Origin of the sequence: Nakamurella lactea DSM 19367 (genome assembly GCF_000426645.1) — a bacterium.
In the GTDB taxonomy this organism is placed as follows: domain Bacteria; phylum Actinomycetota; class Actinomycetes; order Mycobacteriales; family Nakamurellaceae; genus Nakamurella; species Nakamurella lactea.
In genome coordinates this window covers 115,343-213,333 of sequence record NZ_AUFT01000011.1, presented here as the reverse complement: position 1 = coordinate 213,333, position 97,991 = coordinate 115,343, and the positions used below count along the sequence as shown (strand labels likewise).

At 69.3% G+C, this 97,991-nt stretch carries 88 protein-coding genes, 1 tRNA gene and 1 pseudogene (1 of these 90 cut by a window edge); 51 read left to right on the top strand and 39 right to left on the bottom strand.

Going from position 1 to position 97,991, the window contains the following annotated elements; all coding sequences use genetic code 11:
- The 3 genes and pseudogenes from K340_RS37675 to K340_RS0112945 all read right to left on the bottom strand — a co-directional run.
- Positions 1–417 (bottom strand): annotated as a pseudogene (locus K340_RS37675) (hypothetical protein); the annotation flags it as partial.
- 120 nt (positions 418–537) lie between these two features.
- Complete coding sequence (locus K340_RS0112950) at positions 538–1,536, bottom strand: LacI family DNA-binding transcriptional regulator (RefSeq protein ID WP_037364450.1); 999 nt, start codon at positions 1,534–1,536, stop codon at positions 538–540.
- A 160-nt stretch (positions 1,537–1,696) separates the two neighbouring features.
- Positions 1,697–3,397, bottom strand: a complete 1,701-nt coding sequence (locus K340_RS0112945; protein ID WP_029137026.1) for a cation:proton antiporter — start codon at positions 3,395–3,397, stop codon at positions 1,697–1,699.
- 74 nt (positions 3,398–3,471) lie between these two features.
- Here K340_RS0112945 and K340_RS0112940 point away from each other — a divergent pair, with 74 nt between their 5' ends.
- The 4 genes from K340_RS0112940 to K340_RS0112925 all read left to right on the top strand — a co-directional run bounded on the left by K340_RS0112940 (position 3,472) and on the right by K340_RS0112925 (position 5,895).
- Entirely contained in the window at positions 3,472–4,296 is an 825-nt protein-coding gene (locus tag K340_RS0112940; RefSeq protein ID WP_029137025.1) for a TIGR03084 family metal-binding protein, read from the top strand.
- Positions 4,293–4,865 (top strand): YbhB/YbcL family Raf kinase inhibitor-like protein, encoded by a 573-nt coding sequence (locus K340_RS0112935; RefSeq protein WP_029137024.1) that lies wholly within the window; start codon positions 4,293–4,295, stop codon positions 4,863–4,865. The genes K340_RS0112940 and K340_RS0112935 overlap by 4 nt, the downstream gene beginning before the upstream one ends.
- Positions 4,866–5,006: 141 nt before the next feature.
- Entirely contained in the window at positions 5,007–5,327 is a 321-nt protein-coding gene (locus tag K340_RS0112930; protein WP_029137023.1) for a putative quinol monooxygenase, read from the top strand.
- A 49-nt stretch (positions 5,328–5,376) separates the two neighbouring features.
- Positions 5,377–5,895: a ferritin gene (locus tag K340_RS0112925; protein ID WP_029137022.1), complete on the top strand. Its 519-nt coding sequence runs from the start codon at positions 5,377–5,379 to the stop codon at positions 5,893–5,895.
- Positions 5,896–5,918: 23 nt separating this feature from the next.
- Here K340_RS0112925 and K340_RS0112920 read toward each other — a convergent pair whose 3' ends face one another.
- A complete protein-coding gene (locus K340_RS0112920; RefSeq protein WP_154674234.1) occupies positions 5,919–8,321 on the bottom strand; it encodes an FUSC family protein in 2,403 nt (800 codons plus the stop codon).
- A 116-nt stretch (positions 8,322–8,437) separates the two neighbouring features.
- On the opposite strand from K340_RS0112920, the gene K340_RS0112915 reads away from it, so the two are divergent.
- Together K340_RS0112915 and K340_RS0112910 are read left to right on the top strand one after the other, a co-directional pair.
- Positions 8,438–9,805 carry a sensor histidine kinase gene (locus K340_RS0112915; protein ID WP_051266119.1) on the top strand — a complete coding sequence of 456 codons (1,368 nt, stop codon included), beginning with the start codon at positions 8,438–8,440 and terminating at the stop codon, positions 9,803–9,805.
- Entirely contained in the window at positions 9,796–10,440 is a 645-nt protein-coding gene (locus tag K340_RS0112910) for a response regulator (protein WP_029137019.1), read from the top strand. The genes K340_RS0112915 and K340_RS0112910 overlap by 10 nt, the downstream gene beginning before the upstream one ends.
- Positions 10,441–10,463: 23 nt before the next feature.
- On the opposite strand, the gene K340_RS0112905 is transcribed toward K340_RS0112910, so the two are convergent.
- Together K340_RS0112905 and K340_RS0112900 are read right to left on the bottom strand one after the other, a co-directional pair.
- Positions 10,464–10,913: a VOC family protein gene (locus K340_RS0112905; RefSeq protein WP_029137018.1), complete on the bottom strand. Its 450-nt coding sequence runs from the start codon at positions 10,911–10,913 to the stop codon at positions 10,464–10,466.
- 50 nt (positions 10,914–10,963) lie between these two features.
- Positions 10,964–11,779, bottom strand: coding sequence for a 3-hydroxybutyrate dehydrogenase (locus K340_RS0112900; RefSeq protein ID WP_084614395.1), 816 nt, complete (start codon positions 11,777–11,779; stop codon positions 10,964–10,966).
- A gap of 135 nt (positions 11,780–11,914) precedes the next feature.
- Here K340_RS0112900 and K340_RS29780 point away from each other — a divergent pair, with 135 nt between their 5' ends.
- The 6 genes from K340_RS29780 to K340_RS0112870 all read left to right on the top strand — a co-directional run bounded on the left by K340_RS29780 (position 11,915) and on the right by K340_RS0112870 (position 16,775).
- Complete coding sequence (locus K340_RS29780; RefSeq protein ID WP_037364449.1) at positions 11,915–12,370, top strand: universal stress protein; 456 nt, start codon at positions 11,915–11,917, stop codon at positions 12,368–12,370.
- A 52-nt stretch (positions 12,371–12,422) separates the two neighbouring features.
- Positions 12,423–13,271: an Fpg/Nei family DNA glycosylase gene (locus tag K340_RS0112890; RefSeq protein WP_029137016.1), complete on the top strand. Its 849-nt coding sequence runs from the start codon at positions 12,423–12,425 to the stop codon at positions 13,269–13,271.
- Positions 13,272–13,397: 126 nt separating this feature from the next.
- Complete coding sequence (locus K340_RS0112885; RefSeq protein WP_029137015.1) at positions 13,398–13,730, top strand: rhodanese-like domain-containing protein; 333 nt, start codon at positions 13,398–13,400, stop codon at positions 13,728–13,730.
- A gap of 26 nt (positions 13,731–13,756) precedes the next feature.
- Positions 13,757–14,851 carry a DUF4328 domain-containing protein gene (locus tag K340_RS0112880; protein ID WP_037364447.1) on the top strand — a complete coding sequence of 365 codons (1,095 nt, stop codon included), beginning with the start codon at positions 13,757–13,759 and terminating at the stop codon, positions 14,849–14,851.
- Positions 14,852–14,902: 51 nt separating this feature from the next.
- On the top strand, positions 14,903–15,859 hold the full coding sequence (locus K340_RS0112875; protein WP_029137013.1) for a DUF5926 family protein: 957 nt from the start codon (positions 14,903–14,905) through the stop codon (positions 15,857–15,859).
- Positions 15,860–15,941: 82 nt separating this feature from the next.
- Complete coding sequence (locus tag K340_RS0112870) at positions 15,942–16,775, top strand: undecaprenyl-diphosphate phosphatase (protein WP_029137012.1); 834 nt, start codon at positions 15,942–15,944, stop codon at positions 16,773–16,775.
- A gap of 139 nt (positions 16,776–16,914) precedes the next feature.
- Here the strand turns inward: K340_RS0112870 and K340_RS0112865 are convergent, their stop codons facing one another.
- The 10 genes from K340_RS0112865 to K340_RS29755 all read right to left on the bottom strand — a co-directional run bounded on the left by K340_RS0112865 (position 16,915) and on the right by K340_RS29755 (position 28,278).
- The gene (locus K340_RS0112865; RefSeq protein WP_037364446.1) at positions 16,915–17,700 is read right to left on the bottom strand and encodes a CPBP family intramembrane glutamic endopeptidase; all 786 of its coding nucleotides are present in this window, start codon (positions 17,698–17,700) and stop codon (positions 16,915–16,917) included.
- 73 nt (positions 17,701–17,773) lie between these two features.
- Positions 17,774–19,531 (bottom strand): hypothetical protein, encoded by a 1,758-nt coding sequence (locus K340_RS34320; protein WP_154674233.1) that lies wholly within the window; start codon positions 19,529–19,531, stop codon positions 17,774–17,776.
- Between the two features lie 192 nt (positions 19,532–19,723).
- Positions 19,724–20,845 carry an ABC transporter substrate-binding protein gene (locus K340_RS0112850; protein ID WP_029137009.1) on the bottom strand — a complete coding sequence of 374 codons (1,122 nt, stop codon included), beginning with the start codon at positions 20,843–20,845 and terminating at the stop codon, positions 19,724–19,726.
- A gap of 14 nt (positions 20,846–20,859) precedes the next feature.
- Positions 20,860–22,038: an ABC transporter permease gene (locus K340_RS29770; RefSeq protein WP_084614376.1), complete on the bottom strand. Its 1,179-nt coding sequence runs from the start codon at positions 22,036–22,038 to the stop codon at positions 20,860–20,862.
- Complete coding sequence (locus tag K340_RS0112840; protein WP_029137008.1) at positions 22,035–22,799, bottom strand: ATP-binding cassette domain-containing protein; 765 nt, start codon at positions 22,797–22,799, stop codon at positions 22,035–22,037. Before K340_RS0112840 ends, K340_RS29770 begins: the two co-directional genes overlap by 4 nt.
- Entirely contained in the window at positions 22,796–23,731 is a 936-nt protein-coding gene (locus tag K340_RS0112835) for a DUF2090 domain-containing protein (protein WP_029137007.1), read from the bottom strand. Before K340_RS0112835 ends, K340_RS0112840 begins: the two co-directional genes overlap by 4 nt.
- Positions 23,728–25,185 carry an FGGY-family carbohydrate kinase gene (locus K340_RS29765; protein ID WP_051266112.1) on the bottom strand — a complete coding sequence of 486 codons (1,458 nt, stop codon included), beginning with the start codon at positions 25,183–25,185 and terminating at the stop codon, positions 23,728–23,730. Before K340_RS29765 ends, K340_RS0112835 begins: the two co-directional genes overlap by 4 nt.
- Positions 25,182–26,255 (bottom strand): class I mannose-6-phosphate isomerase, encoded by a 1,074-nt coding sequence (locus K340_RS29760; protein ID WP_407662227.1) that lies wholly within the window; start codon positions 26,253–26,255, stop codon positions 25,182–25,184. Before K340_RS29760 ends, K340_RS29765 begins: the two co-directional genes overlap by 4 nt.
- The gene (locus K340_RS0112820; protein WP_051266108.1) at positions 26,255–27,265 is read right to left on the bottom strand and encodes a LacI family DNA-binding transcriptional regulator; all 1,011 of its coding nucleotides are present in this window, start codon (positions 27,263–27,265) and stop codon (positions 26,255–26,257) included. The genes K340_RS29760 and K340_RS0112820 overlap by 1 nt, the downstream gene beginning before the upstream one ends.
- Positions 27,262–28,278 carry a 1-phosphofructokinase family hexose kinase gene (locus K340_RS29755; RefSeq protein WP_051266105.1) on the bottom strand — a complete coding sequence of 339 codons (1,017 nt, stop codon included), beginning with the start codon at positions 28,276–28,278 and terminating at the stop codon, positions 27,262–27,264. The genes K340_RS0112820 and K340_RS29755 overlap by 4 nt, the downstream gene beginning before the upstream one ends.
- A 408-nt stretch (positions 28,279–28,686) precedes the next feature.
- Between K340_RS29755 and K340_RS34315 the strand changes: the two genes are divergently transcribed.
- The gene (locus K340_RS34315) at positions 28,687–29,316 is read left to right on the top strand and encodes an AAA family ATPase (protein WP_154674232.1); all 630 of its coding nucleotides are present in this window, start codon (positions 28,687–28,689) and stop codon (positions 29,314–29,316) included.
- An 88-nt stretch (positions 29,317–29,404) separates the two neighbouring features.
- On the opposite strand, the gene K340_RS0112805 is transcribed toward K340_RS34315, so the two are convergent.
- Complete coding sequence (locus tag K340_RS0112805; protein ID WP_161632103.1) at positions 29,405–30,355, bottom strand: 1-phosphofructokinase family hexose kinase; 951 nt, start codon at positions 30,353–30,355, stop codon at positions 29,405–29,407.
- Positions 30,356–30,504: 149 nt separating this feature from the next.
- On the opposite strand from K340_RS0112805, the gene pheA reads away from it, so the two are divergent.
- From pheA to K340_RS0112785, 4 genes are all read left to right on the top strand, one after another.
- On the top strand, positions 30,505–31,542 hold the full coding sequence (gene pheA, locus K340_RS29745; RefSeq protein ID WP_051266100.1) for a prephenate dehydratase: 1,038 nt from the start codon (positions 30,505–30,507) through the stop codon (positions 31,540–31,542).
- A complete protein-coding gene (locus K340_RS0112795) occupies positions 31,527–32,237 on the top strand; it encodes a histidine phosphatase family protein (RefSeq protein WP_029137004.1) in 711 nt (236 codons plus the stop codon). Before pheA ends, K340_RS0112795 begins: the two co-directional genes overlap by 16 nt.
- A gap of 131 nt (positions 32,238–32,368) precedes the next feature.
- Complete coding sequence (locus tag K340_RS0112790; RefSeq protein ID WP_029137003.1) at positions 32,369–33,712, top strand: M20/M25/M40 family metallo-hydrolase; 1,344 nt, start codon at positions 32,369–32,371, stop codon at positions 33,710–33,712.
- Between the two features lie 5 nt (positions 33,713–33,717).
- Entirely contained in the window at positions 33,718–35,061 is a 1,344-nt protein-coding gene (locus tag K340_RS0112785; RefSeq protein WP_029137002.1) for an anaerobic C4-dicarboxylate transporter family protein, read from the top strand.
- A 62-nt stretch (positions 35,062–35,123) separates the two neighbouring features.
- Here K340_RS0112785 and K340_RS0112780 read toward each other — a convergent pair whose 3' ends face one another.
- Positions 35,124–36,077 carry a carbohydrate kinase family protein gene (locus tag K340_RS0112780; RefSeq protein ID WP_029137001.1) on the bottom strand — a complete coding sequence of 318 codons (954 nt, stop codon included), beginning with the start codon at positions 36,075–36,077 and terminating at the stop codon, positions 35,124–35,126.
- A 64-nt stretch (positions 36,078–36,141) separates the two neighbouring features.
- Here K340_RS0112780 and K340_RS0112775 point away from each other — a divergent pair, with 64 nt between their 5' ends.
- On the top strand, positions 36,142–36,678 hold the full coding sequence (locus tag K340_RS0112775; protein ID WP_051266097.1) for an EXPERA domain-containing protein: 537 nt from the start codon (positions 36,142–36,144) through the stop codon (positions 36,676–36,678).
- A gap of 60 nt (positions 36,679–36,738) precedes the next feature.
- Here the strand turns inward: K340_RS0112775 and K340_RS0112770 are convergent, their stop codons facing one another.
- Positions 36,739–37,086 carry a metallopeptidase family protein gene (locus K340_RS0112770; RefSeq protein WP_029136999.1) on the bottom strand — a complete coding sequence of 116 codons (348 nt, stop codon included), beginning with the start codon at positions 37,084–37,086 and terminating at the stop codon, positions 36,739–36,741.
- A 105-nt stretch (positions 37,087–37,191) separates the two neighbouring features.
- Between K340_RS0112770 and K340_RS0112765 the strand changes: the two genes are divergently transcribed.
- The 4 genes from K340_RS0112765 (at position 37,192) to K340_RS0112750 (ending at position 40,277) form a co-directional block, all read left to right on the top strand.
- Positions 37,192–37,386 (top strand): cysteine-rich CWC family protein, encoded by a 195-nt coding sequence (locus K340_RS0112765; RefSeq protein ID WP_037364444.1) that lies wholly within the window; start codon positions 37,192–37,194, stop codon positions 37,384–37,386.
- A 130-nt stretch (positions 37,387–37,516) separates the two neighbouring features.
- Positions 37,517–38,776: a serine--tRNA ligase gene (serS, locus tag K340_RS0112760; RefSeq protein ID WP_029136997.1), complete on the top strand. Its 1,260-nt coding sequence runs from the start codon at positions 37,517–37,519 to the stop codon at positions 38,774–38,776.
- Between the two features lie 138 nt (positions 38,777–38,914).
- Positions 38,915–39,406 (top strand): nucleoside deaminase, encoded by a 492-nt coding sequence (locus K340_RS37295; protein ID WP_281170720.1) that lies wholly within the window; start codon positions 38,915–38,917, stop codon positions 39,404–39,406.
- Between the two features lie 76 nt (positions 39,407–39,482).
- On the top strand, positions 39,483–40,277 hold the full coding sequence (locus tag K340_RS0112750; RefSeq protein WP_154674231.1) for an HAD family hydrolase: 795 nt from the start codon (positions 39,483–39,485) through the stop codon (positions 40,275–40,277).
- A 144-nt stretch (positions 40,278–40,421) separates the two neighbouring features.
- Here the strand turns inward: K340_RS0112750 and K340_RS0112745 are convergent, their stop codons facing one another.
- Both K340_RS0112745 and K340_RS29740 read right to left on the bottom strand, forming a co-directional pair.
- Complete coding sequence (locus tag K340_RS0112745) at positions 40,422–40,997, bottom strand: bacterial proteasome activator family protein (protein WP_029136994.1); 576 nt, start codon at positions 40,995–40,997, stop codon at positions 40,422–40,424.
- The gene (locus K340_RS29740; protein ID WP_051266195.1) at positions 40,994–42,040 is read right to left on the bottom strand and encodes an NAD(P)H-quinone oxidoreductase; all 1,047 of its coding nucleotides are present in this window, start codon (positions 42,038–42,040) and stop codon (positions 40,994–40,996) included. Before K340_RS29740 ends, K340_RS0112745 begins: the two co-directional genes overlap by 4 nt.
- A gap of 70 nt (positions 42,041–42,110) precedes the next feature.
- On the opposite strand from K340_RS29740, the gene K340_RS0112735 reads away from it, so the two are divergent.
- The 3 genes from K340_RS0112735 (at position 42,111) to K340_RS29735 (ending at position 46,019) form a co-directional block, all read left to right on the top strand.
- The gene (locus K340_RS0112735) at positions 42,111–43,016 is read left to right on the top strand and encodes an EamA family transporter (RefSeq protein WP_084614371.1); all 906 of its coding nucleotides are present in this window, start codon (positions 42,111–42,113) and stop codon (positions 43,014–43,016) included.
- A gap of 163 nt (positions 43,017–43,179) precedes the next feature.
- Positions 43,180–44,514 (top strand): sensor domain-containing diguanylate cyclase, encoded by a 1,335-nt coding sequence (locus K340_RS0112730; protein WP_154674230.1) that lies wholly within the window; start codon positions 43,180–43,182, stop codon positions 44,512–44,514.
- Positions 44,511–46,019 carry a GGDEF domain-containing protein gene (locus K340_RS29735; protein ID WP_037364442.1) on the top strand — a complete coding sequence of 503 codons (1,509 nt, stop codon included), beginning with the start codon at positions 44,511–44,513 and terminating at the stop codon, positions 46,017–46,019. The genes K340_RS0112730 and K340_RS29735 overlap by 4 nt, the downstream gene beginning before the upstream one ends.
- Before the next feature lie 40 nt (positions 46,020–46,059).
- Here the strand turns inward: K340_RS29735 and ypfJ are convergent, their stop codons facing one another.
- Entirely contained in the window at positions 46,060–47,031 is a 972-nt protein-coding gene (gene ypfJ / locus K340_RS0112720; protein WP_029136991.1) for a KPN_02809 family neutral zinc metallopeptidase, read from the bottom strand.
- Positions 47,032–47,338: 307 nt separating this feature from the next.
- On the opposite strand from ypfJ, the gene K340_RS29730 reads away from it, so the two are divergent.
- From K340_RS29730 to K340_RS0112660, 12 genes are all read left to right on the top strand, one after another.
- On the top strand, positions 47,339–48,187 hold the full coding sequence (locus K340_RS29730) for a DeoR/GlpR family DNA-binding transcription regulator (protein ID WP_051266096.1): 849 nt from the start codon (positions 47,339–47,341) through the stop codon (positions 48,185–48,187).
- A gap of 19 nt (positions 48,188–48,206) precedes the next feature.
- Positions 48,207–49,721 (top strand): rhamnulokinase, encoded by a 1,515-nt coding sequence (locus K340_RS29725; RefSeq protein WP_051266093.1) that lies wholly within the window; start codon positions 48,207–48,209, stop codon positions 49,719–49,721.
- 131 nt (positions 49,722–49,852) lie between these two features.
- A complete protein-coding gene (locus K340_RS29720) occupies positions 49,853–51,061 on the top strand; it encodes an autoinducer 2 ABC transporter substrate-binding protein (RefSeq protein WP_029136990.1) in 1,209 nt (402 codons plus the stop codon).
- 99 nt (positions 51,062–51,160) lie between these two features.
- Entirely contained in the window at positions 51,161–52,810 is a 1,650-nt protein-coding gene (locus K340_RS29715; protein WP_084614366.1) for a sugar ABC transporter ATP-binding protein, read from the top strand.
- Positions 52,807–53,838: an ABC transporter permease gene (locus tag K340_RS0112695; protein ID WP_051266090.1), complete on the top strand. Its 1,032-nt coding sequence runs from the start codon at positions 52,807–52,809 to the stop codon at positions 53,836–53,838. The genes K340_RS29715 and K340_RS0112695 overlap by 4 nt, the downstream gene beginning before the upstream one ends.
- Entirely contained in the window at positions 53,835–54,932 is a 1,098-nt protein-coding gene (locus tag K340_RS0112690) for an ABC transporter permease (RefSeq protein ID WP_029136988.1), read from the top strand. Before K340_RS0112695 ends, K340_RS0112690 begins: the two co-directional genes overlap by 4 nt.
- A gap of 75 nt (positions 54,933–55,007) precedes the next feature.
- Positions 55,008–55,820 carry a class II aldolase/adducin family protein gene (locus K340_RS0112685; protein ID WP_029136987.1) on the top strand — a complete coding sequence of 271 codons (813 nt, stop codon included), beginning with the start codon at positions 55,008–55,010 and terminating at the stop codon, positions 55,818–55,820.
- A 65-nt stretch (positions 55,821–55,885) separates the two neighbouring features.
- Positions 55,886–57,058 (top strand): L-rhamnose isomerase, encoded by a 1,173-nt coding sequence (gene rhaI / locus K340_RS0112680; RefSeq protein ID WP_037364439.1) that lies wholly within the window; start codon positions 55,886–55,888, stop codon positions 57,056–57,058.
- A 1-nt stretch (position 57,059) separates the two neighbouring features.
- Positions 57,060–59,207, top strand: coding sequence for a bifunctional rhamnulose-1-phosphate aldolase/short-chain dehydrogenase (gene rhaD / locus K340_RS0112675; RefSeq protein WP_084614364.1), 2,148 nt, complete (start codon positions 57,060–57,062; stop codon positions 59,205–59,207).
- A gap of 172 nt (positions 59,208–59,379) precedes the next feature.
- Positions 59,380–59,465 (top strand) — tRNA-Ser (locus tag K340_RS0112670).
- 69 nt (positions 59,466–59,534) lie between these two features.
- Entirely contained in the window at positions 59,535–60,347 is an 813-nt protein-coding gene (locus tag K340_RS0112665; protein WP_029136984.1) for a hypothetical protein, read from the top strand.
- A gap of 101 nt (positions 60,348–60,448) precedes the next feature.
- Complete coding sequence (locus tag K340_RS0112660; RefSeq protein ID WP_029136983.1) at positions 60,449–61,231, top strand: sulfite exporter TauE/SafE family protein; 783 nt, start codon at positions 60,449–60,451, stop codon at positions 61,229–61,231.
- Between the two features lie 81 nt (positions 61,232–61,312).
- On the opposite strand, the gene hisC is transcribed toward K340_RS0112660, so the two are convergent.
- Positions 61,313–62,398: a histidinol-phosphate transaminase gene (hisC, locus tag K340_RS0112655; RefSeq protein ID WP_029136982.1), complete on the bottom strand. Its 1,086-nt coding sequence runs from the start codon at positions 62,396–62,398 to the stop codon at positions 61,313–61,315.
- Between the two features lie 130 nt (positions 62,399–62,528).
- On the opposite strand from hisC, the gene K340_RS0112650 reads away from it, so the two are divergent.
- A complete protein-coding gene (locus K340_RS0112650; protein WP_029136981.1) occupies positions 62,529–64,514 on the top strand; it encodes an acetoacetate--CoA ligase in 1,986 nt (661 codons plus the stop codon).
- A 16-nt stretch (positions 64,515–64,530) separates the two neighbouring features.
- Here K340_RS0112650 and K340_RS0112645 read toward each other — a convergent pair whose 3' ends face one another.
- On the bottom strand, positions 64,531–64,863 hold the full coding sequence (locus tag K340_RS0112645) for a cupin domain-containing protein (RefSeq protein ID WP_029136980.1): 333 nt from the start codon (positions 64,861–64,863) through the stop codon (positions 64,531–64,533).
- Between the two features lie 60 nt (positions 64,864–64,923).
- Here K340_RS0112645 and K340_RS0112640 point away from each other — a divergent pair, with 60 nt between their 5' ends.
- From K340_RS0112640 to K340_RS0112610, 7 genes are all read left to right on the top strand, one after another.
- Positions 64,924–65,412 carry a CBS domain-containing protein gene (locus K340_RS0112640; protein ID WP_211229408.1) on the top strand — a complete coding sequence of 163 codons (489 nt, stop codon included), beginning with the start codon at positions 64,924–64,926 and terminating at the stop codon, positions 65,410–65,412.
- A gap of 71 nt (positions 65,413–65,483) precedes the next feature.
- Positions 65,484–66,578, top strand: coding sequence for a pyruvate dehydrogenase (acetyl-transferring) E1 component subunit alpha (pdhA, locus tag K340_RS0112635; protein WP_029136978.1), 1,095 nt, complete (start codon positions 65,484–65,486; stop codon positions 66,576–66,578).
- Positions 66,578–67,582, top strand: a complete 1,005-nt coding sequence (locus K340_RS0112630; RefSeq protein ID WP_029136977.1) for an alpha-ketoacid dehydrogenase subunit beta — start codon at positions 66,578–66,580, stop codon at positions 67,580–67,582. Before pdhA ends, K340_RS0112630 begins: the two co-directional genes overlap by 1 nt.
- Positions 67,579–68,907: a dihydrolipoamide acetyltransferase family protein gene (locus K340_RS0112625; RefSeq protein WP_029136976.1), complete on the top strand. Its 1,329-nt coding sequence runs from the start codon at positions 67,579–67,581 to the stop codon at positions 68,905–68,907. Before K340_RS0112630 ends, K340_RS0112625 begins: the two co-directional genes overlap by 4 nt.
- A 64-nt stretch (positions 68,908–68,971) precedes the next feature.
- Positions 68,972–70,189, top strand: a complete 1,218-nt coding sequence (locus K340_RS0112620) for a M20 metallopeptidase family protein (RefSeq protein ID WP_084614362.1) — start codon at positions 68,972–68,974, stop codon at positions 70,187–70,189.
- 70 nt (positions 70,190–70,259) lie between these two features.
- Entirely contained in the window at positions 70,260–71,297 is a 1,038-nt protein-coding gene (locus K340_RS0112615; RefSeq protein ID WP_029136974.1) for a TrmB family transcriptional regulator, read from the top strand.
- Positions 71,281–72,249 (top strand): hypothetical protein, encoded by a 969-nt coding sequence (locus K340_RS0112610; RefSeq protein WP_029136973.1) that lies wholly within the window; start codon positions 71,281–71,283, stop codon positions 72,247–72,249. The genes K340_RS0112615 and K340_RS0112610 overlap by 17 nt, the downstream gene beginning before the upstream one ends.
- On the opposite strand, the gene K340_RS0112605 is transcribed toward K340_RS0112610, so the two are convergent.
- From K340_RS0112605 to K340_RS0112590, 3 genes are all read right to left on the bottom strand, one after another.
- Positions 72,246–76,247: a S8 family peptidase gene (locus K340_RS0112605; RefSeq protein WP_029136972.1), complete on the bottom strand. Its 4,002-nt coding sequence runs from the start codon at positions 76,245–76,247 to the stop codon at positions 72,246–72,248. The genes K340_RS0112610 and K340_RS0112605 overlap by 4 nt on opposite strands.
- 173 nt (positions 76,248–76,420) lie before the next feature.
- Entirely contained in the window at positions 76,421–80,596 is a 4,176-nt protein-coding gene (locus K340_RS0112600; RefSeq protein ID WP_029136971.1) for a carboxypeptidase regulatory-like domain-containing protein, read from the bottom strand.
- 245 nt (positions 80,597–80,841) lie between these two features.
- The gene (locus K340_RS0112590; RefSeq protein ID WP_029136969.1) at positions 80,842–83,697 is read right to left on the bottom strand and encodes a helix-turn-helix transcriptional regulator; all 2,856 of its coding nucleotides are present in this window, start codon (positions 83,695–83,697) and stop codon (positions 80,842–80,844) included.
- A gap of 209 nt (positions 83,698–83,906) precedes the next feature.
- Between K340_RS0112590 and K340_RS29710 the strand changes: the two genes are divergently transcribed.
- Complete coding sequence (locus tag K340_RS29710; RefSeq protein WP_084614393.1) at positions 83,907–86,063, top strand: heavy metal translocating P-type ATPase; 2,157 nt, start codon at positions 83,907–83,909, stop codon at positions 86,061–86,063.
- A gap of 12 nt (positions 86,064–86,075) precedes the next feature.
- Here K340_RS29710 and K340_RS0112575 read toward each other — a convergent pair whose 3' ends face one another.
- Together K340_RS0112575 and K340_RS0112570 are read right to left on the bottom strand one after the other, a co-directional pair.
- Entirely contained in the window at positions 86,076–86,519 is a 444-nt protein-coding gene (locus K340_RS0112575) for a nuclear transport factor 2 family protein (RefSeq protein ID WP_029136967.1), read from the bottom strand.
- Between the two features lie 14 nt (positions 86,520–86,533).
- The gene (locus tag K340_RS0112570; RefSeq protein ID WP_029136966.1) at positions 86,534–86,914 is read right to left on the bottom strand and encodes a DoxX family protein; all 381 of its coding nucleotides are present in this window, start codon (positions 86,912–86,914) and stop codon (positions 86,534–86,536) included.
- A 132-nt stretch (positions 86,915–87,046) separates the two neighbouring features.
- On the opposite strand from K340_RS0112570, the gene sigJ reads away from it, so the two are divergent.
- The gene (sigJ, locus tag K340_RS0112565) at positions 87,047–87,982 is read left to right on the top strand and encodes an RNA polymerase sigma factor SigJ (RefSeq protein WP_029136965.1); all 936 of its coding nucleotides are present in this window, start codon (positions 87,047–87,049) and stop codon (positions 87,980–87,982) included.
- A gap of 97 nt (positions 87,983–88,079) precedes the next feature.
- Positions 88,080–88,559 carry a carboxymuconolactone decarboxylase family protein gene (locus tag K340_RS0112560; protein WP_029136964.1) on the top strand — a complete coding sequence of 160 codons (480 nt, stop codon included), beginning with the start codon at positions 88,080–88,082 and terminating at the stop codon, positions 88,557–88,559.
- Here K340_RS0112560 and K340_RS29705 read toward each other — a convergent pair.
- Both K340_RS29705 and K340_RS0112550 read right to left on the bottom strand, forming a co-directional pair.
- Positions 88,486–89,802: an RNA polymerase sigma factor gene (locus K340_RS29705; protein ID WP_084614358.1), complete on the bottom strand. Its 1,317-nt coding sequence runs from the start codon at positions 89,800–89,802 to the stop codon at positions 88,486–88,488. The two genes, K340_RS0112560 and K340_RS29705, sit on opposite strands and share 74 nt — an antisense overlap.
- 2 nt (positions 89,803–89,804) lie before the next feature.
- Complete coding sequence (locus K340_RS0112550; RefSeq protein ID WP_029136963.1) at positions 89,805–90,167, bottom strand: YciI family protein; 363 nt, start codon at positions 90,165–90,167, stop codon at positions 89,805–89,807.
- Between the two features lie 356 nt (positions 90,168–90,523).
- Here K340_RS0112550 and K340_RS0112545 point away from each other — a divergent pair, with 356 nt between their 5' ends.
- A complete protein-coding gene (locus tag K340_RS0112545) occupies positions 90,524–91,168 on the top strand; it encodes a DNA alkylation repair protein (RefSeq protein ID WP_051266184.1) in 645 nt (214 codons plus the stop codon).
- On the opposite strand, the gene K340_RS0112540 is transcribed toward K340_RS0112545, so the two are convergent.
- Both K340_RS0112540 and K340_RS0112535 read right to left on the bottom strand, forming a co-directional pair.
- A complete protein-coding gene (locus tag K340_RS0112540) occupies positions 91,165–91,572 on the bottom strand; it encodes an arsenate reductase ArsC (protein WP_029136961.1) in 408 nt (135 codons plus the stop codon). The genes K340_RS0112545 and K340_RS0112540 overlap by 4 nt on opposite strands.
- Positions 91,573–91,615: 43 nt before the next feature.
- On the bottom strand, positions 91,616–92,959 hold the full coding sequence (locus K340_RS0112535) for an FAD-dependent oxidoreductase (protein WP_029136960.1): 1,344 nt from the start codon (positions 92,957–92,959) through the stop codon (positions 91,616–91,618).
- Between the two features lie 79 nt (positions 92,960–93,038).
- Here K340_RS0112535 and K340_RS29700 point away from each other — a divergent pair, with 79 nt between their 5' ends.
- Positions 93,039–93,380, top strand: coding sequence for an ArsR/SmtB family transcription factor (locus K340_RS29700; RefSeq protein ID WP_084614356.1), 342 nt, complete (start codon positions 93,039–93,041; stop codon positions 93,378–93,380).
- Between the two features lie 17 nt (positions 93,381–93,397).
- On the opposite strand, the gene K340_RS29695 is transcribed toward K340_RS29700, so the two are convergent.
- The 5 genes from K340_RS29695 to K340_RS0112505 all read right to left on the bottom strand — a co-directional run bounded on the left by K340_RS29695 (position 93,398) and on the right by K340_RS0112505 (position 97,044).
- Positions 93,398–94,648 carry an amidohydrolase family protein gene (locus K340_RS29695; protein ID WP_037364432.1) on the bottom strand — a complete coding sequence of 417 codons (1,251 nt, stop codon included), beginning with the start codon at positions 94,646–94,648 and terminating at the stop codon, positions 93,398–93,400.
- Positions 94,649–94,688: 40 nt separating this feature from the next.
- Complete coding sequence (locus K340_RS0112520) at positions 94,689–95,258, bottom strand: dihydrofolate reductase family protein (protein WP_029136959.1); 570 nt, start codon at positions 95,256–95,258, stop codon at positions 94,689–94,691.
- Positions 95,259–95,361: 103 nt separating this feature from the next.
- Positions 95,362–95,979, bottom strand: coding sequence for a hypothetical protein (locus K340_RS0112515; protein WP_029136958.1), 618 nt, complete (start codon positions 95,977–95,979; stop codon positions 95,362–95,364).
- 72 nt (positions 95,980–96,051) lie between these two features.
- Entirely contained in the window at positions 96,052–96,621 is a 570-nt protein-coding gene (locus tag K340_RS0112510; RefSeq protein WP_029136957.1) for a GNAT family N-acetyltransferase, read from the bottom strand.
- Positions 96,622–96,660: 39 nt separating this feature from the next.
- Positions 96,661–97,044, bottom strand: coding sequence for a hypothetical protein (locus K340_RS0112505; RefSeq protein WP_211229405.1), 384 nt, complete (start codon positions 97,042–97,044; stop codon positions 96,661–96,663).
- A gap of 134 nt (positions 97,045–97,178) precedes the next feature.
- Here K340_RS0112505 and K340_RS29690 point away from each other — a divergent pair, with 134 nt between their 5' ends.
- Positions 97,179–97,805, top strand: a complete 627-nt coding sequence (locus K340_RS29690; protein WP_051266081.1) for a hypothetical protein — start codon at positions 97,179–97,181, stop codon at positions 97,803–97,805.
- 52 nt (positions 97,806–97,857) lie between these two features.
- Here the strand turns inward: K340_RS29690 and K340_RS0112495 are convergent, their stop codons facing one another.
- Positions 97,858–97,991: the final stretch of a DUF389 domain-containing protein gene (locus K340_RS0112495; RefSeq protein ID WP_029136955.1), read on the bottom strand. 847 nt of this gene lie beyond the right edge of the window; only the last 134 of its 981 coding nucleotides appear in the window; its start codon lies off the right edge, out of view; it ends in the stop codon at positions 97,858–97,860.

Below are 97,991 nucleotides of genomic sequence, written 5' to 3'. Positions count from 1 at the left end.
GCCGGCCGCGATCGCCGCCGCCAACTCCGGCAACACCGCCGCCGCCCCCACATCCGGATCCGTCGCCGAGGACGCCACCTCTTCCGCCGTGGCCTCCGGCGCCAGAATGCTCTGCGCGGCCAGCACCCGGCCCCGCGCCTCCCCCGGCGTGATCGACAACAACTGGCTGAGCAGCTTCGATGTCGAGGACACCGCATGCGACTTCGCGACCCCCCGGTCCTCCAACTCCGCCGCCAACCGCACCTGCACACCAAAAGCGCTCCGCAGCAACGCCTCCACCTGCTGCGTCGCCGACAACAACCGATCCTCACCCAACCGCCACCACGGCAAATCCCGCAAACCCGCAACCACCGCAACACCGGAGGCGAGCAGCTCATCGAGCTCCCCCACCGTGTCCACGCCCCAGGCCCTACCCATACCAACGACCCTAGAACCCAGCACCGACAGTGCCCTTGAGTCACCTCTCGGTCCATCTCGAGTCACCGGATACCACCGCCGGTCAGGCTCAGCTGTGCTGGATCGGCCGTCAGCCCGCCGCTATCGGCGATCGACGGGTGCCGGGCCGGTCGATCCTCTGATCACCAGCCGGGTCTCCAGCCGAACAGTTCTGGCCGGCGCTGAGCTCTCCCCGCTGCGCAACCTGGCCAGCAAGAGATCCACCGCTGCCGACCCGAGTTCCGCGGCCGGCACGTGGATCGAGGTCAGCATCGGGTGGGCGACGGCCGACATCGGGCTGTCGTCGATACCGATCACACTGATCTCCCGGCCGGCCTGCATACCGCGTTCGGTGAGCCGGGCCATCATGCCCAGCGCGATCAGATCGTCGTAGGCGATCACCGCTGTGGCACCGCCGGAGTGAGCCAGGTCCGCCGCCCGCAGGCCCGCTTGAATCTGCGGTTCGAAGGGGCCCAATTCGGTCAGCTCGATGCCGAGTTCGGTACAGGCCCGGGCCAGTGCAGTCCGGCGCTGCTGGTTCGACCAGGACCGCCGCGGTCCGGCCAGGTAACAGATCTGCCGATGACCGAGCGCCACCAGGTGTTCGACCGCCTCGCGGATGCCTTCGGTCTCGTCGATCACGACGTTCTCGGCCTTGGCGACCTCGCGGTTGACGAACACCACCGGGAACTGCGCGGCCAGTTCGGCCAGTTCCGTCTCTCCGGTGCGCGGAGACGCGATCACCAGCCCGTCGGCCTGACGCCCGAGATCGCGGGCCAACTCCGACTCGTCGGCCGCATGCTCGTCGGAATCGGCCAGCAGGACCGCATAGCCCTTGTCCCTGGCGCGCGACAGCACGGACTTCATGATCGGTGGGAAGAACGGGTTCGCGATGTCCGGGACCAGTAGCCCGATGGCGTCGGTCCGACCGGACACCAGCGACCTGGCGGCCCGGCTCGGTGCGTAGCCGAGTTGCTGCGCGATGCGTTCGATCCGCGCCCTGGTCTGTGGGTTCACCTTGTCCGGGTCGCTCAGCGCCCGGGAAACAGTGGATATCGAAACCCGGCAGGCCGCCGCCACTTCCGCCAATGTGACAGCCACGGCAGCTCCCTGGTTGAGGTAGGCGGGTCGCAGGTCAGGACAGCAGCACGCGAGGTCGATCCGAGCGCAAACCACGACTGACTATTGCTGCAAACGTTAGCAGCCAGTCGGCCGGATTCCGGCCAAGGACTGCGCGGGCCGGAGGTTCACCTCACGTCCGTCAGCCGCCGTCCAGCCGGTATTCCATGCTGTCCAACAGCTTCCGCACCTGGGTGAACGTCTCGGTGCGATAGGCGCCGATCGACTGCTCGGCCTGCAGCGCATCACGCATCGCGTCCAGATAGCGCCGCATCAGCACCTGCGCCTGCTGCCGATGGGCCGGCGATGGCTGCAGGGCCGGGTCGGGAGGTTCGGCGAACATCGGCGCCAGCCGATTGACCATCCGGTCGGCGATCTCCGGGTCGATCGGCTCGCCGTCGACGGTCTGTTCGGCGATCGGCCCGAGCGCTTCGGTGACGGTGTCCAGCATCGATCGCATCAGCGAGGTCACCTCGGCCCGCTTGTCGTGGGCCGACACCTCCTCAAGATCGAGCTTGCGGATCACCCAGGGCAGGGTGCCGCCGAATCCGATCAGGGTGATCACCGCGACGATGAAGGCGATCAGCACCGCCGTCGACCGGAGCGGGACGTCCTCCGGGATGGTCTGCGCGGCCGCCACGGTGATCGCGCCGCGCATCCCGGCCCAGCCCAGCACCAGCGAACCTCGCCGGGTAATCGGCTGGGCATCAAGGAAATCGACATCCGCGTTGCCGCGAGCAACACGGCGGCGCATCCAGTCCAACCGGTTCTGTTCGCGGTCGGTCTCCGGGTCGGCCTGGTCGATCCGTTCACTGACCTGGTCGAGTTGTTCGCGTATCCGCGCCGACTTGGCCGGCCGGCCGCGGGCGAGCAGTTGCGGAAAGGCCACCCAGACAGCGCGCAGCACGATGATGACGACGAGCGTCACCCCGGTGGCGCCGGCCACCATTCCCGGCGACGATCCCTCGTCGAGCGAGCGCACCAATCCCGGTAGCTGCAGGCCCATCAACAGGAACAGGCCGCTCTCCAGAACAAAGCTGATGGTCGCCCAGTTGGTCGACTCGGTCTGCCGGTCGCGGGCCGAGAAGCGTTTGACCCCGGCATTTCCGGTGACAAGACCGGCCACCACCACGGCCAGCACACCGGAGGCGTTCAGCTCCTCGGTCGGGAAGTAGGCGATGAACGGGACGGTGAACGATACGGCGGAATTGAGCACGGGATCGTCGAGCTTTGCCCGCAACAACACCGTCAGCCAACCCACGACGAACCCGACCGCTGCCGCGATCACCACGGCCAGGACGAATTCGCCGACGGCATGCCAGAGGCTGAAAGCTCCGGCGGTGGCGGCGACCGCTGTCCGTAGCACCACCAGCGCAGAGGCGTCGTTCACCAACGACTCGCCCTCGAGGACGGTCATCAACCGGTGCGGGAGTCCGAGTCGCTTGCCGATCGCGGTCGCGGCAACTGCATCGGTCGGGCTGACGACGGCGCCGAGCGCCACGGCCAGCGGGAAGGAGATCTGCGGAAAGATCAGGTGCACGATCAGTCCGACGGCGAGGGCCGAGACCACCACGAGCACGATCGACAGCCAGGCGATCATCTTCACGTTCCGCCGGAAGTCGATCCCCGGCAGCCGGACCGATGAGGCGTACAGCAAGGGCGGCAGGACACCGGCCAACACCAGTTCGGGCTCCACCTCGATGTGCGGCACCCCCGGCAGATAGGAACCGCCGATGCCGATCAGCACCAACAACAACGGAGCGGCCAGGCCGGTCCGCCTGGAGAACACCGAAGCAACGATGATCGCCCCGAGCGCGGCCAGCGCGATCAGCAGATAGGGCATCGGGCGATCCTATCCAGGAAGCCGCCCTCGACCAGGCGCCTGACGCGGGCCGCCGACCGGCGCATGATGTGACGATGAACCAACCCCCGTCGGTGTTCGAGGATCTGGCCGCCGAGTCCGCCGAGTTGGATGCGATCGTCGCCGACCTCGACGAAGACACCTGGCGGCTGCCGACTCCGGCCACCGGCTGGACCATCGCGCACCAGATCGCCCACCTCGCCTGGACCGACCAGGTGACGTTGCTGGCCGTTGCCGGGCCGGACGCCTTCCGGCCCGTTCTTGAGCAGGCACAGGCGGACCCGACCGGCTACGTCGATGCCGGTGCGGCGGCCGGCGCCGCCGGCCCGCCCGATGAGTTGCTGGCGCAATGGCGAACCGGCCGATCGGCCGTTGCCGCGGCGTTGCCCGCGGTCCCGCGGGGCGTGAAACTGCCGTGGTACGGGCCGCCGATGAGCGCGATGTCGATGGCCACCGCCCGGCTGATGGAGACCTGGGCGCATGGACTGGACATCCGCGACACTCTCGGGCTGCCGCCGACGAACACCCGGCGGCTGCGCAACGTCGCGCACATCGCTTACCGGGCCAGGGATTTCAACTACCAACTGCGTCGGTTGACGCCGCCGGCGGAGCAGTTCCACCTGGTGCTGACCGGGCCGGACGGGGATACCTGGGAGTGGGGTGATGCTGCTTCGGAGCAGCAGATCAGTGGCCCTGCACTGGATTTCTGCCTGCTTGCCACCCAGCGCCGGCACCGGGCCGACCTGAGGGTGTCCGCCGTCGGTGCGGACGCGCGGAAGTGGCTGACGATCATCCAGGCGTTCGCCGGAGTGCCGGGTCCGGGCCGGCCGGCGGGGGAACTGTCGGGGCCTACTGCCGACTCGACGGCCGTTCGGGAATGACGACCGTCAGCCCTCGCGCACTGGGCCCGCTCGCGGTGCTGGCGCTGTTGGCAGCAGCCGGTTGCGGCGGCGCCACCGACACCGCAGGCGGTGCGCCGAGCGCGGGACCGCAGGCCGGCACCGGCGTCATCGCCGTCAGCAGTACGGCTTTCGCCGACGGCGCCGAGATTCCGGCGGCGAACACCTGCCGTGGCGCGGGACAGCCGCCGCCGCTGCGTTGGTCGGGCGTGCCGCCGGCGGCCACCTCGCTGGCGCTGGTGGTCGACGACCCCGATGCCCCGGGCGGCACCTTTGTGCACTGGGCGTTGCTCGGGATCCCGGCTGCGGTCGATCAACTGAACGGCGCCACCCCGCCGGTCGGCGCCACCGCGCTGACGAACTCCGCAGGTCATGCCGGTTGGACCCCGCCCTGCCCGCCCAGCGGGACCCACCACTACCGATTCACCGTCTACGCGCTCGGCGCGTCGGCCCCCGACACCGCGGGCGTTGCCACCCTGAACCTGACCAAAATCGTTGCTACCCAAAGTATTGCCTCGGGTCGCCTGACCGGGCTGGTGACCGCCGGATGACGGACGTGCTGGTCCGGACCTCGTTGCTGAGGGCGTTCATAGTGCCCCGGTGTTGACGAAGGAACACCCGTCCCTCACCATCGCTGGTGCACCGACCGAATGGAACGAACACCGACCACGGATCGAACCGGAGGCAGCAAGATGTATCTCATCGTGGTGAAGTTTCCGACCAGGCCCGAATACACCGACCGCTGGCTGGACCTGGTGCACGACTTCACCGAGGCCACCCGCGCCGAGCCCGGCAACCTGTGGTTCGAGTGGTCCCGCAGCGTCACCGACCCGCACGAGTTCGTACTGGTCGAGGCGTTCACCGACGACGGTGCGGGTCCGCATGTGAACAGTGATCACTTCAAGAAGGCCATGCAGGAGTTGCTGCCGGCGCTGGCCGCGACGCCGAAGATCGTCAGCCGGCAAGTGGACGGTGACGGCTGGGACGAGATGGGCGAGCTGAAGGTGCAGTGAGCCGGTCGGGGCGGTGGCGCCGATCGCTCCCGAGTGGCAATCTCATGACATGAAACTGAGTGCACCCTTGGAAAAGGCCTTCAACGACCAAATCACCCTCGAATTTGCAGCTTCCATGGTCTACCGCCAGTTGGCGATCGAGATGGAGATCCGCGATCTGCCCGGGATGGCCGCCTGGCTGCGGCATCAGGCCGACGAGGAGATCGTGCACGCGAACAAGTTCATCGATCACCTCGCCGATCGCGACAATCATCCCGCGATCGGCGCAATTCCGGCGCCGAAGCTCGAGATCAACTCGGTACTGGACTGCTTCCAGGCCGCCTACCAGCACGAGCAGAAAGTATCGGCGGCGATCCGCGACCTGGTCGGCAAGGCGGAGAAGGCCGCCGACTACGACTCCCGACCGCTGCTCAACTGGTTCCTGTCCGAGCAGATCGAGGAAGAATCGACCGTCAGCGAGATCGTTGGCCGGATCGAACTGGTCGACGACGACGGCCCGGGGCTGCTGCGGTTGGACGACGAGCTCGCCCAGCGGCGGGTGGCGACCACCGAAGCCGCCGGCGGCTGATCGCAGGGCATAGACAGCGGTGCTCAGCGGCCGGAGTTGCCGCGCGGGGTGAGCAGGGTCAGCGTGTCGGCCAGCCGGCGGATGGCGCGGGGGACCCGGTCGGTGTCGCTGGCCGGGTCGCCCGGGGTGCCGGTGGTCCGACCGGGTTGTCCGGGATCGAGCAGGGCGGCCACCCGGTCGGCAATGCTGTCCTGATCGCCGACCGGCGGATCCTCCAACCGCGGCAGCTCGGCCAGTCGGCGGGCCTCGGCCGCCAGCTCGGTGAGTGCGGCGGCGCCGGCCTCGTCGGCCGGGAAACCCCTGGTGAGCGACACCGCGATCCGCCGGCCGGCGGCCGCGGCCGAGCCCAGCACCGCAACCCGACGCCGCAGACCGGCGCGATCGGAGCCGAAGAACCGGCCGCGGATCAGCGATTGCACCGCCTGCGTCACCTGTCGGGCATCCGCGTCCAGCGCGACGGACCTGGTGAGTAGCAAGCCTGCCGGCGTACCGGTCCGAATCGACTCGGCACATCCGTCCAGCAGGTCGGCCAACGTCTCCAACAGCTGACGTCGGGCCACCCGCAGGGTGCGCAGCGCACTGGCTGGCAGCACGAGGGCGCCGACCAGGCCACCGATCACCGCACCGACAACGGTCTCCTGCAGCCGCAGCACCAGCACCTGGTCGGAGAACGTGTGCAGCAGCGCGTACAACTGACCGAGCGCAACCGTGATCATGAAGATCATCGCGCTGTAGCTGATCGCGATCAGGTACCAGGCCAGCCCCAGACTCACCAGCAACACGACGAAGACGAGCACGGTGTGCCCGGCGGTGACGTTCGCCAGCAGTACCGCAGCGACCAGGCCGGCGGTGGTGCCGACAACCCGGCCGATGCTGCGCCGAACCGTCTCACTGGCGGTCGCGGTCCCGGTGAAGGCGATGAACGCCGCGATTACCGCCCAGTAGTAGCGCTGCGGTGACACCAGGTGCCCGACCACGACGGCCAGACCCGCGGCGATCGCCGCCTGGATCGCCTGCCGGGTGGTCAGCCGGAGGCCGGTCGGCGACCACCAGGGGGCGGATTCGCTGCCGACGGCCTCGGCGGCGACCGCCGCGGTGCCGGGAAGTTTGCCGGCTCGCAGGATGATCACCGGTTCGAACCCGTCGTCCGAACTCCTCCGGTGGCGATCATCTACCGCGCCGGCACCGCCCTCACCTCCCGCGCCGTCACCGGCGCCGGCACCGCCCTCGCCTCCGGCACCGTCGGCGCCGTCGGTGCCGGCCGAGTTTTCGTCATCGTCGACGTCATCGTCATCGCCATCGCTGCCGTGATCGTCGTCAGACCCGTTGTTGTTGTCGTGCAACAGGTCTCCGGACGACCACCGACCGATGGTGGCGACCAGGTAACCGGCCACCGCGCCGACCCGGCGGACCGCCGGGTGCAGGTCCGCCCGGGCGGCCACCGTCCGGGACAGCGCCGTTGCGGCATCGCTGTCGCCCCAGCCGAGTGCCTTCAGCAGCGGACGAACCTCGGCCAGATCCGCGGCCGGCACCCCGGTCTGCGGGTCGACCAGCCGGCGCACCACCCGGACCAGTTCGTCCATCCCGATCTCCACCTCGACCACCCACTGCCGCAGCGCCGTGGGTGTGGCTCCGGGCGGGATCGCTCTGGCCTCGGACAGCTGCCCGTCGAACAGCAGCGCCACCTCCGACACCCGCACCAGGTGGCCGCGCAGCCGCCGCACTGCTCCGGCGTCGTCCGGGTCGTCCAGCACATCCAGGCACGCCGAGACCGCCGAGCGCACCCGGGCGCGCAGCGCGGTGACGGTGCGCCGCAGCCGGGCGGCCGGGTCCTCGTAGAGCAGGGTGCTGAGCACGATCGTCACCCAGACCGCCGCGACGGTGACGGCCGCCAGGATCTCCGGCAACGCCGAGCGGGGCGGGTGCAGGAACTGCACGAAGAAATACGCCTGCCAGCAGACCAGCCCGTAGGTGATCCAGGCGCCGCCGAACCGGCGCACCCAGACGGCCAGGAACGACAGCAGCACGAATCCGATCACCGAGAGCGGCCGGCTGTCGACGGTCAGCACCGACAGGGTGACGCCGATCGCGGCGGCCGGCAGCACCGGCGCGACGGCGGTCAGCGTCCTGGTCCTGGTGTTCTCCCTGATCCCGGACGAGGTGACCATCGCGATCACCGCGCCGATCAACATCGGCAGGGTGGCCGACACGCCCAACACCCTGGCCAGCAGCAACTCCAACGCCAGGATGGTGCCGATCGCCACCAGTACCCTGATGGCCAGCCGCAGCTGGCTGAGCCCGGGGTCCGAAGCGATCAGCCGGTCGCGCGCGTCCCGCCACTCGATCGAGGCCCGGACCCGGCCGCGGCGCAGCAACTCCCGGTGCAGCGCCACCCGCCGTTGCTCGGGTCGCGGGGCCGTGGTCACGCCCTGATCGTCGCAGATCCGCGTGCCGCCGCAGACGGGTTGTCCACCTAGCTGCACCCCGGGTCGGCCAGCCAGCGGGCTGGGCGGATCGATCCGGGTTGCCTACCGTTGCGGGTATGACGGAGAACCCCGCGGCGGCCTACGCCGCCGCCGGCGGCGGGAGCTGGGACACCGCCAGGGGTCCGCAGCGGATGAGCAGCACGACGATCGAGCAACGCGCCGACCGCCCCGCATCGCCCGGCCGTCGGTACGGCCTGCGGCGGGCCGGCCGGGACGCCGTCTTCGTGCTGTCCTGGTTCCCGTTGGCCATCGGGAGTTTCCTGGCGGTCGGCGCCACCTTCCTATTGGGACTGGCCCTGTCGATCACCGTGATCGGGCTGCCGGTGCTCGCCTGGTGTGCCTTCACCGCCCGGGGTCTGGCCGTGGCGAAGCGGCGGATGATCCGGCGATTCATGCACCGGGCGGCGCCGACGCCGAAATACCTGCGCTCCGACGGCGGCTTCGTTGCGCGCGCCCGCACCACGCTGACCGATTCGCAGTCGTGGTGGGACATCGTGCACGGGCTGTTCGGCTTCATCATCGCCACCGTCACCTTCGCGGTGACGCTGGTCTGGTGGTCGGTGGCGTTCGGCGGGCTGAGCTGGCTGGTGTGGGGCTGGGCACCCCGGCTGGGGGACGACAACGCCTCGCTGCCAGAGGTGATGGGGCTCGGCAATTCGTATCTCGTGGAGCTGGCGTTCTACACGGTGCTCGGGTTGTTGTTCCTGATCACCCTGCCGGCGGTGATGCGGGCGATGGCCTGGATCGACACCGGCCCGGCGCTGCTGCTGCTGAGCGGCCGGGCGAACCAGCAACGGGAGGTCGAATACCTGGTCAAGGGCCGGGAGGCGGCGCGCACCGCCGAGGCCGGTTCGCTGCGCCGGCTGGAACGGGACATCCACGACGGTCCGCAGCAGCGGCTGGTCCGGCTCGGGATGGATCTCGGCCGGGCGAAACGGCAGATCGACAAGGATCCCGAACTCGCCCGCAGCATCCTGGACGAGACCATCGCACAGACCAGGCAGACGCTGGAGGAGCTGCGGGCCCTGTCGCGGGGGATTGCACCGCCGGTCCTGGCGGACCGAGGTCTGCGGGCCGCGATGGAGGAAATCGTGGCCAGATCAACGGTTCCGGTGCACCTGAAGCTCGACCTGTCCGACGACCTGCCGGACCACGTGCAGACCGCGGCCTATTTCGTGGTGAGTGAGGCGCTGGTCAATGTCGCCAAACATGCCATGGCGACCTACGCCGTCGTCGAGCTGACGACGGACCGAAAGGTGTTGACGGTCAAGGTGAGTGACGACGGTGTCGGTGGCGCCCAACTGGCCAAGGGGCACGGTCTGGTCGGTCTGGCCGACCGGGTCCGCGGTGTCGACGGCATACTCAACGTGACGTCGCCGCCCGGCGGCCCGACCGAACTGGTGGCGGAGATCGCATGCGGATAGTGATGGCGGACGACTCGACGCTGCTGCGGGAGGGTCTGGAGCGGCTGCTGGTCGAGGCCGGACACCAGGTGGTCGCGGCGGTGGACGACGGGCCGTCGTTCGTGACGGCGGTGTTGCAGCATCGTCCCGACGTCGCCCTTGTGGACGTCCGGATGCCACCCTCGCACTCCGACGAGGGCATGCGGGCGGCCGTTCAGGTCCGCGAAAGCTGGCCGGCCGCACCGATTCTGGTGCTCTCGCAGTACGTGGAGCTGTCCTACGCCGACGAGCTGCTGGCCACCGGCAACGGTGGCATCGGGTACCTGCTCAAGGACCGGGTGAGCGATATCGACGAGTTCCTGGACGCCGTGCAGCGGATCGCGGCCGGTGGAACGGTGCTGGATCCGCAGGTGGTGGCGCAGGTGATGACGGTGGGCCGGCGGAACGATCCGGTGCAGGCGCTGACCCCGCGGGAGCGGGAGGTGCTGACGCTGATGGCCGAGGGTCGCTCGAACGCGGCCATCGCCGCCGCCATGGTGGTGACCGAAGGTGCTGTCGCCAAACACATTCAGCGGATCTTCGGCAAGCTCGGCCTGGAGCAGGACGACTCCGACAACCGCCGGGTGCTGGCGGTGCTCGCCTACCTGCGGGGCTGACCTCCGCCGGCCGGCCTGGATCGTCAGCCCAGCCGTTGCCTGGCCGCCTCCGGGCCGAGGACCTCGACCATCCCGGGCATGGCCGTCGGGTTCCAGGCAACCTCCCAGCGGTAGCCGTCGGGATCGGCGAAGTATCCGGTGACACCGCCCCAGTCGCGTTCGGTGGCCGGGGCGATCAGTGTCGCGCCGGCGGCGACCGCCTCGTCCAGCACCCGGCCGACCGACTCGGCGTCCGGCAGCATGTGGGCCAGCGAGATCGGCGCCGCCTGGTCGCCGAGGTACAGGCCGCCGGCTTCCGCGGACAGGCTGTCCCGGCTCCACAGGCCGAGCAGCAGTGCGGGTCCGACGTTCAGGAAGACGACATCGCCCGGCACTTCGGCGGCCGGCTTCCACCCCAGTCCGTCGACGTAGAAGCGGCGGGCGGCGGCCAGATCGCGCACCCCGAGGGTGAGCATGCTCATCGATGCATCCATGGCGACATTCTGCGCGGACGGTCCGACAGCCGCGGTTTCGGCGGCCGTCGTCAGCGGGCGCCCCATCCGCCGTCCAGCACCAGATCGGATCCGGTGATCGAGTCGCTGCCCTCGCCGCACAGGTAGCTGACCGCTGCGGCCACCTCCGGTGCCTCGACCAGACGCTTGATCGGGGACGAGGACAGCATGACGGTGGCCAGCACCTCGTCGGCGGGCAGGCCGTGCGCCTTCGCCTGGTCGGCGATCTGTGCCTGCACCAGCGGCGTGTTGACATACCCGGGGTTGACGCAGTTGCTCGTCACCCCGTGGCTCGCGCCCTCCAGAGCGGCGACCTTCGACAGCCCCTCGAGGCCGTGTTTGGCCGCCACGTACGCGACCTTGAACTCGCTGGCCCGCCGGCCGTGCGCCGAAGAGATGTGCACCAAACGGCCCCAGCCGCGTTCGTACATGCCGGGCAGCACCGCCTTGGTCAGCACGAACGGCGCCGTCAGCATCAGCGCGATGATCTGCTCGAACGTCTCGACCGGGAAGTCCTGGATCGGCCGCACGTGCTGGATGCCGGCGTTGTTCACCAGGATGTCGACGCTGCCGGCAACGTCGGCGATCGCGGCCGGCAGGTTCCCGATGTCCGAGAGATCCACCTGCATCGGGGTGGCGCCGATCTCGTCCACCAACGACTGCAGGTGGACGGCATCGCGGTCGACGGCGAACACACTCGCGCCCTCGGCCGCCAACCGGCGGGCGATTGCCGCGCCGATACCGCTGGCGGCCCCCGTCACCAGCGCCGTTCGGCCGGCCTGCGGCAATACTCGCGTGTTCGGACCGAGCCCGAAGGGCCCGCCATCGGCAATGTGTGCACTGGTCATGCCAGGATCCAACCACCGCGTGAGCGGCAACATCACCCTGACACTGACGTCCGCCTGGATCGGGCCCGATCTGCCCGGTTGCCGACGGCGTGGTGGACTGGCGAGAGCGGATCCGCGCAGCGATGGAGGTTGTCGATGACACAACGCCTGGTGGTCGGGGTGGACGGCTCGGCCGGGAGCAGGGCAGCAATCGAGTGGGCGATCGCCGAGGCGCAGCTCCGCGGCGCCGAGCTCGAGGTGACCGCTGCCTGGGAATTCCCGTATGCCTGGGGTGAGGCAGCGGCCTGGGCGCCCGGTGGCGATGGCGGGCTGGCCGAGGCCGCCGGTGCGGAGGCGACCGCCTTGCTCGACCAGATCCTCGACGGTCCGCAACCCGACTGGCTGCACGTGCTGACCGTCGAAGGGCCGCCGGCCAGGGTGCTGGTCGAGCGGTCCGCCGACGCGGATCTGCTGGTGGTCGGCAGCCGTGGCCGCGGCGGTTTTGCCACCCTGCTGCTCGGGTCGGTCAGCATGGCGTGCGTCCAGCACGCGCGTTGTCCGGTCACGGTGGTCCCGTCCAGGCTCACGGAGACCACGGAGACCAAGGAGTAGTCGCGGCCCGGTGGCGTTGCCGCGGCCGGTGCCGCCGGGCACGATGGAGCGCGTGCCGGAACTTCCCGAGATCACCGCGCTGGCCGCGTTCCTCACCGACCATGCCGTCGGGCAGCCGGTCGCCGCGGTGAGTATCGCCTCGCTCAACGTGCTCACCACCTACGACCCAGCGCCCGCCGCACTGATCGGTCGCACGCTGGACGCCGCCGGTCGACACGGCAAGTTCCTCGACCTCACCTTCGGGGACCTGCATCTGGTGCTGCACCTGGCCAGGGCCGGCTGGCTGCGCTGGACCGACAACCCGAGCCCGAAGGCGCCGAAGATGGGCGGCCCGATCGCCCTGCGGGTGACCTTCCCGACCGGCGGCTTCGACATCACCGAGGCCGGCACCAAGAAGTCCGTCACCGCAGCCGTGGTGCACGACCCGCAGCAGGTGCCGGGCGTCGCCCGGCTCGGCCCGGACGCGCTGTCGCTGGATCGGGCCGCGCTGGCGACGCTGCTGGCCGGAAAGACCGGACGGATCAAGAACGTGATCACCGATCAGACCGTCCTGGCCGGCATCGGCAACGCCTACAGCGACGAGATCCTGCACACCGCAAGGCTTTCCCCGTTCGCCACCGCCGGCCGGCTTGACCACGACGAACTCGATCGGTTGGCGGCGGCGCTGACGAGCGTGTTGACCGATGCCGTCGGCCGCTCGGTCGGTGGTGAGGCAGCCAGGTTGAAGGGGGAGAAGCGCAGCGGTCTGCGGGTGCACGCCAGGACCGGTCTGCCCTGCCCGGTGTGCGGCGACACGGTGGCCGAGGTGAGCTTCGCCGACCGCTCCTTCCAGTACTGCCCGACCTGCCAGACCGGCGGCAAGAAGCTCGCCGACCGGCGGATGTCCCGGCTGCTGCGCTGAGGTGACACCGGGTCGATCCTGAAACCCGTCGCCAGTGGCTCTCGATCGGCACAAATCACGCCCGATGGGTCGTCTGGCGACGGGTTCTCAGGATGTGGCGGCGATGCCGGTGCCACACTGGACCGCATGCACACACAAAACCAGCCCGAGGTGCCTGTCTCCGAGGTGCCCGCCGATGCCGTGCTGCTCGACGTCCGGGAAGACGACGAATGGGCGGCCGGGCACGCGCCGGGCGCTGTGCATCTGGCGATGACGACGCTGGCCGAGCACCTGGACGATGTGCCGGACGGTGACCCGGTGTACGTGATCTGTCGCTCCGGCGGACGCTCCGCCAGGGTCACCGGCTACCTGAACGCCACTGGCTGGGACGCGGTGAACGTGGCCGGCGGGATGGCCGCCTGGGCGGCCGCTGACCGTCCGTTGATCAACGACTCCGGCGCCACTCCGACCGTCATTTGAGCCACCGCACTCCGGTCAACACCTCGATGAGCAGGCCAGCCCCCGCCGCCCGGCGCACCGACGTGCGCTGCCCGCGGTGTGCGCGCACCCAGCCGCCGCTGCCGGCCGGCGTCTTCCACTGCCTGTACTGCGGGACCCCGCTGCCGCTGCAACGCTGGGTCGCACACCCGCCGCCCGGGGTGCCGGACACCCGGCCGCGGCGGCTCGGCCGGCGCCCCGGGTACACCGGGCCGCCCGCCTATCGCGGCGGCCACCCGCGGTGGGGTTTCCCGCCCACGTTGTGGCGCTGGGTCGATCCGCCGGACCCGGACGCCGCGGTGACGCCGCCGGTCACCGCGCTGCGCTCAGCGGCCTTCGCCGCCGTCGTCACCGCCGTCGTCTGCGTGCTGGCCGGCCTCGCGGAGATCCGGCGGTTCGTGCTGATGTTGCGCGGCCGCACCGATGTGCTGTCCGGGAGCGACGTCAGGGTCAGCGACGCGCTGGTCACCCTGGCCTCCTGGACGGCGCTGGTGTGCGCCGTCGTCACCGCAGCGATCGCGGTGCCGGCGATCTGCCGGGCCCACCGGGCCGCGGCAGTCCGGGCCGGGAAGACGGAGTCGCGCGATCTGCGGTCGATGCTGCTGCGGCTGCTGGTACCGGTCTGGAACATCTACGGCGCCGGTCAGGTCGTCTCCGAGGTGGACGGCCTGCTGTCCGGTGCGGTCACCGAATCCGGCCGGCCGCGCCCGTCCGCACGCGCACTCGGCTGGTGGGCGTGCTGGATCCTCTCGTCGGTGCTGACGTCGGTGGTGCTGGCCCGCGGCCTCGGCGCCAGCCTGCAGGCGATCGCCGACACCGTCGAACTGCACGTCGCGGTGGACCTGGCGGCCGCGTTGGTAGCCGTCGCCACCGCGGTACTGATGCTGAGCTGGGTCCGGCTGTTCGTCGGCCCGCGCCCCGGCCGGTACGCCTCGTGGCGGGTGGCCGGGCCGGCGCCGTCCCGGGCCCGCATCACCGACGGCGCGGCCGCCGCCAGGCGCAGCTCGGGCGTGCTGCCGCCGACCGCGGCCGAGGCCGCCGAGTTGCTCGCCGCCGAACCGGGCAGCGCGGCACCGGAACGGGCCGTCGACTCCGACGGTTGACCCGGTTCGCACCGTGCAGGAGTGGGCCGCCCGGTCGCGTACCGTGACGTCGTGGCCAAGAAGACCTCTACCAAGACCCCTGTCGGCGCCGCTGCGGCGAGCACCGACGGGCTGAACCCCCGCCGTCCCTGCGAATGCGGCTCCGGCCGTCGCTGGAAGAACTGCCACGGCAGCGCGGATGCCGGCGCCGACATGATCGTCAGCCGACCGTTCGAGGGGATGACGGCCGAGACCGAGCTGATCGCGCTACGCGAGTTCGTCCCGTCGGCCACCGCGCCGCTGACTCCGCTCGGTACCGCCGTCGACGGCGAGCCGCCGAGCATCACCCTGGCCACCGTGCTGCCAGGCGCGGCGGCCGCGCTGACCCGCTCCGACGGATCGGTGCTGCTCGGTTTGCAGACCCAGGTGCACTCCGGCGATCTGTCCCGTGATCTGGGCGGCAGCCTGCAGTGGGCACTGGCCGCAGAGCCGTCCAGCATCCTGCAGGTCGCCCCGCGCGATGGCGTCAACCCTAAGCTGGCCGAGCTGATCGTCGACGGCCCCCTCGAGGTGACGGTGCACGACGACTTCGGCTGGTGGCTCGAGAGCCCGGCCGAAGAGGGCAGCGAGGTCGCGCTGTCGCTGGAACAGGCGAACGCGGCGATCATGCCGACCGCACGGATCGGCGAGCTGGCCGGCGCCTACTGGGTGGACGCCGGCGAGAAGGCGCACCTGCGCTGGGTCCGGCCGGAGGACGAGCCGGTGGTGATGGCCGCGCTGGCCCGGCTGGCCGCTGCCGGTGAGCTGGATCTCGGCGAGGGAACCCGCTACGTCGGCTCGTTCCGGGCACACGGGCGGCTGGTGCCGGTCTGGGATCTGGACCGCGAGGCGCACCCGTCGGAATGGGCGCAGCCGGCTACCGACTTCGCCCGCCGTTACGAGGCGGCGGTGGCTGACGACACCCCGCTCAGCAGCGCCGAGCGCCGGGCCCGCGACGGTATTCTCGGTCGGCAGTTCACCCTGCGGTGACCCGGCTACGGTGATCCCCGCCGCGCCCGTCCCCGCGTCATTCCCGCCGTGGATCCGTCCCGAGATGCAGTGAGGACCTGACATGCCCTGGTGGCACGCATTGTTGTTCGGGATCGTCGAGGGCGTCACCGAGTTCCTGCCGATCTCCTCGACCGGCCACCTGACCGTCACCGAAAAGCTGCTCGGCTACCAGATCGACCACCCGGACATCACCGCATTCACCGCGATCATCCAGGTCGGCGCCGTGTTGGCGACGATTCTGTATCTGCGCAAGGACATCGTCCGGATCGTCGGTGCCTGGTTCCGCGGGCTGACCAAGCCGACCGAGCGGGGCGCCGACTACCGGTTCGGCTGGGCGGTGATCTACGGCTGCATCCCGATCGCGATCGTCGGGTTGTTGTTCCAGGACCAGATCGAGACCACCCTGCGCAGTCTGTGGATCGTCGGCGGCACCCTGATCGCGTTCTCCGGGGTGATGTGGCTGGCCGACCGGCAGGCGACCCAGCAACGCCACGAGAAGGACATCACCTGGAAGGACACCCTGATCATCGGCGTGGTGCAGTGCCTGTCGCTGATCCCCGGCATCTCCCGGTCGGGTGCCACCATGTCCGCCGGCCTGTTCCGTGGGCTGGATCGCGTTGCCGTCACGAAGTTGTCGTTCTTCCTGTCGATCCCGGTGCTGGCCGCGGCCGGTGTGCTGCAGACGGTGCAGCAGTACGACGCCATCTCGGCCGGAGTCGGCTGGGGCCCGACCCTGCTGGCCACCGCGGTCTCGTTCGTGGTCGCCTATGCCTCGGTCGCCTGGTTGCTCAAGTTCATCGCCCGCAACACCTACTCGATCTTCATCATCTACCGGGTGGTGGTCGGCGTGGTGATCCTGCTGCTGGTCGGCTTCGGAGTAGTCAGCGCCACCTAGTCGTCTGGTTCGCCGGCCGCGCTCGGCTGCGGTCACGAGCTGGGCTCCTGCGTCGCCCAGCTCGTGTCCTCGCTTCGCTGTGCCGGCGAACGCGTGTGGGTGGTTGCGTCCCGGGACGTAGCGGGGTTGTCCCGCCGGGCTACGGCAGCCAGCTGACGTGACCGTGCAACAGCGGGTAGCCGATGAAGGTGACGGTGTCGATCAGGCTGTGCGCGATCACCAGTACCCAGATCCGCCGCCAGCGCAGGAAGACCAGCGCAAACACCAGGCCCATCACCACGTTCCCGATGAACCCGCCGAACCCCTGGTAGAGGTGGTAGCTGCCGCGCAGCACCGAGCTGAACAGCAGGATTCCCCAGATCGGCAGCCGCAGTTGTTGGAGCCTGGTGACCAGATAGCCGACCACCAGGAACTCCTCGGCGAACCCGTTCTGGATCGCGGCCAGTACCAGCACCGGCACCCGCCACCACGTGTCGTTGAGCACGCTGGGGGCCACCGCCAGGTTCATCCCGACGGCGTGCGCCACCAGGTACAAGCCGATCCCCGGAATGCCGATCAGGGCCGCCAGACCGATGCCGGGACCGATGTCCCGCCATCGCCAGTCGGTGCCGAGCCGCTCACGGATATTGACCCCGGCCCGCCACAGCAAGTAGATACCCAGTGCGCCCCAGGCGATCCCGGAGGCCACCGACAGCAGCTGCTTGATCAGGTCGAGAAGGCCGGCCTTGGCCTGCGGGGCGACGATGGTCACCGTCTGGGAGGCGATCGGTGTCGGCGCCAGCAGCGAATCGATCAGCGAGATCAGCGACCGGAGCCCGCTCATCCCGAGTGTCACGGTGAACACCAGGGCGATCTCGAACCAGATGGAAGCCCTGGTGTAGGGCCGTGGCGTCGCCGGCAGCTCGGTCTCCGGGTGAACTCTCATGATCTGGTCAGCCTAGGGCGTCCCAGATCCGACCGACGGCGGAAAACGATGTGAGCAGCCTGCACAAGGTCGGTTAAGAGATGTCACCGCCGAGGTTCTCCCAATCGCCCCAGCCGGTGCCGTCCCAATGCCGGTGGGCAAGGCCGGAGCCGGCAGCTTCGCCGAACACGTCGAGCCGGTTGGCCCTGCTGGCCACCGCGGTCGGCGGGCGGGTGAGGTTGCCGCCGAGATTCTGCCAGTGGCCCCATTTCGTGCCGTCGAACCATTGGTGGCGAACCGTCCGGTCGGTCCCGAGGCCGAACAGATCCAGCCGGCGGGGTCCCCAGGAGACCACGGCCGGTGGTGCGGTGAGGTTGCCGCCGAGGCTCTGCCAGTGGCCCCATTTGGTGCCGTCGAACCATTGGTGCCAGACGGCGTTGTCGGCGCCGAGGCCGAACAGGTCGAGGCGGCGGGGTCCCCAGGAGACCACGGCCGGTGGTGCGGTGAGGTTGCCGCCGAGGCTCTGCCAGTGGCCCCATTTGGTGCCGTCGAACCATTGGTGCCAGACGGCGCTGTCGGCGCCGAGGCCGAACAGATCCAGCCGCCGCGGTCCCCAGCAAGCGGCGACCGGGGGTGCGACGAGGTTGCCGCCGAGGCTCTGCCAGCTGCCCCACTTGGTGCCGTCGAACCACTGGTACCAGACGGCGTTGTCGGTGCCGAGGCCGAACAGGTCGAGGCGCCGCGGTCCCCAAGAGACCACGGCCGGTGGTGCGCTGAGGTTGCCGCCGAGGCTCTGCCAGCTGCCCCACTTGGTGCCGTCGAACCACTGGTGGCGGACGGTGTTGTCGGCACCGCGAGCGAACACGTCCAGCCGGCCCGCCGCCCACGAGCAGGCGGTCGGCGGATCGATCATCGTGCCGCCGAGGCTTTCGAAACGCCCCCACCGGCTTCCGTTCCACCATTGGTGCCACAGCTTCCGATCGGAGCCACGGACGAAGGCATCGAGCCGGTCCGGTCCCCAGGACACGACGCTGCAGGCGGGGGTGACGGGCGGCGGAACGGGCAGCGGCTCCCCGGTGATGGCCTGGAAGTCGGCCGCCAGTTGCGCCACGTCGATGCCCTGTTGGAACTGGGTGGTGCCGAAGTGCTCGGGCCAGATCACCACCCAGGCCTCGTCGACGAGATGCGTCCGGAACGATTCCGTCCATCGGGTCTGGATCGCCCAGGTGATGAATTGGTAATCGGTCGGGTCGTAGCCGACGCCGGTTACCGAGTGGCCGGCATCGATCGGGGAATCCGGGTGGTAGTCCCACGGTTCGTCGGACCAGAACTCCTGCTCGTTCGCGTCCAGCACGGTGATGCCGTACCAGACCTGGCCGAAGATGGCGTGGGCGGCGCGCAGCTCGCGCTCGTTGGTGTAGTCGACCTGGGCGAACGCCACGGCCTTGACGCCGTCGGGGCCGCCGACGGTGCGGAGACGATCCAGTGCCGTTTGGATCACCATGCCGTTGTCTGCCGCCGATCCGGGACCGTTGGCGGCGCCGCCGTTCGGGTTGAAGTCCGGATTCTGCGTCCGGTAGAACGACCAGACCTTCGACTGATCGGGATAGCGCGGGGTACCGGTGAGCGCGGCGGTCACCAGCGCACGTTGGTTGGCCCAGGTGACGGCAACACAGTCGCCGGCCACATCGTTGCCCAGCATCTTCCAGCCGGTGAAGATCCGGCCGTAATCCACGTGCGCGGGCGCCGGCGGTACCACCCCGGTCAGCATCGGCGCGAGAGTGAGCGCGGGGGCGTGCGTCGGCGGCCGGCGGCCGAAGGCGAGCGGATGACGTTGCCCTGGTGCGCTCATGAGGTCAGGCTCCTGTTCGATCGTGGTGCGGAACACCCAGGAGAGGAGCCGGCGGCCGCTCCAGGTACACCGGATCCACCTGCCGTCGGCGGAGATCGGTGTGACCGGTGTCGAGCGCCACTCGGGCGGGTACGGCAAGGCCCCGGACCGTGCGGTCCGGGGCCTTGTCGATGATGCCTGCTGACGGCTGGATCAGCAGCCGGCGACGTAGGCGTCCTTGGTGGTATCCACGTTGTCCTTGGTGATGATGGAGAAACCGGTCTGGATCTTCGGCGTCACGGTGCCACCGTCCAGCGCGGCCACCGCCTGGTTGACGCCCTCGGTGCCGATCTTCCCGGGCTGCTGGGCGACCAGGGCCTGCACAGTGCCGGCCTTCAGTGCGTCGATCTGGTCCGGGCCGGCGTCGAAGCCGACGATCTTGACCTTGCCCTGCTTGCCGGCCTGCTGGATGCCGGTGGCGCTGCCCTCGGCGGCGAACAGGTTGGTGGCGAAGATGCCGACGATGTCGGGATCCTTCTGCAGCGCGGCGGTGACGATCTGGGCCGCGGTCGACGGGTCATTGTGCGAGTACTGGATCGGAAGCGGGGTGTAGTTGCCGTCGGCCTTGGCCGCGTCGTTGAAGCCCTTCGCCCGGTCGTCGGTGGTGGAGATACCGGGGTCGACCGAGACCACCAGCACCTTCCCGCCGTCCGGCGCCAGCTGCTTCACCGCGTCGAACGCGGCCTTGCCGCCGCCGATGTTGTCGGAGGCGATCTGCGAGACGGCGTACGACGGGTCACTGGTGGTGGTGTCGACCAATACGATCTTGATGCCCGCCGCGGCCGCCGCCGCCAGCGGCGCCTGCATGGCGTCGACGCTGGTCGGCGCGATCAGGATGGCGTCCGGCTTGGACTGCACCACCGAGTCCAGGATCGGCTTCTGCAGCGTCGGATCGAACTTGGCCGGGCCCTGGGTGTTCACCGTGACGCCCAGCTTCTTGGCCTGCGCCTCGATGCCGCACTGCATGGTGATGTAGAAGTTGTCGCCGGTGACGCCCTGGATGAACGACAGCTTGTAATCCTTACTGGCCTTGCTCGGCTCGGCGGCCGAGCCGCCGGCGGATGCCTCCGAGCTCGCCGATGACGCCGCCGTCTCCGATCCGGCCGACGATTCAGCGGCCGACGACTCGGCCGCCGACGACTCGACCGCGCTGGTGGTCTCGCCACCGGCCGCCGCCGAGGTGTTGTCCGCCGGCTTCGTGCTGGAGCAGCCGACCAGGGTGACCAGCGTCAGGGCGATGGCCCCGGCGCCGGAGAGCAGTGTTGAGCGTTTCATGCCGATCCCTTTCCTTACTGTTGGGTACTGCTGGAGGTGGCGGGGGTGCTGCTGGGGTTGCTGTCCCGGCTGCGTCCCTTGCGCCGCGGAGTGGATTTCTTCTTGGCGCCACGGAGCGCTGCCGCGCGCCGGCTGTGGTCGACCCAGACGGCGGCGATCAGCACGACGCCGACGGCGACGCTCTGCCAGAACGACTGGACGCCGATGATCACCAGGCCGGACTGCAGTACCGCGGGGATGAACAGGCCGACGACGGTGCCGAACATGGTGCCGATGCCGCCGAAGATCGAAGTGCCGCCGATCACCACGGCGGTGATCACGTTGAGGTTCGTCAGCGTGGCGCCGGCGATCGTGGTGGTGCCGAACTGGGCCAGGTACATCACCGCGCCGACGCCGGCCAGGGCGCCGGTGTACAGGTAGATCAGGATGAGCTGCCGGTCGACGTTGATGCCGACCCGGCGGGCCGCCTCCTCGTTCGACCCGATGGCGTAGGTGTAGCGACCGAACTTCGTCTTGTGCAGCACGATGCCGCCGATCACCACGATCACCAGCGCCACCCAGACCAGCGCCGGGATGCCCAGGATGCGTTGGTAGATACCGAAATCGGTGAGACCGGTGACCTTCATGATGGAGATGTTGTTGCCGCTGGTGATCACCTGCGCCAGGCCGAGCGCGGCCGACAGGGTGCCGAGGGTGACGATCAGCGGCGGGATCTTGGCCTTGGCCACCAGGATCCCGTTGATCCAGCCCCAGACGGCGCCGGAGGCGATGGCGGTGAGAATGCCGACCAGTACGACGGTTCCGCCGCTGCCGTCCATCGCGGCCATCGTCTTGGCCGAGACGACGGAGGCGAATACCATCACCGATCCGATCGACAGATCGATGCCGGAGGTGACGATGACGAACGTCATACCGACGCCGAGAACCGCCAGCACCACCAGGTTCTGGGCGATCAGCAGGAAGTTGCCGGTGGAGGCGAACCGGTCGCCGCCCTTGATCGCGAAGAACGCGACGATCACCACCAGCACCAGGAAGATCCAGGTGGTCTGCCGACTGCGAAGCCGGGCCCAGATGCTCTCGTTGTGGTGGTCCGGATCGGCCGCACCGTCACCGTTCTCGGTCACTGGCGGGGCTGACGACCTGCGGCCCGCATCGGACTTCGACAGATCGGGGGCTGCGGGGGTGTTGGTCATGACGACTGCCCTTCGGTCTCCAGCGCGCCGGTCATCGCGCCGACCAGCTGCTCCATGGTGGTGTCGGCGCCCTTGAAGGTGGCGACCCGGCGGCCGAGCCGCATCACCTGGATCCGGTCGGCGACCTCCATCACTTCGGGCATCGAGTGCGAGATCAGCACCACGGCGATCCCGGTGTCCCGAACCCGTTTGATGGCCTCCAGCACGTTCCGGGTCTGGACCACGCCGAGCGCAGCGGTCGGCTCGTCAAGGAAGACCACCCGGTTCGCCCAGGCGATCGCCCTGGCGATGGCGATCTGCTGGCGTTGGCCGCCGGACATGTTGCCGACCGGCGAGGTGAGCGAGCGGACCGTCCCGCCCAGGTCGTTGAACGATTGCCGGGCCTTGCGGCGCATCTCCTTGTTGTTCATGAAACCGAACCAGCCCAGCAGCCCCGGAGCGGCGATCTCTCTGCCCAGGAACATGTTCTGCGTCGGGTCGAGGTGCGGCGCCAGCGCCAGGTCCTGGTACACCACCTCGATGCCGAGCCGGGTGGCGTCGGACGGGTGGGTCAGCGCCACTTGCCTGCCGTCGAACAACACGGTCCCCGAATCCAGCGCCAGGTTGCCCGACATCGCCTTCACCATGGTGGATTTGCCGGCCCCGTTGTCGCCGATCAGGGCGACGACCTCGCCCTCCTCGACGTCGAAGTCGGCCTCGTCCAGTGCCCGGACCGAGCCGAAGCTGCGGCTCAGCCCCCGGGCCTCAAGAATCGGCGTCATGATCCGGCATCCTCTCGTAGCGTCAGCGGCGTTGCCCGGCCGTCGATCACCTGCACCAGCGCGTCGAGCCGGCGGCGGCCCTCATCGGCCAGGAACGCCTGCCGCGCCGCGCGTTCCATGCCGACGGCCTCCTTCCAGATCGACCGGCCGGCGATGAAGCCGCTGGCGCCGCCCTCGTCACAGGAGATCCTGGCCGCCTCGGCGAAATCGTCGAAAGCGACTCCGGCGGACAGCACCGCCCAGGGGGTGGAGATGGCTCCGGCCAGCTGGCGGCAGGCAGCGGCGTCGCCCGGGTACTCGAGCTTGATCAGGTCCGGCCGCAGCTCGTCCAGCAGGGCCGCAGCTTCGATGATCCGGTCGGCCCGCTGCCCGGGTGTCGGCGGTTCCTCGCCCGCCAGCGGGAAGATGAGATTCTCGATCACCGACGGAATGCCGACCTCGCGGCAGTCCGCCACCACCTCGCGAACCACCTGCAGCACCTCGGCGGTGGTGTCCGGCTCTCCGGCAGCGGCGGTCCGGTCGGCCCGCAGCTGGACCAGGAATTTCACCGCATCGCCGCCCTGGTCGGCCACCCAACGTGCGCTGAGCGCGGGATCGCGATGCGTGCGGGGTTCGCCGTTCACCGTGCCGCGATTCGACGGCTCGGCCGCGACCAGCACGCCGTACCGCGGCCCGTCGGCCGGAAGCTGCTGCAGGGCAGGTACTCCGTAGTCGGGATCGAGCAGGAACGCTGAGGCGGACCCGCGCAGCGCCTGCACCGTATCGGCCTTGATGGCGGTGAGCTCTGCGGTATCGGCATCGTCGATGCCGACGGCCGCGTACATCCGCTTGAGCGTGTTCCGTTGGTCCATCGCGACAATCGCCAGGGTGCCCTGCGGGGTCGCGATGGATGCCAGGCCCGTGGGGCGCTGCGCGGTGGTCTCGGTCGTCATGCGGTTTTCTCCTCAATCGGATCTGGTCCGGCTGGTCGGGTGAAGCGGTCAAGGTCCTCTTGCGCCGGTCCGGCGGTGGCGTCACGACGGTTACCGGAAGTGGGCGCGGAGACAGGGTTCTCGGTGCTGCGGTGGGCGAACGAGGCGAAGGCGGCGGCGCCGAAGGCGCCCGCCTGTGGCCGATCGGTGAATCGGACCTGTGGCAGGGCCTGTTGTTTGGCCAGCCGGACCGAGGTCATTGCGGTCCAGCCGCCGGCCACCACAGCCGCCGGGGCCGGCCCGAATTCGGCGGTCATCGCCTGCAGCAGCCGGTCCGCCTCGGCGACGCCGTGCCGGACGGTGGCCAACCAGAGCAGCGCCGGCGTCACACTGTCGGACACCGCAGTGATCCGCAGCGTCCCGTCGTCATTGGCCGCCCCGGAAACCTCGACCAGGCCGGTGATGTCGACGTCGAAGGCGGCAACCGCGGCGGCATCGAGGGCGGCCCGGCCGGCATCGTTCGTCACCCCGAGCAGGGCAAGGGTGCGGCGCATCAGCAGGCCGGCCTTGGTGCCGCCGAGCAGGTGCCAGCGACCGGGCACCGCATGCCGGACCGCGTTCACCCCGGCCGCGACCAGTCGGGCCCGGCGCTGGGGGTCGACCGGCTCGTCCAGCGTTCGCAGATAGACCTGGGCGGTGCCGAAGGAGTCGAACACCTCGCCGGGGGCGACCGCTCCGCAGCCGACCGCGGCCACCGGATGGTCGTGTCCGGCCACGGCCAACGTGGCGCCGCGCAGCTCGGCCGGGCAGTGCGGGCCGCCGGCAGTGCCCAGTGGCGCCCCGGCCGCCACCTGGTCAGGGAAGAAGGTCTGTTCGATGCCGAGCAGGTCGAGCATGGTCGGCCACAGTGCACCGGTGCCCTGGTCGAACAGGCCCGTGCGGGCCAGCAGGGACGTCTCGGCGGCGGCCCGGCCGCCCAGCCGGTGCACGATCAGCTCGGGGACATGCAACCATTGACCGGCCGTCAGATCGACACCGGACTGCTTGAGCCACAACAATTTCGACAGCGTGACCTGCGGCCCGAGTGGCAGTCCGGTGATCGCCGGGAATTTGGCTGCCAGGTCCGCCGGCAGCGCGGCGAGTTGATCTCGCCCGCGCGGGTCGAACCAGGCGATCACCGGGCTGTGTGGCACGCCGCCGTTGTCCAGGATCACTCCGGCCTCGGCCATGCCGGTGACGGCCAGGCCGCCGACCCGGACCGGACCGAGTTGCTCGGCCGCCGCCCGAACCGTCTGTGCGGCCAGTGCGATCACCGCATCTGCCAGCTCGATGCCATCGGTGTCCGCCAGGCCGCCGGGCCGGCTGGTCCACTCGGTGCGGATCGACCGCACCGCGATCTCGCGACCGTCGGTGGTCGTGACCAGCACCTTCGAATGAGTGGTGCCGACGTCGATTCCGAGCAGGACAGTGGTCATCGCGGCGCGCTCCCGACGGTGGATCCGGTGCCGGTCGTGATGAGGGCGGCCGGGCGCGGGCCGGGCAGGCACTGCACGAGCCTGAGCCCACCGGACACCGACCAGGGCCCGAATGCGGCAGGTATCGCCAGCACCTGTCCGGGGTCGACCGCGAGCTCGCCGCCGGCCCCGGTCAGCGTGCCCGCACCGTCCAGCACTACTGCGACAGCGAAACCCGGTGCGGCGGAGACGCTCTCCTGCGCAGTCGGGGCAAGCACCCGGATCCGGAAGAACTCGTCGGCGGCCGGCGGCAGCACCGATTGCCCGCCGGCGGACCGGTGCGCCGGGTCGGTTTGGCGGACCAGATCGGCGAGCCGGTCGGAGTCGAGCCGCTGATGACTGACCGCGGTCAGCGCGACGTCGAAACCCAGGTCCAGGTGCGAGTCCTCGCGGCCGGAGGTGGTGATGGACCACTCGAGCAGGATCGACAGGTCCGTCGGCTCCTGGACCTCCACCACGAAGACGCCCTCGCCGATGGCGTGGGCGGTGCCGGCCGGTACCAGGATCCCGGTGCCGGGTTCCACCGGCACCCGGTTCATCCGCGACAACATCCACGCCGAATCCTGCGCCTCGGTCGCCGCGGCCAGCTCGGCCGGATCGACGTCGTCGGCGAAACCCAGCCACACACTGGGGTTCTCGCCCTCGGCGGCGAGGACGTACCAGGCCTCGGTCTTGCCGTAACAGGAGTGCAGGTGGCTGGCCGCGAACGGCCGATCGGGGTGGACGTGTACCGGCAGCCGTTGGTCGGCGTCCAGTAGTTTCACCAGAATGCCGGTGTCGGCGGGCCCGGCGGGGCCGGCACCCTGCGGGCCGAACCAGGCGACCGGGTCGGCGGTCACCAGGTCGGCGAACGGCGTGCCGTCCGCCAGCCGACTCGGGCCGGTGTCCGCCTCGCCCGCGCGGTGCACGGTGGCGGCCAGCCAGTCCTCCGGACCGAAGTCGGTCTGCGGGACGAATCCGCGCAGCGTGGCGAGCCGGCTCCCGCCGCGATAGAAGTGCGGGAGCACGTTGGGGGGCAACACGATCGGCATCATGGCGTGAGTTCTCCAGATCCACGTCGGATGAGCTGTAGCGGCAACACGATCTGCTCCGGATCCCGGCCGACCTCGCCGGTCGCGGACTCCGTCATCCGCCTGAGCAGCAGGGCGACGGCGGCCTCTGCGAGCTCTTCCGGCCGGTGATCGATCACCGTCAGCGCCGGGTCGAGCAGGTCGCCGAGCTGGACGTCGCCGAAGCTGATCATCGCGCAGTCGGTGCGGCCGAGTTCGTGCAGCGCCCGGATGGTGCCGGCAGCGCCCCGCGGATGGCAGCAGAAGAACGCGGTGGGTGGATCGGGCAGTGCCAGCAGCGCCCTGGTCGCGCCGGCAGCGGCGTCCGGCTGGTCGGAGTCCCAGCGTTCCAACTCCGGATCCACCGGCACCCCGGCGGCCGCGAACGCGTCCAGGTAGCCGCGATGCCGGTCGCGATTGGTCGGCAGCGCGTTGCTGTCGCCGACGAAGGCGATCCGCCGATGGCCGGCGGCGAGCATCCCGGCGATGGCCTCCTGAGCAGCGTCGTGGTCCTGCACCCGAACCACATCGCAGCCGGGAAGTTCCCCGTCGCGGTCGACCATCACCAGCGGAATGCCGTGCAGCGCATCGGCCAGGTAGGTGTGGTCGGAACTGGCCGGCACCAGCAGCAGACCGGCGATCCGGTGCCGGGTCAGCGCGATCACCTGCTCGCGCTCGCGGGCGCCCTGCCGGTTGGTGGCCGCGACCAGTACGGTGTAGCCGGCCGTCACCAGTTTGCTCTCGACCACCGCGACGATCGCGGCGAAGAACGGGTCGGCCAGCGAGTCGACGACCACGCCGACGGTGCGCGAGCTGCCGCTCTTGAGCGACAACGCGTTCGAGTTCGGCACGTACTTGAGCGCGGTCACGGCAGCCATCACCCGGTCCCGGGTCTGCGGGGTCACCGCCTCCGAGCCGTTGACCACCCTGGAGACGGTCTTGATCGAGACGCCGGCCTCTCTGGCGACGTCATACACCGTGGCGCGGCTCATCGCCGGCTCGCGGGAATCGGGTCGGACTGCCGGTCCGGCGTGTTGTCCGGCCGTTCGCTCGACAGCCGTTGGACGGTGATCAGGGCCGCGATTGCCGGCACCCTGGCCGGGTCGACGCCACCGGCCAGCAGCTGCTCGACCGATGCGGACGCGGTGGCCATGCCGTCGATCACGATGTCCAGGTCGGCGCGTCCCGCGGCCAGCGCCGGCGCCGCGCCACCGACGAAACTGTCGCCGGCTCCGATCGGCGACACCACCTCGACCGGCGGCGCCGTCAGCCACCAGCGGCCGTCGGCGGTGGCCAGCGCCGCCCCGGCGGCACCGGCCGTCACCACGGCGCGGACCGCGCCGCGTTCGTGCAGCGCGGCAGCGGCGGCCGCGGCCCGCTCCGGCAGGTCGTCGCCGGATTCGTGCACCTGCTCGTCCACCCGCCCGTGCAACAGGCCCTCGGCCTCGGACAGGTTGGGGCACACCAGATCAGGTCGGTAGGGCAGCGCCGCTTCCAGCGCCGCCGGGGCCGCGTCGACCACCGCCGGTGAGCCTTTCGCGTGGGCCAGCTCGACGAGCCGGCCGTAGCCGTCGACCGGCACGCCGGGCGGCAGTGAGCCGCTGCAGACCAGTACTTCGCCGGCCCGCAGTTCGTTGGTGACCGCGGCCAGGAAGGCGTCCCATTGTTCTCCGGTGATCTGCGGGCCGCGGCCGTTGACGACGGTGGTGCGGCCGTCGTCCTCCAGGAAGATGGTGCACACCCGGACGGCGCCGGTAGCTGGCACTCCGACGAGTTCGACGGATTCGCCGGCCAGCACGGTGGCGAGCCGGTCGCCGTCGTCCGCCGGTAGGAAACCCAACAACCTGGTGCCGCGTAGCCCACGGGCTGTTGAAGCGCGAACGACGTTGACGCCCTTGCCGCCGCCGGTGGTGACCGTCTCCGATGCCCGCACCACCGCACCCGGGATCAGCGCGGGCAGCCGCACCGTCACGTCGAAGGTGAGATTGGGGGTGACGACGAGCACCAGGTTCCTCCACGCTGACTCGAACCGATCCGGACGTATCGAACGACGGTCGCTGTCGGTGGTGGCGGAGTGCGTGACAGCGCTGTCATCGAAGTGCTGGTGCTAGATTGCCCATCTTTGACAGCGCTGTCAATACCCTGCGTCAAGTTCGCGGCGAACTGCTGCCAGTTCGTGATCGACCCCGCCGGCGGCCGTAGCGTGGTTGTCCCGCCGGTGGCCGTAGCGTGGTTGTCCCGCCGGTGGCCGTAGCGTGGTTGTCCCGCCGGTGGCGGTTAGCGTGGTTGTCCCGCCGGTGGCGGTTAGCGTGGTTGTCCCGCCGGTGGCCGTAGCGTGGTTGTCCCGCCGGCGGCGGTAGCGTGGCTGTCCGACGACAGCTGCGGTGACGCGGCGCGATCAGGAAGGCACGCCATGTCGGCACCCCAGCACCCAATCGGGGTCGGCACCCGGCCCGCCGTGGTCGCCATCGGGGGTGCGCCGGGGTCGGGAAAGTCGACCTTGGGTCGCGCGTTGGCCCGCGAGCTGTCGGCGGCCCTGTTGGACCAGGACACGATGACCAATCCACTGATGGCCCAGCTCGCCACGCTGACCGGCGCCGGTGACGACCTCGACCATCCGTCACTGCGGGGTCCGGTCCGGGACGCTCGGTATGCGTGTCTACGGGACACCGCACTGGAGGTGTCCGGTGTCGGTTGCTCGGTGGTGCTGATCGCCCCGTTCACCGCCGAGCGTACGGATGCTGCTGCCTGGCAGGCATTTTCGGAGCCGCTGACCGCGGTCGCCCGGCCGCTGCTGGTCGAGGTGGTTGTCGATCCGGAGCTGGCATTGACCCGCCGATCACGACGCGGACTACCAAGGGACCGGCAGGTCGGTGCCGCGGCCGCGTCCGGTACCCCCGCTGCTGCCGTTGCTCGTGTTGTCCCTGCTGCGCCGAGTAGTCCGTCCCCCGCCGCCGATCTGCACGCCGATGGCGCCGCGGATCCCGCCGCCGAGGCCACTCGGCTGGTGGAGCTGATTCGGGAGTTCGGCCGATCGGGCTGAGCTCGCAATAGATTGGTCGCCAGATCGTGTTCGGGGCCTGGCAGCGCCGTTTGCGGCAGCCGGCGACCAATCTGTTGCGGTCGCCGGCTCAGCCGCGGTGCGCCTGCGCCAGGGCTGCCTCCAACTCCGTGACCCGCACCGGATCCACCACCCCGGAACCGTGGTTCTCCACCGACGAGGCAGCCACGGCCATCCCGAACCGCACCGCGTCGATCCAGTCGGCGCCGCGTTCGCGGGCCAGCACGGTGCCGGCCAGAAACGAGTCGCCCGCGCCGATCGGGTTGCGGGCGGCCACCGGCACGGTCGGCAGCCACGCCGGCAGCCCGGTCCCGGCCACCGCGACACCGGCCGCCCCGGCAGTCACCGCCGCCTGACCCGCACCCAATGCGACCAGCTGCTGGGCGGCCTCGACCGCTCGGCCCGCGATGTCGTCGGCCCGCTCGTCCACCTGCTCGACCGCGTCGACCGCGCCGGTCAACACGGCCTGTGCCTCGGACAGATTGGGGCACACCAGGTCCGCACCCGCCTGCGCGGCCAACCGCAAGGGCAGCCCGCCGGAATCGACGGCGCACTCGCCGCCCCGGGCGTGCACCAGCTCGACCAGCCTGGCGTATCCGTCGGCCGGGGCGCCCGGCGGCAGACTGCCGGTGCCGATCACCCGGGTGGCGGCGGGATCCACCGCGCTCAGCAACGCCTGCCACCCCCGCTCGTCGACGGACGCGCCTGGCTCGTTCAGCAGCGTGACCCGGCCGGAGTCCTCGATCAGCACCGTGCAGGTCCGCACCGCGCCGGGCACGTCGATGCCGACCAGCGGCAGCTGCTCGGCGGCGAACAGCTCGCGGAGGTAGTCGCCGCCACCGGCGGCGACGAAGGCCAGCACCTGCGGGTCGCCACCGAGGGCGCGAGCCGCCCTGGCCATGTTCGCGCCCTTGCCCCCGGCGGCCGATGCGGCCGGGCCGGTCCGCTGGACCGCACCGGCATACAGCCGGGGAAGGGTCACGGTGTGGTCGATCGCGATGTTCGGGCAGACGATCAGCACGATCGGGCTCCTGAAGGTCGGTCGGGTCAGCGGTCGGTGGTGCGGGCCACTGGTTGTCGGGGCGGCGCGGCCAGCACGACTGTAGAGCGCCCACCAGGCGTCGGACGACCTGCCGGATGCGGCCGGCCGCGGTGCCATAGTCTCGCGGGGTGAACGAGCCTGGGTGGACCCGCACGGGACGGAGCGGAGCGACGGACCGTGGGGACGAACGTTGGGCCTACCTCGGGCCAGAGGGCACCTTCACCGAGCAGGCCGCCCGCGACCTGGCGGGCAGAACCGGCGCTGCCGCGGCGGCCGGGCACCCTGAGCTGGTCCCGGTGGTTTCGGTCAGTGAGGCGATGGCCCAGGTGCGCTCGGGCGCGGCCGCCGCTGCGATCGCGCCGCTGGAGAACTCGGTCGAGGGCTCGGTCTCCTTGACCCAGGACGAATTGATCCACGGCGGCGAGCTGCGGATCGTTGCCGAGGCGTTCGTCGCGGTTCGCTTCGATCTGCTGGTGCGACCCGGGACCACCGCCGAGCAGATCGCCACCGTCGGGTCGCACCCGCACGGACTTGCCCAGGTCCGCGATTATCTGGCGCAATCCTTCCCACAGGCGCGATCGGTGGTCACCTCCTCGACCGCCGGTGCGGCCGCCGCGGTGCAGGCCGGCGAGCTGGATGCGGCGGCTGCCGCTCCGGTGGCCGGTGAGCGGTACGGCCTGGAATCGCTGGCGTCCGACATCGGATTGAACAGCGCTGCCGTCACCCGTTTCGTGCTGGTCCGGCGGCCGGCCCGTCTACCCAGCCCGACCGGAAACGACCGCACCTCCCTGGTTCTCGGCGTGCCGAACCGGCCGGGCACGCTGCTGGAGGTGCTCGGCGAGATCGCCCGCCGCGGCATCAATCTCACCCGGCTCGAGTCGCGACCCACCCGGGAGACGATGGGGGAGTACCTGTTCCTGGTGGACGCCGACGGGCACCTGGCCGAGCCGGCGATGGCCGACACGTTGTCCGCGCTGCACCGGCGCGGTGCGCTGCACCGGTTCCTCGGCTCCTACCCACGCGGCCAGGGGCAGAATGTGCCGTTGCCCGCCTTTGCGACCGACGCCGCTTACACCGCGGCGGGCGGGTTCATCGACCGGCTCGGACGGGCGGACGGGTCGGTCACGCCCGAAGCGAGAGAGGAAAACCCTTGCGACTCATCCTGATCCGGCACGGACAGACTCCGTCGAACGTGCTCGGCCTGTTGGACACCATGGTGCCGGGACCGGGCCTCACCGACCTGGGTATGGAACAGGCGGAGGGCGTGGTCGAGGCCCTCGCCGGCGTCGATATCCACCGGGTGGTCGCCTCGCCGCAGACCAGGGCACAGCTGACGGCCAAGCCGCTGGCCGCCGATCGTGGCCTGGACGTCGAGGTGCTCGACGGGTTGCGGGAGATCGCCGCCGGGGCCTGGGAAATGGCCGGTGACGAGGAGTCGGTGCGCGGCTACATCGGACAGCTCGGCCGGTGGATGACGGGAAATGCTCTGCACGAATCGACGCCCGGCCCGACCGGCGAATCTGGCGCCGATGTGCTGGCCCGCTACGACGGGGCGCTGGCCATGGCCTTCGAGGACGACGCGACCCGCACGGTGGCCGCGGTCAGTCATGGTGCCGCCATCCGATTCTGGGCGAGCGTCCGCGGCGCCAACCTGCCGGACGCCTACGGGCTGGAGCATTCGGTCAGCAATACCGGAGTGGTGGTGTTGTCCCGCAACACTTTCGACGAGCCCTGGAGCGTCGAGTCGTGGACCGGAGACCCGATCGGCGGCGACGAGCTGGACGACTTCGCCGGCGACGGCCCGGCGGCAGACGAGCTGAAAGACCGCTCGCTGCTCGGCGATCCGACCGGCGGGGAGTAGCGGCCGGGTCTGCCGGGTGGGTGGCACCCAGCTCGACCAGCGTCCGTCGCGACAGCTTCCACCGCGCCGTCAACGGCGGCCTGTGGGACGATACGAACCGCTGAGGGTCCGCCGTGACGAGGGAGTTCGACATGACCCGGTCGCAGTTCGACATGCGCGCCAAGGTGGCCTCGCTGATGCCGGCGGTGGTCGCTGAGCTCAAGGAAATGATTGCCATACCGTCCGTGGCCTTCCCGGCATTTCCGCCGGAGCCCGTACGTGCCATGGCGGACCGGGCGGTCGCAGCGTTCCAGCGCTACGGGGTCCCGGCACGGCTGCAGGAGATTCCCGGCGGCTACCCGACGGTGTGGGCGGAGATCCCCGGTCCGGCAGGCAGCCCGACGGTCTTGCTGTACGGACACTACGACGTTCAACCCGCGCCCAAGGAACAGGGCTGGACCACCGAACCGTTCGTGGCGACCGAGCGGGACGGGAGGATATTCGGTCGCGGTGCCGCCGACGACAAGAGCGGCATCGCGATCCATCTCGCCACCCTCGCCGCCTTCGACGGCAAACCTCCGGTCGGGATCAAACTCGTGTTGGAGGGTGAGGAGGAGACGGTCAGCCATCTCGAGGCGTTCGTCGCCGACCGGCCGGAACTCTTCCACGCCGATGTCATGGTCGTTGCCGACATGGGCAACCTGACGGTCGGCGAACCGGTGCTGAGCACCGATCTTCGGGGCCACGTGAAGGCGATCATCGAGCTGTCCACCCTGCAGGACCCGATCCATTCCGGTCTGTTCGGTGGCGCCGCCCCCGACGCGCTGATGGCGCTCATCAAGTTGCTCGCCCAGCTCACCGACGACAGCGGCACCTGCGTGATCCCCGGCATCAGTTCCGCCGAGTGGCAGGGCGCGGAGTATTCCGAGGAGATGTTGCGGGCCAATGCCGGGGTGCTCGACGGGGTCGATCTGATCGGCACCGGAGGGATAGCCGGCCGGTTGTGGTCCAAGCCGTCGATCAGTGTGCTGGGTCTGGACTGTCCGAGCGTTGACGAGGGCGGAAACGTCCTGCAGCCGCGGGCGAGAGCGGTAGTGGCCATGCGCATCCCGCCCGGGCAGGACGAGAACGACGCAATGGACGCCCTTATCGCCTTCCTGCGGGACCGGGTGGTGGGTGGGGTGCACGTCGAGGTGACACCGAACAAGAAGTCGCCGGCATTCCACCAGGGCACCGACGGCGCGGCCTTCGCAGCGATGACCACCGCCCTGGCCGAATCCTATGGCCGCGACGTCGGCCGGGTCGGTTCGGGCGGGTCGATTCCGCTGCTGGACGAGTTGCGAAAGGCCAGTCCGGACGCAGATTTCGTGCTGATCGGTGCCGAAGACGCGGCGCTGGCCCGGATTCACGGTCCGAACGAGAGCGTTGACCCCGGCGAGATCGAACACATGGCGTTGGCCCAGGTGCTGTTCATCTCATCGCTCGCTGCCGAGTAGTCGTCATGGACACCGTGGTCATCGTCCTCGAAACGCTCGTCGTCGTCGGCGGTATCTACCTGGGTGTGCGGACCGGTGGTGTCGGTCTCGGGCTCTGGGGGGCCGTCGGAGTCCTGGTCCTGGTCTTCGTCTTTCGCGAGGAGCCGGGCAGTATCCCGTCGGACGCCATCCTGGTCATCCTTGCGGTGATCACCGCGGCGTCGGCGATGCAGGCGGCCGGCGGCATCGACTACCTGGTCGTGTTGGCGGAGAAGGTGATCAGGTCCAGACCGCAGGCGATCAATTTCATCGCGCCGCTGGTCACCCTCCTGTTCTGCGCGGGCGCCGGCACCGGGAACATCATCTTCCCGCTGCTGCCGGTGATCTACGAGGTGTCCTACGAGCGGGGGATCCGGCCCGAACGTCCGCTGTCCACCTCGGTCGCCGCTTCCGGGGTGGCGTTGGCCTGCAGCCCGGTCTCGGCCGCCATGGCGGCGTTCATCGGGCTGACGTCGGCCAGCCCGGACGCCCTCGGTCTCGGCCAGATCCTGCTGATCACCCTGCCGGCAGCGATCATCGGCACGCTGGCCGCGGCGCTGCTGTCCACCCGATGGGGCAAGGATCTCAAGGACGACCCGGTGTATCAGGAACGGCTGGCCAACGGTCTGGTCAAGCCGCCGTCCTCCGAGACCGCCGAGGCCCGCCCGACGCTGCCCAAGCAGGCCAAGCCGGCCGCACTGGTCTTCTTCGCCGGTGTCCTGCTGGTGGTGGTGCTGGGCGGATTCCACGGCTTGCTGCCGTCCTGGACCGACGCCGATGGCAAGACCACCACGCTCTCGCTGACCACGTTGTTGATCATGGTCATGCTGGCCGTCGCCCTGGTCGTCATGTACGTGGGAAGGGTCAAGCCGGCGGCCATTCTCGATGCGCCACTGACCAAGTCGGGGCTGACGGCGATCGTCGCGCTGCTCGGCATCGCCTGGATGGCGAACACCTTCATCGCCGCGAACGAGGACACGGTGATCGGAGGCCTGACCGACATCGCCAAGGACGCCCCCTGGTTCCTGGCCGTTGGGCTCTTCCTGGTCGCCGCGATGACCACCAGCCAGTCCGCTTCGGTGAACACGATGATCCCGCTGGGACTGAGCCTGGGCGTCGGGGTGCCGCAGCTCGCTGCCTACCTTCCGGCCATGGGCGGAGTGATGACGCTGCCCGCCAACGGTTCTCAGCTGGCCGCGGTGGAGATCGACCGGACCGGGTCGACCAGGATCGGCAAGTACGTGGTCAACCACTCGTTCATCATCCCGACCCTGGTGATGGTCGCCGTCTCGGTGGTCGTCGCCATTGGGCTCGGCCTGGTCGTCGGCTGACGGCGTCCCTACCGACCTGGGTTCCCGGTCGCGCATCGGCGCCGGGATCGGGCCGGGTTTCGTCAGCCCAGTTCGTTGATCCAGGGCGGATCGGCACCCGGCCGGGACACAGTGATCGCGGCCACCCTGGCCGCGAACTCGAGGGCGGCCGTCAGCCCGGCGGTGTCCAGGGTCTCCAACCGCCCGCCGAGCACGCCGGCCTCGGCCAGCTGGTGCAACAGCCCACCGTGGAAGGAGTCGCCGGCGCCGACGGTGTCGGCGACGGTGGTCGGTGCGATCGGCACCCGCACCTGGTCGCCGCGCAGCGAGGCGAACGCGCCGTCCTCACCGAGCGAGACGACAGCCAGCTGTACGCCAAGACCGTGCAGGTGCTCGGCGGCCTGCTCCGGCGAGAAGTCCGGCCACAGCTCCTGCAGGTCGTCCCCGCTGAGCCGGACGATGTCGGCCAGCGCCGCCCAGCGGTCGATCGCCTCGCGGTAATGCTGGGCGGGCACCAGCAGGGTGCGCAGATTCGGGTCGATGGACACCGTCATCCGGTCCCGCGCGACGGCGAGCAGCCGCTCGATCACCCCGCCGGAGGGCTGCAACGCCAGCGCCAGGGTCCCGGTGTGCACAGCAATCGGCGGGCGGCCGTCGGTGAACGGCCCGTCGATCAGCGGCGCCAGGCCGGCGTCGGTCCAGGCCCAGTCGGCGGTGCCCTCGACGTAGAACTCGTAGCTGGCCGAACCGGACTCGCTGAGCCTGGCGATCGCCAGCGTCTGCGGCTCCGGCGCGTCCTGGGACGCGGTCAGGTCGACGCCGGACGCGGCGAGCTTGTCCCGGGCCATCCGACCGAGCGAGCCGGTGGAGATCCGGCCGGCATACCGGGCGGTGCTGCCCAACCGGGACAACGCGACGGCGGTGTTCGCCGGCCCGCCGCCTGGGTGCACGGTCAGATGGGCTGCGCCGTCGGTGATCCCGTCGAAGGGCAGCACGGCATCAGCAACGATCTCGCCGACAACGGCAATGGTGGCCATCCGGCGAGCCTAATGTCCGGCCCGCTGCCGCCGACCGGGAACCACCGCCGTACAGTCGCCGGACATGACTGACCCGGCCCCGGCGGCCGAGCCGGCGACGGCGACCCCGCCGAACCTCCCGCTGCGCGACCGCCGGATCGACATCGTCTTCGCGGTCTTCTTCGCGGCGTTCACCATCACGTCGCTGATCAGCGATCTGTTGCCGACCGTTGGAGTCGACTTCACCCAGCCGTCGGACAATTTCTTCGTGCAGTCCAACTACTGGTACGCACACGACACCGACCCGCTGTTCATGACCCCGCCGGACTGGATGCGGATCGTCACCGGGCTGTCCGCGTTCGTCTACATGCCGTTCTATCCGGTGCTGGTGTACGCGCTGCTCCGCGGCCGGAACTGGATCCAGTTGCCGGCGGTCATCTACGCGACGATGATCGTCACCCTTACCGGCATCGTGGTGTTCGGCGTCGAGTTCTTCGGCGAGCAGCAGTGGCGCACCCCGAACCCGGCGAAGTTCCTGGCCTTCAACACCTGGTACGTGCTGGTGCCCTTGCTCTTGCTGATCCGGATGCGCAAGCCGCTGCCCTTCACCCGCCGGTTCTGAACCCGCGGGCTCTGAACCCGCCGGTGCTGAACCCGCCGCTGGTGCGGTCGGGCCGCAGGCTCAGGCCCAGCCGAGCTCGTCCAGCCGGTCGTCGTCGATGCCGAAGTGGTGGGCGACCTCGTGGATCACCGTGGTGGCAACCTGATGCCGCGCCGCGTCCTCGTCCCGGGCGAACCGCAGGATCGGCTCCCGGTAGATGGTGATGGTGTCCGGCAGGTGTCCCGAGTAGCTGCTGGTCCTACTGGTCAGCGCGACGCCGTGGTAGAGCCCGTACAGGCTGCGGGTCGGGTGCCGGTCCTCGACCAGCACCACGACGTTGTCCATCGCCCGGGTGAACTCCTCCGGGATCAGATCCAGCGCTTCCGACACCAGGTCGTCGAAGTCGCGGCGGGACATCTCGATGGACATGACCCCATTGTGCCGGGGTGTCGTGCGACGCCATCGCCCGTTCGCTGCTGGAGGAACCCGCGGTGCTCGGCCGGCGGCGCCGGCGGCCGGGATACGGTGTGCGCCATGGCGCCTGACACCGGTGGAACCAGGACGCTGCGCTGCGCCCGCTGCGGCGCCACCTTCTTCTGCCGGCCCGCCGGCAACTGCTGGTGCGCCACCGAATCGCTGCGGCTGCCCGTGCCGGCCGACGGCCAGGACTGCCTGTGCCGGGCCTGCCTGCAGCAGGTGGCGCTGGATGCCGACGACCCGCACGGCTGACGGTCGGCTGCGCGCGTGCAGCCGAGCATTCCAGGCCGCCAGGCAGAACCGACCGGCTGAGGTCCGACCCCGGTGGACCGACCCCGGTGGTCCGCGGAAATCCGGTCAGCGAGGTCGATAGGCTGATGCGGTGATCGACCTGCGAGAACTCCGCGACAATCCGGACACGGTCCGGGCCTCCCAGCGCGCCCGCGGGGCCGACGAGTCCGTGGTCGACGCGCTGCTGTCGGCCGATGCCGACCGTCGGGCGGCGGTGGCCGCCGCGGACGACCTGCGGGCGGAACAGAAGGCGTTCGGTCGAACGGTCGGCAAGGCCGCCAAGCAGGACCGGCCCGCGCTGCTGGACCGCGGCAAGGAGCTGTCCATCGAGGTGAAGGCCGCCGAGGCGGCCGAGACCGCGGCGAACGAGCGGCTGACGGCGGCGCACAAGGCGATCCCGAACGTCATCATCGACGGTGTCCCGGCCGGCGGTGAGGCCGACTTCGTGACGCTCAAGCACGTCGGGGAGCCGCGGTCTTTCGACTTCGCGCCGCTCGACCACCTCGAGATCGGCGAGCGGCTGCGGGCCATCGACATGGAGCGCGGCGCCAAGGTGTCCGGCGCGCGGTTCTACTTCCTGCGCGGGGTCGGCGCCCGGCTGCAGTGGGCGATGTTCAACCTGGCGATCGGCAAGGCGTTGGCAAACGGCTTCGTCCCGATCATTCCGCCGGTGCTGGTGAAGCCGGAATCCATGGAGGGCACCGGTTTTCTCGGCGAACACGTGGCCGAGGTGTACCACCTCGAGGAGGACGACCTGTTCCTGGTCGGCACCTCCGAGGTGCCGATGGCGGCGTATCACGGCGGCGAGATCCTCGACCTGGCCGACGGCCCGATCCGTTATGCCGGCCAGTCCTCCTGCTTCCGCCGGGAGGCCGGCAGCTACGGCAAGGACACCCGCGGGATCATCCGGGTGCACCAGTTCGACAAGGTGGAGATGTTCGTCTACTGCCGCCCGGAGGACGCCGAGGCCGAGCATCTGCGGTTGCTGTCGTACGAGGAGGACATGCTCGGCGCGATGGAGATCCCGTACCGGGTCATCGATGTGGCCGCCGGCGACCTGGGCACCTCGGCGGCGCGCAAGTACGACTGCGAGGCCTGGGTACCCACCCAGCACGCCTATCGCGAGCTCACCTCGACGTCCAACTGCACCACCTTCCAGGCCCGTCGGCTCGGCGTGCGGTACCGCGACGAGGCCGGTAAGCCGCAGGTCGCGGCGACCCTGAACGGCACCCTGGTGACCACCAGATGGATCGTGTCGATCCTGGAGAACCACCAGCAGGCCGACGGCAGTGTCGTTGTGCCGCAGGCGCTCCGGCCGTTCCTCGGGCTGGACGTTCTCGAACCGGCCTGAGCAGTTCGGCTTCCCTGAGAACCCGTCGCCAGTTGGCCCGATCCGGCCCGGAATCGCGGTTTTCGCTCGACTGGCGTCGAGTTTTCGTCGATCGGCCCTGGCGGGTGTGGCTCGCCGCTTCGGACTAGTCTGAGCCAGGTGAGCACCGGTGACCAGCGCGAACAGCACTTGCGCTACCTGCAGCGGGCCGTCGAGCTCGCCGACCACGGCATGCGCAGCGGCGACGGCGGGCCGTTCGGCGCGCTGGTGGTGCGCGGCGGCCAGGTACTCGCCGAGGGCTGGAACCGGGTGCTGGCCACCAACGATCCCACCGCCCACGCCGAGGTCACCGCGATCCGGGCAGCCTGCGCGGCGATCGGCAGCTTCCAGTTGACCGACGCGATCGTCTACTCCTCCTGCGAGCCCTGCCCGATGTGTCTTGGCGCGATGTACTGGGCCCGGCCGGCCGCGGTGTATTTCGCCGCTACCAGGGACGATGCGGCGGCCGGCGGCTTCGACGACTCGATGATCTATGACGAGATCGGCCTGGATCCGGCCGCCAGATCGATGGTGTTCCGGCAGCTGCCGGTAGCCGGGGCGGCCGAGGTCTTCAGTTCTTGGACCGACAAGGACGACCGCACCCCGTACTGAGCACGCCGTGCTGCCGGTCGAGGCGGGGCCGGGGCGCAGGGTCGAGGCGACTCGGCCGACCTGGGAGACTGGGGACGTGAGTAACGCTCCCCGCATGATCGTCACCGACCTGGACGGCACACTGCTGAACGAGGCCGGCCGGGTCTCCGATCGTAACGCCGCCGCACTGCGCCGGGCCCGTGAGGCGGGCGCGCTGGTGGTGGTGGCCACCGGTCGGCCGGTCTGGTGGCTGAACCCCGTGTTGGACGTCGGCTTCGAGGGCACCGCGATCTGCATGAACGGCGCGGTGGTGTTCGACGTCGCGGCCGAGGAGATGCTCGACGTCTCGCCGCTCACCCCGCAGACGATGCACGACTTCGTCGAGGAGTACACCGAGCACATCCCGAACTTCGCGCTGGCGGTCGAACGGCTCGGGTTCACCCAGAACGACGCCTGGTCCGAGCAGGAGTACGACCATCCTTGGGACGACGGCGACTTCCGGGTACTGCCGCGCTCCGAGCTGTTGTCCGAGCCGGCAGTGAAGATGTTGCTGCGTCAGGGAAATGACTCGTCGGTGCTGGCGGCCGCGGCCAAACAGGTGGCACCGGACCGGGTGTCGGTCACCTACTCGACCAACGCCGGGCTGATCGAGGTGGCAGCCGCCGGGGTGAACAAGGGCGCGGCGCTGCACCGATTGGCCGAACGGTTCGGCGTCGAGCCGGCCGAAGCGGTCGCCTTCGGCGACATGCCCAACGATGCCGAGATGCTGCGCTGGGCCGGCCGCTCGTTCGCCATGTCCGGCGCGCACCCGATCGCCCTGGCCGCGGCGTCCGACACCGCGCCGGACAACGACTCCGACGGCGTCGCCCAGGTACTCGAGCGCTGGTTCTGAAGCCCCCAGCCCCGGCGCTTATCAACGTCGGATGCGCTTGCGAAGTCCTCAAGTCTGGGGCTGGAGTGACGAAAGTCAACTACTCGGTAAGCGGCAGCAGGCGGGCCCCGACGACGAAGTCGGTGGGGAGTGATAAGCGCCGGGCTACAGGTACTGGCCGGTGCCGCCGGCGACGCCCGGCTCCTGGGGGTGCGCCGACTGGCCGGGCGGCAGCATGCCGCGACGGATCTGCTCGAGCTGGCTGCGGGCGGCCATCTGCTGGGCGAAGATGGCCGTCTGCAGGCCATGGAAAACGCCCTCCAGCCAGCCCACCAGCTGCGCCTGGGCGATCCGGAGTTCGGCATCGGAGGGCACCGAATCCTCGGTGAACGGCAGCGAGAGGCGCTCCAGCTCATCACGCAGCTCCGGCGTCAGCCCCTCCTCCAGCTCCTTGATCGACGCGGCATGGATCTCCTTGAGCCGCACCCGACTGGCCTCGTCCAACGGCGCCGCCCGCACCTCCTCCAGCAGCTGCTTGATCATTGTGCCGATCCGCATCACCTTGGCGGGTTCGCCGATCATCTCGGCCGGGCCGCCGGCGCCTTCGGCCTGGTCGTCGACCCCGGTGACAGTGTGTGCCGGGACATCGGCCATCCCTACCGGCTGCCCGTCCGGCCCGATCACCACCACTCGCCGCTGCTCGGTGCTGCCGGGGTTCTCCCTGTTGTCGGGATTCGTCATCGATCAGTGCCTTCCGATGTTCGCTGGTTGTCGTCGATACCGTCGTGCGTCGGGACCTGCAGCACCATCTTGCCGAAGTGGCCGCCGGCAACCAACCGCCGGTGGGCCTGGCCGGCCTGCGTCATCGGCAGCACAGTGTCGATGACCGGGCGGACCGTCCCGGCTGCGACCGGCGGCCAGAGCCGGTCCCGGACCTGTTGCACCACGGCCTGTTTGGAACCGGTTCCGGTCAGCGGCCGGAACCGCAGAGCGGTGGAGATCACCGAGCCCTGCTTGCGCATCAACGCCTGGATGTTCAGTTCGCCGGTGGTTCCGCCCTGCATTCCGACGACGACCAGGCGACCGCCCACCGCGAGGGCGGAAATGTTGCGCGACAGGTACTTCGCCCCCATGACGTCCAGGATCACGTCGGCGCCGCCGGCGTCCGCGATTCGCTCGACGAAGTCGTCGGTCCGATGGTTGATGAGCAGGTCGGCACCCAGCTCGGCGCACGCGGTCAGGGTCTCGGCGCGCCCGGCGGTGACGGCAACCCCGGCCCCGAGCGCCTTCCCCACCTGGATCGCCATGGTGCCGATGCCGGAGCCGCCGCCGTGCACCAGCAGGGTCTGACCTGCCGACAACCCGGCGGCCATCACCAGGTTCGACCACACCGTGCAGGCCGCCTCGGGCAGTGCGGCGGCGGACACCAGGTCGACGCCGTCCGGCACCGGCAGCAGTTGCTGCACCGGTACCGCCACCAGTTCGGCGTAACCACCCCCGGCCAGCAGGGCACAGCACTGGTCGCCGACGGACCAGCCGTCGACGCCGTCGCCGACCGCGGCGATCCGGCCGGAGCATTCCAGCCCGAGGATCTGGCTGGCACCCGGCGGCGGCGCGTAGTTTCCCGCTGCCTGCAGCACGTCGGCGCGATTGACGGCGCTCGCGGTGACGGCGATCAGCACCTCGCCCGGACCGGGCGTCGGGTCGGGGACCTGTGCCCAGCCGAGCACCGGCGGCGTCGCGCCGTTACTCGGTCCGGAGTCCTGCACCGTCACTGCCCACATGATGGCCACCTTAAGCGCACCGGCCCGACACGGCTGCGGGCGACGTCGTCGTTGCTGGCAGGCTGTCGTCATGACCTCCGTCGCCGGCAGCGCCGGTCCGCTCCGGCGTCGGGGAATCGACCGGGCACCGCCCGCTGCCTTGTTCGTGGTCTCGGGTTTCAGCCAGTATTACGGTGCGGCGCTGGCCGTCGGGCTGTTCGCCACCCTTCCGGCGCTCGGGGTGTCGTGGTGGCGGATCGCGCTGTCGGCCGTGTTCCTGTTGCTCTGGCGCCGGCCGTGGCGCTCACGCTGGACAGCCCGGGAACTCGGGGCCTCGGCGTTGTTCGGCATCGTGTTGGCCGCGATGAACCTGGCGTTCTACCTGGCCATCGACCACCTACCGCTGGGCATCGCGGTCTCCATCGAGTTCCTCGGTCCGGTCGCCGTGGCCGCGATCACCGGCCGTGGCCGGCGGGAGCGCTGGGGGATCGTGCTGGCCGCGGCCGGGGTGGTGCTGCTGGCGGCGAGCACGCTGTCGATCGGTGGTTGGTCGACCTCGATCGTCGTCGGGCTGGTAGCCATCGTGGTCTCCGGAGCCTGTTGGGCCGGCTACATCCTGCTCGGCCGGCGGATCGCCACCCGCCGCGATGGCATCGGCTCGCTCGCCGTCGGAATGACGGCCGGTGCGTTGGTCTTCGTCCCGTTCGGCGTCGGCTCGTTCGTCGCGGTGGTCACCGACGTGCGTGCGCTGTTGCTGCTCGCCGGCGTCGCGCTGTTCAGCTCCGTGCTGCCCTACGCGATCGAACAGGTGGTGCTGCGGCGGGTGACGGCGGCCCAGTTCGCCATTCTGCTCGCCCTACTGCCGCTGGCCGCCGCGATCGTCGGAGCGGTTGTGCTGCACCAGCTTCCGAGCCCGTGGGAGATCGTCGGGATGGCCCTGGTGTGCATCGCGATCGCGTTGTCCACCGACCGCAGCACGCCGTCGGAGACCGCCTGAGACCGTGGCGATGCCGCACGGCGCGTCCGCCTCGTTCCCAATCAGTGGGAGCGAGTTACGCCATTTGGGTGATTCGACGCCTGATCGCGTGCGCGAGCGATGACTTAGTCGTCATACGGACGTGACGCACCCAGCTGCTGTGGCGATCGGGTCTTCGACGACCGTGAGCGCCGCTGTCGGCGATGTGGTCGGCGCCGCCGATGGCGACGCAGCCGGTGAGGCAGCCGGTGACGCAGCCGGTCACGCTGGTGGCGACGCCGGACGTCTGGCAGACCTGGCTCTGCGTGCGGCGGTACACGGCCACAGCGCCGTCGCCGTCGACCGGCTGATCGACGCCGAGCGCGCTGTCCGGGTGGCGCCGGTGGGCTGGAGGGTCCGCCGCACGCTGGCCCGGTCCTACCGGCACCTGCGCATGTACGAGCTGGCCGTTCCACACCTGCAACGAGCCCCGATCGGGCACCGCCACGAGCTCGCCGAACTGCACCTGATCTGGGCCGACGAGCTGGACCAGGTCGCGGGGGCTGACGGTTGGTCCGGCCGTCGCGGGGATCGGTCCTCGCGCGATGCGGCCGCCGCGCATCGGCGGCGGGCGGAGCTCCACCTGACGACGATGCGGGATCGCCAGGACGACCCACCATTGGTCGCAGCACTGATGGATGAGTGCCGAATCGCGGCCGACCCCGCAGCGGTCGACACGATTTCGGACCATCCGGAAGCCGGTCTGCTGCCGGGGGCCCGGGTCCGCGGCTACGCAGCGCGGTGCCGCGCCATGGTCCGGCTCGGTCGGTTGCCGGAGGCGCTGTGGCACGGTCGTCGGGCGATCGAGCTTGCCGGCCAGACCCCTGAGGACCGGACAACTGCGCGTTCCGGGCACTACGCGCTGCACTGTGCCGAACTGGCCGCGGCGTCACCGGGCGCGGTGGTTGCCGACCCGTTGGTGACCGCGGCGGCCCGCCGGTTGTGGCTGGAGCGATCGCATGCCATGGATGCTGCCGGCCTGCGCCGCGACTCCGCGCTGCTCGACGCGCAACGGGAGGCTGCCGAGCGGCTGGCCGCCGTCGACCCGCTCACCTCGCTGGCAAATCGCGAGACGTTGAGCAGCTGGCTGGCCCAGCGGCCGGCCGGGCCGATGTCCATCGTGATGGTCGACCTCACCGCCTTCAAGACGGTCAACGACACCTTCGGGCACCCGGTCGGGGACCAGGTGTTGGTCCGGGTGGCCAACGCCCTTGCGATCGCCGCATCGGACAGTCTGGTCTGCCGCTTCGGCGGTGACGAGTTCGTGGTGGCCAACGACAGGGATGATCACCGGGTTGCGACGACGGTGCTGGCCATCCGGCGGGCACTCAGCGAACTCGATCTCGGCGATCTGCTCGGCGGACCGCTGCCAGGCTGCGAAATCGGCTGGGCCGTCGGCAGGCTGGGAGGTCCTACCGGTGGCCTGCTCGCCGAGGCGGATCGCCGGCTGCTCGAGGCGAAACGCCGGCGGAGTCGGTGAGCGTCGATCTCGAGGACGCGCTGACCCGCGCGCAACGCGGCGAGCACGAAGCCGTCCGCCAGGAGCTGCGGGCGGAAGTCGCCAGGACCAGCGCGGCGGCGCAGCGGCTGCCGATCCTGATCACCCTCGGAGCGGTCGAGTACTACGCGGGCGAGTTCCGTGGCAGCGTCCAGACCTGCGGCCTGGCCGCGGAACTGGCTCGGGAACTGCGGGCGCCGGGTTGGCTCGGCTACGGCTTGTCGGTACGGGCCGGCTCCTGGATCGAGCTCGGCGAGGTCGGGGGGGCCACCGACGACCTACTGCAGGCCGAACTGGTGTTGCACCGGATCGGGGACTCCGACCCGTTTGCCGGCCGGATCCGCCGGAGCCTGGCCGGCAGCTACGCCGAGCTGGAGTTGTTCGAGCAGGCTCTGCTGCACATGTCCGGCGTCGGTACCGACGAGGCGAACCGGATCGCCGACACCATCAACAGGAGCAACCTGCACTTGCGATGGGCCCGTTGGTTGCATCGCGTCGATCCGTCCGACCGGCCTGGACCGCAACAGCGCGAACACCTGCTGGCCGCGGCCGCCGGCCTGCAAACAGCTGCCGAGCTGATCGAGCGCGGGCCGCGGACCTGGGGGGCGCTGGTCGACAAGATGCGCAAAGAGACGGCCGCCCAACTGGATCCGGCTGCGGGAGTCGAGCCTTTGCGGGCGTTGATCGACGACGGAGTCGACACCGGGCTGGCCAACACCACCGCGGTCAGTCTTGCGACGTTGGTGACCGCGCTGCGCAGCCTCGGCAGGTTGGACGAGTCGGAAAAGGCCGGGCGGCGCGCGCTGGAGCTGATCGAGGATCCGCGGATCTACGCCGAGACGGTGACCGACGTCCTGTTCGCTGTGCATCGCACGCAGCGTGCGCTCGGTGTGGCCGGCGCCGCTGCTGCCGATGGGTATCTGGCCGCGACGTCCGGCGAACTACTGCGGCTGCGCCAGGAACGTGCCGACGCGTTCGCCGCCCAGCTCGAGCACGAACTGCGCCGACAGGCGCTCAGGGACCTGCGTGAACGTGCCCATCGCGATCCACTCACCGGCTTGGGGAATCGCCGGGCACTGGCCGCCTGGTTCGCCGAGCACCCGAGGGGGCCGGCGGCGATCGCACTGTTGGATCTGGACAATTTCAAGCTGATCAACGACTCCTACGGCCATGTCGTCGGGGACGCCGTGCTGGTCAGGCTCGCTGATGCCCTGACCGCGACGCTGGAGCCGGGGGCCACCGTCATCCGTTACGGCGGCGACGAGTTCGTCGTCGTCCACGCCACGGGGCTGGACCCGTCCGATCGATGGACCGAGCAGATACGTTCTGTAGCAACGACATTGAATATCGACGACATTGCCCCTGGGCAGCGGCTGTCGGCCAGCATTGGTGTACGGACAGCGTCGCCGGAGCAGGACACTCGGCTGCTGCTCGACCAGGCCGATGCGCTGATGTACCGAAACAAGGAGCCACGCGGCGCCCGGTAGCAGCCGGGTGGTCGCGCGCGAACCGGTTGATCGCGGTGCGTCAGCCCAGGTCTTTGGCGCCGAAGGTGTCGCACTGGGCCGGGTCGCCGGTCGAAAAGCCCTGTCGGAACCACTTCTCGCGTTGCGCCGAGGTGCCGTGGGTGTACTGCGACGGGTCCGACCGGCCGCTGCCCAGGTGGGTCTGGATGTAGTCGTCGCCGATCTTGGAAGCGGTGTCCAGGGCGTCGGAGATGTCCTGGTCGGTGATGTCGCTGATCAGGATCTGGCCGTCCGCGCCAGGGGTGGAGGTGGCGTTCTTCGCCCACACGCCCGCATAGCAGTCGGCCTGCAGCTCCAGTCGGACCGATCCCGAGGTCGGACCGCTGTCCGAGCCGACCCGGTCGGAGGTGCCCAGCAGGGCCTGGATGTGGTGGCCGTATTCGTGGGCCAGCACGTAACCCTCGGCGAAAACGCCACCGTTGGTGCCGAACTGTGTCTTCAGGTCCTGCCAGAACGACAGGTCGATGTACACCTGGTTGTCGGCCGGGCAGTAGAACGGGCCCATCCCGGAGCTGCCCTGGCCGCAACCGGTCGAAACCGCCTGGCTGTAGAAGACCGTCGTCGCTTCCGGGTAGGTCTTGCCGGTGGACTTGAACTGGTTGGCCCAGTAGTCCTGGATCGAATTGACGAACCCGACCACCCGGCAGTCGTCCTTGGCGTTGGCGTCGGCGCCGGTTCTGCACTCGGAGGCCAGGGCCGAGGCGTCGACGTTGTCGCCGGTGGCGGCCGCCTGCTGCAGCAGACTGCTGCCACCGCTCGCGCTGCCGGTGTCGGAGCCGCCGCCGAACTTGCCGCCGAACAGCTGGATGGCGATCAGCACGATCGCGACGACCAGGCCGATGCCGCCGCCGGCCTTGCCGATCGGGATGCCGCCGAGGCCACCACCGCCGAGACCGCCCCCGCCACCGCCGCTGCTGCCGCGTTGGTCGGAGATCTGGCCGGTGTTCAGCGAAGCACCTTCGTTGAACTTCACCATCGTTGTTGAGCTCCTCGGTGGCCGGTGCCGCTGGAGTCCGACCCGGACCAGCGGATGCGCCAATCACTGTAGTGCCGTCGTGCGGCTTCGGCTCCCGTTCGGCCTATCGACGGCCGGCGCGTTGCCCCGAACGGACGCAGTGCCGGTTCCAACGCAAACGGGTAGGGAGTGCTTCGTAACCGAATTGGTTTCGTTTGATTTCGTTGGATTGACGTTCGATCGACGCTCTGCTTACAGTTCGCGGATCCGCCGGTCCGGCGGGTTGGTCAGGAAACTCAGCGCCGAGTCGTCGGAGGTAGCACCTGTGGCATCGCTCGACGAATTCGACCGGGCCCAGTCCATCCTGGTCGAGCTGGACCGCACCGGTCGGGTGATGGTGGCCGAACTGGCGAAGCGCTTCAAGGTCTCCGCGGTGACCATCCGCAAGGATCTGGACGCGCTGGAGCGCCGGTCGATGTTGCGCCGGGTGCGCGGCGGCGCGGTCACCGCCGGCGATACCGACGAGGGCGCCTTCGACATGCGGATCCGGCATTCGATGCGCGCGAAGCAGGCGATCGGGGCGGCGGTGGCCCCGTTGGTGCGCAACGGCGACGTGATCGCCCTCGACTCCTCGACCACCTGCTACTACCTGGCCACCGAGCTGCTGGACCGGCGCAATCTGGTGGTGGTGACCAATGGGCTGCGGGTCGCTCAGTTGTTCCTGGCCCAGTCGACCGCGATGGTGCTGATGCCCGGCGGCGTGCTGCGCCGTTCCGCCGAGTCGATGGTCGGCCCGATCGGCGATGTGCTGTCCGGTCGCGGTCGGATCGACAAGGGGTTCTTCGGCCTGATGGGCCTGTCCACCGACCTCGGGCTGCTGGACATGGTGGCCGAGGAGGCACACACCAAGAAGTTCATCGCCGATGCCTGCAACCAGGTCTACGGACTGTTCGATTCCTCGAAGGTCGGAAGGTTCGGCCTGCACTCGTTCGCCTCCACTGACCGGATCGAAGCGCTGTACACCGACGAGGGCATCGAGCAGTCGGTGGTGGGTGAGTGGGCGGCGGCCGGCGTGCCGATCCATACCGTCGTGGTCTCCGCCGAGCTGGTCGACCTGCCGTTCCGCGCCGCCGCAGCCGGCGGTCGCCGGCCAAGGGCGGCGGGTCAGCGATGATCCAGTGGCAGGCGGGCCGATGAGCGCCCGGACGGTGGCGGCGGTCGATCTCGGTGCCGAGAGCGGCCGGGTGATGGCCGTCTCGTTCGACGGAACTCGGTTGCAGCAAAGGATTGTCAACCGGTTCGCGAACGTGCCGCACGAGCACGGCGGTCGGTTGCGCTGGGATGTCGATCGGCTCGGCAGCGACATCGACGCGGGGCTGACGGAGCTGGCCGCGGGGCCAGATCCGGTCGCCTCGGTCGGAGTGGACACCTGGGGCGTCGACTACGGCTTGTTCGACGCCGACGGCGCCCTGCTGGAAGACCCGATGTGTTACCGGGACGGGCGGCGGGTGGCCGCCCTCGAACGGGCATTGCGGACGGTCGGACCGGAGCGGCTGTACAACGCCACCGGTGTGCAGATCCTTTCCATCAACGGCATTTTCGGCATGATGGACGACGCCGAGTATCGGCCCGACCTGCTGCGCCGGGCCGAGACCCTGCAGATGATGCCGGATGTTTTCCACCACCTGCTGTCGGGCGCCACCGTCACCGACTACACCGCTGCCTCCACCTCCGGTGCTTACGACATGGCCGGGAACCGTTGGGCAACAGAGCTTCTCGACGATCTGGGAGTGCCGACCGGCATGCTGCCCGAGGTCGTCGCGCCCGGCACCGATGTCGGCGCGCTCCGCGGGGCGACGGCGACCGGAGCGCTGGCCGGCGCCAGGGTGATCGTGCCGGCCGGGCACGACACGGCCAGCGCAGTGGTCGCCGTGCCCTATGTCGACGACGGCGCGATGTTCATCTCCTCCGGCACCTGGTCGCTGGCCGGGGTCGAGGTCGACAAGGCGGTTGTCAGCGAGACCACCAGAGCGGCGAATCTGACCAACGAGGGTGGCTACCGTGGCTCGATCCGGTTGCTGCGCAACGTGATGGGCCTGTGGATCCTGCAGGAGTGCCGTCGGCAGTGGCAACGCGAGGGCGTCGAGTTGAGCTATCCGGAGCTCGCGGACCAGGCCGCCGCGGCGGACGGGCTGGTGTCGATCATCAACCCGGACGCCCAGGAGTTCCTGCCGCCCGGCGACATGCCGACTCGGATCCGCGAGTACTGCGCCCGCACCGGGCAGCCGGTGCCGCAGAGCTTCGGTGCGGTCGCCAGATGCATTCTCGACTCGCTGGCGCTCGGCTATCGAAGCGTGCTGGAGGATGTCACGGCGGCCACCGGTGAACGGCCGCCGTCGATCTCGGTGGTGGGCGGCGGGGTCAACAATGTCCTGCTGTCCCAGCTCACCTCGGACGCGGCCGGGGTGCCGGTGCACTGCGGTCCGGCCGAGGCGACGGCGCTGGGCAACGCCGCGGTCCAACTGGTCGCGCTCGGCGAACTGGACGGCCCGGAACAGATCCGCGAGGTCGTCGCCGCCGGCACCGAGATCACCTCCTACCTACCACGATCGGACGCCCGCTGGAGCGGCGCAGCCGAACAATTGCAGGCGCTCCGCGAAGCGGACCTCGGCGATGGCCCTGGCCGCGGCAGTGGGGAGGGCCGATGAGGTGACACCGCGGGAAACCGCGCCCTACCAGCGGGAAACCGCGCGCCGTACCAGCGGGAGACCGCTCACCAGAACAGCGGGAGACCGCGCACCAGAACAGCGGGAGACCGCGCAATAACAGGAGGAAAGGAATGACCCGCACTCGCAAGATCTCGGCGATCATCGCCATCGGTCTCGCTGCATCACTGGCGTTGGCCGGCTGTACCAAGAAGAACGAGGACACCGCATCGGCCGGGGCCGGCACCACCGCCGCCTCGGACACGGCTGCGGCTTCGGACACCGCTGCGGCTTCGGACACGGCTGCGGCCTCGGACACGGCTGCGGCTTCGGACACGGCTGCGGCGTCCGACACGGCTGCGGCCTCGGACACGGCTGCGGCCTCCGATACGGCAGGTTCCGCTGCGGGTGGGGCGCCGGTGAAGGCGTCGAAGAACTTCAAGATCGCCTTCGTGCCGAAGCTGCAGGGCATCCCGTACTTCGAGGCGATGAACGCCGGCGGCGAGAAGGCCGCCAAGGACCTCGGCGTGCAGTGGCTGTACCAGGGCCCGACCACGGCGGATGCCGCGCAGCAGGCGCAGATCGCCCGCTCGTTCATCCAACAGAAGGTCGACGCGCTGTTCGTCGCGCCCAACGACCCGAACTCGATGGCGCCGGTGCTCAAGCAGGCCGACGCCGCCGGGATCAAGGTCGGCACCTCCGACACCGACGCGCCGGATTCGGTCCGGCAGATCTTCGTCGAGCAGGCTTCGACCGAGGGCATCGGTACCGCGCTCACCGAGCAGCTGATGAAGGCCATGGGCGGTAAGGGCAAGTACGCCATCGTGTCCTGCGGCGAGACCGCGGAGAACCTCAACTCCTGGATCAAGGTGCAGAAGCAGGTGGCGGCCGACAAGTACCCGGACGCCGAGCTGGTCGACGTGGTCTACGCCGGTGAGGACCAGGGCAAGGCGACCTCGATGGCCACCGACCTGATGAACGCCCACCCGGACCTCACCGGTCTGGTCGGAGAGTGCACCTCGTCGGCACCCGGTGTGGCCCAGGCGGTCAAGGACGCCGGCAAGATCGGCACGGTCTTCACCGTCGGGCTTGGTACCCCGCTGTCGATGGCCCCGTACCTGAAGGACGGTTCATCGTCAGCCTCGATCCTCTGGGACGTCCAGGGACTTGGCTACCTGACCGTCTGGGCCGGCGTGCAGCTGGCCGAGGGCACCGAGATCGCGGCCAAGCCACAGGTGTCCGCGGACCTGAAGGACGTGTCCTACGACGCGGCCAGCAAGACGCTGCTGCTCGGTCCGCCGTTGGTGCTGACCAAGGACAACGTCGGCGACTTCAACTACTGATCCATCCGCTCCCGGCGACCGGCGGCCGTCGCCGCCCGGTCGCCGGGGGCACCCGACATCCCCTTCTGCACTGCACATTTCCGTATAAGGAGTTACCTGATGCCCACCGCATCTTCGGTCGAGCCGGTGCCCGGCCCGCCGGCGCCCGGGGCGGAGCAGCCAAGGTTGGCGCTGCACGGGATATCGAAGCGCTACGGCGGGGTCAGGGCGATCCGGAACGCGGACATGACCGTCGGCGTCGGCCAGGTCCATGCCCTTGTCGGTGAGAACGGTGCCGGCAAGTCGACCTTGATCAAGATCATCTCCGGGGCCGAGGCCGCGGATACGGGTGGCATCGAGTTCGAGGGCTCGCCGGTCAGCATCAACTCGACCCAGGATGCGATGGCCCTCGGGGTGGCGACCGTGTACCAGGAGCCGCAGTTGTTCGCCGAACTGACGGTGTCGGAGAACATCTTTCTGGGCCGCGAGGTCCGCCGGGGCGGCCGGATCGACTGGGCGGAGCAGAACCGCCAAGTGGTCGAGCTGCTTGCCCTGCTCGGGCTGCCCGAGAGGATCTCCACGGTCGCCGTCGGGGAACTCTCGATCGCCACCCAGCAGCAGGTGTCCATCGCCAAGGCGCTGGTCGGCAATGCCAAGATCCTGATCCTGGACGAGCCGTCCGCCATTCTCACCGATAACGAGATCGACGTGCTGTTCGGCGTTGTCCGCCGGCTGGCCGCCGGCGGCGTGTCGGTCATCTACATTTCGCACCGGCTGGACGAGCTGTTCCGGATCGCCGACGCGGTGACCGTGATGCGGGACGGCGAGACCATCGGCAGCTATCCCATCGCGGATCTCTCGGTGCGCAAGATCGCCGAACTGATGGTCGGCGGCATCCTGTCCGACGAGCGCGTCGAGCGCAACATCCCGGACGGCGAACCGATGTTGGTGCTGTCCGAACTCGGTTTGCGCGGTCAGTTCCACGACGTGAACGTCACCGTCAAGCCGGGCGAGATCGTCGGGCTGTACGGACTTGTTGGCTCCGGCGTGTCCGAGATCGCCGACACCCTCTACGGGATCGAGCGGTACACCGACGGTGCCGTGCTGCTGGCCGGCAAGCAGGTGCGGCCCCGCAGTCCTCGCCAGGCCGGCAAGCTCGGTATCGCTCTGCTGCCGGCGAATCGCAAGCTGCAGGGCATGTTCGGCTTCCAGTCGATCGCGTTCAACATCTCGATCGGGCATCTGCCGCGACTGTCCTACGGTGACGTGTTCGTCGACCGGGCGAAGGAGAAGGAGACCGCGCTGGCCCTGATCAAGCGGCTGGCGATCAAGACCCCGAGCGAACGCACCCCGATCGGTGCGATGTCCGGCGGCAACGCGCAGAAGGTCGTGCTGGCCCGGCAACTGGTTGCCCAGCCCAAGGTGATGGTGCTGGCCGAACCGACGCAGGGCGTCGATGTCGGCGCCAAGGAGGAGATCCACCGGATCATCACCGAGCTCGCCGAGAACGGCGTAGCCGTGCTGGTGGTGACCTCGGATCTGAGCGAGGCACTGCGGATCGCCGACCGGCTGCAGGTGATCAGGGCCGGCACCGTTGTCGCCGAATTCGGGCCGGGCGCCACTCAGGTCGACGTGCTGTCGGCGGCCGCCGGAGCCATCGACGAGGCCGTGGCCCGGTCCGCGACGACCGGTGCTGACACGGCCACAGACACCGGCACAGACCCAGACCCAGAGACAGACACAGACATCGAGAACGGAGGTGGCCGATGAGTAGCCCCACGACGCTCGAGGACCCCGGCGCCGACCCGACCGCCGCCGCTCCGCGAGCGCGGGGCCGGGTGCTGGCCCCGCCGGTCACCGGCCAGGAGGTGGTGCTGATCGGCGTCATCGCCGTCGTCTGGATCCTGCTGTGGATCTTCACCCCGGCCTTCATGACGCCCGGCTCGTTGCAGCCGCTGCTGGTGGACGTCGCCCCGGTAGCGCTGATCGGCATCGGCATGACGATGATCATCATCACCGGTGGCATCGACATCTCGGTCGGCGGCGCGATCATGGTGTGTGCCGTCAGTACCGCGAAAATGCTGGTGTCACTGAACTTCTCGATCTGGATGGCACTGCTGATCTCGATCGTCATCGGCGGGGTGCTCGGCCTGATCAACGGCCTGCTGATCGCCTACGGCCGGGTCCACGCGATCATCATCACCTTCGGCACCGCCAACCTGTTCCAGTTCATCGGACTGCAGATCTTCCACTCGTCAACCGTCAACGGGATTCCCGGCACCCTGGCCTCGCTCGGCCGCGGCGTCGACGGCCGGAGCTTCGGCGTCCCGCACTCGTTCCTGATCACCGTGGTGCTCGCCGCGATCGCCTGGTGGTACCTGCGGCACACCGCTGGTGGCCGGCACTTCTTCGCCATCGGCGGCGACGAGGTGGCCGCCCGACTGGCCGGTGTCCGGGTGCAGCGGCGGGTGCTGCTCGCCTACCTGATCACCGGGCTGCTGATCGGCATCGCCAGCCTGTTCTACATCGCCAAGGGCACATCCACCCTTGACCAGTCGGTCGGCGCCGGACGCGAACTGGCGGTGATCGCCGCGGTGGTGATCGGCGGTACCTCGATCATGGGGGGCCGCGGCTCGGTGCTCGGCACGGTGCTCGGCGCCCTGCTGGTGCAGACCGTCACCTCCGGCGTCACCCAGCTCGGCTGGCCGTCACAGCTGTCCGATCTGTTCGTCGGACTGGCCATCATCGTCGCCGTCGGCGCCGACCTGATCCGCCAGCGCGCGAGGAGGACCGCATGACCACCACCGCACCCGCACCTCAGGTGAATCCGGAGAGCGCGCCGGCCGGGGCCTCGGAATCGCTCGGATCCCGGTTGCTGCGCGCGGTTCTCACGCAGCGGATCGTGCTGCTGGCCGTGCTGATCGTGCTGGTCGTCGGGGTCGACTTCGTGCTCTCGGCCGGCGGATACATGACCGCCGAGTACAACTTCGACTACATGGCAACGGTGCTGATCGACGCGGTGCCGCTGGCTATGCTCGCGCTGGCCGAACTGATCGTCATCGTCTCCGGCCGCGGCGGCATCGATCTGTCCATCGGTGCGATCGTCTCGCTGACCGGGATGGTGTTCGGCTTCGCCTACGGCGAGTGGGGCTGGCCGTTCTGGGCGGGCCTGCTGCTCGCCGCTGCCGTGGGTGCCTTCCTCGGCTGGATCAACGGATTCCTGGTGGCCAGACTGGGGTTCCCGGCGCTGATCGCCACCCTGGCCACGTACTACGCGTTCAAGTCACTGGCCGTGGTGATCAACGACCAGCAGCCGATCTCGACCGAATCCATCCAGGGCCTCGACTCGATGACCAGGTCGGTCGAGTTGCCGCTGATCGGCCAGTTCATCCCCAACATCCCGCTGGGCGTGTTCACCTTTCTGGTGCCGACCGTGATCGCGGTCTGGTTGTTCCTGGCCAGGGGCACCTACGGGCGCAGGATCTACTCGATCGGCACCAACGATGTGGCCGCCCGGTACTCCGGCATCAACGTGGCCGGCACCCGGATGCGGGCCTACGTGCTCGCGGGGCTGATCGCCGGGTTGGTCTCGGTGTATGTCACCGGTGAGTTCTTCTCGGCCCGTCCGGATGCCGGAACCTCGGGGAACGGAATGGCGTTGCCCGCCATCACCATCGCGGTACTGGGCGGGGTGGCCATCACCGGCGGCATCGGCCGGGTGGCCGGCGTCGTCCTCGCCACGCTGCTGATCACCTGGCTCAACGCCGGCATCCTGCTGTCGTTCGAGGGGAACGACGGCACCCAGTACCAGCTGCTGGCGCTCGGCGTGGTGCTGATCGTGGCGGCGCTGCTCAACGGCATGGCCAATCGAAGATACGGCGGCGCCAGATAGCCGGCGGGGTCGCCGGTTTCCACCACCCACCACGAACATCGGTCCGCACCGATCGGACAGCGAGGACGAACGACAGTGCCACAGCAAGAAACCGCGGTGTTTGCCCCGGACCAGGTCAGCGATGAGCTTCTGGCGCTGACTCACTCGTTGGGCCGGCCGGAGCGGGACCTGGTGATCCTGGCCGAGGGCAACACCTCTCAGCAACTGACCGGCGGCCGGATCGCGGTGAAGGCGTCCGGCTCGAACATGGCAACAGCCACCAGAGACGATTTCGTGGTGATCGACGTCGCCCGGGTGACGCCGCTGCTCACCGATCCGGCCGCCACCCAGGCCGATCTGACGGCCGCGCTGGACGCCGGTGAGATCGGCGGCCGCCGCCGGCGCGGGTCGATCGAGGCCTTGGTTCACGTTGCGGTACAGGCGGTTGCGCTGGCCGCCGGAGTCGCCGACGCGGCGCGGTTCGTCGGGCACACGCATCCGACGGCGGTGGTCGGACTGCTGGCCTCGGTGCACGCGGCCGAGGCGTACGAGCGGATCGTGTACTCCGACGAGGCGGTGGTGATCGGTGCCAGCCCGCTGTACGTTCCCTACGCCCAGCCTGGTATCGCGCTCGGCCAGACCTTCCACGCCGCGCTCGCCCAGCGGGTCGAGCAGACCGGCGAACTGCCGCAGCTGGTGCTGCTCGGCAATCACGGCATCGTGGCGATCGCTCCGACCGCCGACGGGGTCGACGGCATCTCGGCGATGGCGGTGAAGGGCGCTCAGGTCCGCACTGCCGCGTACGCCGTCGGCGGGGTGGCTCCGCTGACGGACGAGCAGGTGACGAAGTTCTTCGCCCGTGACGACATCGCCGAGCGCCGCGGCAACCTGGCCAGAGGAACTTTCTGAAGACCCGCCGGGCGACCGCTAGCCCGGCAACGACCGATATCGACATCACCGGAACAGGAAGCGAAATGCAACCCGACGAAGTGCGCAGTGTCCTTGCCAAGCAACACATCGAGACTCCCTCGTGGGCCTACGGCAACTCGGGGACCCGGTTCAAGGTCTTCGCCCAGCAGGGGATCCCGCGGGACGCGTTCGAGAAGATCTCCGATGCCGCGCAGGTCCACCGGTACACCGGAGTGGCACCGTCGGTGGCGATCCACATTCCCTGGGATCAGGTCGACGACTTCGCCAAGCTGGCGCAGCACGCCGCGGACGAGGGCGTGAGTATCGGTGCCGTCAACCCGAATACCTTCCAGGAGGACGACTATCGGCTCGGCAGCGTCTGCAATCCGGATCCGAGGATCCGGCGAAAGGCCATCGACCACCTGATCGAGTGCGTGCAGATCGCCGGTGAGGTGGGCAGCAAGCACCTGTCGCTGTGGTTCGCCGACGGCACCAACTATCCCGGTCAGGACTCGATCCGAGATCGGCAGGACCGACTCGGCGAGGCCCTGAAAGAGACCTATGAAGCCATGACGGCGGCATCGGCCGAGATGACCATGCTCGTCGAGTACAAGTTCTTCGAGCCGGCGTTCTATCACACCGACCTGCCCGACTGGGGCACCTCGCTGCTGCACTGTCTGCATCTCGGGCCGCAGGCGAAGGTGCTGGTGGACACCGGACATCACGCGCCGGGCACCAACATCGAGATGATTGTGGCCACCCTGCTCCGTGAGGGTCGGCTCGGCGGGTTCCACTTCAACTCCCGGTTCTATGCTGACGACGACCTGATCGTCGGCGCTGCCGATCCGTTCGGGCTGTTCCGGATCATGTTCGAGGTGGCCCAGGCCGGCGCGGTCCTGCCGGACGGTGGGGTTGCGTTCATGTTGGACCAGTGCCACAACCTGGAGGCGAAGATCCCGGCCGAGATCCGGTCGGTGATGAACGTCCAGGAAGCCACCGCCAAGGCCCTGCTGGTCGACGCCGAGGCGTTGGCGCAGGCCAGGTCTGCCGGAGATGTGCTGGCCGCCAACGCGATCGTGATGGACGCCTACAACACCGATGTCCGGCCGCTGCTCGCGCAGGTGCGCGAGGAGATGGGGCTGGCCGCCGACCCGCTGGCCGCCTACGCCGCGAGTGGCTATGCCGAGAAGATCGTGACCGAACGAGTGGGCGGCTCCGCCGCCGGATGGGGTGCCTGAGATGGCTGCACGAAAGACCGCTGCTACCCGCAAGCGACCGACAACCAAGGGTGCGGCGTCAGCCCCGGCGAAGGCGGCGGCAGCCGCCTCGTCAGCCAGGTCGACGGGCGCACCTGAGCTGCCGCAGGGGGTTCGCGACCTGATCGCCCGGTCGAACCGGCTCGGTACCGATCCGACGATCACCAACTACGGTGGGGGTAACACCTCCGCCAAGGTCCGTCAGCTCAACCCGGCCACCGGCGCCGAGGAAGAGCTGTTGTACGTCAAGGGATCCGGCGGCGACCTCGGAACACTGAAGGCATCAGGTCTGGCCACGCTGGAACGCGACCGGTTCGTCGCGCTGGACGGCGTCTACCGCGGCGTCGAGTACGAGGACGAGATGGTCGAGCTGTTCCCGTACTGCAGCTTCGGCACCGGCGGCGCCACCCCGTCCATCGACACCCCGATGCACGGCCTGGTCGACCTGCCGCACGTTGATCACCTGCACCCCGACGCGGTGATCGCGCTGGCCTGCGCCGCCGACGGCGAGAAGCTGGTCGAAAAGATCTGGGGCGGAACGGTCGCCTGGGTGCCGTGGAAGCGGCCCGGCTGGGAGCTGGGCAAGGCGATGCGGGACGTGTCCGCCGATCCGAAGGTGATCGGCGCGGTGCTCGGCGGTCACGGTCTGACCGCTTGGGGTCGCAGCAGCGACGAGGTGGAGAAGCGCTCCCGCAAGATCATCAAGGATGCGCAGAAGTTCCTCGACCGGCAGTCCAAGGCACAGCCGTTCGGCGCAGAGGTGAAGTCGCGCAAGGCGTTGCCGGCGGCCGAGCGGCGGGCCAGGGCGGCGGAGCTGTTTCCGCACCTGCGCGGCGTGGCCTCCGCCGACCGGCGGATGGTCGGCCACTTCACCGACAGCGACGTGGTGCTGGACTTCCTGTCCCGGCGCAAGCTCGACCAACTGGTCCAGCTCGGCACGTCCTGCCCCGATCACTTCCTGCGCACCAAGGTGCGGCCGCTGCTGCTGGACACCCCGTTCAACGCCCCGCTCGAGAAGGTCACGGCGCGGCTGGCCGAGCTGCACGCCGAATACCGCGCCGAGTACCAGGGGTACTACGACCGGAACGCCACGCCGGACAGCCCTGCCATTCGCGGCGCCGACCCGGCGATCATCCTGGTGCCCGGCGTCGGGATGTTCTCCTTCGGTGCGGACAAGCAGACCGCCAGAGTGGCCGGCGAGTTCTACGTGAACGCCATCAACGTGATGCGCGGGGCCGAGGGCGTGTCGAAGTACGCCCCGGTGAGCGAGGCGGACAAGTTCGCCGTCGAGTACTGGCAGCTGGAGGAGAACAAACTCAAGCGGCGGCCGAAGCCGAAAGCGTTGGCCGGCAAGGTTGCGCTGGTCACCGGTGCGGCCTCCGGGATCGGTCTGGCCATCGCGGCGCTGTTCGCCGAGAACGGCGCCAATGTGATCGTCGCCGATCTGAATCTGGCGAAGGCCGCCGAGGTGGCCGGGCAGTTGGGCGGCCCGGACGTGGCTGTCGGCGTCGAGATGGACGTCACCGACAACGACGCGGTGCTGGCCGGCGTCGCCCAGGGCGTGCTCGCCTTCGGCGGCGTCGACATCGTCATCAACAACGCCGGCATCACCAGGGCCGGATCACTCGCCGACACCACCGTCGACGACTGGGATCTGCAGTACGACATCATGCCCCGGGGCTCGTTCCTGGTGGCCAAGGCCACCGAGCCGGCGCTGCGGGCGCAACAGCTGGGCGGCACGATCATCAACGTCTGCAGCAAGAACGCGGTGTTCGCCGGCCCGAACAACATCGCCTACTCGTCGGCCAAGGCGGCGCAGGCCCATATGGTCCGGTTGCTGGCGGCCGAACTCGGCGACATCGGGGTGCGGGTCAACGGCATCAATCCGGACGGGGTGGTCCGCGGGTCGGGCATCTTCGCCGGTGGGTGGGGCGCCTCCCGCGCCAAGACCTACGGCGTGGCCGAGGAGGATCTGGGCAAGTACTACGCCAAGCGCACCGTGCTCAAGGAAGAGGTGTTGCCCGAACACATCGCGCAGGCGGCGCTGGCGCTGACCAACGGCACGCTGTCCATCACCACCGGACTGATGGTGCCGGTCGACTCCGGGGTCACCGCGGCCTTCCTGCGCTGACCCACCCCGGCGAGGATCCACTTCGCCTGCGCGGATCCACTTCGGACGTTCTGTGACTGGTGTTGTAGAAGTCAACAATCGGACCCTCGCGAGCGAAGTGGATCCTCGCCGGAATCAGCGGGCCGGGATGCCTGCTGCGGTCGGTCCGTCCGTTAGCCTGGACAGGTCACCAGGAGGCGTGTCCGAGTGGCCGAAGGAAACCGCCTTGAAAGCGGTCAGGTGTCAAAAGCCTCGGGGGTTCGAATCCCTCCGCCTCCGCTCTGGTGATCTCTCAGGAGATCCCGGACGGGCCGAGCCTGTCGAGCCCGGCCTGACACACTGGTCGGCATGGATCTCCATGGTCAGTCCGATCCGGCGCGGCAGAACCAGGGCCGGTACCCGGCCGGGTACGGCGGTGGGACGACCCCGGCCAACGGGCCGGATCTGACGAAGTCACCGGTGCCGCCGCAGCACTGGCCGGCGCCGCAGCACGGCCCGGCGCCGCAGAATTGGCCGGCGCCGCAATCCGGACCCGGCACCGGCTCGCCCGGCGGTGCACCGGGCGACGGCGTGCTGGTCGACATCGGACCCAGCGGGAAGGCCTACGGCAGGGGCGTCGCGGCCCGGCTGGCCATCCTCGCCCCGCTGATCCTGGTGAACCTGTACAACGCGAGTAACTCCAGCGTCAGTCCGGGGATGTGGTGGGCGATCATCGGCGTCGCGGCGGTGATCGCCGTCGGGGCCGTGCTGAGGATGATCAAACGGGTGCAGCTGACGGCGACCTCGGTGGTCGTCACCCGGGTCCTTGGCGGTCCCAGGTCGATCCCGCGACAGCAGCTGGCCTACGGCATCCTGGTGCAGTACTACCAGCAGTTCGGCAACGCGGCCGGCCCGTTGCTGATCCTGGTCGACGGCAACCGCAAGAAGCTGCTCTACCTGTCCGGTCAGCTGTTCGCCGGGGCGGACATGTACACCCTGGCCAGGGGGATCGGGTTGCAGAACTTCGACGTGATCACCGAACCGACCACCCCGAAGCTGCTCGCCCAGCGGCATCCGGGTGTGCTCTCGTTCATGGAACGGCGGCCGTGGGCGTTCGCGTGGATCGTGGTGGCGGTGATCATCGTGGTGGTGATCGTCGCGCTGGTGGCCGCCGGGGTCTGACGTCGGTCGCACCGCTCCGGCGCTCCGGTGGGTGATCCGCTGGTCACATCGTCCGTGGCGCACCGCAAGGCCGGCGCACCTGTCGACATAGGGTGCCTCGGGTGAGCACGGTGGAGATCATCCTGATCCTGGTGGCCGGTATCGGCGCCGGGACGATCAACGCGGTCGTCGGTTCGGGCACCCTGATCACCTTCCCGACCCTGATCGCGTTCGGCTTCCCGCCGGTGGTGGCCACCATGTCGAATGCGGTCGGCCAGATTCCCGGTGGGCTGTCGGCGAGCTGGGGCTACCGCCGCGAACTCGAGGGCCAGGGCCCACGGATCCGGCAGCTGCTGCCGGCTTCGCTGCTCGGCGCGATCACCGGATCCTGGCTGCTGTTGCATCTACCGCCGACGGTGTTCGAGGTGATCGTCCCGGCCCTGCTGGTACTGGCGCTGATCCTGGTGATCACCCAGCCGTTCATCCAGCGCTGGGTGCGCCGACGCAAGGCCGCCGCCGGGCTGGACCACACCGTGCTGACGGCCCGGCAGAACGTGCTCCTGGTGATCGCGGTCTACCTGATCGGTGTCTACGGCGGTTACTTCACCGCCGCCCAGGGCGTGCTGATGGTCGGCGTGATGGGCGCGATGCTGCCCGAGTCGTTGCAGCGGATCAATGCCATCAAGAACGTGCTGACCGCGGTCGTCAATGTGGTGGCCGCCGCGGCCTACACCATGTTCAGGTTCCATGAGATCAACTGGGCGGCCGCGGGTCTGATCGCGGTCGGCACCCTGATCGGCGGTTTCGTCGGGTCCAGCTTCGGCCGACGGCTGCACCCGGTGGCGCTGCGCTGCATCATCGTGGTGCTCGGTTCGGTGGCGATCTGGCGGCTGCTGGCGGGCTGACGACCGCCTGAAGACCCGTCGCCAGTCGGCCCGATCCCGCCCGGAATCCGCCGCGAAATTCGTGCGACTGGGGACGAGTTTTCAGGATCGGTACGAGGTCGCCGCCGCCAGGAACTGGTCGTTCTCCGCGGGCGACCCGATCGTCACCCGGACCCCGCCACCGTCGGCGTGGGAGAACGACCGCACGATCACGGCGTGCTGTTCGCAGTGCGCCGCGAAGTCGGCCGCCCGGTCCTGCAACGGCAGCCAGACGAAGTTGGCCTGCGACGTCGGCACCTCGAAACCGGTGCTGCGCAGCGTCTCCGTCACCCGGGCCCGTTCGGAGATCACCTGTTCCCAGCGCGGACGCAGCTCGTCCGCGGCGCCGAGGGCGGCGACGGCGGCCGCCTGCGCGACCGAGTTCAGCGCGAACGGGATCGCCACCTTGCGCAGCGCCTCGATCAGCGGTTCGTCGGCCACCGCGTAGCCGACCCGCAGGCCGGCCAGCCCGTAGGCCTTGGACAGCGTGCGCAGCGCCAGCACGTTCGGCCGGCGCTGGGCCACCGCGGCGCCGTCCGGCGAATCCGGCGAGCTGTCGAACTCGCGGTAGGCCTCGTCGACCACCACCAGCACGTCGTCGCCGACCCGGTCCAGGAACGACTCCAGGTCGGCGGAGGTCACCGCCGTGCCGGTGGGGTTGTTCGGGGTGCAGACGAAGATCAGCCGGGTCTGCGGGGTGACGGCGTCCGCCATCGCGTCCAGGTCCAGCGCGTGGCCGGCGGTCACCGGGACCTGGATCGGCAGCGCGCCGGTGATCCGGGTGACGATCGGGTACGCCTCGAACGACCGCCAACCGAACAACACCTGGTCGCCATCGCCGGCCACCGCCTGGACGATCTGCTGGCACAGCGCGACCGAGCCGCAGCCGGCGATCAGTCGGCCGACCGGCGCCCCGGTGTAGCCCGACAGCGCCGCCAGCAGGTTCGTCGCGCCGTTGTCCGGATAGCGGTTGATCCCCGCGACGGAGGTGGGGGAGTCGTCGGCGACGGCGGCGGCGATCGCGTCGGCCACCACCGGCAGCGTCGGATAGCTCAACTCGTTGGACGCCAGCTTGACCGCACCGGGCACGGTGCGGCCTGGGGCGTAGGCGGGCAGCGTGGCCAACGCTTCCCGGATCCGGACCGGCATCGCGACCTCCTCGTCAGATTCCTCACGGCGAGGCTATGCGTCGGCCCCGGTCCGCCGCACATCCGGGGTGGCCCTACCGGCCGGCAGGCTGGACGTGACCCTGGTCCGGCCGCTGGTGTAGGAACGTCCCATGACGAAATCCGGCACCGGCATCGCTCCCGAGATCCTCTGGCAGCCGACGCCGGAACGGGTCGCCAGGGCGGCGATCACCGACTTCGCCGGCTTCCTGGCCGACCGGACCGGGCAGGACTTCGGCGACTACGCCGCGTTGTGGGAGTACTCCACCACCGATCTGCCGGGCTTCTGGGGAGCGCTGGCCGACTACTTCGGTGTGCGCTGGGTGAACCGCCCGCAGGCGGTGCTGCCGGATGCGTCGATGCCAGGCGCCCGTTGGTTCCCGGGAGGCACCCTGAACTACGCCGAACACGCCCTCGCCGCGATCGACGGCCGGGCCGACGGTGATCTCGCGGTGATCGTCACCGACGAGGGCGACACCGAAGAGCTGGTGACGCTCGGACAGCTCCGACAGCAGGTCGCCCGCGCTCAGGCCGGACTGCGGCGGGCCGGAGTGGTGGCCGGCGACCGGGTGGTCGCGTTGGCGCCCAACGGCATCCACGCCCTGGTGGCGTTCCTGGCGACCGCGGCGTCGGGCGCGGTGTGGTCGTCGTGCTCGCCGGACTTCGGCCCGGCGTCGGTGATCGACCGGTTCACCCAGATCGAGCCGACCGTATTCATTGCGGTCGACGGATACCGGTACGGGGGCAAGGAGTTCGATACCGGCGAGACGGTCGCGAGGGTGCGGGCGGCGCTGCCCGGGCTGTCCGCGACGGTGATCGTGCCGACCCTCGGGCGGCCGCTGCCGGCCGGCACCACCGGCTGGGACGAGTTCACCGCCGAGATCGGACAGCCGGCCGAGATCGACTACGTGCCGGTGGATTTCGAGGCTCCGCTGTGGGTGCTGTACTCGTCCGGCACCACGGGGTTGCCGAAGCCGATCGTGCAGTCGGTGGGTGGGATCCTGCTGGAGCACCTGAAGATGCTGCGGCTGCACAGCGATCTCGGGCCGGGCGACCGGTTCCTGTGGTTCACCACCACCGGCTGGATGATGTGGAACTACCTGGTCGGTGGGCTGCTCGTCGGTTCGACCATCGTGCTGTACGACGGCAATCCCGGGTACCCGGATCTGCTGGCGCTGTGGCGGCTGGCCGAGCGGCACCGGGTGACGTACTTCGGCACCTCGGCGCCGTTCATCTCCTCCTGCCGGGCCAAGGGTCTGACGCCGTCCGATGAGCTGGATCTGACCTCGGTCGTGGCCGTCGGATCGACCGGTTCTCCGCTGTCCACCGACGGCTTCCGCTGGATCATGGAGCACGTCGGGCCACGGGTGCAGATCTGTTCGGTGTCCGGTGGTACCGACCTGTGCACGGCGATTGTCGGTGCGGCGCCGACGGTTCCGGTGTGGATGGGGGAGATCTCCTGTCGCGCGCTGGGCGCCAGGGTCGAGGCGTTCGACGAGCAGGGCGGCGCGCTGATCGGTGATGTCGGTGAGCTGGTGCTGACCGCGCCGATGCCGTCGATGCCGGTCTCGTTCTGGGGTGACGACGGCGGGTCCAAGCTTCGGGCGGCGTACTTCGACGACTACCCGGGGGTCTGGCGGCACGGCGACTGGATCCGGATCACCTCCAGGGGTTCCTGCGTCATCGAGGGCCGGTCCGACGCCACTCTCAACCGCGGCGGCGTGCGGATGGGCACCGCCGAGTTCTACCGGGTCGCCGAGAGCGATCCCGGAGTGCTCGACTCCCTGGTGATCGACACCTCCGACGCGTCCGGCGAGGGCGATCTGCTGCTGTTCGTGGTGCTCGCCGGCGGTGCCGACCTGGACGCGGTCACCGCCAGGGTGCGGGCGGCGATCCGCTCCGAGCTGTCGCCCCGGCACGTGCCGGGCACGGTGATCGCGGTGCCGTCGGTCCCGCGAACGCTCAACGGCAAGAAGTGCGAGGTGCCGGTGAAGCGGATCCTTGCCGGGATGCCCGTCGACACCGCGGTATCCAAGGATGCGTTGGCCGATCCGGCAGGGCTGGACGCATTCCTGGCCGCCGCCCGGTCGGCGAAGTAGCGCCAGAGGGCAGCGCTCAGCCGAACTTGGCGACCGTCAGCAGTACCGCGGAGTCCTCGAGCGCCTTCAGGGTCAGGTTGGCCGACGGGACGATCAGCAGATCACCGACCCTTGCGGTCCAGGAATCACCGCCGCTGTCCATCTGCACCCGGCCCTGCAGCACGTAGATGGTGGCCTCGCCGGGGCTGACGTGCTCGTCAAGGGCGCGATCCTTGGTCAGCGCGATGACGGTCTGCCGCAGCACCTTCTCGTGGCCGCCGAAGACCGTCTTCGCGCTCCGGCCGCTCGAGGCGGCCCTGGCGGCGTCCAGCTCCTGGCGGACGAGCGCGGCGATCGAGGCCTTGTGCATGTCGTGAGGGTACCCGGCAGGGTTCCGTCCGCGCTGCTAGCCTCGGGGTGAGGTGGTCCGATGGAGACAATGCCCGCTGCCGGAATCACGGCAGGACAGGTGATGACGACGCCCGCGATCTCGGTGGCGCCGGACAGTTCCGTTGCGCTGATTGCCGAGTTGCTGACCACCAGGCGGATCAGCGGCGTCCCGGTGGTCGACGAATCCGGCGTGGTGCTCGGCCTGGTGAGCGAGCGAGATCTGTTGGCCAGGACCGGACGGACCGCGGCCGACGTGATGACCACAACTGTGGTCAGCGTCAGTACCGACACCGACATCGAGCAGGTACGGCAGATCCTGGTGGACCAGCCGATCCGCCGGGTTCCGGTACTCGCCGCCGGCCGGCTGGCCGGCATGATCACCCGGCACGACCTGGTCGGCCGGCTGGTCGAATGGGTCTGCGGGGTGTGCGGCGAGTCGGTCCGCGGCGCCCGTCAGCCGTCGTCCTGCCCGAAGTGCGGGGGCAGCGGCGATCGGTTCCATCTGCAGGAACAACTCCCCGGAGCGTGACGTGAGGCGGCGCAACCATCCCATTCGACGATCGTCATCCGGTGGCCCGATCGACCGGTACGGAGCCTGAGATGCCAGGCAGAGCACGGGGTTCCGTCAAGCGCGCGGCCGCGGCGGCCAACCCGACCGCGGGCGAGCCGCCGGAGGTGCTGATCGACTACTACCGGCGGATGGCGCTGATCCGGGAGTTCGAGACCAGGGCCGGCGAGATGTACACCAAGGCCAAGATCGGTGGCTACTGCCACCTCAACCTCGGCGAGGAAGCGACCGTCGTCGGGTTGATGGCGGCCCTGCGGCCCACCGACTACCTGTTCACGAATTACCGCGACCACGGATACGCGCTGTGTCGTGGCATGGAGCCCGGCCCGGTGATGGCCGAGTTGTTCGGACGGGTGGACGGGGTCTCCGGCGGACGCGGCGGGTCCATGCACCTGTTCGACGTGAAGCGCCGGATGCTCGGCGGCTACGGCATCGTCGGCGGGCAGCTCCCGCCGGCCACCGGGGCGGCCCTGGCGCTCACCCTGCAGGGCGAAGCAGGCCCGGACGCCGACGCCGTGATGTGCCAGATGGGAGACGGGACGACGAACATCGGTGCCTTCCACGAATCGTTGAACCTGGCGGCGATCTGGCACCTGCCCATCGTCTATGTGGTGATCAACAACGGCCTCGGTATGGCGACGACGGTGGAGCACGCGGCCGGCGAACCCGAGCTGTACAAGCGGGGTTGCTCGTATCGGATCCCCGGAGAACGGGCGGACGGCAACGACGTGATCGCGGTCCGGGAGGCGGCAACAGCGATGCTGCAGCGGGCCAGGACCGAGCGAAAGCCGGGACTGTTGGAGACGATGAGTGTGCGGCTGCGTGGACACTCGGTGGTGGATCCGGCGCGGTACCGCAGCCGGGAGGAAACCGCAGAACTGCGCAGCCGGGATCCGCTGCCCGCCTTCCGGGAGCAGTTGATCGGCGCCGGCGTGCTGGACGCCGAGGCCGCGCACGCCATCGACAGCGCGGTCGAACGGACGGTCGCGGACGCTGTCGCCTTCGCCGACGCCAGCCCGGAGCCGGCACCGGACGAACTGTTCTCCTACGCGTATGCCACCGAGGTGCCGAACACACCACGGGCCATGCCCGGCGATCCGGTGCTACCGGTGGGATGGGACGACTGATGGCCGAGATCACCTACCGGCAGGCACTTCACGATGCCCTGCGTGAGGAGATGACCCTGGACCCATCCGTGATCCTGTTGGGCGAGGAGATCGGCATCTTCGAGGGGTCGTACAAGATCACCGCCGGGCTGCTGGCCGAGTTCGGACCGGAGCGCGTCCGGGACACCCCGATCGCCGAGGAGGGTTTCGTCGGTGCGGCCGTCGGAGCGGCGATGCTCGGGATGCGGCCGGTGGTGGAGATCATGACGATCAACTTCTCGCTGCTGGCCATCGACCAGATCGTCAACCATGCCGCCAAGATCTACGGCATGTTCGGCGGTCAGACCGCCGTCCCGATGGTCATCCGCACCCCGGGCGGTGGCGGCCAGCAGTTGGCCGCCACCCACTCGCAGAACCTGGAGGTGTGGTACGCGCACGTCCCCGGCCTGAAGGTGGTCGCCCCCGCCACCCCGCGGGATGCCAAGGCGATGCTGACCGCAGCGATCCGCGACGACGACCCGGTGATCGTGCTGGAGAACCTGGCGCTGTACAACACCAAAGGCGAAGTGCCGGACGGTGAACAGGTCGCGACCATCGGTCGGGCGCAGGTGATCAAACCGGGCACGGACATCACGGTCGTCGGGTATTCGCGTTCGGCGGTGATCGCGTTGGACGTCGCCGCCCGCTTCGAGTCCGAGGGTGTCTCGGTCGAGGTGGTCGACCTGGCCAGCCTGCGGCCGTTGGACCGGGAGACCATCTGCCGATCGGTCAGCAAGACCGGCCGGGCGGTGGTGCTCGAGGACGACTGGCTCACCTACGGCATCGGTGCCGAGGTGGCCGCCAGCATCGCCGAGGGCGCCTTCGACTATCTGGACGCTCCGGTGCGCAGGGTGGCGGCGGCGGAGATCCCGTTGCCGTACGCGAAGTCGTTGGAGCGCATCGCACTTCCCGATGCAGACGTTCTGGTCCGGGTCATCAACGAGGTGTTGGACGCGACCCGGTTCACCCGAGGAGAGTCTCGATGACCGACGTTCTCATGCCCCGGCTGTCCGACACGATGACCGAGGGGTCGATCGGGCAGTGGCTCAAGTCGGAGAACGACGAGGTCCGTCGCGGCGATGTGCTGGCGGAGATCGAGACCGACAAGGCCGTGATGGACCTGGAGAGCTACTCCGACGGCGTGCTGCAGAAGATACTGGTGCCGCCGGGTCAGGTGGTGCCGATCGGCGAACCGATCGCGGTGATCGCCGATGCGGGTGCCGATGACGGATCGCCGGCCGCGCCGTCTGCGACGGCAGCAGCTGCCGCGCCGGCCGCGCCTGCCACGGCCGCAGCACCAACCCCGGCAGCACCGACCCTGGCAGCGTCCGGGGCGGTTCCGGCGTCGGGCGGATCCGCCGGCGCCGCCCCGGAGGCGGTGCGGCTCAAGGCATCCCCGGTCGTTCGGTCGTTGGCCCGCACGCACGACATCGACCTGTCGACGGTCACCGGCACCGGACCCGGTGGCCGGATCATCCGGGTGGACGTTGATCGGTTGATCGCCGACAGCGCCGCGTCGACCAAGATCACCGAGCCCGTCGGCACGGCAGGGCCGGTTCCCGCCGGTCCGGCCGCGACCGCCGGGGCCGTCCCGGTGGCCGCAGCACAGGTCGGCGCCGTCGGGGATGACGACGAACAACTCCCGCTCAGCAACATCCGCAGGATCACCGCGCGTCGGCTCACCGAGGCGTTCGCGGTGCCGCAGTTCTACCTGACCACGCTGGTGGATGCCGGGCCGCTCACCGACTTCCGCGCGCAGATCAACGCCGGGCTCGGGGCGGACGGGGTGAAGATCAGCGTGACCGATCTGCTGATCCGTGCCTGCGCGGTGACCTTGCGCGCGCACCCCGAGGTGAACTCGTCCTTCGGTGAAGATTCGATCATCCGCCACCACCGGGTGCATGTCGGTGTGGCCGTCGCCCTGCCGGACGGACTGATCGTGCCCGTGGTCAGGGACCCGGACCGCAAGAGCGTCTCGCAGATCTCCACCGAGGCCAAGGACCTGGCGACCAGGGCACGCGATGGCAGGCTGAAGCCGGACGAGTTCGCCGGCGGGACCTTCACCATCAGCAATCTCGGGATGTTCGGCATCGACAATTTCACCGCGGTGCTGAACCCACCGGAGGCGGCGATCCTGGCGGTCGGCGCCACCACCGAGCAGACCGCGGTCGCCGACGGCGAGATCGTCGTCCGCAAGGTGATGAAGCTGACCCTGACGGTCGACCACCGGGTGCTGGACGGCGCCACCGGCGCGACCTTCCTGGCCGACCTCACATCGCTGCTGCAGAACCCGCTCCGCATCGTGGTGTAACCCCCCGAGGCGTAGCGGGGCTGTCCCGCGCGCCGGCGCCGGGCGCACCTGCAACGATCAACACATGAACCCGACGACCCCCGCCGCCACCCGCACCGCCGAGATCGCCGCCCGCCTCGCGCCCGAAATGACTGCACTCCGCCGTCGGCTGCACGCCGATCCGGAACTGGAGCTGCAGAATCCGCGCACCCAACGGGCCATCCTCGACCAGCTGGCCGGGCTGGAGCTGGAGATCACCACCGGCTCGGGGCTGACGTCCGTGGTGGCGGTCCTGCGTGGAGGCAAGCGCACGGAGAGCAGTCCGGTGGTGCTGCTCCGCGGCGACATGGACGGGCTGCCGGTTGCCGAGCGCACCGGACTCGACTTCGCCAGCTCGAACGGCCTGATGCACGCCTGCGGCCACGACCTGCATGTGGCCGGCCTGGTCGGCGCGGTGAAGATCCTGCACGAGCTGCGCGCCGAACTCGCCGGCGACGTGGTGTTCATGTTCCAGCCCGGCGAGGAGGGGCCCGGTGGGGCGGCACCGATGATCGCCGAGGGCCTGCTGACCGCCGCCGGTCGTCGGGTGGATGCCGCCTATGCGCTGCACGTGGGCGCGGCCGGGCATCCGAAGGGCACCTGGTCCGGGCGTCCGGGTCCGCTGATGTCCGCGGCCGACGAGGTCTATCTGACGGTGGTCGGCCGCGGTGGGCACGGCTCGCAGCCGTTCCTGGCCAAGGATCCGGTCCCGGTGGCCTGTGAGATCGTGCTGGCGCTGCAGACCATGGTGACCAGACGGTTCGACATCTTCGACCCGGTCGTGGTGACCGTCGGCAAGATCTCTGCCGGCACCAAGGACAACATCATCGGCGACACCGCCGTCATCGAGGCTACGGTGCGCACCTTCTCCACGGAGAACCGCGAGCAGATCCAGCGGGAGATCGTCCAGCTGGCCAACGGGATCTGCGGCGCCCACGGGCTGACGGCCGAGATCGACTACCGGCCGGGGTATCCCGTCACGGTGAACGACCCGGACGAGTATGCCCTGATGGTGGCGACCGTCACCGAGATGTTCGGTGCCGAGCGCTTCTTCGAGATGCCGTTCCCGGAGGCCGGCAGCGAGGACTTCAGTTTCGTCGCCAATGAGGTGCCCAGCTCGTACCTGTTCCTGAGCGCAGCACCAGGCGACGAGCCGAAGTCGGCCCCGGACAACCACTCCGCTCTCGCCACCTTCGACGACTCGGTGCTCGCCGACGGCGCGGCCCTGCTCGCCGAGGTCGCGTTGCGTCGGCTGAATCGTTGAGCGCGTCGCGCACCTCGAGCGTCACGGGCGACCGGTCGGTTCGGCCGGCCCGGCCGGGGAACTGACCCAGATGTTGCAGATCCTCGGTCTGACGGCGCACGAAGAAGCACTTTTCGAATTCATGGTGTCGCACCCACCGGCAGCGCCCCGCGACCTGATCCGTTGGGCGCGCGAGGTGTGGCCGGTTCCGGTGTCGGCGACGGTGGCCTCGGCACTTGCCGGCCTCCGTGAACTGGGCCTGATCGCGGATCCCACCCCGGACAATCCGCGATTCGTGGTGATTCCGCCGGACACCGCGCTCGACCAATTGGCGCAGCAACGCGCCCGCGATCTGGCTGCGGCCAGGCGACATCTCATCGCATTGTCGGCCCGCTACCGCCACCGTTCACCCACCGCCGGGGCCGGCTCCACACCGTTGGTGGAGGTCATCCACGGCTCTGTCGAGATCCTGCGCCGCTTCGAGGAGATCCAACGCGGCGCACGCAGCGAGGTGTGTGGTTTCGACGCGCCGCCGTATCTCAGCGTGGTGGTGCACAGCAACCCGCTCGAGGCCGAGTTGCTCCGAGCCGGCATCCGGTATCGAGTGCTGTACGACCGGCGGGGCATCGACCTTCCTGGACGGCCGGCCGAGATGGCCGCGCTGGCCGAACTCGGCGAGGTTGCCCGCGTCGCCGAGTTGCCGGTGAAGTTGACGCTCACCGACCAGCCGATGGGCATGGTGCTGCTGCATACGAACTCCGATCCGACGAGTGCCTTGGTGATTCACGATTCCACCCTGTTGAACGCGCTCCGCGGGCTGTTCGAGATGTACTGGGAGCACGCAATTCCACTCGGTACGAACCCGGATGGTGAGGTCGAGTCGCCGGCGGTCGACCGGGAGCTGCTGTCGCTGTTGGTCTCCGGACTGCAGGACACCGAGATCGCGTCTCATCTGGGCTGGACCGATCGAACCGTCCGGCGGCGGGTGCGCGAGATGTCGACCGAATTCGGTGCTGCGACCCGCTTTCAGGCCGGCTACGAAGTGGTCCGCCGCGGCATCCTTGGCGGGGCGATTCCGTTCGATCCGGCGGCCGCCAATGGCGAGGGCCAGCATGGCGCCAAGAGCTGACGACGCGCCCGGTTCGCTGGCGGCGATCGGGCTGACGTCGGACGAAGAGGCGATCTATCGGGCGTTGGTCGACGGATCGCCGATCACCGCTGACGGCTTCTCCGGTGACGAATTGACCGCCAACCCTGGGTATGACGTGACGGCTGTCCTGACAAGATTGGTCGCCAGCGGGTTGGTCGCCACGACCGGAGACCCGCCGCAGTACACCGCGGTGGCACCGGATGTCGGCCTCGAAGTGATCCTGTTGGCGCGCGAACGCGACCTACGGAACGCGCAGCGTCGGATCGGCGAGCTGTCCGACTCCTACCGCGCCCACCTCGCCGGTCCGGGTATCTCGGTGGTGGAACTGGTGACCGGCACTCGCGCGGTGGCCCAGCGGGCAGCACAGATCCGGCAGGCAGCCCGCTACGAACTGCGAATTCTCGACCGTCGGGCGGCCGGCTCGGAGGCCGAGGCGGCGGGCGATCCCCAGATCCGGTGTCGCGTGCTGTACGAGCAGAACGGGATCGACCGGCGGCACACCGCCGCGATCGGAGCGCCCTCCGCCGGTCACCAGATACGAGTGGTGGCCGAGGTGCCGGTGTCGCTGGTGATCGCCGACGATCGCTTGGCCTTGCTGGAGCTGCAACGCGAGCCGCAGTCGGCGGCGGCGGAAGCTGTCATCGTGCACCCCTCCGGTCTGCTCGATGCGCTCGGCAGTCTGTTCGAGAGCCTGTGGCGGCGTGGCCGGCCGATCGGTGCGGATCCGGCCGATGTCGACCGTGACCGACTCGTCGAGATGATGAAGGCGGGGTACACCGACCAGGCCATGAGCCGGCAATTGGGCATCGGTCACCGGACGGTGCAACGCAGGATCGCCGCGCTGCTCGACGAATCCGGAGCGAGAACCCGGTTCCAGGCGGGGGTGCAGGCCGCGTTGCGTGACCTGCACCCGCCGACCGGAGACCGTTAGCCGTGGTGGGCCAGACCGAATGCCCGCGGGATCGTCTGCGAGATCGTGTTGCCCTCGTCATCGACGCCCTCGGCCCGAATGCTCACCGCGCCGGTGGTTTTCCGGTATGCCGGGTACTTGACCCTGGCGGTGACGGTGTCGCCCTTCCCGGCGCGGGTGGCAACCCGCGACCAGTGCTTGCCGTCGTCGTAACTCAGCCAGAGTTTGACGCCGGTCAATCGCGGCTGCCGGTCCAACAGGGCCGAGTGGTAACCGGTGATGGTCACCGTTCCCGAACTCCCTGCGCGCACCGTGTTGTCCAGGCCGAGACCGAACTCATATCCCAGGTACAGCTCCCGAAGTGGTTGGCACGGCTCGATCTTCGGGTCCTGCCATTCGCCGTTGACGAGCGGATGCACGTACCACCCGGTGCAGTGCAACCCGACCGTGGTCCGCGGCTTGACGACCAGGCCGTCGTCGCGGTGACCCGAACGGAAGGTCCTTGAGGTGTCCGAGGTCCGGGCGTACCGCTGTGCGGTGAGCGGCGTGCTGAGGTGTTCGGTCATCCGATAGTCGGCGACCTCCTGCGGCAGCTCGAAGAAGGGGCTCAGGAAGAGCGAGATGAAGTAGCCCCACAGGCCCTGCTGTACCGGTATCTCGTCATCGCCGCGGTAGAGCCGCATGGTGTTGGTGGGTTGGCCCTGCGGGTCGTCGCCCCAGGCGATGTAGCCGGCACCGATCCCGTTGTTGGACAGGTAGTGCTGCACGCTGAGTACGTCGCCGTTGCGGCACACACCGCACAGGATCCAGCTGTACGGAGCGGTGGCCAGGTCCTGCCGATGACCCGCGGGCACCAGGGGTTGCTCGCCCCAGTTCATCACGGTGCTGCCTGGACGTCGGTAGAACGAGGCGACGGACGACGACCAGGCTCGTTCTCCCGACGCGTAGTTCGCGTCAGCATTGACGAACCAGAGCAGGGAGTCGTCGGTCGGTCCGGAGTAGGTGGTCAACGCACTCTGCGCCGGCAACCGGAGGCCGTAGCTGCGCAGGTAGATCGGACCGGACAGCATGGGTTGCCAGTTCAGCCGCGCCGTTCCCGGCGCGTCCGCATGCAGCCGGTTCACCGTTCGCGCCAGGTTGCGGTCGGCGACCGTGAATCGGCCGCCCGGAACCTTGTCCGGCGTGGTGAAAGCCAGGGCGTACAGGTGAGAAACGTCGGGGTCGCCGCGCAGGTCCAACGTCACCGTTGTCTGCTGCAACCGGGCGGTCAACGCGCGTCCCTCGACGGCGGTGAGGCTCATCGTCGGGATCGGGTACGTCGGCCATTCGACCACCCAGTTCCCCAGGTTCAGGAATTCGCGGCCGGCGGCGCTGTAGCCCAGAACGGCGACCGCGCCGGCGGCCTTCGCGTTCTGCACCCGGTCGAGACCGCTGTCGTCACACACAGCCGGGCACAGATCGGACAGGTCGAGCAGTGCGATCTTGCCCCGAACATCGACCGTGGCGAAGTCGGCTTCGGTGCCGTGGCCGGCGGCAACGACCGAGCGGGTGCTGTGGCCCTTCAGCATGGTGACGCCGGCTCCGACGTCCTGGTAGGAGGGGTGCAGGTCCAGTGGTCTCTTCCCGCGCATCCGAACCGTCAGCGGGTCCGGTCCCTGCCAGACCTGCGTGTACGACACGAAGGTGCCACGGGTTGCCGACTTGGTCGGCAGCGTCCAGAGCCTCGTCTGTCCGAACGGCTGGTCGAAGTACTGCTCCAGCGCGATTTTCGAGTTCTCGGTGACGTCCCGGTAGCCGAGAACCGCGTGATAGGCGATGCCGGGCTTTTGGGTCTTGACCTCGACCCGCTGTGCCTTGCGCAGGTCGAAGACGACCTTTGTCGGATCGTGGACGTCGACGGTCGGCTCGGTGACCAGCGCGTGGTTCACTTCGCCCGCAGCATCGGTCCAGGTGACGTCCGTTCCGATGCTGTAGACACCGGCCGGCAGCTTGCCGGCGTAGTTCTGCACCGCGGGCGACAGCAGCAGGTTCTTGAATTCCTCACCGTCGTCGAGTCGCAGCGCCAGGAAGCCGCCGTAGGTCACATCCGTTGCCCCGACGGGGTTGACGACCTCGATCGTCACGTCAACCTGAGCGGGCTCCTTGACCGCGCCCACCGCGCTGCGGACCACGACGGAGCGAGTCGCATCGGCCGCCTCGATCGCGCCTTCGTACCACGATGGCGGGCCGGCCCGGACATCGAGAATGACGGTGACGTCTGCGGTTCCGTTGGCCGGGACGGTGAGCTCGCTGCGATCGACGGTCAGGGTGTCTGCCGGTGCCGTGCCGGAATGGGTCTTCATGCTGGGTGTCACCGTCAGGGTGATTGGCTGATCACTGTCGTTGGTATACGTCAGGGTCTTGCTGATCGGTGCCGCCTGCTCGGCCGGGACGGCTCCGAAGTCGAGCTGGCCGCTGCTGCGGACCGGCTGGGTGGTGGCTCGTGCGACGTCGACCCGGCCGGCACCCTGTTCGTAGGGTGAATATCCGTCATCCTTGGCGGAGCTGGTGAGGGCGTTCGCCAGTTGCGGCCCGGTCCAGTCCGGGTGCTGCTCGGCCAGGATCGCTGCCGCGCCGGCAACATGTGGCGTTGCCATCGATGTCCCGGAGATCGTCGTGTAGCTGCCATCGACGATCGGTCCCAGCTGCGTGCCCTCGGCCCTGGCCGCGGTGATGTCCTTGCCGGGGGCCGCGATGTTCGGCTTGAGTCCCTCGTCGAGTCGCGGGCCCCGGCTGGTGAAGCTCGCCAGCTGGTCCTGCTTGTCGACCGCACCGACGGTCAATGCCGCCTCTGCGGCGCCGGGGGCGTTGATGTAATGGCTGATTCCGTTGTTCCCGGCCGCGATGACGAAGAGCGTGCCGTACTCGGCCGAGAGTTGGTTCACCGCTTCGCTCATCGGATCCGTACCGTCCGACGGCGCGCTGCCGATACTGATGCTGACGATCTTCGCGCCCTGCTCGGACGCCCATTGCATACCGGCGATGATCTGCGAGCCCCAACCCTCGCCGTTGTTGTCCAGCACCTTTCCGACGATCAGGTCGGCGCCTGGGGCGACGCCCTTGAACCGCCCGGCGGAGGCTGCGCCGGAGCCGACGATCGTGGAAGCGACATGGGTACCGTGTCCGTTGCCGTCCTGCACGCTGGGATCGTCGCTGAACACGGCCGTGGCGCCGATGTGTCCTACCAGGTCAGGGTGATTCAGGTCCACCCCGGTGTCCAGCATCGCCACCTTGACGCCCGAACCGTCCAGGCCCCGCTGCCAGGCTTGCGGAGCACCGATCATCGGCACGCTGACGTCCAGTTGCGTCTTCACCTTCGGATCCAGCCACATCCGGCTGAACCCGCCGGCGATCCGGGCGTTGCCCGCGGGTTGGACGCTCGCCCAGAACGTGGAGGCCCCGGATTTGCTGACCCGGACGGCATTGGCGTTGACGCTGGTGAGTTCTCGGGACGAGGCGACCGCAGGCAGTGCAGCGGCGCGGGCGATCCCGCGCCCGGTCGGATACTGCACGATGACGGGTAGCTCACTGCTGTCCTTGTCCGCGTACCCGTTCCGCGCCAGGTATCTCACGTCGAACAGGCCCTTGTCGAGAAGTCCGGCGCCGACCAGACCACGGGCATCCGACGGGAAGACGTAGAACGAATCTCCTTCCCGCAACTGGGTGAAGGCCACGGTCCGGCCGTCCGGCCTGGGCGCCTGTCGCACCTGTACGCGGTCCTGATCTGTCGATGTCTCGGCCGGGTACGTCACCACATCGCCGGTGATCAGGGTGACCTCGATGCCTCCGTCCGCTGGCTGAACAGCCGCGGCGGGCACCCCAGTCGACGGCGGCACGGCGCCGCCGGAGGGCAGGTGTCCAGCGGCTGCCGCTGCGGTCACCGCCGCCGGCGGCGCCGACGCGGCGGTCGGTGGGCCACCGTGCGCAGCGGTGGTCGGCACGACCAGCGAGAGGCACAGCGCGAGCAGCGCACCAGTCACGGAACGAGGATGACGCCTACGCATTGACTTCCTCCGAAGGGGTTTCGCTTACCACCGGCCGCGGCGCGCGACTCGACGATGGCAGAGCGCCGGGCGCGACGGAAGGAGCTGGCCCTGCCGGTAAACGCCAATGACACAAACCGGACGATGGCGCACGCTGCGGCCGCCGGCCGTCAAGACGGTGGAAGCACGAAGTCCGCCCTGGTCGTGGCACCCGCACGGATCCGCGTCAACCGGAACATCGGTAGATGACCGCTCGCCGCAGCAGTCACGTGAAGTGGGTTGTATCCCTTGGACAACCACTGGTAGTAGTTGCCGTGCTGGTCGGTGCGCAGCGTGTACGACGTCTCGCCGCACAGCCCGGATTTCGGGCGATACATCGTGCAGACCTGGATGGTCGCACCACGGATCGGTGTGCCGGCCGTGTCGGTCACCGTGCCGGCCAGCTTGCCCCATGACTTCGGCGGGTTCACCTTCGCGGTGACGGCGATATGCGCTGACCCGTAAGGAGAGTCGGTGTCCAGTGACACCACAGCCGAGTAGGTGGCCGGACCAGGAACCACCGAGGAATCGGCACTGATCCGCACGCTGCGGGATGAACCGGGAGCCAGGGTGATCTCGGATTCACCGGTGCTCAGCCAGGTCACCTCGTCACCGCCACAGGCGTCGTAGCCGGACAGCACCGAGGATGCCGTGCCGCCGTAGACCGCGCCGTCGATGCGGCCACCGACCTGATACAACCCGCAACTGCTGCCACCGCGGAAGAATGCATGGTTGGCATTCGGCAGTGCGCGCCATTCGTCGGCCACCGGGTCGTATTCGGACGCCCGGTTCGTGATCACGTTGCTGATCGTCCCGCCGGCGACCTGCAGTTTGCCGTTGGCGCCGGCGAACGCCATTCCCCATCCGGCGTAGGGCAGGTCGGCGCGCCGTGTCCAGCTGTCGAGCGCCGGATCGTAGGCATAGGTGGTGTTCTTGGTCGAATGCCCTGACACGTCGTAACCGCCGGTGCAGATCAGTTCGTGATCGATGCCGGCGCAGGCATTGCGAGAGATGCTGGTGGGGTAGTCCGCGACGGCGGTCCAGTGATCGGTGGCCGGCTGATAGCGATAGACCGACGATACGTTCGACGAGCAGCCGTCCGGGCACCCGCCGATGGTGTAGAGCTGACCGTCGTCGACGGCGACGGTGATCGCCGACAGCGCGACCGGCAGGTCGGCCAGTTGTTGCCAGCTGTCGGTGCCCGGGTGGTAGGCGTAGAGCGTCTTGACCGGAATGCCACCGTAGAGCCATCCGCCGGCGACGTACATCACGCCGTTGAGGAATATCCCGGCAGCGTTGGCCAGCGGTTGGGGTAGCGGGGCGATGGCGCGCCACGCCGCCGTTGCCGGGTCGTATCGGTACCCAGCGTCGGTATAGCCCGCAGGGGTGGCGCCGCCGAAGGAGTAGACCCGGCCCTGGTAGTAGCCGACGGCATTGTCCAGGATCGTGATGGGGTAGTCCGCGATGGCCGTCCACGATGTTCCCGCCGGCGCGGACTGGTCGGCTGCCGCCCCGCCGGAGGCTGGCCGGTCGGCTTCCTGAGGCGCCAGCGCCGCCGACGCGGCGGAGGCGTTGCCCTCGATCTCGATCAGCGGCGCACCCTGTGCCGCGGCTGCCATCGGCGTGGTGTCGGCGGTGTGCTCGCCGACCGACACCGTCAGCGGTGCGCCGCCGATATTGGTGAGCTTGACGGTCTTGCTCTTCGTCGTGCCGAGTTCTTGGGTGACGCCCACCGTGTCGGTGCCGACCTTCAGCCGGCCGGCCTTCAATCGCCAGTCGCGCCGGGTGACGGTGTCCGCGGTGACCTTCACCGCCGCGGTCGCCGACGTGTACCGCCCGGCACTCGCGGTCAGCCGATGACGGCCAGGAGCGGAGAAGGCCCAGTAGTAGCCGGCATCCGAAGCCGGCGTCGAGCCTGCGGCGGTGGCGCCGCTGATCGGCCTGTCGGTGTTGGCGTCGGACAGCACCCCGGCGACCAATCCGCCCGGCACCGCCGCGCACGCGCCGACGGTCAGCTCGTCCAGCTGCCAGTAGGCGTCACCGTTGCCCGCGAAGTGGAACCGCACCCGGACGTCCGACCGCCCGGTCGCCTGCGGCACAGGAATGACGGCGCGCTTGCCCAGGCCGGATTCCATGGTCTTGGCCAGATTCCAGGTCCGGCCACCGTCGAGGCTGAGCTCGACCGCTCCGCTGGTGCCGTCCTTCGGCGTGAACACGTACTGGAACTCGAGGGTCGGGGACTGCTGTCCCCGCAGATCGATGGCCGGCGAGGTCAAGGTGGTGTCCTCCGGGGTGCCCCCGTTCTGGCGCGGGGTTGCGGTCGCGAAGTTGCCGTCACCGCCGGTGTAGTTGCGCAGCGAGCCCGGGCTGTCGAACTGCCAACCGGGTGTCGAACCGCTGACGGCCCAGCCTCCTTGCGGGATCGCCGCTGTCCAGCCCTCGAAGTCGGTGCGCAGCGGATTGGCGTAACCCGGGGCGGTGCAACCGGTCTGTTCGATCTCCAGAGCGGCGTCGGCGCGAACATCGCGGGTGCCGACGCTGACCGGGACGGTGCGCGCCAGGTAGCCGGGATAGTCGGCAGCGACGTGCAGTGTGTAGTCGCCGTTCTCCGGCAACTCGACGCGGTAGTGGCCGGTGTACGGGTCGGTGGCGATCACCCCGTTCGGATATCCGTCGATGGTGATGGTCGCCGCCAACGGCCAGTCGTGCCCGGCGCCGTCGGTCACCGCGCCGGAGACCGACCGGGTCGCCGCCGGTTGCAGCGCCAGCGGCGTCGTGGTGACCTGCGATTCGGCGATCACGATGCCGGTCGTTGTCGCATCGAGGTAGCCGAAGCCGGACGCGGTGATGTTGTAGGTGCCGGCCCGCAGGCTCGCGGTGAACCGGCCATCGGCGCCCGCTCTGACCCGGTAGGTCCGGCCCTGCGCCGGGTCGACCGCGACGACAACAGCATCGCCGATCGGCGCACCGGACGTCGCGTCGGTGACCGCTCCGGTCATGGTTCCGGCCGGGCCGAAGGTCAGTGCGTCCACTCCCGATGGTGTCCCCAGCCCGGTGGGGCCGTCCCACCCGATTCCGGCCTGACACAGGATGTTTCCGCAATCGTCGTTGGATCCGTCGGTGACGTCGTTCAGGTCGGCGCTACCGGCGGCGTATGGGTAGCTGACCGGGTAGGTGTCTTCGGCGGGTGTGCCGGCCAGCGCGTACATCCCCGCCATCAGCGGGGACGCCAGGCTGGTGCCGCCGACCTGGAACCAGCCGGTTTCCCCCCGCTGTGCGAGCGAGGTGTATACCGCCAGCCCGGTCGCGGGGTCGCCGACCGCGGCGATGTCGGCGATGGCGCGTCCGTTCGGACAGCCGGTGTTGATGCCGTCCTGGTAGGACGGATGGGCTTCGTACAGCGAGCAGCCGGAACCGCCTTCGGCCCAAGCGCTCTCGGCCCAGCCGCGTGCCGTCGATGCATCCCGGGTGAGTCTGGTGCCACCGACAGCGACGACGTTCGGGTTGCTGGCCGGCCAGTTCACCACATGGCCGTCGTCGCCGCTGGCGGCCGTGACCACCACTCCCGGGTGGTCGTAGTACTGGTCGAACTGCACCTGACCGGCACTCTCGCCGGGTACACCGTAGGAGTTGGACACGTACTTGGCACCCACGGTGACGGCGGTCTCGGCAGCAACGCCCAGGTTCTTGATCAGGGCATCGTCTGCCTGGACGAGCAGCAGATGACAGGACGGACATGCGGCCGACACGGCATCGAGGTCGAGTGCGGACTCCAGCGCCCAGCCGGCATCGTCGGCCGGATAGTCGGTGCCACCCCGTTGGTCGAGCTTGCGGAAGCAGCCGTTCTCCGTGCTGCAGACCGGCAGACCGTACTGCGCGCGGAACACCGCGAGGTCCGCCTCCGCGGCGGCGTAGCCGCCGGCAGCGACGACCGCCACGGTCCGCCCGTCACCCCCGTCTGGCAGGTTGTAGGCCGCCCGGATGTCGGCGGGACTCAACGCCGAGGCCGGCGGGCCGACCGCGTTCGGCGCGAGGCGGCCGGTGGCGCTGGTGTGGACCTCGCTGAAGCAGCGGGCATATCCCGACGGGAGATCGGGACGATTGCACCCGGTCGGGACGTCAGCGCCGGCCTCCGCGGGCGCGGTGTCCGGTGCTGACGGGGTCGACGCAGCGGGGGCGGTGGCGGACGGTGAAAGGGCCGACAGTGCGGCTGCGGCGAAAGCCGTTGTCGGCGACGCGGCGGCGGCCGGGGCCACCACCAGGCCAAGGCCGAGGACCGCGGTGATCAGCAGAACGATTCTGCGCAAGGGACTCTCGCTTTCGTCAGAGCGGCTCGTAGCCGCGGCGTCGCTCGTCGGCGTCTCGGGTCGATCGATCCGGGTGATCCGATCGATGCGACGAGTGCGATCGGCCGGCGGAATCGTCCGGGCCGCGATCGGTGCCGACCGCCCTGTCGTCGGCGAGCGGGGCCGGTCCGTCATCGCGGGATTCGTCGAACGTCACCATCGGAGTATCGAGGGACCGCGGGCCGGGCCGCTATCGGGCGGATGACCTAAAGTTCGCCCGCGTCGTCCTTGGCGATGGCAACCGCGAGTGCCGTCCGCGACGACACGCCGACCTTGCGCATGGCCGACCTCAGTTGCGTGGCAATGGTTTTGGGGGAGCGGGAGAGACGGCGAGCGATCTCCGGGGTGGTCAGGCCGTCGGCCACCAGAGCGGCGACCTCGAGCTCCCGCGGCGAGAGTCGGTCGCCGTACCCACGGTTACCGCCCCGCCACGGTTGACGGATCACCCCACCATGCTCGCGCACGGTGCCGGCGACCCGATCGGCGTCCGCCGCCGCGCCCAGCTCCATGAGCCCCTGCCGGACATCCGTGAGCAGCGTCAGCGCGGCGTCCTTGACGCCCCGATCGAGCAGACAGGTGGCCCGCCGTTCGGCGGCCAGCAACGCAGCGTACGGGCGAGGCAGGGCGGCCCAGGCGGCGGCCGCATCGGCAAAGGCATCCGGATCGGACGTGCATTCGCCCCTGGCGGCCGCCAGCGCGGCAGCGGCGGCCGCTGCGTCGCAGCCGCTGAGGCCGTGCTCGAACGCGGACAGCAGCTCGCCTGCCCGGTCGGGGCGGCCGGCGGCGATCAGCGCCCGGATCCGCACCGGCACCGTTTCCAGCCCCCACAGCCAGGCGTCCTTCTGGGCCAGCAGCGACACCGGATCGTCGGTCAGTCTGAGGGCCTCCTCGACGTCGCCGGCGGCCAGCCGCAGGGCGGCCAGCGCGGCGGCCGGCTCTTGGGTCGTTGCGATCAGGCCGCGATCGTGTGTCTCGCCCAGCACTGCCGCCAACCGCGGGCCTGCGGCAGGCTTGCCCGTTGCGGCTTCCAGCCGGCCGAGGATCAGCTGCAGGTGCAGTCGGATCACGGTGTCTTCTTCCGCGCCGTCCGCCGCCGCCGCTGCCCGCTCGGCGAGCCCGGTCCAGGCCCCGCTGCACCAGTCGAGGTACAGGACGTTCACCGTGAACATGTCGCGCATCCGGTGGAATCCGTAGCGGACGGACAGCTCCGTGCCGCGGGTGAGATGGCTGCGTGCCTGCGCGTAGCGGCCCCATCGGATGGTTTCGCTGCTGAGGTTCAGGGCGCCGCGAATGATTTGCGGGCGCAGCTCAGGTGCGGCCGCTTCGTCCGGCAGCTCGGCGGCGATGCGCCACCCCTGGGGGTCCCCCAGCGCCAGCAGGCTGGTCGCCCGATCGATGCGCAAGGCCAGCCGGTCGTATTCGGTGAAGTCGGCGGTCACCGCCGCTGCGGCGCGATCCAGCCACCGCCGATGGGTAGCGGCCGGTTGTCTGGTGGTGAACGGCATGCCGAGCGAGGACATCGCATGTGCCGCCGCGACCGGACGGTGGGCGAGGTCCGGGATGGATCGTTCGAGTTCAACTGCGGCGGCGGCGTACTCGCCGATATGGATGAGGCTCTGGCCCAATTGCGCCCGTAACTCGCCACGCTCGGTGGCGGAAAGGGACACCCGGTCGAGCGTGCTGCGCAGCGCGTGAATCGCACCGGCGCGATGCAGGTGGCCACCGGTGGCGTGCGGTGGAATCTTGCGGGCGACCCTGGCGAGGTCTGCGGGCGGGAGATCGGCGCCGGTGAGCAGCTCGTACAGATAGCTGCCCGCCGTGGCCGGATCGCCGGAGGCCAGGGCCAGATCGGCCGCCTGCTCGGCATAACGGCACCAGGCGCCGGTCTCACCGGCGGCGCGGAAATGATGGGCGAGGCGGGCGACGCCGGCGCCGTTCGCCCGCAGCACCCGCGCGGCGCCCGCGTGTAGTCGCCGGCGTTGCGGGCCGGGGATGGCTTCATACACCGCGTGGGCCGTCAGTGTGTGGCCGAAGGCCAGCCGGCCCCGCGGATCCTCGGACAGCAGCCCGCTGCGGATCGCACCGATGATCCCGTCGACGTCGGACCCATCGCCGGCAACTGCCGCCACCACCGCCTCAACCGCCGGCTCGGCCAGCACCGCGGCCGCCTGCAGGGTCAACTGGGACGCCGGTTCCAGCCGACCGACGCGCTCCAGCACCGCGTCGCGGATGGTCGGCGGCACCTCGAGTTCGGTCAGTCCGCGGCGGATCCATTCCCCGTCGACGCGGACCAGGTCGGACCGGTCGCGCAACAGCCGGACCGATTCCTCGACCGCCAGCGGCAGGCCCTCAGTCCGATCGTGCAGGAAGGCGGCGAACGCCGTGGAGACGTGTTCGTCATCGAGCATGGAGGACACCAACTCTGCGGTGCCATCGACGTCCAGCGCATCGAGCGTGAGCCGGGTCTGGTCGGCCCGGGCGGACAGCCGGCGCACCAGCGATCCAGGCGGCAGTTCGTCCGGGCGGTAGGTCACCAGCAGACCGATGCGCTGCGGTGCTGCCGCCAGCAGCAGCAGCAGCTCCAGGGTCGCCTCGTCCGCCCAGTGAGCGTCCTCCAGGACGAGCAGCTCGATGCGCATCCGGTCGAGCAGCTCGGTGAACGCGCGCAACAGGCGATGATGACCGGCAGCGTTGTCCGGCAACGGCTCCGGGGCGTCGGGCAGGGCGGTGGACCATTCCGGGAACAACGGCCGGAGAGCCCCGGCCAGTGGCGAGAGTCCCAGTCCGGCGACATCCGGGCCGGCCTCGCGGGCGGCGTCCACCATCGGGCCGAAGGTGAAGGCCTGCCGGAACGGCGGGCACACCGCGATCATCGTCCGGTCGCGGTCGGCGATGACCTCCCGGACGAGCCGGGTCTTGCCGATACCGGCCTCGCCTTCGACGAGAGTCAGCGTCGGCGGCCCGGCGAGGACGGCGCGCAGTCGGTCCGACTCGGTGTTCCGGCCCACCAGCCGAGGCACCCGAACGGCGGGCTGGGCGGACTCGTCCTGGTTCGGGCTCACCGTTGCATTGTCCGCAACGCACCTCGGGCATTGCCAGCGCGGGCGGTGTTGGCGAAGACTCGACGGCTGCTACCGGCATCCGCGCCCGAGCCGGCGATCGTCGGCTCCGGCGGCGGCGAGCGCTGTCCTGGATACCCCCCAGGGGTACTTGACGCTGCACGATCGGCGAGGTATAAGTACTGTACCGGGGTAAGGTAGGAGTGACGGACATGAGCGAACACGGCGGGCACCAGCAGCTCCGCGCCGACGTCGAGCCGCAGGGTCACGGTGGCCAGCAGGGTGACGGTGGTCAACCCGATCACAGTGGTCATCATGATCACGGTGGCCAGCGGGATCACGGTGGCCACCAGGGCCACGCCGATCACGTCGGGCAGTTCCGCCGACTGTTCTGGATCATGCTGGTGCTCGCGGTCCCGGTCGTGGTCTTCTCGCCGATGTTCGCGACGCTGCTGGGGTATCAGCTACCGGACACCGAGTGGCTGAAATGGATCTCGCCGGTGCTGGGGACCGTCATGTACGGCTGGGGCGGCAAGCCATTCCTGACCGGCGCCGTCAGCGAACTCCGTTCTCGCACACCGGGAATGATGCTGCTCATCGCGCTGGCCATCACCGTGGCGTTCCTGGCGTCCTGGGGCTCAACCACCGGGATCCTGGACCACGAGCTGGATTTCTGGTGGGAACTGGCGCTGCTGATCGTGATCATGCTGCTCGGCCACTGGATCGAGATGCGCTCGCTGGCCCAGACCACCTCCGCGCTCGACTCGTTGGCGGCATTGCTGCCGGACGAGGCCGAACTCGTCAGCGATTCTCAGGTCGGTGGCGATCGGATCGTCACCGTCGCGCCGGCCGACCTGCAGATCGGCGACCTCGTCGTCGTGCGTCCCGGCGGGCGGATCCCGGCCGACGGCACCATTGCCCAGGGCTCGGCCAGCATGGACGAGTCGATGATCACCGGCGAATCCCGGACGGTGCGCCGCGGCGAGGGCGACAAGGTCGTCGCCGGGACCGTCGCCACCGACTCCGGTGTGCGGGTACGGATCGCCGCGGTCGGTGATGACACTGCGCTGGCCGGTATCCAACGGTTGGTGGCCGACGCGCAGAACTCCACTTCGCGGGCGCAGCGGATCGCGGACACCGCCGCCGGCTGGCTGTTCTGGTTCGCCCTGATCGCCGGCGTGATCACCGCGATCGTCTGGACGGCCGTCGGGCTTGCAGACGATGCGGTGGTGCGCACCATCACCGTGCTGGTCATCGCCTGCCCGCACGCCCTGGGACTCGCTATTCCGCTGGTGGTCTCGATCGCCACCGAGCGCGCGGCCAAGGGCGGTGTGTTGATCAAGGATCGGCTGGCGCTGGAAAGCATGCGCACGGTCGATACCGTGCTGTTCGACAAGACCGGGACCCTGACCAAGGGCGAACCCACCGTCATCGCCGTTCATCCGGCCGATGGATACGACTCCGACACCGTGCTGGCGCTCGCCGCGGCCGCCGAGACGGACTCCGAGCACCCGCTGGCCCGCGCCATCGTCACCGGCGCGCGATACCGCGATCTGCCGGTGCCATCGGCCGTCGACTTCGGGTCGTCGCCGGCGGTCGGCGTCTCGGCCGTGGTGGACGGTACCCGGATCCAGGTCGGCGGGCCATATCTGTTGCAGCAGCACAACAGCCACGAGCTGGACATCGCCGAGAAGTGGCGGACCGATGGCGCGATCATCCTGCACGTGCTTGCCGACGGACAGGTCATCGGCGCGCTGAAGCTCGCCGACGAGGTGCGCCCGGAATCCCGGCAGGCGATCGACGCGCTGCACGCCCAGCACGTGCAGGTGGTGATGATCACCGGCGATGCCGAAGCCGTTGCCAGGGCGGTCGCCGACGAGCTGGGCGTCGATCGGTATTTCGCCGGGGTTCGCCCCGAGGACAAGGCCGACAACGTCAAACGGCTGCAGGCCGAGGGACGCAAGGTCGCCATGGTCGGTGATGGGGTCAACGACGCACCGGCCCTGGCCCAGGCCGACGTCGGGATCGCCATCGGCGCCGGCACCGACGTGGCCATCGCCTCCGCCGGCGTCATCCTGGCCAGTGACGACCCCCGATCCGTGCTCTCGGTGATCGAACTGTCCCGCGCCGGTTACCGAAAGATGAAGCAGAACCTTTGGTGGGCAGCCGGTTACAACCTGATCTCGGTTCCGCTTGCCGCCGGTGTGCTGGCCCCGGTCGGGTTCGTCCTGCCGATGTCGGTCGGCGCGATCCTGATGTCGCTGTCCACCATCGTGGTCGCGCTCAACGCCCAACTGCTGCGCCGGCTGGATCTGTCACCCGACAGCAGCATCCGCGCGACCCTGGGGAGCACCGCGCCGACACCGTGACCCGACAGGTGCTCAGGCCGGCAGTTGCGTCGATCCGGCCAGCGGCGTCTGGTCGAAGTACCTGACCTGGTAGCTGCGTTCGGCGAATCTCCAGCCGTCGCCCGTCCGCCGGTAGCGGTCGTGGTAGACCCCGTAGTTCTGCAGCGAGGTGCCGTCGGTGAACCGGCCGATCTCCATCACGTAAGCCCGGCCGGTGGCGGTGTCACCGTCCAACTGGATGGTGCCGGGATGGGTGTTCTGCAGAAAGTACTCCCACGCTCCCTGTAGTCGTTCGATCTCTGCGCGGATCTTCGTCCGGCCGACGATGTGAAGGTTGGCGCCGGGAATCTGCCAGACCCCGTCCCGGGTGAAAAGCCCTGCCAGGCGGTCGAAGTCGTGCGTCATCCCGGCGTCGGCGAACTCGCCGCGCAGCGCCTCGATCTCGACCCGATCGGCGATGTGCTGAATCTTGTCCATCTGAATTCTCCCTCTCAACTGGTGAACGATTGCGGACCGAAGCGGCCCCAGGCCACAACGACTGCGAGGGCGAGCAACACGATGCCGCTCACCATGTCCTTGGCTTCGTGCCGGCGGAGGTGGACGACCATCGCGCTCAGCATCAGCAACACCAGCCCGACGGCCGCCACCGGCACCAGGAACTGGGCGGTACCGGCCAGCGCCGGCACGATCAGGCCGATCGCGGCAAGGATCTCGAGGATCCCGATGGTGTTGACCGCAGGGGTGCTGAAGTCGTTGACCCAGCCCATCCCCATCGTCACCAACTTCTTCCTGGTCAACATCAACTTGGACAGCCCGCTGGCCAGGAAGGACGCGGCGAGCAGCCAGGTGATGATCCACAACGTGACGTTCATGATTAATCCCTTCCTCTCCAGCCCTTCGACGACGTGGCCGCCCCCGTTGTGAGGCCCACGCCGGGGCCTCACAGTTCGGTGGGCTGCGCCGTCGAACCGGTGGGAGAACGACTGTCGAGGGAGAATGACGCCATGAGCAACAGGTCCGCCCCGAGGGACCGTCGCGACGATCCGAGCCTCGCCGCGATCGTGAGCGAGCGGCGACATCTGACGAATCTGGCCTACCGGATGCTCGGCTCGCTGGCCGAGGCCGAGGACGCCGTGCAAGAGACCTACACCCGGTGGTACGCGATGTCCCGGGAGCAGCAGCAGGCGATCGAATCGCCGGCGGCGTGGTTGACCACGGTGGCCAGCCGCATCTGCCTCGACCTGCTCGGCTCGGCCCGAGCCCGCCGGGAACGGTATGTGGGCGAATGGATCCCGGAGCCGGTGCCGGAGCAGGGCGGGTGGATCAACGGCTGGACGGGTGGTGGGACCGTGGACCCGGCCGACCGGGTGACCCTCGACGAGTCGATCAGCATGGCTTTCCTGGTGGTGCTCGAGTCGATGACCCCTGCCGAGCGGGTGACGTTCATCCTGCACGACGTGTTCCGCTACCCGTTCCCCGAGGTCGCCGAGATCGTCGGTCGCAGCCCCGCCGCCTGCCGTCAGCTGGCCACGTCTGCACGCCGCCGGGTACGGGAGGCGCAGGTGCCGGCCGACCCGGCGCCACTGAGCGCGGAAGTCGTCCGGAACTTCAAACGTGCCTGGGAGGCCAAGGACATCGACGCGCTGGTGCGGCTGCTCGACCCGGGGGTGGTCGCGACCGCCGACGGCGGCGGTATCGTCAGCGCCGTCCGCGATCCGGTCGTCGGTGGCAAACAGGTCGCCCGTGGTTTCCTCCAGATCGCCAGCGTGGCACCGGATCTGACCGTTCTCGAACGCGTGGTGAACGGGCGGCCAGGGCTGCTGCTGCAGCAGGCCGGTGTGACCGCCGCAGTGATCGCCTTCGACATCGTCGGCGATCGGATCACGCACGTCTGGGCGGTGCGGAACCCGGAGAAGCTCGGGCCATGGATGACGAACTGAACCGCCGATGACGAACTGCGCAGGGTCGAAGCGCGGTGTTACCTCCCGGGAGTCGAACTCGTCGACCTAGTGAACCCAACACCAGGAGGAGATCACCATGCACGCTCGACTCGACCCGTTCGGCACCGACGTCGGACCGAAGTTCGGAAAGTACATCGTCGCGGCGGATCGGGCGGTCGCCGCGTCGTCGGTGCCGGCGGCCACCCTGGAACTGGTGAAGATCCGTGCCAGCCAGATCAACGGCTGCGGCGGATGCCTTGACATGCACACCAAGGAGGCGGCGCTGGCCGGGGAGACGCCGGTGCGGATCAATCTGGTCGCGGCGTGGCGGGAGACGACGGTCTTCACCGACGCGGAGCGGGCCGCGCTGGAACTCACCGAGCAGGGCACTCGGCTGGCCGACGGCAGCGGGGTGACCGACGAGGCATGGGCGAACGCGGCCGCACACTACGATGACGAGCAGCTGATGGCGCTGGTCGGGCAGATCGCCGTCATCAACACCTTCAACCGGATGATGGTGATGACCCGGCAGGCCGGCGGCGAGTATCAGCCCGGGCAACTCGCTCGACAGAATTGACCCGGCGTCCGGCGCCGCGGGTCTCGTCACCCCAGAGGATCCGACGTCGCAACAGGGCCTGCTCGGCCGGGTTGGCGGTGAGTTGCAGTGCGCGGCGGTCGGCCGCCCGGGCCGCGGCCGCGCGGCCCAGGATCCGCAGCAGGTCGGCGCGGGTCGCGTGGTAGAGGTGGTAGCGATCGAGGGCGTCGGCGAGGGCGTCGACCTCGCCGAGGGCGGCCGCGGGGCCGGCGGTGAAGCGCCGGGCGATGGCCCGGTGTAGCCGAACGAGCGGCGACGGCGCCAGGTGCAGCAGCATGTCGTAGAGCAGCACTATCTGCTCCCAGTCGGTACTTGCCCAATCGGCGGCCTCGGCGTGACAGGCGACGATCGCCGCCTGCAGTTGATACGGCCCGGGCCGGTGGCGGCGGGCGGCCTGTTGGAGCAACCGGGACGCCTCAGCGATCGCTTCGTGGTCCCAGTTCGAGCGATCCTGCTGCTCCAGCAGCACGAGGTTGCCGTCCGGGTCGAATCTGGCGTCGGCGCGCGCCCGGTGCAATCGGATCAATGCCAGCAGACCGGCAACCTCGGGCTCGGCCGGCATCAAGCCGTGGAGTTGGGCCGCCAACCAATCGGCATCATCGACCAGGTCCCGGGACTGGGCGCGCTCGGCGGTCGACAGGTAACCCTCGTTCAGCAGTAGATAGATCACCGCCAGCACCTCGCGCAACCGGGCAGCGAGCTCGTCGGGATCGGGCATCCGATACGGGATTCCGGCGTCGGTGATCTTTCTCTTGGCACGGGTGATCCGCTGCGCGACAGTCGTTTCGGGCACCAGAAAGGCGCGGGCGATCTGTGCTGTGGTGAGCCCGCACACCACGCGCAGGGTCAGCGCGATCTGGGCCGACCGGGACAGCGCCGGGTGGCAGCAGGTGAAGACGAGCCGGAGCCGGTCGTCGCTCGCGGACTCGACGGGCAATCGGAGTTGAGCCAGCTTGCTGCGATAGTTGTGCTGCCGGCGCAGCACATCGAGTCCGCGGTTCCGGGCGACGGTGAACAGCCAGGCGTCCGGCCGGGCCGGGACCCCCTCGATCGGCCACCGCTGCAGGGCGGCCAGGATCGCGTCCTGGACCAGGTCCTCGGCGGTGCCGAAGTCGCCGGTGATCCGTACCAGCCCGGCCGCCAGCCGGCCCGCGTGCTCCCGGACGAGCTGCTCGAGCTCGCGACCGGCGTCGGCCCGATGCTCGGCCGGACCCTGGCCGCCCACGGTCAGCCCTGTCCGGCAGACATCTCCAGGAGCGGCCGGATCTCCACGATCGGGCAGCCGGGCCAGGTACTGACCATCTTCAGCACCTGGTCGAGGTCGTCGACCTCGACCTCGGTGTAGCCGCTCACCACCTCCTTGCCCTCGACGAACGGTCCGTCGGTGACCACGGGCTCGCTGCCGGCATCCAGTCGGACCGTTGTTGCGGTGTCGGCGGACTGCAGCTTGTTGCCACCGCGGATCTTGTCGGCGTTGTCGTCCATCCACTGATAGACCAGGCCGAACGCCCGTTCGCGGTCGGCCTCGCTCATCGCCTCGAAATCCCTTTCGAACTGCTCGGTTTCGACGAACAGCAGTACGTACTTCATCACATCTCTCCTTCGGACAGCCCTTCGTGGTGGTGATTGGCGCACGTCTGCCGATGGAACGGCTCGGGTCTGACGAACTTCGACGCTCCTTCGACTCCGCTGACGATCGTCCTCACCGGAGGTGGTTCGGTCCACCCCTACTGAACAAACGATCGGCGACGCCCGCAATACGACATCCGAGAATCGTTACCTCCGGTTGTGCCCTGCCGGGCGGCCGATCGGCGGCGAACGTCGGTGCTGCGGGCATCACCGACGGCCCGCTACCGTGGACCGGGAAATTTGCGCTGCTGACGAGACCGGAGGCGACCGAGGTGACGGAGACAGGGAAGCCGGCGACGGCTGCGCTGGCCGAGGTGATGGGCGAACTGGCCGCACTCGAGGATCCGAAGGCGCGTGCGGTGAACGAGAAGCACGGTGACGATCATGGTGTCAACCTCGGCAAACTGCGCGCGGTCGCGAAGCGGCTGAAGACCCAGCAGGATCTCGCGTGTCGGCTCTGGGCGACGGACGACACCGCGGCCAGGTTGCTGGCGCTACTGATCTGCCGACCGAGATCGTTCGAGCGTGCCGACCTGGACGCCATCGTCCGACAGGCGGGCGCGCCCAAGGTGCACGATTGGCTGGTGAACTACGTGGTCAAGAAGAGCCCGCACCGCGAAGAACTCCGCGTGGCCTGGCTCGCTGACCCCGATCCGGTGGTCGCGAGTGCCGGTTGGGCGCTCACCACCGAGCGGGTCGCGAAGGAGCCGACCGGGCTGGACTTCCCCGGTCTGCTCGCGGTGATCGAGGCCCAGCTGAAGGATGCGCCGGATCGCTTGCAGTGGGCGATGAACCATTGCCTGGCCCAGATCGGGATCGAGCGCCCGGAGCACCGCGACCGAGCGCTGGCCATTGGCGAGCGCTTGGAAGTGCTCAAGGACTACCCGACTGCGCCGGGCTGCACGTCGCCGTTCGCGCCGGTCTGGATCACCGAGATGGTTCGCCGCCGGCAGGGCGCCTAACCGGTGACGTCCGACAGGGAAGTGATGAGATCCTGCACGCGCGTTCTGATCTGGTCGCGGATCAGTCGAACGGCGGCAATGCCTTGCCCGGCGGGATCGTCGAGATCCCAGTCCTCGTAGCGCTTCCCGGGGAAGACCGGGCAGGTGTCGCCGCAGCCCATGGTGATCACGACATCGGAGGCCTGCACGGCGTCGGTGGTGAGAACCGTCGGCTGTTCGGCGGTGATGTCGATGCCGTGTTCTGCCATCGCCGCCACGGCGACCGGGTTGATCCGATCTGCCGGCTCGGATCCGGCCGACCGGACCTCGATCCGGCCACCGGCGAGATGGGTCAGATAGCCGGCAGCCATCTGCGAGCGGCCGGCGTTCTGGACGCAGACGAACAGGACCCTGGGCTTGGTCACGGCGTGCCGACTCCTTGGTACGGGAATGTTGGCGGCGGGCTGGTCATCTGGCGGCTACGCCAATGCTGATCGGCTGCGGCCCTGCCGGCGCACCGCAGCAGCCACCGGCGCCGGCATCCGCGTTGCCGTTGTCGTCGAACAGGCCGGCGCCGTGGCAGACCCCGGTGTCGGGCAGCGTCAGCTGCACAGTGTTCGCCGCCTGCAGGTCTCCGGCCAACGCTGCCGCGATCGACCGGACCTGCTCGAAGCCGGTCATCGCCAGGAACGATGGTGCCCGGCCGTAGGACTTCATGCCGGCCAGGTACAGCCCCTGATCGGGCTGGGCGAGTACGTCGTGGCCGTGCGGCGTCACCGACCCGCAGGAATGGAAGTTCGGATCGATCTCAGGGGCCAATCGCGAAGGCGCCTGCAGCCGCCGATCCAGGTCCAACAGCACTTCGGACAGGAACTCCAGGTCGGGCCGGAACCCTGTCACGCCGACGATCCGGTCGATGCCGGTGATCCGTCGGCCATCGGTGCCGACCAAGGCGACCCGGCCACCGTCGTCATCGGTGACGGCGGCGGTACGGAATCCGGTGACGACCTCGATCAACCCGGCCTGAACTGCTTGGCGAACCTTGATTCCGAGTGCGCCGCGCGCCGGCAGCTCGTCCGCCTCGCCGCCGCCGTAGGAATCACCGACCTGACCGCGACGCAACACCCACACCACGCGAGAATCATTGGTGTGCAAGGGCTCGCCGGTCAATGCGATCAGCGCCGTCAGCGCCGAGGCGCCGGACCCGACAACCACTGTCTTGCGGCCGGCATAGAGCGGGGCGTCCAGCTGCGGATTCGGCATTCCGTAAAGGATCTGATCGGCATGTATCGCCTCACCCGGAACCGGATAGCCCTCCGCCCCCAACGGATTCGGCAAGCCCAGGGTGCCGCTCGCGTCGATCACCGCCCGCGCCAGCAGGCGCTCGACCTGCCGGTCGGGCCGCTGGATGTGGACGACGAACGGCTGGTCCGCCCGTCCGGAATCGACCAGCAGGTCGCGATCGAGTTTGGCCACGCCGGTCACCCGACCGCCGACGCGTACCCGATCGCCGAGTGCGGAGGCCAGCGGAGCGAGGTAGTCGCGCACCCACTCGGCGCCGGTCGGGTACCGGCCCGGGTCGGGCGCCCGCCAGCCGGTCGCTGCCAACAGCGCGGCCGCGGCCGGCGACACCAGCTCCGACCAAGGCGAGAACAACCGCACGTGTCTCCACGAGAGCACCGCTGCGGCCACCTCATCGCCCTGTTCCAGGACGACCACCGACTGATTCCGGCCGACCAGCTCGGCCGCCGCAGCCAACCCGATCGGCCCGGCACCGATGACGGCAACCGGCAGCTCAGCGTGAGCGGACATCAGCAACACATCCTTGAATAGACAGACGTCGATGTCACTCCATCTTGCGCACTGCATCGACAGTTGTCAATATGGAGGAATGCCCCTCGCCGAAAACCTCGCCGCACCCCCGCAGGCCACCGGCTGCGACGACTCCTGCGCCGCGCCGGGGATGACGGCCGACGCCTCGGAGCAGACGGCCGGCCTGTTCAAGGCACTGTCCGACCCGGTCCGGTTGCGCCTCTACTCCCGGATCGCCGCCTGCGGCGGCGAAATCTGCGTCTGCGACATCTCCGACGTCGGGGTCTCGCAGCCGACAGTCTCCCATCACCTGCGCAAGCTCCGCGACGCCGGCCTCATCGACTGCGAACGCCGCGGGACCTGGGTCTACTACTGGGCAATCCCCGGTGCATTGGCGCCGCTGAAGGACATCGGGGCGTAGCCCCGGCGGCGCACCGGTCAGCTTCGATGAATGGCGCTGGAGATCTCCGATTCGGCGATGACGGCGCCGCCGCGGATCACCCAGCGTGGCGTGGCGTGCTCGCGCAGCAGGTCGACCACCCGCGTCGCGGCATGCACGCAGAGATTTGCCGGGTTGCCTTCCGCGATGACGTGGGCGGGAAGCCCGAGGACCCGTCCCGCCCCGGTGGTGATCATCTGCACCAGCCGGTGCTGGTCGGGTACCGACAGGAATCCGAGCAGGTGAGCTGCCAGGAAGGCCACTTCCAGCATGTTGTTGCGGCCGAACGGATAGTAGGCGTCCTCGATGTCGTCCTGGCCCAGCGCCACCGGCAGTCCCGCATCGAGGAACTCGCGGACCGGCAGGTGCAGCGGCCCGGTGTGCGGATCGGTGACGAAGCCGAGTCCCGCTCGGTGGGCCAACCCGATCAGTCGGCGCACGGTCGGCTCCGGGTACTGGCTCAACGCTCTGGCGTGGCAGGCCACGCCCCGACCGATCAGGTCATTGTCGATCATTGCCTGGGCCAGCATCGCGGTGGTCCGCAGCGCCGGGTCGCCGGCGTCGTCGACCAGCATCGCCACCCGCTTGCCGGTTTCCCGGGCCAGCCCGCAGGCCCAGTCGACGTGGGCTTGTGCATCGGCGTCGGTGTACTCGATCCAGGGAATGCCGCCGACAACGTCAGCGCCGTGGCGCAGTGCGTGTTCGCAGAGTGCCATGGCCTCGGCGTCCTTGATCAACCCGTCCTGCGGGAAGGCCACGACCTGCAGATCCAGCAAATCCCGATAGTCCTCCCGCACGGCCTGAACCGCCTCGAATCCCTTGAGTCCGGCGGCCGCGTCCAGGTCGACGAACGCCTGGACATGCAGCACGCCGTTGCGAACCGCGTCATCCAATGCCTTGCGGATCAACGGCTTTGCGCTGTCGACCTGATACCCGGCCTTGGCCCTGGACGCCAGTTCGATCGAGGTCATCGCCGAACCCATTGACCCGCCGACGTACGCCTCCAGCGCAGCGTCACCGACCGAGCCCAAGGTGAACACCTTGTCAAGGTGCAGGTGTCCGTTGACGAACGATTCGGTCACCAGGCCACCGGCCGCGTCGATGGTCGATAACGCGCCGGCCGCGTCAACCTGGTCGGCCGCAGCGATCACCCGGTAACGACCATCCCGGATCCCGATCGTCACCACCGAGCCGTCGATCAGTCGGGCATTCAGAATTGCCAAGTCCAGCAGAATGGCCGTGTCCGTCATCGGGATGATCGCTCCTCGGGTAAGTCGTCCGTCTTGCCCCTCAAGCTAGGCGCCCCAGTGGGCGATACCGGAGGAGTACGACACCGTTTCCGAATCGGCGTTCATCGATGAGCTCGAGGTCGACGCGCGCGTCGATCGGTAAGCCCGGCTTTCCCCCACCTACCACCGTGGGCCAGACGAACAGCTGACACTCGTCAACCAGACCGGCCTTGAATGCCTGGGACGCGAGGTTCGCACCCCCAACGGTGATATCGCTGCTGGCCGCGGCCTTCAGTTCGCGCACAGCGGTGGGGTCGAAGTGGCGCTCGATGCGAGTGTTGGCGGTCGCCCCGGCGGTCAGTGTCGTGGAATAGACGATCCTGTTCGCCCTCTGCCAGGCGGTCGCGAAGTCGGCCATCAGGTCGGACTGCGCCGCCAACGTGGCATCGGTCTCCCACACGGCCATGGCTTCGTAGAGGCGCCGCCCGTAGAGGAACGTGCCCGCGGACTGCAGGATTTCTGTGCAGGACCTGAACACCTCGTCATCCGCCGGGCCGAAGTCGAAAGCGCCACGCTCGTCTTCGATGTAGCCGTCCAGACTCACATTGGTCACGTAGATCAGCTTGGTCATTTCACGACACCCTCACGATCGGCCGCGTTCTGGGCACTGGTCAGTGTGGCGTCCAGCGTAGTAGACGCCCGGCCTGTTCTCACCTGTGAGCCCGTTCTGCAGGTCACTGCAACTGGTCGGTCCATGGGTGGTCGGGATGGGCCAGCTGCAGAGCCGATCGGAGCCACCGGCGGGCGGTCGGATCGAGCCGCGGCCTGCAGGCGGCGAAGTCAGCTTGGTCCTTCGGTCGTAGTCCCGGCGCCTTGTGGAACAGCTGGATCTCAGGACGCAAATAGGTGATTCCCTGCTGGTTCCAGAGGATCTCGTCCGCGGAGAGGGTGATCCGCGGGTCCCGCTTGTAGGTCCAGGTCGAGGCGGTTGCGTCCATCAGCATGACGTCGTACTCCCAAGGATCGGAGCCGCTGGCACGCAGCCAGAGGTTCCCGCAGGTCGGGGAGAGTGGTTCGTCCACCCGACCGACGAGCGGGCGGAGGGTGCCCCTGTCGGCCGCCCACAGGTCGAGCCGCGATGCGAGATGCTGACGCAGCAGCGGTACGTCATCGCGCGGGATGCTGGGATCGAGATCGCCGTGAGTGCGGGGGATTCCGGTGAATGCTTCGATCGCCCACCCGCCGGCGATCCACCAGCGGCCGGAGTATCCGTTGAAGAGTTCGACAGCATCGGCCGGGGTCCGGTGATGCCACGGGCCGTAGAGTCGAACGATCTCCTCGTCGTCGAGCATGCGATTGAGCCTATTCGGTTGGACGGATTCTGCTGCCCTCGCGGCGGTATCGGAAGCGGAAGGTCCGGGCCGTCAGCCGCGAGTCTCGACGACTCGGGCATGGGTGTGCATGTCGTGCCAACCGTCGGCGTGCAGTACGGCGCTGACCCGGGTGCCCTCGGCGGCGAAGCCCGCCTTCGTCGCGACCCGGCACGAGGCGCTGTTCCGGGTCGAGTGCTCCAGCTCGACGCGGTGAAATCCGAGGCCGAACGCCCAGTTGGTGGCTGTCATCAGCCCGGCCGGCGCGAGTCCCTGGCCTCGAAAACCTGGCGTGGTCCAGTACCCGACGACGGCCCTGCCTTCGTCGAGGTTGAGCCTCAGGGTCATCCGGCCGGCCAACTGCCCATCGACGTCAATGGCCCAGCTCGCCAGCTTTTGGTCGCGCCATCCGGTGTGCGCCGCTCGGATCCAGTCCCGTGCCTCGGCCGGCGCCATGGACCGCGCGTGCCACTGTTGAATATCAGGGTCCTGGTAGGTCTCGACCAGTGCAGGAGCGTCGGCATCCGACCACGGGCGTAATCGCGCCGAGCCTGTTTCGAGGATCGGCTGGTCGCGGTCACGAATCCGATCCGCCTGGACCACGGGCAACACCAAGGAGGGCACCTGGCCATCGTCCCATGCCGAGTTCGTGCTGGTTCGCGGCTACAGACCAGTCGTCGCCCGCAGCGCGGTGCGGAGGTCGTCGAGGTCTGGAACTCCGGCCAATCCACCTGAGTGCCGGTACAGCCGACAGGCGAGTGCCGTCGAGCGCGACGGGTCCTGGAACAGGTCCATGCCGTCGACCGAGAAGGTTGGTGATCCGGCGAAACCGATGCGTTCGGCCGTTTCTGGGTCGGCGACGGTGACCGTGCGAAAATCGACCGAGCCGAGTCCGACTTCGTCCATTGCGGTGCGGAGCAGCCTCGCCGCAGCTCGTTCGTGCGGGCACCCTGGGACGATCAGGAGCTCGATGTTCATGTTGCCCATAATGCTCTCCCCGGCTGTCTCAGGCGGCGATTGCGCTGGCGGGCAGGCGCGCTCGACCATCGCGGGGATTCGATCGATCACGGTTGGTCCCCCTGTAGGACAGCGGCCAGCCAGTAGAAGCGCCCGATTGAACTGCCTGATCGCCCGCCGAAAATCCAGCTGCGCTCTGCCGCGCGATCGTGTTGCCTTTGCACATGTTGCTGCTGGTGACCGGCTCAAGCTGTTCGGGAAAATCCACCGCCGCGGCCGCGATCCGCACGGCAGTGGAGGGCGTCGCCATCCATGACAGCGACGAACACGGCGTACCGAGCGATGCCGATACCGCCTGGCGGCAAGGCGATCTGCGGCGGTGGGTGCGGTTGGCGATCGCCCTTGAGGCCGAGGACACCGACCTACTGCTCACCGGACAGTCGCCTATTGGTGAGCTGCTGGCCATCCCGGAGGCAAGCCGGCTGGAGTTGGCGGTCTGCCTCATCGATGTTCAAGACCGGATCCGGTCCGATCGGCTGGAGCAACGAGATCCCGGCAGGTGGCCCGCAGAGGCCAAAGAGGCGTTCAACAACTGGGCGCGCTGGCACCGCTGCCATGCCGAAGATCCGTCCTACCAGCCAGAAGTCATCACCGAAGGGTCCGCGCCCGACATGCGATGGGATCGCTGGCGTTCGTGGCACAGATGGGACCCGCGATGGTCGGTGACTACCATCGACGCTTCTGAGGGCGGCGTCTCCGAGACCGCTTCTGCCCTGCGAACTTGGGTGCAGCAGTCGCGCGACCGGCGCGCCGATCGCAACCTGCCATTGGGGCAGGGATGGTGCCGCTGACGAGAGTCGTGACCCGGCCAGGTCCCGGCGGAAGCCGGCGACCGGCAAGGGTTCAGCCGCCCGGTCGGAGCTGTTGTCGCACTTCGGGAATGAGCTCGACCTGGACGATGGTGCCGCTGAGGCCGGCGGAATCCAGGGCCGAGCTGAGGTCCGCGCTGCTCGGGATGGGCAGCGGCCCGATGGCCC

What these genes read in the sequence shown, in the direction of transcription:
- K340_RS0112735 (WP_084614371.1), top strand. Translation starts at nt 42,111, where the DNA reads ATGACCTCCGTCGCCGGCAGCGCCGGTCCGCTCCGGCGTCGGGGAATC.
- K340_RS0112620 (WP_084614362.1), top strand. Translation starts at nt 68,972, where the DNA reads ATGAACCCGACGACCCCCGCCGCCACCCGCACCGCCGAGATCGCCGCC.
- K340_RS0112640 (WP_211229408.1), top strand. Translation starts at nt 64,924, where the DNA reads ATGGAGACAATGCCCGCTGCCGGAATCACGGCAGGACAGGTGATGACG.
- K340_RS0112840 (WP_029137008.1), bottom strand. Translation starts at nt 22,799, where the DNA reads ATGACGCCGATTCTTGAGGCCCGGGGGCTGAGCCGCAGCTTCGGCTCG.
- K340_RS0112545 (WP_051266184.1), top strand. Translation starts at nt 90,524, where the DNA reads ATGGGCGAACTGGCCGCACTCGAGGATCCGAAGGCGCGTGCGGTGAAC.
- pdhA (WP_029136978.1), top strand. Translation starts at nt 65,484, where the DNA reads ATGCCAGGCAGAGCACGGGGTTCCGTCAAGCGCGCGGCCGCGGCGGCC.
- K340_RS0112665 (WP_029136984.1), top strand. Translation starts at nt 59,535, where the DNA reads ATGGATCTCCATGGTCAGTCCGATCCGGCGCGGCAGAACCAGGGCCGG.
- K340_RS0112900 (WP_084614395.1), bottom strand. Translation starts at nt 11,779, where the DNA reads ATGACCAGTGCACACATTGCCGATGGCGGGCCCTTCGGGCTCGGTCCG.
- K340_RS0112615 (WP_029136974.1), top strand. Translation starts at nt 70,260, where the DNA reads ATGTTGCAGATCCTCGGTCTGACGGCGCACGAAGAAGCACTTTTCGAA.
- hisC (WP_029136982.1), bottom strand. Translation starts at nt 62,398, where the DNA reads ATGCCGGTCCGGATCCGGGAAGCGTTGGCCACGCTGCCCGCCTACGCC.
- K340_RS0112520 (WP_029136959.1), bottom strand. Translation starts at nt 95,258, where the DNA reads ATGACCAAGCTGATCTACGTGACCAATGTGAGTCTGGACGGCTACATC.
- K340_RS29780 (WP_037364449.1), top strand. Translation starts at nt 11,915, where the DNA reads ATGACACAACGCCTGGTGGTCGGGGTGGACGGCTCGGCCGGGAGCAGG.
- K340_RS0112780 (WP_029137001.1), bottom strand. Translation starts at nt 36,077, where the DNA reads ATGGCCACCATTGCCGTTGTCGGCGAGATCGTTGCTGATGCCGTGCTG.
- K340_RS0112690 (WP_029136988.1), top strand. Translation starts at nt 53,835, where the DNA reads ATGACCACCACCGCACCCGCACCTCAGGTGAATCCGGAGAGCGCGCCG.
- rhaD (WP_084614364.1), top strand. Translation starts at nt 57,060, where the DNA reads ATGGCTGCACGAAAGACCGCTGCTACCCGCAAGCGACCGACAACCAAG.
- K340_RS0112610 (WP_029136973.1), top strand. Translation starts at nt 71,281, where the DNA reads ATGGCGCCAAGAGCTGACGACGCGCCCGGTTCGCTGGCGGCGATCGGG.
- K340_RS0112930 (WP_029137023.1), top strand. Translation starts at nt 5,007, where the DNA reads ATGTATCTCATCGTGGTGAAGTTTCCGACCAGGCCCGAATACACCGAC.
- K340_RS0112745 (WP_029136994.1), bottom strand. Translation starts at nt 40,997, where the DNA reads ATGACGAATCCCGACAACAGGGAGAACCCCGGCAGCACCGAGCAGCGG.
- K340_RS0112645 (WP_029136980.1), bottom strand. Translation starts at nt 64,863, where the DNA reads ATGCACAAGGCCTCGATCGCCGCGCTCGTCCGCCAGGAGCTGGACGCC.
- K340_RS29715 (WP_084614366.1), top strand. Translation starts at nt 51,161, where the DNA reads ATGCCCACCGCATCTTCGGTCGAGCCGGTGCCCGGCCCGCCGGCGCCC.
- K340_RS0112790 (WP_029137003.1), top strand. Translation starts at nt 32,369, where the DNA reads ATGACCCGGTCGCAGTTCGACATGCGCGCCAAGGTGGCCTCGCTGATG.
- K340_RS0112940 (WP_029137025.1), top strand. Translation starts at nt 3,472, where the DNA reads ATGAACCAACCCCCGTCGGTGTTCGAGGATCTGGCCGCCGAGTCCGCC.
- K340_RS29720 (WP_029136990.1), top strand. Translation starts at nt 49,853, where the DNA reads ATGACCCGCACTCGCAAGATCTCGGCGATCATCGCCATCGGTCTCGCT.
- K340_RS0112820 (WP_051266108.1), bottom strand. Translation starts at nt 27,265, where the DNA reads ATGAGCCGCGCCACGGTGTATGACGTCGCCAGAGAGGCCGGCGTCTCG.
- K340_RS0112945 (WP_029137026.1), bottom strand. Translation starts at nt 3,397, where the DNA reads ATGCCCTATCTGCTGATCGCGCTGGCCGCGCTCGGGGCGATCATCGTT.
- K340_RS0112560 (WP_029136964.1), top strand. Translation starts at nt 88,080, where the DNA reads ATGCACGCTCGACTCGACCCGTTCGGCACCGACGTCGGACCGAAGTTC.
- K340_RS0112550 (WP_029136963.1), bottom strand. Translation starts at nt 90,167, where the DNA reads ATGAAGTACGTACTGCTGTTCGTCGAAACCGAGCAGTTCGAAAGGGAT.
- K340_RS29700 (WP_084614356.1), top strand. Translation starts at nt 93,039, where the DNA reads ATGCCCCTCGCCGAAAACCTCGCCGCACCCCCGCAGGCCACCGGCTGC.
- K340_RS0112905 (WP_029137018.1), bottom strand. Translation starts at nt 10,913, where the DNA reads ATGGATGCATCGATGAGCATGCTCACCCTCGGGGTGCGCGATCTGGCC.
- K340_RS29695 (WP_037364432.1), bottom strand. Translation starts at nt 94,648, where the DNA reads ATGACGGACACGGCCATTCTGCTGGACTTGGCAATTCTGAATGCCCGA.
- K340_RS0112865 (WP_037364446.1), bottom strand. Translation starts at nt 17,700, where the DNA reads ATGAGAGTTCACCCGGAGACCGAGCTGCCGGCGACGCCACGGCCCTAC.
- K340_RS0112650 (WP_029136981.1), top strand. Translation starts at nt 62,529, where the DNA reads ATGACGAAATCCGGCACCGGCATCGCTCCCGAGATCCTCTGGCAGCCG.
- K340_RS0112910 (WP_029137019.1), top strand. Translation starts at nt 9,796, where the DNA reads ATGCGGATAGTGATGGCGGACGACTCGACGCTGCTGCGGGAGGGTCTG.
- K340_RS0112925 (WP_029137022.1), top strand. Translation starts at nt 5,377, where the DNA reads ATGAAACTGAGTGCACCCTTGGAAAAGGCCTTCAACGACCAAATCACC.
- K340_RS34315 (WP_154674232.1), top strand. Translation starts at nt 28,687, where the DNA reads ATGTCGGCACCCCAGCACCCAATCGGGGTCGGCACCCGGCCCGCCGTG.
- K340_RS0112835 (WP_029137007.1), bottom strand. Translation starts at nt 23,731, where the DNA reads ATGACGACCGAGACCACCGCGCAGCGCCCCACGGGCCTGGCATCCATC.
- K340_RS0112505 (WP_211229405.1), bottom strand. Translation starts at nt 97,044, where the DNA reads ATGGTCGAGCGCGCCTGCCCGCCAGCGCAATCGCCGCCTGAGACAGCC.
- K340_RS29760 (WP_407662227.1), bottom strand. Translation starts at nt 26,255, where the DNA reads ATGCCGATCGTGTTGCCCCCCAACGTGCTCCCGCACTTCTATCGCGGC.
- rhaI (WP_037364439.1), top strand. Translation starts at nt 55,886, where the DNA reads ATGCAACCCGACGAAGTGCGCAGTGTCCTTGCCAAGCAACACATCGAG.
- K340_RS0112515 (WP_029136958.1), bottom strand. Translation starts at nt 95,979, where the DNA reads ATGCTCGACGACGAGGAGATCGTTCGACTCTACGGCCCGTGGCATCAC.
- K340_RS0112575 (WP_029136967.1), bottom strand. Translation starts at nt 86,519, where the DNA reads ATGGACAAGATTCAGCACATCGCCGATCGGGTCGAGATCGAGGCGCTG.
- K340_RS34320 (WP_154674233.1), bottom strand. Translation starts at nt 19,531, where the DNA reads ATGAGCGCACCAGGGCAACGTCATCCGCTCGCCTTCGGCCGCCGGCCG.
- K340_RS0112785 (WP_029137002.1), top strand. Translation starts at nt 33,718, where the DNA reads ATGGACACCGTGGTCATCGTCCTCGAAACGCTCGTCGTCGTCGGCGGT.
- K340_RS29710 (WP_084614393.1), top strand. Translation starts at nt 83,907, where the DNA reads ATGAGCGAACACGGCGGGCACCAGCAGCTCCGCGCCGACGTCGAGCCG.
- K340_RS0112880 (WP_037364447.1), top strand. Translation starts at nt 13,757, where the DNA reads ATGAGCAGGCCAGCCCCCGCCGCCCGGCGCACCGACGTGCGCTGCCCG.
- K340_RS0112870 (WP_029137012.1), top strand. Translation starts at nt 15,942, where the DNA reads ATGCCCTGGTGGCACGCATTGTTGTTCGGGATCGTCGAGGGCGTCACC.
- K340_RS29740 (WP_051266195.1), bottom strand. Translation starts at nt 42,040, where the DNA reads ATGTGGGCAGTGACGGTGCAGGACTCCGGACCGAGTAACGGCGCGACG.
- K340_RS29690 (WP_051266081.1), top strand. Translation starts at nt 97,179, where the DNA reads ATGTTGCTGCTGGTGACCGGCTCAAGCTGTTCGGGAAAATCCACCGCC.
- K340_RS0112765 (WP_037364444.1), top strand. Translation starts at nt 37,192, where the DNA reads ATGGCGCCTGACACCGGTGGAACCAGGACGCTGCGCTGCGCCCGCTGC.
- K340_RS0112535 (WP_029136960.1), bottom strand. Translation starts at nt 92,959, where the DNA reads ATGTCCGCTCACGCTGAGCTGCCGGTTGCCGTCATCGGTGCCGGGCCG.
- K340_RS0112770 (WP_029136999.1), bottom strand. Translation starts at nt 37,086, where the DNA reads ATGTCCATCGAGATGTCCCGCCGCGACTTCGACGACCTGGTGTCGGAA.
- K340_RS29725 (WP_051266093.1), top strand. Translation starts at nt 48,207, where the DNA reads ATGAGCGCCCGGACGGTGGCGGCGGTCGATCTCGGTGCCGAGAGCGGC.
- K340_RS0112570 (WP_029136966.1), bottom strand. Translation starts at nt 86,914, where the DNA reads ATGAACGTCACGTTGTGGATCATCACCTGGCTGCTCGCCGCGTCCTTC.
- K340_RS0112625 (WP_029136976.1), top strand. Translation starts at nt 67,579, where the DNA reads ATGACCGACGTTCTCATGCCCCGGCTGTCCGACACGATGACCGAGGGG.
- K340_RS0112630 (WP_029136977.1), top strand. Translation starts at nt 66,578, where the DNA reads ATGGCCGAGATCACCTACCGGCAGGCACTTCACGATGCCCTGCGTGAG.
- K340_RS0112695 (WP_051266090.1), top strand. Translation starts at nt 52,807, where the DNA reads ATGAGTAGCCCCACGACGCTCGAGGACCCCGGCGCCGACCCGACCGCC.
- K340_RS0112915 (WP_051266119.1), top strand. Translation starts at nt 8,438, where the DNA reads ATGACGGAGAACCCCGCGGCGGCCTACGCCGCCGCCGGCGGCGGGAGC.
- K340_RS29765 (WP_051266112.1), bottom strand. Translation starts at nt 25,185, where the DNA reads ATGACCACTGTCCTGCTCGGAATCGACGTCGGCACCACTCATTCGAAG.
- sigJ (WP_029136965.1), top strand. Translation starts at nt 87,047, where the DNA reads ATGAGCAACAGGTCCGCCCCGAGGGACCGTCGCGACGATCCGAGCCTC.
- K340_RS0112775 (WP_051266097.1), top strand. Translation starts at nt 36,142, where the DNA reads ATGACTGACCCGGCCCCGGCGGCCGAGCCGGCGACGGCGACCCCGCCG.
- K340_RS0112850 (WP_029137009.1), bottom strand. Translation starts at nt 20,845, where the DNA reads ATGAAACGCTCAACACTGCTCTCCGGCGCCGGGGCCATCGCCCTGACG.
- K340_RS0112935 (WP_029137024.1), top strand. Translation starts at nt 4,293, where the DNA reads ATGACGACCGTCAGCCCTCGCGCACTGGGCCCGCTCGCGGTGCTGGCG.
- K340_RS0112885 (WP_029137015.1), top strand. Translation starts at nt 13,398, where the DNA reads ATGCACACACAAAACCAGCCCGAGGTGCCTGTCTCCGAGGTGCCCGCC.
- K340_RS29770 (WP_084614376.1), bottom strand. Translation starts at nt 22,038, where the DNA reads ATGACCAACACCCCCGCAGCCCCCGATCTGTCGAAGTCCGATGCGGGC.